Source organism: Acidiphilium sp. JA12-A1, assembly GCF_000724705.2.
GTDB classification, from domain to species: domain Bacteria; phylum Pseudomonadota; class Alphaproteobacteria; order Acetobacterales; family Acetobacteraceae; genus Acidiphilium; species Acidiphilium multivorum.
In genome coordinates, this window is the sequence record NZ_JFHO01000016.1 from 1 (window position 1) to 82,621 (window position 82,621).

Below are 82,621 nucleotides of genomic sequence, written 5' to 3' on the forward strand. Positions count from 1 at the left end.
GCGCCCGCCTCCGGGCTCGACGAAGACCGGCTTGTCGCGATGATGGGCGAGGKGCGCGCTCCCGCCGGGCGCGACGCCGGCGGCGCGCGCAGCGCCGGCGTGCCGCGCGTCGAGGCCGCGGCGCAGGACGGCGAGTCGCTGCCGCTGCGCGTTCATGCCGGCGAAATCGTCGGTCTTGCCGGCCTCGCCGGTCATGGCCAGCGGGCGTTCCTGCACCGGGTCTTCGCCGCCGCCCGCCACCGCGAGCGCGGCCTCGCCGTCAATGGCAGCATCGCCCATGTCAGCGGCGACCGCGCCAGCGAGGGAATCTTTCCGCTCTGGTCGGTGATGCGCAACATCTCCGCCGGCGCGCTCGGCCGGCTCTCCCGCTTCGGCCTGATCGATCCCGCCGCCGAACGCGCCCTTGCCGAGGCGTGGGCGCGGAGCCTGGCGATCCGCACGCCCTCCGTCTCCCATCTCGCGACCCGCCTGTCCGGCGGCAACCAGCAGAAGGTGCTGGTTGCCCGCGCGCTGGCCTCCGGGGCCGATATCCTCCTGCTCGACGATCCGACGCGCGGTGTCGATGTCGGCACCAAGCGCGAGCTTTACGCGCGGATGCGCGCGCACGCCGCCGGCGGCCATGCCATCCTCTGGTACACCACCGAGAACGCCGAGCTCGCCGAGTGTGACCGGGTCTATGTCTTCAGCCGCGGCCGGATCACCGATGCGATCGACCGCGACGCCTATTCGGAAGACCGGGTGATCCGTGCCTCCTTTGCCTCGGCGCCGCCCGGGGGCGGCTTCGCCCGTGCCGGCTGACCCGTCCGCGATGCCCGCCGGCCAACCCGCCCTCGCAGCCGCCCTGCCACGCTTCAAGATCGCCCTGCCCGTCGCCGCCCTGGCCGCGATGTTCGGCATCATCTTCTGGATACGGCCGGCGATCCTCAGCTATTTCGGCATCGGCCTGCTGCTCGATCTCGCGATGCCGGCGGTCTTCGCCAGCATGGCGCAGATGTGCGTCATCGCCATCAATGACATCGATCTCGGCATCGGCCCGTTCATCTCGCTCACATCCTGTATCGCGGCGACGCTGCTGGTCCGCGCCCCCGCCGCCGGCCTCCTCGCCCTCGCCGCGGCGATCGGCGCCTACGCGCTAATGGGCGGGCTGATCCATGTTCGCCGGCTGCCCTCGATCGTGGTGACGCTGGGCGCCTCGTTCATCTGGCTCGGCTGCGCCCTGCTGCTGCTGCCCTCGCCCGGCGGCGGCGCGCCGTCCCTCATCGCCGGCTTCGTCAACCTCTCGCCGCCGCTGGTGCCGCTGCCGATCCTCGTGCTCGCCGGCGCCGCGCTCCTCGGCCATTTGCTGCTGATGCGCACCGCGCGCGGCGCCGTCCTGCGCGGCATCGGCGGCAATGCGAAGGCGGTCGAGCAGGCCGGCTGGTCGCTCGCCCGCGGGCGGATGCTGCTCTACGGCATCGCCGGGGCCTGCGGCGTGATCGCCGGCCTGCTGCTGGATGGCATCAACACCTCCGGCGACGCGACGGTGGGCGCGCAATACACGCTGACCTCGATCGCGGCGGTGATCGTCGGCGGCGGCGAGTTCGTGGGCGGCGACGTCTCGCCGGTCGGCACCGTCACCGGCACGCTGATCATGCTGCTCACAGGCTCGGTGCTGTCCTTCGTGAACATCTCGACGAGCTGGCAGCTCAGCGTGGAGGGGGGCATCCTGATCGTGGTGCTCGGCCTGCGCGCCGTGGCGCGGTCGGCATAGGAGCGGCGGATGGGACAACGCTTCGCGAACGCCCCGCGCTGGATCTGGTCCTATCTCGCGGCGGCGGTCGTCTACCTCGCGATCGTGGTCATCGCCGCCGGCGCCGGCAGTTTCCAGACCTTCTCGATCGCGCTGCAATTCGCCACATTCTTTGTCATCGCCGGGCTCGGGCAGATGCTGGTGATCACCGCCGGCCCGGGCAATATCGACCTGTCGATCCCCGGCGTGATGACGCTCGCCGGCTATCTAGCGACCGGCGCGATGCACGGCAGCAATGCCGGGCTGCTTTCCGGCCTCGCCCTCGGCCTGCTCATCGGCCTCGGTGCCGGGCTTTTCAATCTGGCGCTGATCCGCCTGCTGCGCATCCCGCCGATGGTCGGCACGCTCGCCTCCGGCTTCATCTACCAGTCTGCCGCCATCGCCTATTCCAGCCACGCGGTGACGCAGCCCTCGCCGCTGCTCGCGGCGTTCACGTCTGGCCGCGTGCTGGGCGTCTCCGCGATGACGGTGCTGTTCATCCTGCTCACCGCCGCCTGCGCGGTCGGGCTCCAGCGCACGCGGGCGGGTCGGGCGGTGCTCGCTCTCGGGCAGAACCGCCGGGCGGCCTCGCTCGCCGGCTTTCGGGTTGGAGGTGCGCTCTCGCTGGTCTATCTCGCCTCCGGCCTGCTCGCCGCCATCGCCGGCATCCTGCTCGCCGCCTATTCCGGCGGCGCCTCGCTCGACATGGCGCGCGAATATCTCCTGATGTCGATCGCCGTGGTGGTGATCGGCGGCACCTCGATCGCCGGCGGCGACCCCGCCCCGCCCGGCCTCTGGGGCTCGGCCATGCTGCTCGGGCTGCTCGTTACGATGCTCAACCTGCTGCACATGCCTGAGGGTGTCCGCCTGATCGCGACGGGCGGCGTCATCATCGGTGTCCTCGCCGTCGCGACGCCACAGGGACCATGACCTGCCGTTCCGGCGCGGCGGAGCTGGAAGGCCTCAGTCGGCGAAGGGGTCCTGCATCAGGATGGTGTCGTCCCGCTCGGGGCTGGTGGAGAGCAGGGTGACCGGGCATTCGACCAGTTCCTCGATGCGGCGGACATACTTGATCGCCTGCGCCGGCAGGTCGGCATAGGAGCGGGCGCCGCGGGTCGAGCCGGACCAGCCCTCGATGGTTTCATAGACCGGTTCGGCCTTGGCCTGCGCCGCGGCGCCGGGCGGCAGATGGGGCAGGGTTTCGCCGCCGATGCGGTAGCCGACGCCGATTTGCAGCGTCGTCATGCCGTCGAGCACGTCGAGCTTGGTCAGCGCGAGGCCCTGGATGCCACCGACCTTGACCGCCTGGCGGACCAGGGCGGCGTCGAACCAGCCGCAGCGGCGGGCGCGGCCGGTGACGGTGCCGAATTCATGCCCGCGCTCGCCGAGCAGGCGGCCGGTCTCGTTGTCCTGCTCGGTCGGGAAGGGGCCGGAGCCGACGCGGGTGGAATAGGCCTTGGCGATGCCGAGGACGCGGCCCGCCGCATCCGGCCCGACGCCGGCGCCGGCGGCGATCTGGCCGGAGACGGTGTTGGACGAGGTGACGAACGGGTAGGTGCCGTGATCGACATCGAGCATCACCGCCTGCGCGCCCTCGAACAGGATGCGGGCGCCGGATTTCTTCGCCTCGGCCAGGCGTTCCCAGACCGGTTCGGCGAAGGGCAGGATCTGCGGCGCGAGGGCGAGGAGCTGGTCCATCAGCTCGGCCTTGCCGAACGTGGGTGCGCCGAGGCCGGCGAGCAGCGTGTTGTGGTGCAGCAGCAGCTCGTCGAGCCGCCAGTCGAGCGTTGCGGGTTCGGCGAGGTCGCAGATGCGGATGGCGCGGCGGGCGACCTTGTCCTCATAGGCGGGGCCGATGCCGCGGCCGGTGGTGCCGATGCGGCGCGCGCCGCGGGCGGCCTCGCGCGCGGCATCGAGGGCGGCGTGCAGCGGCAGGATCAGCGGCGCGTTGTCGGCGATGCGCAGCGTTTCGGGGGTGACGTTCAGCCCCTGCTCGCGCACCCGGCCGATTTCGGCGAGCAGGGCCACCGGGTCGACCACCACGCCGTTGCCGATCACGCCGAGCTTGCCGCGCACGAGGCCGGAGGGGAGCAGCGAGAGCTTGTAGGTCTGGTTGCCGACCACGAGCGTGTGCCCGGCATTGTGCCCGCCCTGGAAGCGGACCACGACATCGGCGCGGGAGGCCAGCCAGTCGACCACCTTTCCCTTGCCCTCGTCGCCCCATTGCGCGCCGATGATGGTGACATTTGCCATGGCGTTATCCTTCGAGCGGAACGGCGCGTCCCTCGCGCCAGAGATGGGAGCAGGACAGGCGGCGCGCCTCGTCGGCGTCATCCGCCGCGGCGGCGAGGCCGCGAATGGTGGCGAAGCCCTCGGCGCGGGCGCGGGCACCGGCCTCGGCCGGCGTGCCGGCGGGCAGGAACAGGCGCGGGCGCGAGGCCGGGCGCGGGGCGACGGCGAGGATCGTGTCGGGGTAGAGGGTGATGCCGGTCGCCGATTCGCCATTGTCGCAGAGATAGCGCCCGCCGCGACCGAACTCGGCCTGGCGGCCGGGCGCGAAGATCGTGAGCGCGACGCCGGTATGGTAGCGATAGCCGCGGAACTCGACCGGGTCGATGGTCAGCCGCAGGGCGGGCATCAGGGCGCGGATGGCGGCGACGGTCGCGCTCAGCCGGTCCGCCAGGGCGCGGACCGGGGCGGGCAGGTCGATCGCGGCGAGGCGGACGATCGCGGTCTCGGCGGTGCCGGCGGCCTCCAGCAGGGCGAGCAGGGTGGGGGCCAGCGCGCCGCCATGGGCGGCGATCTCGGCGGCGTCCTTGCGGTCGAGCGCGCGGACGAGGGCGGCATGGGCCGAAGTGTCGCCCAGCAGGGCGGGGATCAGCGGCGGCATGGTCAGATCGACGCTGACCTCGCCGATGCCGGTGGCGGCGAGGGCGGCGACGGCGGTGACGATGATCTCGGCGTCGGCCTCCGGCACGTCCGGCCCGATCAGCTCGATGCCGGCCTGTGCGACCTGGCGCTCGGGGGCGAGCTGCGAGCCGCGCACCAGCAGGCATTGCCCGGCATAGGCCAGGCGCAGCGGCCTGGCGGCGGCGGCGAGCCTTGTCGTGGCGATGCGGGCGATCTGCGGCGTGGTGTCGGCGCGCACGCCCATCATGCGCTGCGATTCGGGGTCCATCAGCCGGAAGGTCTGCTCGGCCACGGCGGCGCCGCTGCCGGCGAGCAGCGTGGTCTCGAACTCGACCAGCGGCGGCTTGACCCGCTGATAGCCATGCGCGCCGAAGCTCGCCGTCAGCGTTTCGGTCAGCCTTGCCTCGGCCTCGGCGTCCGGCGGCAGCAGGTCGGTGAAGCCCGCGGGCAGCAAAGCGGGGTGGGGCGGCAGGTCGTCGGTCATGTCGATGCGGGTTCCGGCGCGGCGTGGGGACGGCCCGAAGGGGCCGGTCTCGCGCGGCCTATAGCATCCGGTGCCGCCGGGGCCAATTCGGGGTGGAAATCGCCCGCGCCGCGTGGCAAGGTGATTTCAACCTAAGCGGGTATTTGATCGTGCTTTTCAACTCGGCTCTTTTCGTCTTCGGGTTTCTGCCGGTCTTTCTCGCCGGCTTCGCCCTGGCCGGGCGGATTGCCGGGGCGCGGGCGGCGCTCGGCGTGCTGCTGCTGGCGAGCCTCGTGTTCTATGGGTGGTGGAAGCCGGTGCTGCTGCCGCTGCTGGCCGGATCGATCCTCGGCAATTATCTGCTGGCGGGTGCGATGCGGCGCTCGCGCCGGAAGCGAGGCTGGCTCGTCGGCGGGTTGGCGGCGAACCTGCTGCTGCTGGGCTGGTTCAAGTATGCAGGGCTGCTGGCGGCGAGCGGGGCGGCGCTGCTCGGCCTGCCCGCGCCGGCGCTTTGCATCCTGCTGCCGCTCGGCATCAGCTTCTTCACCTTCCAGCAGGTGATGTATCTGGTCGATACCGCGCGCGGCGAGGTGCCGGAGTGCGGCTTTCTCGACTATGCCTGTTTCGTCGCCTTCTTCGCGCATCTGATCGCCGGGCCGATCGTCCGGCCAGGGGAGATCATCCCGCAATTCGCCCGCCATCGCGGCAGGGTGCGGCAGGAGGATCTCGCTTGCGGCATCGAGATCTTTCTCCTCGGCCTCGGCAAGAAGCTGGTGCTGGCGGACAGTCTCGCCCGTTTCGCCGATCCGGGTTTCGCCGCCGCCGCCGCAGGGCATTCGCTGTCGCTGATCGAGGCGTGGGTGGCGCTGCTCGCCTATGGCGCGCAGATCTATTTCGACTTCTCGGGCTATTCGGACATGGCGATCGGGCTGGCGCGGATGATCGGCATCGGCTTTCCGCTGAATTTCCGCAGCCCCTATCAGGCAGGCGACATCTCGGACTTCTGGCGGCGGTGGAACATCACGCTCTCGTTCTTCCTGCGCGACTATCTCTACATTCCGCTCGGCGGCAACCGGCGCGGCGAGGCGCGCCGCAATCTCAACCTGATGATCACCATGCTGCTCGGCGGGCTGTGGCATGGCGCGGCGTGGTCGTTCATGCTGTGGGGCGGGCTGCACGGGCTGTATCTCGTGATCCATCACCAGTGGCGGCGGTTTGGAACGCGCCTGCCGCGGTTGGTGGCGCAGGGGCTGACGCTGCTTGCCGTGCTGCTGGCCTGGGTGCCGTTCCGCGCCGAAAGCCTCTCCGCCTGCCGGATCGTGCTGCGCGGGCTTGTCGGCGCTGGCGGCGTGCTGCTGCCGCGCCAGATCATCGCCGCGATCCCCGCGCTCGGCGCGATTGCCAAGCCGGTCGCGGTGCTGCCCTGGCTCGGCGCGGCGCGGACGATGAGCGTGGTGCAGGGGAGCGCGCTGATCGCGCTGGCTTGGGGGATCATGCTGGGGGCGCGCGACATCCACACGCTCGGGGGGCGCGGGCGCGGCCTTGCGCTGATCGCCGGGTTCGCCTTCACCGCGCAGGCGCTGATCTTTGCGCCCTATGCGCGGCCTTTCATCTATTTCCAGTTCTGATGCGCCGGCTTGTTCTCTGCGCCATCGCCTCGCTCGCGCTCTATCTTGCCGCCTTTGCCTTCGTGCTCGACCGCCCGCTCTCGCTCGGCCTGCTGCGGCTGGAGATGCGCGAGAAGCTCGCCCGCGGCGCGGCGCTGCCTTCGCCGAAGCTGGTGATCCTCGCCGGGTCGAACGGGCCCTATTCGCATTCCTGCCGGGTGATCGGCGCGATGCTGGCGCTGCCTTGCGAGAGTGGCGGCATCGCCGTCGGCATCGGGCTCGATGATCTGTTCCTCCGCTGGCTGAAGCTGCTGCATCGCGGCGACATCGTCTATCTGCCGATGGAGGTGCAGCAATACGACATCAGCCGCGCGGCGAACCGGATGGATGTCGATGGCGCCATGCTCTTCCGCCACGACCGGGCGCTGCTGTGGCAAATGCCGCCGGGGCGGATACTTGGCGCCGCCTTCGACAACACCATGCCGGACGGGCTGGAGGCGCTGGCGGAGATGGCGGCGCGGGCGGCGGGGCTCGGCCATCTGCGCGCCCGCCTCGCCCGCGAGGAGGATGCGGAGGGCGACGAGATCGGCACCAGCCTTGCGACCGCCGACCGCGCCTTCCTCGCCGGGCTGCATCGGGTCGAGCCGTCGGCGCGGGCGATCCGGGACGGGTATGGCACGGTGCTGATCGGCCGGTTCGTCGCCGCCGCGGCGGCGCGGGGGGTGATCGTGATCGGCGGGCTGCCGACCGATTTCCGCGATGTCAGGCTGCCGCAGGCGGATATAAGCGCGATCGGCGGGGTCTATCGGCAGCATGGCGGGCGGTTTCTCGAACTCGCCAATCACAGCCGGTATCCGCGCACCGATTTCTACAACAGCGAGGACCACCTCGCACAGCCCTGCCAGTATTTTCACAGCATGCTGGTGGCGCGCGGCCTTGCCCGGCTGCTGCATCGCCGGCTGGTCGCGCCGGCGCCGGCGATGCTCAGCCTGGCGGCGACCTGCCCGCAAGAAACGCTGCCGCCCGCGCAACACAGCGTTCGAACATCGCGAGCGAGTCGAAGGGCAGGTCCTGGCCCTCCGGCGGGGTGACGAGCCCGCCCTCCAGCGCGCCGACTACCATCAGGTTGTCGCCCAGGCCGAAATCCTCGACCGCAATATCGCTAACGGGATCGGGCAGCGCGGCGATTTGGCGGCGGCTGCGCGCGGCGAAGGGCGTGGACGCGTTCGAGTAGCCGAAACAGGGCCGGCGGCGGCCGAGGAACCAGCCCAGCTCGACCAGCGTCCCGGCATCGGCGGAGGCGCCACGGAAGGGGGTGAGATGGGCGATGATGATGTCGCTGGCCTCCATCATCCCGACATCCTGCCGGAAGATCGCCCGCCACAGCGCCTCGCCCGGCTGGCGTTCGGGTGCCGGCGCATCCAGCGGGACGAGCGCATCGATGCCGTGGCCGGCGGCGATCGCGACCTTTCGCGCGGCATGGGCGTGCGCGTCGGGCAGGAACAGGTCCGGCCCGGCGAGATAGGCGACGGGCCGGCGAGTCAATGCGGTTCGTTCATCAGGCCGTAGCGGTGCAGCTTCCGGTAGAGCGTGTTGCGGCTGATGCCGAGGCTGGATGCCGTGGCGGCGATACGCCAGTGATGCCGTTCGAGTGCCGCGACGATCCGTTCGCGCTCGGGATCTTCCTCTGCCAGGGGCTGCGGCGGGACTGGGCCGTGCGCGGGCATGGTGCGGACGATCATGTGCGGGAGGTGATGCACCTCGATGCGCCCGGCTTCGGCGAAAGCCAGGGCGGTACGCAGCGTGTTGCGCAGTTCGCGGATATTGCCGGGCCAGTCGTGCTCGATCAGCGCCTGCATCGCGGCGGGGGTAATGGAGATCGATGCGCCCTCGCTTTCCTCGGCGCAGAGTGTCTCGATCAGGTCCTGCCGGTCAGAGCGTTGCCGCAAGGCGGGCATCGTCAGCGACAGGCCGTTGAGCCGGTAATAGAGGTCCATGCGGAACTCGCCGCGCGCCACCATCGCTTCAAGGTCGCGATGGGTGGCGCTGATGACCTTGATGTCCACCGGAGTCGGCGTGGAACTGCCGAGCGGCACGATCTCCTTTTCTTCCAGCAGCCGCAGCAGGCGGGCCTGAATGGAGAGCGGCATGTCGCCGATTTCGTCGAGGAACAGCGTGCCGCCATGCGCGGCCACCGCCTTGCCGCGCATGCCGCCCGGCCGCGCGCCGGTGAAAGCGCCGGTTTCGTAGCCGAACAGTTCGCTTTCGATGAGCTGCTCGGGAATTGCCGCGCAACTCATTGCGACGAACGGCGCGGCATGGCGATTGCTCGCGCGGTGAATCGCGCGGGCGAAGGTATCCTTCCCGGTGCCGGTCTCGCCGAGGAGCAGGATGTTGATGTCCCGGTTCATGACGCGCTCGGCGCGCCACACGTTGTGCGCCATGGCCCGGTCGGCGCCGGCCAGCGCCACGAGTTCCCGCGGCTCAGGCTTGCGTTGCCGCATCTCGGCCGGCGGCCGCAGCGGTGCGCGCTCCACCAGCGCATTGCGCGCGCTGACGACGGCGCGGGCGCGGGCGCGGGTCTGTTTCGCCGGCCAGACGCTGGCATAGCCGTGCCTGTCGTTTCCGTGCGCGATCGGCCAGATGGCGAAGGGCTGGGTTTCGGCATGCTCCAGCAGACGGTCCAGCGAAATGTCGAAGACTTCGGCCACGCTGCGACCGACCAGCGTATTGTATCCGGCGGCGCCCAGCATCGAGGGCACGGAATTGTCAACCGCGCGGATCAGTCCGTCCGAATCAACCGCCAGGAGGGAATCATACGGCAGGCCGACGAGTTCGGGGCGCTCATGGAAGCGCATGATCATGCAGTCACGGAAACTGTTGGTGAAATGCAGTTGCTCGATGATGCGCGCCGACATGCTGACGAGTGCGATCGTCGGCACCTGGGCGGCGCGGCTGTCATCACAATCAAGGCATGTCGCGTCGATCGCGCCCAGCAGCCTGCCGTTCGCGCCCCAGATCGGCGCTGCCGAACAGGTCATCCGGCTGTTGCGGGTGAAGTAATGTTCCTCGCGATGCACAACGCGTGAACGCCGGTCGTGCAGCGACGTCCCCGGACCGTTCACGCCGGCGTGCTGCTCGTCCCACATGTAGCCAGGCATCATGTTTGCGGCACGCGCCCGCTCGGCATTCGCGGCATCGGTGAACACGTCGAGCACGGTGCCGTCGGCATCGGTCAGCATCAGAACGTAGCGCGATGCCGTGGCGGACTGGGCGACCTGCTGGCTGATCTGGCCAAGCAGCCTGTGCATCTCGACCCGGCCGAGGCGCTCGAACAACGCATGTTCCTCGCGGATCTGCCGCAGCGCCGCGCCGCCCACATGAACGGCTGCCGGCGGGGCTTCGGGATTCAGCCTGTAATCGTCTCGGCATCGCCGCCAGGCGGCTTCGATGTAGTCCTCGCGTCCGGCGGAACCGCTTGCCGCACGGCTTGATTTTGCGGCGGACGTCGCCGCCGCGTACATCATGTCATGACTTGCGTCGGTCATCTTGCGGCCACTCCCCTGACCGAATTTTACGGCCTGTGCCATTGCCGGTCTGAACGCCGGATTGAATTGCAACAGTCTGGCGGGGCAGAGTGTTCCACACAAATTACAGATTGTCACCCCGATTTGCTTGTGTCGTGACAAGTCTGTTCCGCGACTCAAGGATAATCGCTGGCTTTGGCTCCTAGCTTGGGCTGGCACGGGAATTGCTGGTGATGGTCCCAGCCGGGCAATCCGGTACGCGTCAAACGTCCGTCGCCGATGCCCGCGGGGCCCCGGCGCGCATTTGGAGGGAGCGTAATGACAAGACTTGGGACAAAATCGCTGAAGCGGTCGCTGCTGGCGGCCAGTTTCGGCATTCTCGGGGCAGGGGCGCTTGTGCTGTCCGCGCAGGCGGCCACGTCGGGTAGCGCCAACGAGTCGCTGCTGCAGATGCAGAAGAACCCCAATGACTGGGTGATGCCGACCGGCACCTACAACAACTGGCGCTACAGCACGCTTGACCAGATCAACTCGAAGAACGTCAAAAACCTGCAGGTCGCCTGGACGATGTCGACCGGCACGGATCGCGGTCTCGAGGGCCAGCCGATCGTCATCGGCGACATGATGTATTACGAGACGTCGTATCCGAACTACGTATATGCAGTGAACCTGAACCATCCGGACCAGATCGCGTGGAAATATACGCCGCCACGTGATTCCAACGCGCCGCCGGTTGCCTGCTGCGACGTCGTGAATCGCGGCCCGGCCTATGGCGATGGCATGATCTTCGTCGATGCGCTGGACGCCCGGCTCTATGCGCTCAACGCGAAGACCGGCAAGGTCGTCTGGTCTGCCGACAATGGCCATCCGAAGGACGGCCAGACCATGACCGGCGCGCCGATGGTTGTCGGCAACAACGTGATCGTCGGTATCGCCGGCGGTGAATACGGTGTCCGCGGCTACATCACCGCCTACAACATCCACACCGGCAAGATGGTCTGGCGCGGCTACAGCGAGGGACCTTCCAAGGACACGCTGATCGATCCGGCGACGACGATCAACGGCGCGACCGGCAAGCCCGTCGGCCCGCATTCGAGCATCAAGACCTGGAAGGGTGACGAGTGGAAGGTCGGCGGCGGCACGACCTGGGGCTGGTATTCCTACGATCCGAAGCTCAACCTGATCTATTACGGGTCGGGCAACCCCGGCACCTGGAACCCGAGCCAGCGCCCGGGCAAGAACCGCTGGTCGATGACCATCTGGGCCCGCAACCCCGAGACCGGCAAGGTCAAGTGGGTCTACCAGATGACCCCGCATGACGGCTGGGACTATGACGGCGTGAACGAGATGGTTCTCGTCAACGTCAAGTATCACGGCAAGGAAGTCCCGGCGCTGGTGCATTTCGACCGCAACGGCTTCAGCTATGTCATGAACCGTGAGAACGGCAGCCCGATCGCGATCCACAAATACGATCCGTCGGTGAACTGGGCGACCGGCATCAACCCGAAGACCAACGAGCCGATCGTCGACCCGGCGAAGATGACCGAAGCGGGCAAGGACGTGAAGGACATCTGCCCGTCGTCGCAGGGTGACAAGGACGAACAGCCCGTCTCCTACGATCCGAAGACGGGCCTGTTCTACGCTCCGCTGAACCACCTGTGCATGAGCTACCAGGCGTTCAACGTGAAGTACAAGGCGGGCTTCCCGTTCGTCGGCGCCATCGTGAACATGATCCCGGGACCGGGTGGCTATCGCGGCCGGTTCATTGCCTACAACCCGATGACCGGCAAGACCGAGTGGCAGATTCACGACATGTTCCAGGATTGGGGCGGTGCGCTGACCACGGCGGGCAATGTCGCGTTCTACGGCACGTTGAAGGGGATGTTCCGCGCGGTCGACATCAAGACCGGCAAGATCCTCTACCAGTTCAAGACGCCGTCCGGCATCATCGGCAACCCGATCACCTACATGCATGACGGCAAGCAGTATGTCGCGGTGCTGAGCGGTGTGGGTGGCTGGGCCGCGATCGGCATGGCGGACAACCTGCACAAATCGTCGGCCGGCCTTGGTGCCGTGGGTCTGAACGCGACCCTGACCGACTATACGAACCTTGGCGGCACGCTGATGGTGTTCTCGCTGCCCTCGAAAGTGGCCAGCGCGAACTGAGTCGCGTCGTGACCATCCAGCCCGGGTTGCTCCCCTGCCCGGGCTGGAGCTTTTTTCTTCCAGTCCGCCTCCGGTGGACGCCCGGCGACTACAGGTACCGGCCTCCGCGGTCGGTCATGCTGACGGAGTGAAACCCATGAAATCGTCAATGACCCGCTGGATCATGTTCGCGGGCTGTGCCGCCTTCTTCGCCGCCGCGCCAAATGGCGTCGCAGCGGCCAGCACAACCGCTCAGCCCTCCAACAACAGCCACGTGCTGCGCGTGTGCGCCGATCCCAACTACCTGCCCTACTCGAACCGGGCGGGGCAGGGATTCGAGAACAAGATCGCCGAACTCGTCGCCAAGGCGATGGGCCGGAAGCTCGAATACACCTGGGCCAGTTACCGGATGCATGGCGGCTTCTCGAACTTCCTCGCTCTCAATCTCGATGCGCACAAATGCGATGTCGTCATGAACCTGCCGACGGGCGACAACGAGGAAATGGCGACCAAGCCGTATTATCGCTCTTCGTATGTGTTCGTGACCCGCAAGGGCAAGCATTTGCATATCCGCTCGATGCGATCGGTTTCGATGCACGCGATCAAGATCGGCTTCGAGGCCGGCACGACGCCCGAGACGGCGATCAAGATGCTTGGGCTGATGGAGAATGCCGTCGCCTTCCATGTCGCGAGCAATCCGAACGCCTCGCCGCGGCAGCTTCTGCAGGCGGTTCAGGATGGCAAGGTCGGTGTCATGGTGACCTGGGAACCGGCGATCGGCGCCTTCATGAAGGATTTCCCCGGCCTGCAGATGCGCCGGGTGCCTTCGGAGGAATATGCGCCCGGTCTGCCGCAGGTGAATTACACGTATTCGATGTCAATGGGCGTGCGGAAAGGTGACAAGGCACTGCGTGCCGCGCTCGACAAGGTGATCGCGACCCACAAGAGCGAGATCGGCGCGACCCTTGCCAAGTTCAATGTGCGCCTGCTGCCCAACCCCAGGCACTTCAACTACTCGAACAACTAACAGTCCCAGTGACGAACCGTAGCACGAGAAAGAGTGAGGCATGACCAAGAGTTCGATTACTACCTTCATTGGCGCCACTGCGACCGGCGTTCTCGCGGCCGGGCTGCTCGGCGCCGTGGCTCTCGCCGCCAGCGGTTCCGGCTCGATGCCCAAGGGCGAGCAGATTGCCAAAGGCAGCGACTGCTTCTCCTGTCACGCCATAAACCAGAAGGTCGTCGGTCCGGCCTTCGATGCCGTTGCCAAGAAGTTCGCCGGCCAGTCCGGCGCTGAAGACACGCTGGTAAACGCGATCCGCAAGGGGCATGTCGGCACCTGGGGCAAGATCCCGATGCCGCCGCATCCGAAACTTTCGGATGCGCAGACCAAGGAAATCGTCTCCTGGATCCTGAGCCTCAAGAGCGCCAAGGCCGCCAGCGCACCGGCATCGAGCGGGAAGACCTACACCTATACGGTGAAGGGCAAGAAGGTGAAGGTCGATTTCCCGATCTTTCAGCCCGGCACCGACAAGGTCACCAAGGACGTCTTCCGCGGCTACGAGCTGTTCAATTCCTACTGCTTCCGCTGCCATGGCGAGGATGCCGTGGGCGGTTCCTACGCGCCCAACCTGCGCGCCTCGCTCAACAACGGCATGACCGAGGCCGGCTTCACCAATGTCGCGATGACGGGGCGCAAGGCGAAGGGCATGCCGAGCTGGGCCGGCTTCTTCACCCCGCACCAGATCCACGTGATCTACCAATACGTCAAGGCCCGCGCTGTCGGCGCCGTCGGCACCGGCACGCCGAAACAATGACGGGGCAGGGCGTCGCGCTGTTCCGCCACCAGACATAGTCACAAGGGAGTTCGAAACATGGCCATTGCACTGCACCCTTCCATCGACCACGGCGTCAAGCCGGGCTCGTCAACCTTCGCCGGCGGCACGCTGCGCTGCCACTGCCCGAGCCATCAGGTGGTGGTGCGCGTCGACTCGCAGACCGCCCATAACCACGCCTGCGGCTGCTCCAAATGCTGGAAGCCGGCGGGTGCGAAGTTCTCGATCGTCGCGGTGGTGCCGCGGGACAAGGTTCGCGTCGTCGAGAATGGCAACAAGCTGCACATCGTCGATCACAACGCGGTCATCCAGCGCCATGCCTGCCGCGAATGCGGCGTGCACATGTTCGGCCGCATCGAGAACAAGGACCATCCTTTCTACGGGCTCGACTTCGTGCATACCGAGCTGTCGTCGGATCAGGGCTGGTCGGCGCCCGAATTCGCCGCCTTCGTCTCCTCGGTGATCGAGCAGGGCACGCCGCCCTCCGAGATGGGCGCCATCCGCGCCCGCTTGAAAGAACTCGGCCTTGAGCCGTATGACTGCCTTTCGCCGCCGCTGATGGATGCCATCGCGACCCATGTCGCGAAAGCCAACGGCAAGCTCGCGGCCTGACGCGTCAAGGAGGATAACAACGATGGATGTTCGCGCCGCGATTGCGTGGAAGGCCGGCGAAAAACTGGAGCTCGGCACGGTCAGGCTGGATGGGCCGAAGGCGGGCGAGGTGCTGGTGGAAGTCAAGGCCACCGGCATCTGCCACACGGATGAATACACGCTGTCGGGCGCGGACCCCGAAGGCCTCTTTCCGGCCATCCTCGGGCACGAGGGTGCTGGTATCGTGGTCGATGTCGGTCCCGGCGTGACCAGCGTGAAGAAGGGCGATCACGTGATTCCGCTCTACACGCCGGAATGCCGGCAGTGCAAATCCTGCCTCTCGCGCAAGACCAATCTCTGCACCGCGATCCGTGCGACCCAGGGCAAGGGCGTGATGCCGGACGGCACCTCGCGCTTCTCCTGCGACGGCGAGCCGGTGATGCACTACATGGGCTGCTCGACCTTCGCCAACTACACCGTGCTGCCGGAAATCGCGGTGGCGAAGGTGCGCGAGGACGCGCCCTTCGACAAGATCTGCTATATCGGCTGCGGGGTGACCACCGGCATCGGCGCGGTGATCAACACCGCCAAGGTGCAGCCGGGCGATAACGTGGTCGTCTTCGGTCTCGGCGGGATCGGCCTGAACGTGATCCAGGGGGCGCGCCTCGCCGGTGCGAACATGATCGTCGGCGTCGATCTCAACAACGGCCGCAAGCCGATGGCCGAGAAATTCGGCATGACGCATTTCGTCAACCCGGCCGAGATCGGCGAGGATCTCGTGCCCTATCTCGTCAACCTGACCGATGGCGGCGCCGATTACTCCTTCGAGTGCATCGGCAATGTGAAGGTGATGCGCCAGGCGCTGGAATGCTGCCATCGCGGGTGGGGCACCTCGATCATCATCGGGGTGGCCGGCGCGGGGCAGGAGATCTCGACCCGGCCGTTCCAGCTGGTGACCGGTCGCAACTGGCGCGGCACCGCCTTCGGCGGCGCGCGCGGCCGCACCGACGTGCCGAAGATCGTCGACTGGTACATGAACGGCAAGATCAACATCGACGACCTGATCACCCATGTGCTGCCCTTCGAGCAGATCAACGAAGGCTTCGAACTGATGCGCAAGGGCGAGAGTATCCGCAGCGTCGTCGTCTACTGATGTCGAGACGGCTCAGCCTGCTCGCCGTGTCCCTTCTCGGGGGCACGGCGTTCGCCACTCCGGCGTTCGGACAGAACGCGAAACCCCTGATCGTTCCCTCGCCGGGCGAGATCGCGATCCACAAGATCGTGGTCAGCGCGACCCGTACCCGGGAGGCGAGTTTCAACGTTCCGGTTTCGATATACAGTATCTCCGGTAGGCAGGTCAGTTTCGCCAACGCGGAAGAGAATCTCAGCGAGACGCTGAATCGCGTGCCCGGCATCGACGTGCAGAACCGGCAGGACTATGCGCAGGGATTGCGCATCACCTCGCGCGGCTTCGGCGCGCAGACACCGTTTGGCGTGCGGAATATCCGCATCCTCGTCGATGGAATGCCACTGACCGGTCCGGACGGAACGACCGACTCCGAGGTGATCGACCTTGGCGACATCAGCCGGATCGAGGTTCTGACCGGCCCGTTCTCCGTCCTGTACGGCAATGCCTCGGGTGGAGTGATCCAGGTCTTCAGCAAGAACGGCCCGACCCGCCCCACGGTCGGTGGCAGCGTGATTGCGACGTCCTATGGCGGATGGCGCGTCGGCGCGACCTATGGCGGCACCGCACGCTGGGGATCTGACGGTTCGTTCAACTACATGATGAACGCGTCGGATTTCTATACTGGCGGATACCGCCAGCATAGTGCCGCGCGGCGCCAGCAGTTTTATGGCAAATTCCGTGTGCAGGTCAGCCCGAATACCAGCTACACGCTGCTGATCGACGGCCTGAACGAACCGTATTCGGAAGACCCGGGCGGCCTGACTGCTGCGCAGTATCATGCCAATCCGCGCCAGGCCGGCACCGGTGCCGATGCGTTCGGGACCCGCAAGGTGCTGCGCCACCTGCAGTTCGGCCTCGTCTTCAAACACCGCTTCAACGCACAGAACAGCGTCCGCGTGGTGGTTTACGAGGCGACCCACTCAGTGCTGCAATTCCTGCCCTTTACCGGCAGCTACGCGGCTTCCGGCGGCGGCGTGGTGGATCTTGCCCGAAAATCCGGTGGCATCGACGCGTCCTGGACCCACAGGGACGAGGTTGCCGGCGTTCCGGTCACACTCATCACCGGTGTGGATTTCGGCTACGAACAGCAGCACCGCAAGGGCTATGTCAACGAGTTCGGCTCAATCGGCGCATTGCGTCGCAACGAGCAGGATGTCGCCCGCAATGTCGCCGAATACGCGCAGGTGAACGCCCACGTTGCCAAGCGCACGACTTTGGTCGTCGGTCTTCGGCACAGCAACGATTATTACAGCGTGACCGACAATTACGTGACCAGCACGCTGACCAACGACTCGGGATCGGTCAGCTATGGAAACACGAGCTTCGTTGCCGGCGCCACCTATCACCTGACGCCGACCACCAATCTCTACGCCGACTATGGCGAGGGTTTCGAAACGCCGACGCTCGACCAGCTCGCTTACCTGCCCAACGGTCTCGCGGGGTTCAATTCCGCCCTGCGCCCCACGACCAGCCAGAACTTCGAGGCGGGGATCAAGAGCCTGATCGGTGCGGATACCTATCTCCAGCTCGCGGTGTTCCACATTCACACCAACAACGAGATCGAGGTGTCTTCCTCGAAGGACGGACGTACCGCTTATTCGAACCAGGGGCAGACGGCGCGCAACGGCGTCGACGTCAGCCTCGATACGTATCTGCCTCACCATGTCGAGCTCTACGGCTCCTATTCGCTGCTGAAGGCGCACTTCCTTGCCAACCAGTTCGCCGGCAGGTCATTGCCCGGCGTGCCGGACCAGCGGATCTACGGCGAACTGGACTGGCATGATCCGTCGACCGGATTCTATGCCCAGGCGAATGGTCAGTGGCAGAGCCGGATGTATGTCGACTCGCAGAACTCGGCCTACGCGGCGGGCTACTTCACCGCTGGCATCGCCGGGGGTTTCCGGCAGAACCTTGGGCCGATCCGGTTCAATGAATTCGCTCGCATCAACAATCTCTTCAACCGCACCTATGTGGGTGCGGTCGTGATCGCCGCGAGCAATGCCGCCTATTACGAGCCGGCGCAAGGGCGCAACTTCGTGATCGGGATGCGGGCACGTTACCGGTTCTGACCGCTCTCGCGGTCAGAACAGTTTCCCGGGGTTGAGCATCGCGGCCGGATCGAGCGCCGCACGGATCCTGCGCATGATCTCCCGCTCGGCCGCTGACCGCAGTTGCCCGAAGGCGTGGGTCTTGATTTGTCCGATGCCATGCTCGGCGGAAAAGCTGCCGCCGAGTTCCATGACGATGGCGTTCACATCCTCCATCAGGTCCTCGCCGCGCGCGGCGAAGGCTGCAGCGTCGCCATCCTCGGGCTGCAGGGCGTTCAGGTGGATGTTGCCATCGCCGATATGTCCGAATGCAACCATGCGGGCGCCGGGATGGCGGGCGCCGAGCATCGCTGCGGCGCGTGCAAGCAGGCTCGGTACTGCCGCGACCGGGACTGAAACATCGTTCTTCACCGAGGCGCCGGCCCGACGCTGCGACTCCGAAAGATGCTCGCGGATAGCCCAGAACGCCGCCCGCTGTGCCTCGGATTCGGCGATCGCTGCATCGGTGATCACACCGGCTTCAAGCGCGTCTGCCAGCACGGCTTCCATCGTCTCCCGCAGCGGATCGCGTCTGCGGGTCGTCGCCAGTTCGAGCAGCACATAGTGCGGTGAAGCCGTTTCGAGCGGGAGCCGGAAGTCCGGCATGTATGACTGGTTCACGGCCATGGCGGCGCCGGAGATGTATTCGAATGCGTAGAGCGCGGCTTCGTCTTCGTCGCGGAACCGGGCAAACAGGTCGAGCGCAGCCTCGACGCTGGGGATCGCGCAGAAACAGGTCTGCCGTTGGCGCGGTGCCCGCGCGAGGCGCAGCACGGCGGCGGTGACGATGCCGAGCGTTCCTTCGGCGCCGGCGAAAAGCTGGCGCAGCGCATAGCCGGTATTGTCCTTCCGCAGCCGGCGCAGTCCGTTCCAGATCGTGCCGTCGGCCAGTACCACCTCCAGCCCCAATACGAGATCGCGGGCGTTGCCGAAACGCAGGGTGTTGTTGCCGCCGGCGTTGGTCGAGATGACACCGCCGATCTGCGCGGACCCTTCCGAGCCGATCGAAAGCGGCAGCAGGGCACCTGCGTCGCGCGCCGCGTCCTGGGCCGCACGGAGCGTGACCCCGGCCTCCACTTCCATGGTGAGCCCCGCGGCATCGATGGCGCGCACGGCATTCATCCGCGAGAGCGAAAGCACGAGTTCCGCCCCGTCCCGCGACGGCACGGCGCCTGCGACCATCGACGTGTTGCCGCCCTGGGGCACGACAGGAACGCCGGCCGCCGCGCAAAGTCGCAGCGCGGCCGCAACACCCGCCGTGTCGCGCGGCCGCAGAACCGCGCGGGGCATGTTGCTGACGAGGCCGCGCCAGTCCGTGCCGAAGGGGGCGATGTCTTCAGGGGCGATGATGACCCCTCCGGGGCCAAGCGCGGCGGCGAGGTGGTCGAGCAGATTGATCATGAGCCGACTATATCGCCTGTGCCAGCCGAGCCAAGGCAGTCCATGCTGGTCATGTTGCTCCGTTTGGGAACATCGCGCCTGGGGCCATACACGAAAGCTTGATCCTTCTGGCGACTATGATAGCGTTATCAGGCAGCCACGGGCGTGCGATGGTGTCCTCGTACCCTTGAGGCAGCTTCACTTCGAACTGGGGAGACGTTCATGAGAACCGACCAAATGAAGTCACGCTCTGGCCTTGCCCGCCTCGCCGGCGGCGTTGCGGCCGCGGCCATGGCCGTTGGCATCGCGGGAATCGCCCATGCCGGTGCCGTCTCGAACACGACGCCGACGCCGAAGGATTACACCAGCACGGCGAGCAGCAACTCGACCTGGATTCTCGGTGCCAAGAATTACGACAACAACCGTTATGTCGATATCGGCCAGATCACGCCGGCCAACGTTGCGCAGCTGAAGCCGGTCTGGACGTTCCATATCTCGGACAATGGGCCGATCGAGGCCGCGCCGGTGGTCTGGGACGGCACCGCCTATATCACCTCCGCCCACGACCATGTTTACGCGATCGATGTGAAGACCGGAAAGCTGAAATGGCAGTTCTCCGACAATCCCCACGTCATTTCCTTCGCTGCCAATCGTGGTGTCACGCTGCTTGATGGCAAGGTTTATCTTGCGACGCTCGACGGCCACCTGATCGCGCTGAACGCGACCACCGGCAAGAAGGTGTTCGACAAGGTGGAAGTGTCCGACACCGCGAACTCGTTCTACACGATGCAGCCGCTGCCCTACACCAACCCGAAGACCGGCAAGACGGTGCTGCTGCTCGGCATCTCGAACGGCGACTGGGGTGGAATCGGCACGATCCAGGCGATAAACCCTGCCAATGGCGCGGTCGAATGGAAGTATGAAACCATTCCGGGCCCGGGCCAGAAGGGTAACAAGACCTGGAGCGGCGACTCCTGGAAGCGCGGCGGCGGCGCCGTGTGGACGATGATGGCGCTCGACCCGAAGACCGGCATCCTCTATGCCAATGCCGGCAACCCGCAGCCGGACTTCAACGGCCCGGCGCGCAAGGGTTCCAACCTCTATTCCGACAGCCTGCTCGCCATCAACATCTCCGGCGCGAAGCCGAAGATGGTCTGGGCCCACCAGTTCATCCCGCATGACACGCATGACTGGGATCCGGTGATGCCGCCGATCCTGTTCACCGGGAAGGTGGACGGCAAGGAGATGCCGCTCGTGGCCGACGGCGACAAGGCCGGCAATTTCTGGCTGCTGAACTCGCAGACCGGCAAGCTGGTGAACCACCTCGCCGTCAGCATGCAGTACAACCAGAACACGGAGCCAAGCCTGAAGGGCAACGTGGCCTGCCCGAACACCAATGGCGGCGTCGAATACAACGGCGGCAGCTACGACCCGAAGACCAACATGATCTACCTGCCAAGCTCGAACGAGTGCGGCTTCTGGCGGGCGACGAAGAACGTGGTCTACATCGCCGGGCAGTTCTATCTCGGTGGCGCGTTCCCGAAATTCGTCGGGCCGAACACCGGGCAGTTCAACGCGATCGACGTGAATACCGGCGTCTTCGCGTGGCGTAACCCCTCGAAACTGCCGATGGCGGGCGGCGCTCTCTCGACCTCGACCGGCCTCGTCTTCACCGGCCTCGAGAACGGTGATTTCGATGCCTATGACGCGACGTCCGGCAAGAAGCTGTGGAGCTACGATACCGGCTCCCCGATCATCGCGCCGCCGGTCGCCTTCACCCAGGGCAAGACCGAATACGTCGCGGTTGCATCCGGTCAGGCGGGCAACCAGGAACTGCCCAACATGCCGAAGACCAACAAGGGAACCATGCTGACCATGTTCGCGCTGTCGAAGTGATGGCGAAAGGCGGTCTTCTGCGTTTTCTGGCTGCGGGGGCGGTTCTTGCCGCCCTCGCGGTGCCTTCCGGCCTCGCTGCGACACCCGCCTCGGACCATGCACGGGCCGAGGCGGCGCTGTCGAATATCCGAGCCGCGGTCGCGGCAATCATGGATGCCGAGAACGACGCCACCAACGGTCCCGCCCGCTATGTCCAGGCGGCGCACCGGGCGATCAATCTTCTGGTCGGCCGCGGGGATAGCGCCTTCGATCCCGCCGCCGGCGATCACGGCGATCCCGTCGGGGCGATCGGCGAGGTCAATCACCTGCTCGATCGTCGGGCGACGCCGCCGTTCGTGCCCGCGCTACACGGGGTTCTTGTGAACCTCCAGTCTGCGGTGGCGAATCTCGGCGACGCGGCCAAGGCGCATGGCCTTGGCGCGTATCAGAACGATGTCTCTCAGGCGCTCCAGACCATGGAAATCGCCGAGGGGCGTTCTGGAACGTTCGACGTGTTCGGCGGCATGCGCGGGGCCATCGCCAATACCGAACTCGGTGTGCCGGCTGGTGCGCCGACAGAGAATGGCTGTGCCGCTCCGCATGTGGCAGGCTACGGGCTGTGGCATGGCTGGCTGGTATGGCATGCCGTCAAGCTCGACGGTGGCCCGATCGCCACCGCCGGCAGTTCGATCGTGAAGAAGGAAGGTTCGATGCTCGTGCTATACACTCCGGCCGCCGCGATGGTGCATCATCTCTGTGCCGCCGATGTGAAACATCATGCCGCTACCCATGCGTCGGTGCAGCATGCCTCGGTCCAGGTGACCAAAGCGCCGGCGGCCCGGCTCATCAGGGTTGCGGACACGGGCGGCGACGGCGCCGTCTCGTACACGATGGCGCAAGCTACGGCAGGCAAGACGGTGTATTCGACGCATTGCGCGAGCTGCCACGGCGCCAATCTGCAGGGCGTTGCCGCACCGGCCATCGCCGGCAAGGAATTCCTCACGACGGCGCACACTAACGGCTACTCGGTCTCGATCCTCAATACGATCGTGACCCAGAACATGCCGTTCAACGATCCGGGCTCACTCAAACCCAGCGAATATGCCGACGTGATGGCCTATCTGTTGGCATCAAACTGCTTCCCGGCTGGAAAGACGGCTTTCCCAACCAATCCGGGCAGCCATTTCGGGACAGTGAAGCTTTCTATTCCGGCGCATCCGGCCGGCACGCCCGACAAGAATGGCGTTTGTCCGGTAAAATAATCGCGACACAGTTCGTGCCGCTCTCGGGTCGGCCCGGCCGGACACCACTATCCGGCCGGGCCTTCTTTATCGTGCGGCGCTGTCAGACGATGCCGGCGCGCCGCGTGTAGTCGCCGAACCCTTCGCCCGGCTGGCGGTCCTTCGCATAGGCGGCAATGACCGGCGCGAGGGAGGCGAGGATTTCCGCCTCGCCGACATTCTCGCGGTAGACCGTGTTGAGCCGCGAGCCGTCGGCAGCGCCGCCGAGCATCAGGTTGTATTTGCCGGGGTTGCGGCCGACCAGGCCAATCTCCGCGATGTAGGGCCGGGCGCAGCCATTGGGGCAGCCGGTCATGCGGATGGTGATCTTTTGCTCCGCAAGGCCGTGATCCGCGAGAATCCCGTCGATCTTCGCGACCAGCGTCGGCAGGTAGCGCTCGCTCTCGGCCAGAGCGAGGCCGCAGGTGGGCAGGGCGACGCAGGCCATCGCCCCTTCGGCGAGGCGCGACACGTCCTGACCGACCGCATGTTCCGCCAGGATCGCGTCGATCGCGGCGCGCTCGGCATCGTTCGCGCGAGCGATGATGATGTTCTGGTTGGTGGTCATCACGATCGCGCCGGTATCGATGAAGCCGGGCAGGGCGGCGATGGCGGCGAGGGCGGATTTCAGCCGCGCATCGTCGCGGTCGGCGATGCGGCCGTTGACGATGTGCAGGGTGAGGTGGTGGTGGCCCTCGGCGTCGGTGGTCCAGCCGAGCTGGTCGTGATTGCCGGCGAAGGCGAAGGGGCGGGCGGGTTCCAGCGGGGCGCTCATCCGGCGGTTGACCTCGGCGCGGAACCAGTCGAGCCCGCGCGTGTCGATCGTGTATTTCAGCCGGGCGTGCTTGCGGTTGGCGCGGTCGCCGAAATCGCGCTGGGTGGTCAGCACCGCCTCGGCGGACTCGACCAGCAGATGCGCTGGGCAATAGCCGATCACGTCGCCCACCCGCGGATAGGTCTCCGGCTCGCCATGCGTCGCCCCCATGCCGCCGCCGACCACGACGTTATACCCGGCGATCACCCCGTTCTCGACGATGGCGATGTAGGAGAGATCGTGGGCGAAGACGTCGACATCGTTCGAGGGTGGCACGGCGATGGCGATCTTGAACTTGCGCGGCAGGTAGGTCGCGCCGTAGATCGGCTCGGCCTCGGGCTCGCCGCCGAGCACCCGCTCGTCGCCGATGAACACCTCGCGCCAGGCGCCGGTGCGCGGCAGGAAATGCGCCGAGAGCACCCGCGCCGCTTCCGCCGCCTCGGCATGGGCGCGGGAGAGATAGGGGTTGGCGGTGGAGATCACGTTGCGGTTCACATCGCCGCAGGCCGCGATCGTGTCGAGCAGGGCGGCGTCGATCGCCCGCAGCGCGGCGCGCACGTTCGACTTGATGATGCCGTGGAACTGCACCGTCTGCCGCGTGGTCACGCGGATGGTGCCGTTGGCCCGCTCGTCGGCGATGCGGTCGAGTGCGAGATACTGGCGCGGCGTCAGCACGCCGGCGGGAATCCGCAGCCGGGCCATGAACATGTAGGCGCGGTCGAGCTTGCGCTTCGCCCGCTCGGGGCGCAGGTCGCGGTCGTCCTGGACATACATGCCGTGGAACTTGACGAGCTGGCCGCCATCCTCGGTGAGACCGCCGAGCGCCTGCTGGCCGAATTCCTCGATCAGCGTGCCGCGGAGAAAGTCGCTCCGCGCCTTGATGTCCTCGTTGCGGGAGAGTTGAATGACGTCACGATCCGCCATGGTGGAATCTTTCGGTTAGCGTTGTCGGGTCAGGCGGCCTGGCCGGCGCGGTCGAGGAAGATGCCGCATTCGGTCTTGCTGGTGCCGCTCCAGCGGCCGGCGCGCGGCGGCTCGCCGGGGCGCACGCGGCGGGTGCAGGTGGCACAGCCGATCGAGGGGAAGCCCTCCGCCTCCAGCGGGTGGCGCGGCAGGCGCCGGGCGGCGAAATAGGCGTCGATATCGGCGCGCTCCCAGTCATGCAGCGGGTTGACGATGGTCCGCCCGTCCGGCCCGGTCTCGATCGGCAGGATGCGCGCCCGCTGGTCGGACTGGGTGCGCTTGCGGCCGGAAATCCACGCCTCGAACCCGTCGAGGGCGGCATCCAGCGGCGTGGTCTTGCGGATGGTGCAGCAGAGATCGGGGTCGCGCCCGAACAGCGCGCCATCCGGATCGAGCGCGGCGAGATGCGCGGGGTCCGGCCGGATGGTGCGGACATCGTGCAGCCGCAGCCGGGCGATCAGCGCGTTGCGATAGGCGATCGTGTCGGGAAACAGCTTGCCGGTTTCAAGGAAGATCACCGGCAGGGCGCGGTCGATCCTTGCCGCCATGTCGAGCAGCACGGCCGATTCGGTGCCGAAGGAGGAGACCAGCGCGATCCTGCCGTGATGGGCGTGCAGTGCGGCGCGCAGCATGTCCAGCGTCGCACGCGCGCGGTCGGAGACGGGTTCGCTCATCAGTAGACGTCCTTCTTGTAGCGGCCGGCGGCGATCAGCGCATCGAGTGCTGCCTGGCCCTTCGCGGCGTCATCGCCGCCGAGGATGCGCGCGAGTGTGGCGTCGACATCGCGGGCCATCGCCTTGGCGTCGCCGCAGAGATAGAGCGTCGCGCCCTCGGCGAGCTGGGCTTGCAGCGCCGCGCGCCGCTCCCACAGCACGTGCTGCACGTAGCGCTTCTCGGGCTGGTCGCGCGAGAAGGCGAGGTCGATCTCGTTCAGCACGCCGCTCTTCAGCCAGTCCTGGATTTCGAGCTGGTAGAGGAAGTCGTGGGTGAAGCGGCGATGGCCGAAGATCAGCCAGGTCCGGCCGGACGCGCCGGTCGCCTCGCGCTCCTGCAGGAAGGCGCGGTAGGGGGCGATGCCGGTGCCGGCGCCGATCATCACGATCGGCGCGGAAGAATCTTCGGGCAGGTGGAAATGCGGGTTCGCCTTGATGTGGATGGGCAGCGTGTCGCCCTCGCGCAGCCGCTCGGCGACCATGCCGGAGGCGACGCCGAGCCGCGTCCGGCCGGCACTTTCATAGGCGACCTTGGCGATGGCGAGATGCGCCGCATCGCCCACGAGCTTCTGCGAGGAGGCGATGGAGTAGTAGCGCGGCGGCAGCTTGCGCAGCAGGCCGGCGAGCTGGCCGGCATCGAGACGGTGCGGAAACGCCTCGAACAGGTCGAGCGGCTGGCGCCCGGCGATGAAGGCGGTGCGCGCCGCCTCGTCGGCGGCGAGGGCGGCGAGCTTCGCCTCGCCGGTCAGCGCGGCATAATCGGCAATCAGCTTCGGGGTCAGGGTGGTGATGTCGCGCTCGCGGATCAGCGCCTCGCGCGCCGCGGCGTCGCCGGCAAGGCCGGTCGCGCCGAGGATCGCATCGGCGAGCGAAGGCGCGTTGGTCGGCGCGATGCCCAGCGTGTCGCCCGGCTCGTAGCTCAGGCCGGAGCCGGTGAGGTCGAGTTCGAGATGCAGCGTCTCGCTCTCCGAGCGCGACGAGGTGATCGGGTGCAGCGCCGCAACCTCCGCCTCGAACGGGTTGGCCTTGCTGATCTCCACCCCTTCGGCGCGGTGGAAATCGACATGGATGACCGAGCCGGCATCGGCCTGCGGGGCGAGCGCGGTGAACAGGCTGTCGATGAACGTCGCGGCCGGGGCCTCGTAGTCGAGATCGCAATCGAGCCGGGGGGCGATGCGGCGGGCGCCGAGCGCCTCAAGCCGTGCGTCGATCTGCCGGCCGGTCTCGCAGAACTGCGCGTAGGAGGAATCGCCGAGGGCGAGCACGGCGAAGGTGACGCCCTTCAGCGCCGGCGCGTCCTCGGCCAGCAGGGCGCGCATGAACGGGGCGGCGCGCTGCGGCGCCTCGCCCTCGCCCCAGGTCGAGGCGATGACCAGCAGGTTCTCGGCCTCGGCCAGCGCGGCGGGGGCGATGTCCGCCATGTCCAGCACCCGGGGGGCGAAGCCGCGCTTCTGCGCGTCCTTCTTCGCGGCATTGGCCAGCGCCTCGGCATTGCCGGATTCGGTGGCGAACAGGATGGTGAGTTTGGTCTTCGCCGCCGGCGGTGCGGCGGGGGCGGCGGCGTCGCCCTTCGCGGCGTCGATCCCGGCGAGGAAGCCGGCGAGCCAGGCGCGCTGCGTGCTGGAGGCGCGGCCGATCACCTTGTCGAGAACGGCGATGTCCTCGGGGGCGAAAGGGGCGGAACGGGGCAGGGCGGCGATGCGGGTCATGATGTCAACCTTGTGCGGAGCGGATCGAGGGTTCGGCTTCCGGGCGGTGCGGCGCGAGCATCGCGCCGATTCCGGCGACGGGACCGACGATCACCAGTGTGGCGGCCGGCGGCAGGGTGGCGGCGATGGCGGCGGCGGCGCCGATCGTGGTGTGGACGACGCGCTCGCGCGGCGTCGTCGCGTCGAGCAGGAAGGCGAGCGGGTCGGTCGGGCTGCGGCCGCCGGCGATCAGGGCGGCGGCGATCCGGCCGATATTCTGCCGCGCCATGTAGAGCACCAGCGTATCGGCGGCGCGGCCGAGTGCCGCGAAATCCACCTCGCCGCCGGCCGGCCCCGCCTCGCCGGTGGCGAAGACCACGCTGCGGGCGACACCGCGATGGGTGATCGGCATATGCGCCGCACTCGCGGCGCCGATGCCGGCGGAAATGCCGGGGATGACGCGGAAGGGGATGCTCGCCGCGGCGAGGGCGAGGCACTCCTCGCCGCCGCGGCCGAACACGAACGGATCGCCCCCCTTCAGGCGCAGCACCCGCAGGTCCTGCCGGGCGAGGGCGATCAGGTCCTCGTTGATCGAGAGCTGCGGCGTGTGGATGCCGCCGGCCCGCTTGCCCGCCGGCACTAGCCGCGTCGCCGCCGGGGCGAGGGCGAGGATTTCCGCCGGCACCAGCGCGTCGTGCAGGATCACGTCGGCGGTCTCGATCGCGTGCAGCGCCGCCAGCGTCAGCAGCGCGGGGTCGCCGGGGCCGGCGCCGGCCAGCCAGACGCTGCCGGGGGCGAATGCGGGATGTCGGATCATGCGAGCCAACCTTCTTCCTCGACGAGAGTGGCGATCCGCCGTGCGGCCTCGGGCATTTTCACGCCCTCCTGCTGCCAGGCGCGGCGCAGCGCGCGGACATGTGCGACGCGGTCGGCCCATTCCGGGCCGAACCGGGTTTCGAGATCGCGCCGCAGCACGCCGGCAAGCCCGGGGGCGGCGCCGGCGGTGGAAATCGTGAGCAGCAGGTCGCCGCGGCGGATTTCGGCGACCGAGTGGAAATCGCAGAAGGGCGGCACGTCCTCGACATTGACGAGCACGCGCGCCGCCCGCGCCCGCGTCGCCAGCGCTTCTGCCGCCTCGGCCGGGAGATCGACGATCCAGAGCACGTGCAGCGCCGCCAGCGCCGCCTCGTCCGGCAGGGCGCGGCGCAGGTTCGCACCCGCCGCCTCGACAGCCTCGGCGCTGGGATCGTCGGAGAACAGCAGCGCGCCCTCGGCCCCGGCCGCCCGCAGCGCGCGATAGCGGCGCAGCGCCAGCGTGCCGTTGCCGGCGACGGCGAGCGAGGTCAGACGAGGTTCGAGCGCGATCGGGATCATGGTGTCTCCTGCACGCCCGGAGTATAGGAACGCGGCCGGGGCAGGAAAACAGATTTCTCCTAAAACAGCGTTTTCGGCCTAAAATAAGTTTGATTTTCTGAATTATTCGGTTCATATGAAAAACGAGTCTAAATTTGAAGGATAATTTGGAATGGCTGACAAAGCCCGGACCAGCCAGGCGGCCGCTGCCGCCGCGCCGGCCGCCGCCATCACGCTCGACAATATCGACCGCGCGATCCTCCGCCTGCTCGCGCGCGACGCCACCGTGCCGCTCGCCATCATGGCGAAGGAGGTCGGGCTTTCGGCCACGCCCTGCTGGAAGCGGATCAAGCGGATGGAGGAGGCGGGCGTGATTCAGGGGCGGGTGGTCGCACTCTCGCCCGAGCGGCTGGGCTATCCGGTTTCGGTCTTCGTCTCGATCGAGACGGCGGATCACTCGGATGGCTGGATCGCCCGCTTCGCCGAGGTCGTCGCGACCATGCCCGAGATCGTCGGCGCCTGGCGGATGAGCGGGGATGTCGACTACCTGCTGCACGTCATGGCGCCGGACATCCCGTCCTACGACGCGTTCTACCGCCGGCTGATCGCCGCCGTGCCGCTGCGCAATGTCAGCTCGCGCTTCGCGATGGAGCGGATGAAATCCGGCCCGCCGCCGATCTGACCGGCGGGCGCGGGGCAGGCGTTCAGGCGGTCAGGTGTTCCTGCAACCGCGGCATCAGCTCGACGAGGTTGCACGGGCGGTGGCGGGAATCGAGCTGGAAGACGAGAATGTCGTCCCAGCCATCCTTCACCGCGCCGGTCGAGCCGGGCAGGGCGAAGAGATAGGTGCCGCCCGCCACCCCGCCGATCGCGCGGGACTGGATCGTCGAGGTGCCGATCTTCTGGTAGCTCAGCATGCGGAACAGCTCGCCGAAGCCTTCGATTTCCTTCTCCAGCACGCGGGAGAAGGCCTCCGGTGTCACATCCCGCCCGGTGATGCCGGTGCCGCCCGAGGTGATCACCACGTCGATCGCCGGATCGGCGATCCAGGCGCGCAGCTGGGCGGCAATGAGGTCGGCGTCGTCGCGCAGGATGGTGCGCGCGGCGAGGCTGTGGCCGGCGGCGACCACGCGCGCGGCCAGCGCGTCGCCCGACGTGTCGGTCTCCGCCGTCCGCGTGTCCGAGATGGTCATCACCGCGATGGCGACGGGAACGAATGGACGGGTTTCGTCGATGCGCGACATGGCGTGGCTCCTTCTGTCTGTCGCGTCATATAGCGATTCGGCGCCGGCCGCGCAGCCCGGCCCTTGACGAAGTGCGGGGCGGATGAATGTCTTGCTCATGGCATATCCAGCACTCGCGCTGACGCTTCTCCTCTTTCTCATGCTGGTGATGGCGGGCGCCTGGGCGGCGCAGCGCGCGACCCGCAATTCCGGCTGGGTCGACGTGTTCTGGACCTTCGGCACCGGCATTGCCGGGGCGGTCGGCGCTATGGTCCCGCTCGGCACGGCGGCTCCGGCGCGGCGGCTGCTGGTGGCGGCGCTGGTGCTGGTCTGGGCCGGGCGGCTCGGCGGCTACATCCTGCGCCGCACCGCCGCCATCCGCCACGAGGATGCGCGCTATGCCCGGTTCCGCGCCGAATGGGGCGCGCGGTTCGAGCGGCGGATGTTCGGCTTGCTGATGATCCAGGCCGCGGTCGCCTGGCTGCTGGCGCTGGCGGTGACACTCGCGGCGAGCAACCCTTACCCGCTCGCCCCCGGCCTGACGCTGGCCGGGCTTGCCGTGTTTGCCGGATCGGTCGCCGGCGAAGGGCTGGCGGATAGGCAGATGCACGCCTTCCGCGCCGATCCCGCCAATCGCGGCAAGGTCTGCGCCCGCGGCCTGTGGGCGTGGTCGCGCCATCCGAACTATTTCTTCGAGATCATGGTCTGGCTCGCCTATCCGCTGATTGGGCTCGCCGGGCCGTGGTGGCCGGGCCTTGCCGGCCTCGCCGCGCCGCTGTTCATGTATTGGCTGCTGGCGAAGGTTTCGGGCGTGCCGCCGCTCGAACGCGAGATGCTGGCCTCGCGCGGCGACGCCTATCGCGATTACCAGGCCCGGGTCAGCCCGATCGTGCCGTGGCCGCCGCGGCGGCGCGGCTGAGTGCCGTGCATCCGCATGCCGCCCGGCGCCGTATCAACAACGGCCTGAACCCAGCTTCGGAGTGAACGCATGAACCTTGCCGCCACCATGGCCGGAATGGCCGAGCGCCTGCCGATCCCCGACGCGCTGACCCGCCGCGGCATCGCCGGGCTGGTCGGCCGGACCGACCGCAAGCTCGCGGTGCTGACGGCGGATGCCGAGCGCGCCTTCGCGCGCGAGATGGCCCGCCTGCCGATCGCCCTGCACACCGATGCGGCAAATGCACAGCACTACGAGGTGCCGGCGGCGTTCTTCGGCCATGTGCTGGGAGAGCGGCGTAAATATTCCTGCTGCTTCTTCGCTTCTCCCACGGTGTCGCTCGGGCAGGCCGAAATCGACGCGCTGGAACGCACCTGTGACCACGCCGCGCTTGCCGATGGCCAGTCCATTCTCGAGCTTGGCTGCGGCTGGGGCTCGCTCAGCCTGTTCATGGCGGAGCGCTACCCTGCGGCGTCCATCACCGCTGTGTCGAACTCCGCCTCGCAGCGCGCGCATATCGAGGCCGAGGCCGCCCGCCTTGGCCTTGCCAATCTGCGCGTCATCACCGCGGACATGAACGAATTCACCCCGGAGCGGAGATTCGACCGCGTCGTTTCGGTCGAGATGTTCGAGCACATGTCCAACTGGCAGGGCCTGCTCGGGCGCATCCGTCACTGGCTTGCTCCGGGCGGGGCGCTGTTCCTGCATGTCTTCTCGCATCGCTCCGGCGCCTACCGCTTCGATCATGACGATCCGGCGGACTGGATCGCGCAGCATTTCTTCACCGGCGGCATCATGCCGAGCCACGGGCTGATCGGCCAGTTTTCCGACCTGTTCGCGGTCGAGGCCGACTGGCGCTGGAACGGCACGCACTATGCCCGCACCGCGCGGTGCTGGCTTGAGAATTACGACCGCAATGCCGGGCCGATCGGCGCGATCCTGCGCAGCGTCTATGGCACGGAGGCGGGTGTGTGGAAGCGGCGCTGGCGGCTGTTCTTCCTCGCCACCGAAGGGCTGTTCGGGCACGCTGGTGGCGAGTCCTGGGGGGTCAGCCATTACCGGCTGCGCCCGGTCTGATGCGTGCCGCCGCCCGCGCCCTTGCCGGCTTCGTCGCGCATGAGGACGGGCTGACCGCGACCTGCAATACCATCGCCCTCGTGCTGGCGAGCAACACGCCGTTCTATCCGCTCTATCTATGGGCCGTGCTCGGGCGGAATACTGGCCCCTTTGTCCTGCTGACCCTAGCCTCGCTGCCCTTCTGGCTCGCGGTGCCGCTGCTCGCCCGGCGCAGCGGCTATGCCGCGCGGGCTTTGCTCTGCACGGTGGGAACACTGAACACCGCATGGTGCACTCATGTGCTCGGCTTCTCCTCCGGGGTGGCGCTGTTCCTCATTCCGTGCGTGATGCTGGCGACTCTCGGCTTTCACCAGGCCGAACGGCGGACGATGTTCGCCCTCGCCGCGCTGCCCTTCCTTGCCTATGCCGCGCTGCGCCTCGCACCGATGCCGCCGATCGCGACCTACCCGGCGTCCGTTGCCGCCTCGCTCGCGACGCTGAATGGCTTCAGCGTTGCCTGCCTGACATTTTTCCTCGGAATCGCCTTCGCAGCCGTCCGCCCCTCGGCGCCGGCGGCGCGGGGCTGAGCCGGGCCGACCGCCTGGCCTCTTGCCTTCGCCGCGCCGCGCCGCTAGAGACATGCCGACCGGGTGCGTAGCTCAGCGGGAGAGCATCGCCTTCACACGGCGGGGGTCACAGGTTCAATCCCTGTCGCACCCACCAGATTTTCCAAACAAATCTATGATTTAGAGGATGGTCTGGCCCGGTCCAATCAATTTTCCTGATTTTGCGCCCCGATTTTTCCTGCTTAATCGCGGCTACAAGCTGCTATGGCGGCGAGACGGCTCTGATGTCTCAGTGATTTGAACGCGAGGGCAACCCGATCGGCTTGCATGGCAGGGTTGGACATTCCGGATGAGCCGGGAAGCCGCAGCATGAGCGCGGAGTGTTGAGGCAGAGATTGGGAAAAGCTCTTTGTTGATCAGCGGCAGGCTAGCAGACCACATTCGGCGTGTTTCTCGTCCGAGATCAGCGGGACCTCTCAACAGAATTCAACAGAGCTTAGCGCCAGTCGGGCGATAAGCCCCGAAGGCGGCGGTCAACGGTGGCCGGTCGCTCGTCTTGCCACTCTCGACCTAACGGGCTGCTGCAAGAGGTCTGTGAGAGGAACGCCGTCCTAGGTGGGTTCGGCCTGGTGAGGCATTTTCCACTCGGGTGCGGTTCGAGTGCTTTCTTCCGGCTCAGGTACCGAGCGGTTTCGGCAGCCTTGGCAGATTGCAGGCCACCATCGCCAAAGTGAAGCGGGCCCGCACGTGCTTGATGCCGCATACATGGTCTGCGCCATGCCGCCGACTGTCTTGGTCCAGCCGAAGGGGGCCTCGATCTTCGTCCGGCGTCACTGCGATTTCGCTAGCCCGGGTGCCGGGTGGTTCTGCCATCGATGGCGGAGCGCCGAGACTTCCGGGCGGCATGCGGCGTGACCACCATCTGGCGCAGATCAGCGGTGAAGTCGGCGCTGTCGTAGCCGCTGTCAGCCGGCCGCGTCAGGCGCCGGGTCGATCCGGACGAATGCCTGTGAAGCATCTGCTGTGCGGCCCGACATGCGGCGTGGCCACCGCCCTGCGTCAGGTCGGCCTGCACGATCAGGCTGGAGCGGTTCTCCATCAGGCTATGCCCCAATGAAGCACAGCATGGCCCCTGCGCCGGGTGACGTCTTGAACAGGCGGGCGTCGGGATCGATCGTCGAAGCACGGGTCGCGCTGGAGTGTCGTTCGCCGCGGAAATCGGCTTCGGCATTGCGGTTGCGGCGTGGGGCGGGTCATCGGTCGCAGCGGATGCCGCGCCGGGATGCGCTCCTCAAGATCGACGTAGATCAACAGCGATCACGTCACCTCGTCCGATCGGCGCATTGCCACCTCCGTCCTCGCAGTGGCGTTGGTGCATCATGTTCTGCAGCCGGCCTCGAGGCGGGGACTCTTCAGCGCCTTGTCAAGGGGAACGGCTGAACTTGTATGGGCGCAGTAGGGGTCATTGTATGGGAATTGTGGAACTGAATCAGTATAAACTGATCGATTTCAGTGATTTGGTCGAACCGTTTAGATGCGGATGAAATATGCGATAAATCTGGGTACTGGGCGTTATTGTTGTGATTGCATTCGAAAATCTCGGATTTTGATGCATTACTTCATGACAGGTCAGCAAAAAATCCCACCTTGGCATGATTGCTGAAAAATCCAACAATGAGATGGGTGATCGCTGCGATCAGTTCGCCCACGTAGGTGTTGGCAAGCTGCGAAAGCCTGGCTTCGCGAAAAGATAGCCTTGCATGAGCGTAATCCCGAGATCGTTCAACGCCGAGCATTCGCCAAGCGTTTCGATGCCTTCGGCAACGACGGTGATCCCCATTTCCCGGCACATCGCAGCGCAATGGCTGACGATGCTCCTGCGCCTCTTGTCTGACTCGATGCCGCGGATCAGTTCCATATCGAGCTTCACCAGATCCGGGCGGAATTTGGCGAGTAGATTGAGATTGGAATATCCCGACCCAAAATCATCAATCGCCGTGCGGAAGCCCATAGCTGCGTATTCCGCCACGATATCGGCCAAATGATCGGGCGCGCTCAACAATTCTCCCTCGTTAATCTCGAAGATAAGCTTTCTGGTTGGAAATCTGGTCCGGGCGGCAGCTTGCAGAGTCGTGCGAATGCACGCTCGGGGCTCATAGACTGCATTGGGCAGAAAATTGATCGAGAGATCGCAAGAACTATCGCCGAGCCCAAGAGCGGCGGCGGTTTCAATCGCCGTCACTCGACATGCTTGGTCAAAAGCATAGAGTTCCGACTGGCCGATGGTTTCCAATATACTCCCAGCCGACTCTCCGGCGGGGCCGCGCACCAAAGCCTCATAGGCGAACACTGATCGTGCCGCGACATCGATGATTGGCTGAAATGCCATGGCGAGCGGCCTGTCGAATTGCCCCTGTCGACAGCCTGCACATGAGCTTGTGTCTCTGAGGCGCGCTTTTATCAGCCCCATTATCGCGTCGCCATTATTGATACATCCTCAAGTAGATGCTTTCGCGAGATACAAATTAAGCATCCAAAAGAATGCAACCAATTATTTAACGATCGCCTAAAATATATATCACCGTTTCTCGACGTCGCTGATGGTTCAGTCAATCGTGCGGGCAAGGCATGCGTCGCATCGTCAATGAGCAGTCTCGGGCCAGCGTTTCGCCGTCCCTTGACGCCGACGGCGCCATCACCTTATCAATATGATAATTCGACAATTCCGGAAATGACGATGAACGGACCGCCGGCAATCGACGCATCCTGGACCGTCGCGGCGCTTGCCGCTCTGGCGCACGAGCACCGTCTCGCCGCCTATCGCTTCCTGGTCGAGGCAGGACCGGCTGGCCTGCCGGCGGGCGAGATCGCCGAGCGGCTCGGCCTCGCGGCGTCATCCCTCACATTCCATATCCAGGCCCTGACCCGCGCCGGGCTGATCACCCAGCGGCGCGCCAGCCGCCATGTGATATACGCTGCCGATTTCACCGCCATGAACGGCCTGGTCGCCTATCTCGTGCGCAATTGCTGCGGCCACGCGGCCGCCCCCGCGCCGGCCTGTGAACTGGGGCGGTCCGCAACAAAACAAGGATCAGACACATGACCGTCACGATCTACCACAACCCTGCCTGCGGCACGTCGCGCAACGTCCTCGGCCTGATCCGCAATGCGGGGCTCGAGCCGGTGGTGATCGAATATCTGAAAACCCCGCCCTCGCGCGAGGAGTTGCGCGGCCTGATCGCGCGGATGGGCGTGCCCGTTCGCGCCGTGCTACGCGAGAAGGGCACGCCCTATGCCGAGCTCGGTCTCGATGATGAAACGCTGACCGACAATGCACTGCTCGACGCGATGATGGCCCACCCGATCCTCATCAACCGGCCGATCGTCGTCACCGAGCGCGCCGTCCGCCTCTGCCGCCCCTCCGAAACCGTGCTCGACATCCTGCCCACTCCCCAGCAGGGCGCCTTCACCAAGGAAGACGGGCAGCAGGTGGTCGACGACGCCGGCCGCCGCCTGCCCTGACCCACCCGCCCGTCACCCGGAAGACCCTCCATGCTCGCCTTCGCGATCTTCATCGCCACACTCGCGCTCGTCATCTGGCAGCCTCGCGGCCTCGGCATTGGCTGGAGCGCGATGGCCGGGGCGGCGGTCGATCTCGCCCTCGGCATCGTCCACTGGCGGAATATCCCCACCGTCTGGCACATCGTCTGGAACGCGACCTTCACCTTCGTCGCGCTGATCGTCGTTTCGCTGCTGCTGGACGAGGCCGGTTTCTTCCGTTGGGCGGCGCTGCATGTCGCGCGCTGGGGCCGTGGGCGCGGACGCCTGCTGCTGCCGCTGGTTGTGCTGTTCGGCTTCGCGATCGCCGCGGTCTTCGCCAATGACGGCGCCGCACTGCTGCTGACGCCGATCGTCATGGCCATTCTCGCCAGCCTCGAATTTCCCCCCGCCGCGGCGCTCGCCTTCATCATCGCGACAGGCTTCGTCGCCGACACGACGAGCCTGCCGCTGGTCATCTCCAACCTCGTCAACATCGTCAGCGCCAATTTCTTCGGCATCGGCTTCACTCGCTACGCCCTGGTGATGGTACCGGTCGATCTCGTCGCCCTCGCGGCGACCCTCGGCGTGCTGATGCTGCGCTACGGCACCGTCGCCAGCCGGCATTATGATGTGGACGACCTCGAAGCCCCAGCGCACGCAATCCGCGACCATGTCGTCTTCCGCGCTGCCTGGCCGGTGCTCGCCCTCCTGTTCGTGGCCTATTTCGTCACCGCGCCGCTCGGCGTACCGGTTTCCTATGTGACAATCGCCGGCGCGATCGCGATGCTGGCCCTCGCCGCGCGCTGGCCTGGCGGCGGCGGCGGCGTGATCGATATCGGGCGCGTGCTGCGCGGCGCGCCGTGGCAAGTGGTGATCTTCAGCCTCGGCATGTATCTGGTCGTCTACGGGCTGCGCAACGCCGGGCTGACTGACCAGCTCGCCTCACTGCTGCGGATCTTTGCCGCGCACGGCATCTGGGTTGCGTCGCTCGGCACCGGCATTCTCGCCGCCCTACTTTCCTCGGTCATGAACAACATGCCGAGCGTGCTGGTCGGCGCGCTGGCGATCTCCCATGTCCATCCCCCCACCGCCATCCGCGATGCGATGGTCTATGCAAATGTCATCGGCTGCGATCTCGGCCCCAAGCTCACCCCGATCGGCAGCCTGGCGACGCTGCTCTGGCTGCACGTACTCGCCGGCAAGGGCGTGCGGATCGGCTGGGGGCAATACATGCGTGTCGGCCTGCTGATTACCCCGCCGGTACTGCTGGTCACGCTCGCCGCGCTTGCGCTCTGGCTTCCCATGCTAGGATCCTCCGGCCACGGATGAGGACGCCCCTTCCCCTTCGATTACCGCGCGCCTGCCGGCAGCCAGGCGAACCTCGATATGACTCGCGCAGATCACCGATTCCGACCAGCAAACGCAGCCGAAATAATAGGTCAGACGTCGTTTCTCGATGTAGGAACACAACGCCATGATGGCTTTCCACAGGTGGCACAAACGTGTGTCACATGTGTGGGGCGATATTAAGTAACATCAGCACATTCAATGAGTTGTGAAGCGTGGCGTCCCCGGCGGGATTCGAACCCACGGCCCCAGGATTAGGAATCCTGTGCTCTATCCGGCTGAGCTACGGAGACAACCTGTTCTTATATAGTTCAAACCGGCTACAACGTCACGCCGCGTCGCTCACCGGTTGGTTGAGGCGGTATCCACCGCCCTCGGTGATCAGCAGTCGGGCATGGGCTGGCTCGGGCTCGATCTTCTGGCGCAGCCGGTAGACATGCGTCTCCAGGGTATGAGTGGTGACAGCGGCGTTGTAGCCCCACACCTCGTTCAGCAGGACCTGTCTGCCAACCGATTTCCCGCCCGCGCGGTAGAGGAATTTCAGGATTGCAGCCTCCTTGTCGGTCAGGCGAATCCGTCTGTTCTGTGAGGGTTCGTGCAGCAACTTCATCGCGGGGCGGAATGTGTACGGCCCGATCTGGAGGACTGCGTCCTCGCTGCTTTCAAAGTTGCGGAGATGAGCGCGCAGCCGGGCCATCAGCTCAGCGAGGCGGAAAGGCTTGGCGACATAGTCGTTCGCCCCTGAATCGAGCCCTCGCACCACATCCTGCTCAGCTGCGGACCCGGTCAGCATGATGATCGGAACCTTGATTCCCTCCTCACGCAACCGTGCGCAGAAGCTGCGCCCGTCGCCGTCGGGCAGGCTTACGTCAAGGATGATGGCATCAAACCGTTGCTCGGCCGAAGCAATCATTCGTTCGGCTTCAACAATCGAGCCGGCCTCGCTCGGCGCGAACTCGTCTTCAGCCCGCAATTGCTCGCAGAGCGTCGAACGCAATGCCAGATCATCATCGACGACCAGGATCGGGTGAACGTTCGCCATGTATCCCATTTCCTCGAATTCTCCGTTCCAAGCCCGGCACTGCTGCCGCACCAGGGAGTTTGCCGCTCTTTCCTATAGTTCAAAAGGTCCGATTCGCAGACCTTTCATTATAAATCTTCCATGATCTCGCTCACATGCGCGTGAAAACGCCGCAATCTTCGTGCAATGTCGGAAAATGGCCGGCGATATGGCGCAACAGACGGGTTCCATCTTATATCTGCACGACCATGAACTCATTGCCAGTCCAGGGTCAGAAGAGCACGAACGCCGACGCGTCCGGAACCTTGCCACCGCTTGATCCGGTGCGCACCCGCGCGGTGCATAGGGCCGTCGGCGACGCGCGGCGGGGCGTGCCGGTCGTGCTGGCCGGGCAGCATCCGCTGATCGTCGTCCCGGCCGAGACAGTGGGTGCCGAAGGGCTCCACCTCATCGACCGCCTGGGAAGTTCCGGCGCCATGCTGTTGCTGGCCCCGTCGCGGGCGGCCGCCGTGTTGCAGGAACCGCTTGATGAGACTCTCCCGGCGATTGCGCTCGGCCTGACCCGCCCGCTGATCGATGTCGCCACACTCCGCCGCCTTGCGGATCCAACCCTTGAGCAGATCATGCCAGGCTTCCGCCGTGTTGCGCCGCCACCGCTGGCCGAGGCGGCGCTGGCGCTGGGCAAGCAGGCGCGGCTGTTGCCGGCGATGATCACGGCGCCGGTCCGTCCGGGCTGGGCGTCGCTGCCTCTTGGTGGCGGCCTGCTGGCGGTGCCTGCCGCCGACCTGCTGGCTTACAATCGGAATGTCGCGGCAACCCTTCACCGCGTGGCGGAAGTCGCGGTGCCGCTGGACGACGCGCCGGACGCCCGACTCGTGGCGTTTCGCGCACTCGATCAGGGTATCGAGCACATGGCGATCCTGGTCGGCGACCCGTCGGCGCAGGCCGCGCCGCTGGTGAGGATCCATTCCGAATGTTTCACCGGCGATCTGCTGGGCTCGCTGCGCTGCGACTGCGGCCCCCAGCTCAAGGGGGCCATTCGTCGCATGGCGCAGGAAGGCGGCGGTGTCGTCCTCTATCTCGCGCAAGAGGGGCGCGGAATCGGGCTGATCAACAAGTTGCGCGCTTACACGTTGCAGGATCGCGGTCTCGATACCGTCGATGCCAACCGGGCGCTTGGCTGGGGGGCGGACGAACGCAACTTCCACATCGCTGCCGCGATGCTGGCGGCATTGGGGCTCGACCACATCCGCCTGCTGACGAACAATCCCGAAAAGACGGCCGGCCTCGCCGCGTGTGGCGTGGATGTCGTCGAGCGGGTGCCGCATGTGATCGCGCCGAACGGCGTCAACGACCTGTATCTTGCGACCAAGGCCCGCCGGTTCGGCCACCTGCTGGACTAGATGCGCCAGTGACGTCGACAGGCAACGCGCGGACGGCGCAATTACGCGAGGGGGGGCCGATTACGCTGGCGGCCGCCGGGCTGACATTCCGTGTCGCCATCGGCAAAGGGGGCGTCTCTGACAGGAAGCGCGAAGGAGACGGCACGACGCCAGCCGGCCTCCTCGTGCTGCGGCGCGTGCTGTACCGCGCCGATCGGATCTCACCGCCGGCGTGCGCGGTGCCGCGCGAGCCCCTGTCTCCCGACGATGGCTGGTGCGACGACCCCCAGCATCCTGACTACAACCGGATGGTCCGCCTGCCGCATGAGGGCCGGCAAGAACGTCTCTGGCGCGCCGACGCCGTCTACGATCTGGTCGGCGTGCTCGGCTGGAACGACAACCCGGTGGTCCGCGGTTCTGGGTCGGCGATCTTCCTGCATGTGGCGCGCCCGGATTATGCGCCGACCGATGGTTGCATCGCTCTCGCCCTGCCCGACCTTCTGGCGTTGCTGAAGGCCGGGCTTGAGGCGATCATGGTTCAGTGACCGAGAGGGATGTTTACCCCGAAGGAGACGCTGGGCGGGCCGACGTAGACCGGCGGCGGCGGGGCATAGTAGACGGGCGGCGGCGGATAATACGCCGGCGGAGGCGCATAGCCGTAGACATAGCCGCGGTGCCAGCCTCCATCGTCATCGTCATGGCGCCATCCGTGATGCCAGCCATGGTGCTCCCAGTGATCGTGTCCCCAGGGTGGGTCGGCGAAGGCGGTTGCCCCCGTTGCCACTAGGCCAATTCCGGCGGCGAGCAGGACCGAGACAACCCGGCCGATTCGGCCTGTCGCTTTTCTGCTGCGTTCCGACATCTTCAAATCTCCTGCATTCGTCGTTGGTCCGTTACAGACGACCCCATGATGGCATCGAAAGGGCGGCTTTCGGTGCGAATTGTGGCTTACAAAAGTTTCACCCGGCGTCCGCATGCCAAAAGCACTTGCGAAACCCCCCATGGGCCGGGCATGCAGGGGCGTGACACATCCGAAGACGTTTTCCGAAGCATGGAGCCAGCCGTGAAACGGCGCTTGAGAGCGTTGGTGCTGCCCGTTCTCTTCCTCGTGGTGACGGCGTATTTCGTTTTCAATGCCATCAATGGTTCGCGCGGGATCATCGCCCAGCGCCACGACCAAGCCGTTCTTGTGAAGGACCGGCAGTCATTGACCGATGTGACGGCCCGGCGCGACCGCTGGCAGGCCCGGGTCGATGCCCTGCATCATCACGCTATCGCGCCGGACATGCTCAACGAACAGGCGCGAGCCGTGCTCAATCTTGCTGATCCCGACGATCTCGCCGTGCCGCTCCATCCGGCCCCGGCCCCGGCGTCGTCCGCGCCTACGGCACCAACGCCTGCGGCGCCGGGCCGTCCCCACTCCTGAAGCCGCGTCTGGAGCAAGGCGGGTTTCCCGAGATTCCGGCGAATCCTGGCACGAAATAGGGCTTTCGTCGTGCTGATCAGGGCCTTAACCAATTTTTGGTTAACATGAATATTGCATTGCACCATCATTGTTTTTTTGTTTTCCCGCTTGCGTCGTGCCCCCGTTCCGACGCATTGGAAAGAGATCAACCGACGGAGGGGGATCATCGTGGCCAGCCGTACAAGATCGACGGGCGGGAAAGCCCAGCCAGCCTCACGCAAGCGCAGCAGCCAGAAACAGCAATCCATGGACAGGGACGAGCTTCTGGCCGCCTACGAAAAGATGCTGCTGATCCGCCGTTTCGAGGAAAAGGCCGGCCAGCTCTACGGCATGGGGCTGATCGGCGGGTTCTGCCATCTCTATATCGGGCAGGAAGCGGTGGTGACCGGCATGCAGCTGGCGATCGAGCCGGGCGACCAGGTCATCACCTCCTATCGCGATCACGGCCACATGATCGCCTGCGACATGGACCCGAAAGGCGTCATGGCCGAGCTGACCGGCCGGGCCGGCGGCTATTCCAAGGGCAAGGGCGGCTCGATGCACATGTTCTCGAAGGAGAAGGGCTTCTTCGGCGGGCACGGCATCGTCGGCGCGCAGGTCTCGCTCGGCACCGGCCTTGCGTTCGCCAATCACTATCGCGGCAATGACCGCGTCTGCCTGACTTATTTCGGCGAGGGCGCCTCGAACCAGGGCCAGGTGTTCGAGAGCTTCAACCTCGCGGCGCTGATGAAGCTGCCGGTGATCTTCATCATCGAGAACAACCGCTATGGCATGGGCACCAGCGTCGAGCGCGCGTCGGCCTCGCGCGATCTCAGCCTGAACGGCGCGCCCTGGAGCATTCCGGGCCTGCAGGTGGACGGGATGGACGTTCAGGCCGTCAAGGAAGCGGGCGAGCAGGCGGTCGCGCATTGCCGGGCGGGGAACGGGCCGTTCCTGCTGGAGATGAAGACCTATCGCTATCGCGGCCACTCGATGTCCGACCCCGCGAAATACCGCACCCGCGAGGAGGTGCAGAAGATGCGGACCGAGCACGATTGCATCGATCTCGCCCGCAAGGCGCTGGAGGCGATGGGGGTGAGCGACGAGATGTTCAAGGCGATCGACGACGACATCAAGAAGCGGGTGCAGGACGCGGCCGATTTCGCGCAGCAGAGCCCCGAACCCGATGAATCCGAACTCTGGACCGATGTGCTGGTGGAGGGCTGAGCATGACCACGGACGTTCTGATGCCCGCGCTCTCGCCGACGATGACCGAGGGCAAGCTGGCCAAATGGCTCAAGAAGGTCGGCGACCGGGTCAAGGCCGGCGATGTTCTCGCCGAGATCGAGACCGACAAGGCGACGATGGAGGTCGAGGCGGTCGACGAGGGCGAGCTGCTGCGAATCCTGGTCGATGAGGGGACTGAAAACGTCGCGGTGAACACGCCGATCGCGGTGCTCGGCGCGCATGGCGAAAAGGCGGAGTCCCCTTCCGCCGCCGCGCCGGCGCCGCAGGCTGCGCCCGCGCCCGCGCACCAGCCCGCTGCCGCGCCGAAGGCGCCGCCTGCCGAGGTGGCGCCGGCCGCCGAGAAGGATTGGGGCCCGACGCAGGAAATCACCGTCCGCGAGGCGCTGCGCGATGCGATGGCCGCCGAGATGCGGCGCGATGCCGACGTGTTCCTGATGGGCGAGGAGGTTGCCCAGTATCAGGGCGCGTACAAGATCAGCCAGGGCCTGCTCGACGAGTTCGGCGCGAAGCGGGTGATCGACACGCCGATCACCGAGCACGGTTTCACCGGCATGGCGGTGGGGGCGGCGATGTCCGGCCTCAAGCCGATCGTCGAGTTCATGACGTTCAACTTCGCCATGCAGGCGATCGACCAGATCATCAATTCGGCGGCGAAGACGCTCTACATGTCCGGCGGGCAGATGGGCTGCCCCATCGTCTTCCGCGGGCCGAACGGCGCTGCCGCCCGCGTCGCGGCCCAGCACAGCCAGTGCTACGCCTCGTGGTATGCGCATTGCCCGGGCCTCAAGGTGGTCGCCCCGTGGTCGGCGGCGGATGCGAAGGGCTTGCTGCGCGCGGCGATCCGCGATCCGAACCCGGTCATCTTCCTCGAGAACGAGATTCTCTACGGCCACAAGCACCAATGCCCGACCGACGATGACTTCATCCTGCCGATCGGCAAGGCCAAGGTCGAGCGCGCGGGCGAGGATGTCACCATCGTTGCTTTCTCGCTGATGGTCGATGTCGCGCTGAAGGCCGCCGAGGCGCTGGACCAGCAGGGGATTTCGGCGGAGGTGATCAACCTGCGCACAATCCGCCCGCTCGACATCGAGACCATCGTGAATTCGGTGAAGAAGACCAACCGCGTCGTCTCGGTCGAGGAGGGCTGGCCCTTTGCCGGCATCGGTGCCGAGATCGCGATGCAGATCACCGAACATGCGTTCGACTGGCTGGACGCGCCGCCGACCCGCGTCGCCGGGCTCGACGTGCCGATGCCCTATGCCGCCAATCTGGAAAAGCTCGCGCTGCCCCAGCCGGACTGGGTCGTCGGCGCCGTCAAGAAACTGTTCTGAGGGAGGCGCGAACATGGCCACGAACATCCTGATGCCGGCACTCTCGCCCACCATGACGGAAGGCACGCTGGCGCGCTGGCTCAAGAAGGAAGGCGAGACGATCAAGGCCGGCGACGTCATCGCCGAGATCGAGACCGACAAGGCGACGATGGAGGTCGAGGCGGTCGACGAGGGCGTTCTCGGCAAGATCCTGGTCGCTGCCGGATCGGAGAATGTCGCGGTGAACGCGCCGATCGCCATTCTCGTCGAGCCCGGCGAAGCCGTGCCGGACAGCGCGCCCGCCACCCCGGTGGCGAAGGCAGCCAACGCCCCGGCGCCAAAGGCAGCCGCCGCGCCGGAACCGGTGGCGGCACCTGCCCCGGCTGCGGCAGCTCCGGCCGCGCCGGCGGCGGAGACGACCGGGCATGGCCCGCGGCGCGTCTTCGCTTCGCCGCTCGCCCGCCGCATGGCGCAGCAGGCGGGGATCGACCTCGCCACGCTCAAGGGCTCCGGCCCGAACGGGCGGATCGTCAAGGCGGATATCGACGCCGCCCGCGGCAGTGCCCCGGAAGCCGCGGCACCGGCGCCGAAAGCGCCAGCTGCCGCCCCGCCGGCACAAGCCGCCGCAGCGCCGGCCGCGCCGATCACCGCGCCGCACGACGCGATCCCGCATTCCTCGATGCGCAAGGTGATCGCGAAGCGCTTGCAGGCCGCGAAGCAGACCATTCCGCATTTCTATCTGTCGATGGATGTCGAGCTCGACGCCCTGCTCAAGCTGCGCGCCGAGCTGAACGCGCAATCCCCCAAGGAGGGGCCGGGCGCGTTCAAGCTCTCGGTCAACGACCTGATCATCAAGGCGGTCGCCGTCGCCCTGCGCCGCGTTCCGGCGGCCAACGCCTCGTTCACCGAGGAGGCGATGATCCGTTATCACGACGTGGACATCTCGGTGGCCGTCGCGATTCCGGACGGGCTGATCACGCCGATCATCCGCAAGGCGGACCAGAAAGGCCTGGCCGCGATCAGCAACGAGATGAAGGATCTCGCCGCGCGGGCAAAGGCCGGCAAGCTGAAGCCGGACGAATTCCAGGGCGGATCGTTCTCGATCTCCAATCTTGGCATGTATGGCATCAGCTCGTTCTCGGCGATCATCAACCCGCCGCAGGGCGGCATTCTCGCCATCGGCGCCGGCGAGAAGCGGCCGGTGGTGAAGGGTGAGCAGATCGCCATCGCCACGGTGATGACCGTCACCCTGTCCTGCGACCATCGCGTGGTGGATGGCGCGGTCGGCGCCGAATTCCTCGCGGCGTTCAAGTCCATCGTCGAACAGCCGCTGGGGCTGATGCTTTGAGCGACCATTCGGCCGGTGTCGCTTCAGGGGCGGCGGCAACGCTTCGCCCTGCGGCACCGGCCGACATCGCCGCGCTGCTCGATCTCGTTCACGCGCTCGCCCTTTATGAAAAGGCGCCCCACGAGGTGGAGATGACCGCGCCGATGCTGCACGAGGCGCTGTTCGGCCCGCAGCCTCTCGCCCGCGCCGTGCTGGCCGAGGCCGATGGTGCGGTCGCCGGTTTCGCCCTGTTCTTCACCAGCTTCTCGACCTGGACCGGCCGGGCCGGGCTCTATCTCGAAGACCTGTTCGTCCTGCCCGCGGCGCGGGGCCGGGGCATCGGCCGCGCCCTGCTGCGCCATCTCGCGCGCGAGGCGGTCCGGCTCGGCTGCGCCCGGCTCGAATGGTCGGTGCTGGACTGGAACCGCCCCGCCATCGATTTCTATCAATCCCTCGGCGCCGTCCCGCTCGATGAATGGACGCGCTACCGTCTGAAGGGCGAGGCCCTCGCCGCCCTTGCCGCATAGGAGCAGAACAATGACCGATCAGAGTTTCGACGTGGTGGTGGTGGGCGGCGGCCCCGGCGGCTACGTGACCGCGATCCGCGGCGCGCAGCTCAAGCTGAAGGTCGCCCTGGTCGAGCGCGAAAATCTCGGCGGCATCTGCCTCAACTGGGGCTGCATTCCGACCAAGGCGCTGCTTCGTTCCTCCGAGATCAACCATCTGCTCCACACCTTGCCCGAATACGGTTTCTCCGCCGAGAACGTGAAGTTCGATCTCGACAAGGTGGTGAAGCGCTCGCGCGGCGTGGCAAAGCAGCTTTCCTCGGGCGTCGCCCATCTTCTGAAGAAGAACAAGGTGACGGTGTTCGACGGCACCGGCCGGCTCGCCGGCAAGGGCACGCTCGCGGTCGAGAAGGACGGCAAGCCGGTCGCCACGCTGAAGGCGAAGCACATCATCCTCGCGACCGGCGCGCGCGCCCGCGTCCTGCCCGGCATTGAGCCGGATGGCCGGTTCATATGGTCGTATCGCGAGGCGATGGTGCCGGACATCATGCCGAAATCCCTCGTGGTGATCGGCTCCGGCGCGATCGGCATCGAGTTCGCGAGCTTCTACCGCAACATGGGCGCCGAGGTGACGGTGGTCGAGGCGCTGCCGCGCATCCTGCCGGTGGAGGACGAGGAAATCTCCGCCTTCATGCACAAGCAGTTCGAGAAGCAGGGCATGAAGCTGCTCGTCGGGGCGAGCGTGAAGGGCGTCGAGAAGGGCAGGGACAGCGTGACCGTCACGATCGAGGCCGGCGGAAAGGCGCAGAAGATCACCGCCGAGCGGGTGATCTCCGCGGTCGGCATCGTCGGCAATGTCGAAAATCTCGGCCTTGAGCAGGCCGGCGTGAAGGTCGAGCGCACGCATGTGGTGGTCGATGGTTTCGGGCGCACCGGCGTCGAGGGCGTCTACGCGATCGGCGATCTGACCGGCCCGCCCTGGCTCGCCCACAAGGCCAGCCACGAGGGCGTGGTCTGCATCGAGCATATCGCGGGGCTGAAGCCGCATCCGTTCGAGACCTGGAACATCCCCGGCTGCACCTATTGCCGCCCGCAGGTCGCCTCGGTCGGCATGACCGAAGCAAAGGCGAAGGAAGCCGGCCGCAAGGTGAAAATCGGCCGCTTCCCCTTCATTGGCAACGGCAAGGCGATCGCCATGGGCGAACCCGAAGGCATGATCAAGACCGTCTTCGACGTCGAGACCGGCGAGCTCCTCGGCGCGCACATGGCTGGCGCCGAGGTGACCGAGATGATCCAGGGCTACGTGGTCGCCCGGCAGCTCGAAACCACCGAGGCCGAACTGATGCACACCGTCTTCCCCCACCCCACGATCAGTGAAGCGATGCACGAATCGGTGCTTGACGCGTATGGACAGGTCATCCACTTCTGATCCGTCATGCGCGTCGAGATCGATCACCGGAATTCGGGGGGCGGCAAGCTCCGCCATCCGGAAAAGCAGCACAGGCCGGATAACCCGATCCAGCGGAAACCCGCCTGGATCCGGGTGAAGGCGCCGAACCATCCCGTCTATCACGAAACCCGCGCGCTGATGCGCGAGGCCAAGCTGGTGACGGTCTGCGAGGAGGCGGCCTGCCCGAATATCGGCGAGTGCTGGTCGCAGCGCCACGCGACCATGATGATCATGGGTGAAATCTGCACCCGCGCCTGCGCCTTCTGCAACGTCACCACCGGCCAGCCGGCGCCGCTCGCCGCCGACGAACCGGCCCGCGTGGCCGAAGCCGTGGCCCGGCTCGGCTTGCAGCATGTGGTGATCACCTCGGTCGACCGCGACGATCTCGATGATGGCGGGGCGGCGCATTTCGCGGCGGTGATCGGCGCGATCCGCGCCGCCGCACCCTCCACCACGATCGAGATCCTCACCCCGGACTTCCTGCGCAAGCCCGGTGCGCTGGAGGTGGTCGTCGCTGCCAGGCCGGACGTGTTCAACCACAATCTCGAAACCGTGCCGCGGCTCTACCCCTCGATCCGCCCCGGCGCACGCTATTACCAGTCGCTCCGCCTGCTCGACCGGGTGAAGCAGCTCGACCCAAGCATCTTCACCAAATCCGGCCTGATGGCCGGGCTCGGCGAGGACCGCGGCGAGGTCGGCCAGGTGATGGACGACCTGCGCATCGCCGATGTCGATTTCCTCACCATCGGCCAGTATCTCCAGCCGACCGTGAAACACGCCGCGGTCGACCGGTTCGTCACCCCCGACGAGTTCGCCGATCTTGCCGCCATGGCCCGCGCCAAGGGGTTCCTGATGGTGTCGGCGACGCCGCTGACCCGCTCCTCCTATCACGCGGATGCCGATTTCGCCGCCCTGCGCGAAGCCCGGGCCGCCCGGCACGCGGCCTGACATGCCGCGCTACACCGAGCGGAAACTGGTCCTCTACCAGCCCGGCCAGATGTTCGATCTCGTGGCCGATGTGGGGAAATATCCGCAATTCCTGCCCTGGTGCATCGGCGCGCGCGTCCGCTCGCAGCGCGGCGATGAAATGCTGGCGGACCTGACCATCGGGTTCGGTCCGTTCCGCGAGAGTTTCACCTCCCGCGTGATGCTGAACGCGCCCGAGCATATCCATGTCCGCTACGAGAACGGCCCCTTCCGCTACCTGCGCAACGAGTGGCGGTTCCTGCCGGACGAACGCGGCACCATGATCGATTTCTATGTCGATTTCGAATTTCGCAGCCTGATCCTGCAGAAGGCCATCGGTGCGGTGTTCGCCGAGGCGGTGCGCCGGATGGTCGCGGCATTTCTGAAGCGCGCGCGCGATGTTTACGGCACGCCGCAGTCCGGCGCCGATCTCGCGGCACCCGCCGAGGGCTAGGATGTACGCCCCGCTCCGGCCCGATCCTTCGTTGCCGCCGGTGCGCATCAATCTCTATTCTGATACCCAGACCAGACCGTCGCCGGCGATGCGCGAGGCGATGCTCGGCGCCGAAGTGGGCGATGAGCAACTCGGTCTTGATCCGTCCGTGAATGCGCTCTGCGAGCGTGTGGCCGCCATGCTGGGGAAGGAGGCGGCAATGTTCCTGCCCTCCGGGGCGATGTGCAATTCGGTGGCCATCCTTACCCATTGCCGTCCCGGCGACGAGATCATCGCGCACGAGACCGCGCATATCATCGAGGCTGAGGGCGGAGCCCCCTGGGCGCTGGCGGGGGCGCGCGTACTCGGCCTGCGGGGCGCACGGGGCATGTTCTCGGCCGACGATCTTCGCGCCGCGCTGACGATGCCTTCCCGCTATGCCGCGCCGCAGGCGCTGCTGGAAATCGAGCAGACGGCCAATCTCGGCGGCGGCACGATCTGGCCCTTGGCTACTCTTCGTGATCTCGTCGGCATTGCCCGCGCGGCCGGAATGGCAACGCACATGGATGGCGCGCGCCTGATGAACGCCGTGGTCGCGAGCGGAATCTCCGCCGCCGCCTACGCGGCGCCGTTCGACACCGTGTGGATCGACTTCACAAAAGGGCTTGGCGCCCCCCTCGGTGCCGTTCTGGCCGGTTCAGCCGACCTGATCGATCGCGCCTGGCGGTGGAAGCAGCGCCTGGGCGGTGCGCTCCGGCAGGCCGGAATCTGCGCTGCGGCCTGCCTGTATGCGCTCGATCATAACGTGGACCGGCTGGCCGAGGACCACGCGAATGCCCGCGACCTTGCAGCAGGGCTCGCGGCGATCGGCGGTCTCAACGTCGAACCGCCGGAGACGAATCTGGTCTATGTGGATGTCGCGGCTTCAGGCCGCACTCCCGGGGACTGGGCGGCGGCGCTTCGCGCGCAAGGGATCATGGTTTCGGTGATGGGGGCGACCAGGCTACGGCTATGCACCCATCTCGACGTGACCGGCACCGATATCATCGAGACGATTGCCGCCTTCCACAACCTTGCCTGAGACGGGCGACTTCTTCCGCATCGCGTGATCACGGTGCGACCGGCGCGATACACCTCCGACCACCGCTGTGCAGGCCACCACGAAATATTCGCAGAAAGGGAGCCTCCTGGAAGAAGCTCCCTTGTCCGTTTACGGGTCAACTTCAGTTGAGCTGGCGCCGATTTTGCTGGAGCTTGGCAGCCTGCATCATTGATGTGCTGTCGGGTGTTTCCGGCAGGCGTGGCATGGTCTCGACCGGAAACTTTCCGGTCAGGCTGTTTAGGAACGCGACGATGTTCGTCGTCTGCAGCCCGGTCAGCGTCTTGCCCAACTGACATGCGGCCATCACCCGAACGGCGGTTCGCAGCGACCCCACGGACCCGTTCTGGAAATATGGCGCAAGGACGGCGACGTTGCGCAGGCTCGGAACCTTGAAGACGTGCTCGTCGCTTTGCTTGTGCGTGACGTCAAACCGTCCGGGATCGTCGGCGAGATGGTACTCCCGCACATAGGTGGCGCAGGTCGGGTTTGTCGGGATCATGGGGAATTTCCTGAACCAACCGGTTCCCATGGGCAGGCCCGGATTATCGAACATCGCGCCGGCGTGGCAGCTCGCACAGCCGAGATCGGAGACCTCGTGCATTCCCTGCTTCGCCGACTTGTCGAGCGCGTTCTTGTCGCCCTTCAGATACCGATCGTATGGGCTGTCGGGCGTCACCAGGGTCCGTTCGTATGTGGCGATCGCCTGAACGACGTGTTCGAAGGTGATCGGCGTCTTGCCGCCGAAAACACGGGCAAATTCCCGCCTGTAACCGGGAATCCCAGCCAGGCGCTTCACGATGGCTCCGGAACTCGGCATGCCCATCTCGATCGGATTGAGCAATGGCCCCTTCGCCTGATCTTCAAGGCTCTTTGCGCGTCCGTCCCAGAACTGGACCGTATTGAACGCGGAATTGAACACGGTCGGCGCGTGTCTTGGCCGGTCGACGCGGCCCAGAACACCGAAGGAGAGCGGCAGTCCATCGCTGCCATTTCCCGCGACGTTGTGGCAGGTGTCGCAGGACACGTCGCCCGACAATGACAGCCGCGGATCGAAATACAACTGCTTGCCAAGATGGATCTTCCGGGGGGTCATCGGGTTGTCGGCGGGAACCGGCACCTTCGATGGAAACTCGCCGCCGGGGGGAGCGGCCGAGGCCGCTTGCAGTCCCGCCATAATCGCGCCGGTGATCAGAGCGGTGTAAAGCGCGATCATTTTGCGCCTGATCGGCGCATGGACAAGATATTGTCGTCTCATCGGAGTCTCTTTTGCTTGTTCAGGGGATGTTTTTGTTCATATCGTCCTCAAATATTTTATAAATCATGAATGTATATTGTCGATTTTGTCGCTTTTTGTGAGGTTGGATTGGTCGTTCTTCGTTGATATTGATGAGTGCAGGCTGGATCTGATAGCGGCTTAGTCACGCAAGTGAAACCATGTTCTCGGCCAGGTTATCTGTCGCGCGTGGTGCTAGGAGGTTTTCGATTGCGGCGGTGATGAAGCCGAGGCTGGTGCCGTCGACCAGGAGGCCATTGGATACTTTACCGTCGACCGCACCGATGACGATCTGCGGTCCCGGAATCGGCAGGGCCTGCATCGCAAGCATCGTTTCGTTCACCTGGGCCTGTGCCCTGACCCCGCCCGTAAATGCAGGGGATGATGACACCACAATAAAGGGCTTGCCCTTCAGCACAGAATTGCCATGCGGTCGTGATGCCCAGTCAAGGGCGTTTTTCAATGCGCCCGGCATGCCGTGATTGTACTCCGGGGTCGAAACGACAAGAGCGTCGCTCTCCGCGATTTGCTTCCGGAAGTCATGAACGGCGCGGGGCGGTTTGTCGTCGTCCAGGTCCTGGTTGTAGAGCGGGAGGTCGACCCCGACGAGCGACAGGCTGACACGAGCGTCAAGGACACTCCTCACTCCAAGGAGGACGGCGCGCGAATGGGCGTTGTGCCGCAGGCTGCCGACAATGCCGAGCAGCCGCAGCGGTGGATGCAAGGCCATCTCCACCTCACGCTCCCGCCGGCCGGGCGGGCCCGGTTCCCGCGCCGCTCGTCTCTATCGCGGTCGCGATGGCCGCCATGTCATCGTTGTCGAGCCGCAGGCTGGCGGCGGCAATCCAGCCGTCTACCTGCGACGCATTGCGCGCGCCGACAATGGCGCCGGATACGCCCGGCCAGGCGAGCGTCCACGCAACGGCGGCGGCCGGGACCGAGACACCGTGCCGTTCTGCAACAGGACGCAGCGCGTCGACGAGACGGAGGTTGCGGGCCAGCTTGTCGCCAATGAATTCGTCATTGCGCGAGCGCCAGTCATCCGCCGGAAGCGATTTTGCGCGTTCGACCGAGAACCGCCCGGTCAGCAGCCCCGCCTGCATCGGGCTATAGACGATGACGCCGGTGCCGTGCGCGTGACACCAGGGCAACTCGCGCTCCGCGGCATCGCGCCGGATTGCCGAGAAGGGGGGCTGCAACGTGTCGACATGGCCAAGCCGCTCAGCCACCGCAAGTTGCTCGGCACTGTGATTTGACAGGCCAACGGCCCTGACTTTCCCTTCAGCCTTGAGGTCCAGCATCGTCTGCCAGTAATCTGCCAGCCGTGTGCCGTCTTTCGCTGGCCAGTGCACCTGATAAAGGTCAATTCGTTCGATGCCGAGGCGCCGCAGCGATGCATCGACTTCGCGCCGGATGCTTTGCGGCGAGCCGACCTGCCGCGGCATGGCGTGGCGATCGGTCTCGTCCCATACCAGGCCGCATTTGGTGAACACATAGGGGCGTTCGGCTTGTGGCATCTCCGCCAGCGCACGCGAGACGACCTCTTCGGAATGGCCGAGCCCGTAGATTGCTGCGGTATCGATCCAGTTCACGCCTCGCGAAACGGCATGCCGGATTGCCGCGATCGAATCGCGGTCATCCTGAGCTCCCCATCCTACGGCCCAGTCAGCCCCGCCGATGGCCCATGCGCCGAAGCCGACGCGGGTAATCTCCATATCGGTCAGGCCGAGCCTGATCCTTGGCAGCGTCGTATATGCATCCATCTCCAAATCTCCATCCTGGCGCCCGGGAGATGGAGAGCGTTGAATATCGTTCAAATAAAACTTATTGATCCGAATCTTCTCTCGGATAGATGGAGAGATGGCGCATGGAGCTCAGACAGCTGCATCATTTTGTCGCGCTAGCCGAGGAGCGGCAGTTCACGCGCGCCGCACGTCGCGTGAACATCGTGCAATCGGCGCTCTCGACGTCGATCCGGGCACTCGAGAGGGAACTCGATGCACCCCTTTTCGTGCGCAGCACCCGGGACGTGCGGCTGACCGGTGCGGGCGAGATCTTCCTTGAAAAAGCGCGATTGGCGATCGAGGCGGTGCGGGATGCGCGTAGCGCCGTTGCCGAAGTGCAGGGCCTGAAGCGGGGAACGCTGAAAATCGGCACAGTGCAGAGCCTGCCCGCATTTCTCGACCTGCCATTGCTTCTGGCGCGGTTTCACCAGCGGCATCCCGGCATCGAAATCCGGCTCATTCAGGGCAGTTCGTCAGCCCTTGCGGACCGGACACGGGCCGGCGGCATCGATGCCGCGTTCTTCCCGGTGGGTACGCATTTGTCCGATCTCGTCACAACGATGATCGCGTGTGACGAGGTTGTGCTCGCCTGTCCCCGCGGTCATCCGCTGGAGGGATTGACCGGCGTCGCCCTCGAGGCGATAAAGGATTTTCCGTTTGTCGACTTCGAAACGGGCTGGGGTACCCGCAGGCTGGTCGACGGCCGCTTTGGTGACGCCGGCATCGGCCGCCATACCGCGTTCGAAGTCAGCGATCTCGACACGATGCTGAAACTGGTCAGTCTCGGCCTAGGCATTGCCCTCCTGCCGGAGACGGTCGTTGTGGCGCGTGATCCGGACATCGGGATGGCGCGTCTCTCATCACCCGAACTCTGCTGGGAACTGGTCGTCGCCCACCTGCCCGTCGCCGGCCCGGGAACCCCGGTGGCCGCATTTCTTTCCCTGCTTCACGAAAGCCTTGTCATCACCGACACGGCGCAGTTGCCCGAAGCCTGATGAAAGATGGACCTCCGGTTCGGTCAGGCGATGTCGCCCGCCGGAAACGCGGCACCACGCCCGCCATCCGCCACGAATTGCGCAGGCACGCTGCCATCGAGCCGGTCATCGGCCACATGAAGACCGATGGCCATCTCGGACGGAATTTCCTGCTCGGCGTCACGGGGATGCCATCAACGCCATCCTCTCAGGCGTCGGCCACAACCTCTGTCGCCTCCATAGAAAGTCGTTCACCAGGCCGCCGCCTCGGCCGGCCAAATATCGCATAGTTCACAGCCAACAATCCTGCGCCGGATCCCGCGCCATGAAGTCCGGCGCGGAGGCAGGATGCCGTCAGATCGTACGGGTGCCGCGGGCGATGGCGGCGACGCCGGTGCGCGACACCTCGGCGAGGCCGAGCGGGCGCATCAGCTCGAGAAACGCATCGAGCTTGTCGGTGGCGCCGGTGAGTTCGAAGATGAAGCTTTCGGTTGTCGCATCGATCACCCTTGCGCGGAATGCATCGGCAAGACGCAGCGCTTCGAGCCGCTTCTCGCCAGTGCCGATCACCTTGATGAGTGCGAGTTCGCGGGCGATGTGCGGCCCTTCGGCGGACAAGTCGGATACGCGGTAGACAGGCACCAGCCGGTCGAGTTGCGCCTTGATCTGCTGGATCACCAGTTCGGTGCCGGAGGTGACGATGGTGATGCGGCTCTTGCGCCGGTCGTCCTCGACGGGGGCGACCGTGAGACTGTCGATATTGTAGCCGCGGCCGGAAAACAGGCCGATGACGCGCGCGAGAACGCCTGATTCGTTTTCCACCAGCACGGAAATCGTGGCGGCGCGCATGGTTTCCTGGACGATGGCGTTCATGTCGGCTCTTTCAGGTTCGGGATCTCGGGTCTCGGCGATGATGGCGGGGCTCAGACGAGCACGAGCCCCTCATCGGTGATGCCGGCGGCGCTGGACTCGTGTTCCGGCCCGAGCAGCATCTCGTTGTGCGCAGCGCCCGAAGGAATCATCGGGAAGCAGTTCTCCGCACGGTCGACATGGATGTCCGCGATCACCGGCCGGTCGGTCGCCAGCATCTCGTCGATCACCCGGTCCAGATCGTCGATGCTCTCGGCGCGCAGGCCTACGGCGTGAAAGCTCTCGGCGAGGCGCACGAAATCGGGCAGGGCCGCCGAATAACTCTCGGAATAGCGGCCACCATGCAGCAGCTCCTGCCACTGGCGCACCATGCCCATGTATTCGTTGTTGAGGATGAACACCTTCACCGGCAGGCGGTATTGCGCGAGCGTGCCCATCTCCTGGATGTTCATCAGGATGCTGGCTTCGCCGGCGATGTCGATCACCAGCGCGTCGGGATGGGCGATCTGCACGCCCATCGCCGCCGGCAGGCCGTAGCCCATCGTGCCGAGGCCGCCCGAGGTCATCCAGCGGTTCGGCTTGTCGAAGCGGAAATGCTGGGCCGCCCACATCTGGTGCTGGCCCACCTCGGTCGTGACATAGGTTTCGCGGCCCTGGGTCTTTTCCCACAGCCGGCGGATGGCATGCTGCGGCTTGATGATCGCGCCTTTCTCGAAGCTCTGGGTGAAGCGCAGCGAGTCCTTCTCGCGCCACGTTTCGATCATGCGCCACCATTCGGCCAGCGCTGCCGTGTCCTGCCGGGAATTGTCCTGCTTCCAGGCGGCGATGAGGGCGCGCAGCGCCTCGGTCGCGTCGGCGGCGATGGCGATGTCGACGACCACGTTCTTGTTGATGTTCGACGGATCGATATCGATATGGATTTTCTTCGAGTGCGGCGCGAAGGCGTTGAGCCGCCCGGTCACGCGGTCGTCGAACCGGGCGCCGATGTTCAGCATCACGTCGCAGCCATGCATGGCGAGGTTGGCTTCGTAGGTGCCATGCATGCCGAGCATGCCGAGAAAGGCCGGGTTCGAGGCCGGGAAGGCGCCGAGCCCCATCAGCGTCGAGGTAACCGGCGCGCCGGTGAGCTTCGCGAGGTGAACGATCAGTTCGGCCGATTCCGGACCGGAATTGATCAGCCCGCCGCCGGTATAGATGATCGGCCGCTTTGCCCCCTTGAGCGCGCTCACCGCTTCGGCGATCCGGGTGAGATCGGGGGCGGTGCGCGGGCGATAGGAGCGGTGCGGGCCTTCCGGCGCCTCGGTATATGGCGCTGGGTTGATCAGGATGTCTTTCGGCAGGTCGATCAGCACGGGGCCTGGCCGCCCCGTCCGCGCAACGTGGAATGCCTCATGCACGATGCGGGCGAGATCGTCCGAGCGCTTGACGAGATAGTTGTGTTTGGTGGCCTGCCTGGTGATACCCGTCGTGTCGGCTTCCTGGAACGCGTCGTTACCGATCAGATGGGTCGGCACCTGGCCGGTCAGGCAGACAACGGGAATGCTGTCCATCAGTGCGTCCACCAGCCCGGTGACGGCGTTGGTCGCCCCCGGCCCGGAGGTGACGAGCACCACACCGACCTTGCCGGTCGAGCGGGCATAGCCTTCCGCTGCGTGAACCGCCGCCTGTTCATGGCGGACAAGGATGTGGCGGATCGCGTTCTGCTGGAAGATCGCATCATAGATCGGCAGCACGGCGCCGCCCGGATAGCCGAAAATGACCTCGACCCCCTGCGCCTTCAGTGCGCGGAGAAGGGTTTCGGCCCCGGAAGCGACTGTGGTGTTCACGGCGTTCATATCCCCATCCTGTCAGATCGCGACGCAGGCCTACCCCGGTCTGCTGCGGTGCGTCAACTCGATAAATTAATAAATGAAATGATCGAACGGACTGTGCTTTCGGAAAATTGCGCAGAATCAGTGAATCTTGATCTGATCGTATGCGTGTTGCGCTGATCTGCCAGTTTCTGATGGCGGAACCAGGTCGCTTGGCGTTTCGTATAGGCTGCGGTGGCGGCGATGGCGCGGGACGTCGCCTCGTCGAGGCTGATCGCGCCGGCGAGATGCGCCAGCAATTCCGGCACACCGTGGGCGCGCAGGCCGGGCAGCGCGGGATCGGGGGCGCGGGCGGCGACGGCGGCCACTTCCGCCAGCGCGCCGGCGGCGAGCATCGCTTCGAAGCGCGCCGCGATCGCCTCGCGCAGCGCGGGGCGCGGCGGGTCGAGCAGCAGCAGCATGACGCGATATCCGGCGAGCCCGGCGCGCGGCGCGGCGTGCCAGGCGGCGAGGCCGCGCCCGGTGCCGAGCAGCACCTCGGCGGCGCGGGCGAGGCGCTGGGGATCGCTCGGCCGCAGCTTCGTTGCGGTTGCCGGGTCGCGCGCCGCAAGCCAGGCGTGCAGCGCGGCCGGTCCATCCGCCGCGAGCATCCGCCGCGCTTCCGCCCGTGCGTCCGGCCCCGGATCGGGGATCGGCGCGATGCCGTTGACCAGCGACGAGAGATACAGGCCAGTGCCGCCGCACAGGATCGGCAGCTCGGCCGCTGCCAGCTCGGCCAGCGCTCGGCCGCGCCACCAGGCGGCATCGACCGCCTCTTCCAGCCGGCGCACGCCGTAGAGGCGGTGCGGCGCCGCCGCCTCGTCCGCGGGCGTGGGGCGGGCTGTGATGATCCGCCAGTCGGCATAGCATTGCATCGCGTCGGCATTGATGATCGTGCCGCCGAAGCGTTGCGCGGCGGCGAGGGCGAGGGCCGACTTGCCGGAGGCGGTGGGCCCGGCGACGATCAGCAGCGGCCTTGCCGGGGGGGCGGAACATGCTCTAGGCGACTGGGTCATGAAATTCGTTCTGGTGCTGGTCGCGGCGCGCGACAAGGTGACGTTGACCGACACGATGGTGGCCCGCGTGCGCGAGCTGGCCGCCGGCGGCCCGCCAGTGTGGCTTTCGCCAGGCGAGGCCGCCGAAATTCCCTGCATGAATCCGCCAGACTTCGCCCTGGTGCGCGCGGCGATCGACAATGCGCCGGTGGACGTGATGTGCGTCAGGGATCGTGGGCGGCGCAAGGCCGTGCTGGTCGCGGACATGGACAGCACGATCGTGACCTCGGAAACGCTCGACGAGCTGGCCGCCGAGGCGGGGGTGGGCGAGCGCGTCGCCGCGATCACCGCGCGCTCGATGGCAGGGGAGCTGGATTTCGCCGATGCGCTGCGCGAGCGCGTCGCCCTGCTGGAGGGGCTCGATGTCGCGGCGCTCGAGCGCACCTGGCGGCGCACCGCGATCATGCCGGGGGCGCGAGAGCTGGTGGCCACCATGCGCGCGCATGGCGCGGTGACGGCGCTGGTCTCGGGCGGGTTCACCTGGTTTACCAGCCGGGTGGCGGCGGAGGTCGGGTTCGACACGCATCGCGCCAACGAGTTGCTCGATGACGGAACCCGGCTGATCGGCCGCGTCGCCGAGCCGGTGCTGGACCGCGACGCCAAGCGCACGGCGCTGCACGAGCTGGCGGCGACGCGCGGGGTGAAGCTGTCGGCGACGCTGGCGGTGGGCGACGGGGCGAACGATCTCGCGATGATCGCCGATGCCGGGCTGGGAGTGGCGTATCACGCGAAGCCGATCCTCGCCGAGGCGGCGCCGGTGCGCATCGAGCATGGCGACCTGCGCGCGCTGCTCTTCGCCCAGGGCTATCCGGCCGCGTCGTTCAGGGAGTGAGGCCGAGACGCGGGCGCTCGATCAGCGGGCAGCGGTTCATGACCACGACGAGCCCGGCGGCGCGGGCGAGGGCGGCGGCGCCCTCGTTCACCACGCCGAGTTGCATCCAGATCGTCTTCGCCCCCAGCCGGATCGCGTCGCGCACCGCCGGCAGCACCCGTTCTGAGGCGCGGAACAGCTCGACCATGTCGAGCGGCGTCGCATCGTCGAGCGAGGCGGCGACCTCTCGCCCGTGCAGCCTGGTGCCGGCAAGGCCGGGATTGACCGGGGTGACGTCGTAGCCGAGGCGGAGCAGCGCGCCGAGCACCTCGTTCGAGGGGCGGGCCGGGTTGGCCGAGGCGCCGACCAGCGCGATCCGCCGCGTGGTGGTCAGTATGCGCGCGATCGTCTTGTCGTCGAGCCCGTCGATGCTCATGAGCCGCCTCTGGCCTGCCGGTGGAGCCTCCTGTAAGCGCATGGGCCATGCGCACCGCAAGACCCTATCTGATCTTTCTGCTCGGCCTGCTGAGCGTTGCCGCATGGTATCTGCCGAACCGGCCGCGTGCCGGTGGCGTCGTCATGCCGGATGCGCGGTTCAACTCGGTGTCCTACGCGCCGTTCCGCAACGGCCAGTCGCCGCTGACGAAAACCTTCTCCTCGGCCGCCGAGGTGGAGCAGGACCTGCGCCTGATCGCGCGGCACGCGCGCGGCATCCGCACCTATTCCTCGATCGAGGGCGATTTCGACATCGGCGCGCTGGCGAAGCGGGCGGGGCTGAAGGTCTGGGCCGGGATCTGGCTCGGGCCGAACCCGAAGGACAATGCGCGGGAGATGGCGGCCGGGATCGCCGCGGCGAACGCGCATCCGCACACGATCACCCGCGTCGTCGTCGGCAACGAGGTGCTGCTCAGGCGCGACCTTTCGGTGGGCGAACTGATCCGTGACATCGATCATGTGCGCGCCCGGGTGAAGCAGCCGGTCGCCTATGCCGATGTCGCGAGCTTCTGGTTCGAATTCCCGCAGGTGGCGAAGCATGTCGACGTCGTGATGATCCATCTGCTGCCCTACTGGCAGAACCACCCGGTGGGGGTGAACGCCGCGATCGCGCGGATTGGCCGGACCATCCGCAAGGCCGAGCGCGTCTTTCCGGGCAAGACGATCTCGGTGGGGGAGACCGGCTGGCCGAGCCGGGGGCGCTGGCGGGCGGATGCCGCGCCCTCGCGGGTCAACGAGGCGATCTTTCTGCGCCGCTTCGTCAGCCTCGCCGATCGCGAGCATGTCGACTACAACCTGATCGAGGCGTTCGACCAGCACTGGAAATACCACGACGAGGGGATCGCCGGCGCCAACTGGGGCATCTGGTCCGCAGGACGCCGGCCGAAATTCCCCCTTGAAGGTCCGGTGGTGGAGATGCCGCATTGGCCGCTTTATGCCGGTGCCGCGATCGCGCTGTCGGTGATCCTCGCGCTTATCGGCGGGATGGCGGGTGTCTCCGGCGTGGCGCTCGCTTTCGGCCTTGGCAATGCGCTCGTCTACGCCTGGGCGATCACCCATCACGTGCTGTACGACAAGTCCCTGATGATCTGCGCCGCGATCAATCTGCCGGCACAGGGTCTGCTCGCCCTTGCCGCTCTGCGCGTTGCCTCACGCGGCAAGGGGCGGCGGCCGCTGGATGGAGCAGCAACGGTGTTGCTCCTGCGCGCGAGCCTGTTCGGCAAGGCTAGCCCCCGCGACTGGGGCAAAGGCCTCTTCGACCATCTCTGGTTCCTGTTCGTGGTGACCGCGGTCATCGTCCAGGCGGGGCTCGTGTTCGATCCGCGTTATCGTGACGCGCCGTTCCCTGTCTTTGCCGTGCCGATCGCAATCGCCGTCTGGCGACTGGCGGTGGCCGACCGGCCGGCCATGCGCAGTTGGCGCGACTGGCTGCCCAGCGTCCTGCTGGTCGCCGGCGCCGTGGCAAGCGCCGTGATTTCCGGCCCGCTCAACCTCGAATTCATGCTGTGGAATGCGCTGGTGCTGGTGCTGGCGGCGCCTGCCGTTCTGGCGCTTGTCAAAAGGCAACGGGCCGGCTGATCAGGCCCGTTCCGTCAGCGCATCGCCAGGCTTTCGTTGCTCGGTGGAATGATGAAGCAGGACTGATGAGCGCGTCTCATCGCACTGCAGACCAGATTCGCATCGTTATGGTCGAGGCCGGCAATCTGAGCGCGCCAGATCCGGTGCCGGTGCACCACGGCGCTGCCAACCCTAGCGATGCCGACCTTGCGCTCGCCGCGTATGGTCAGGGCCTGCCTCTTGGCGAGGATGTAGCTGTCATAGGCGCCAACCTGGGCGGTCCACCCCGGGATCATGTCGCGCGTGACATGGCCGACCGAACGCGCAACGATCATGTGAACAGGAGCGGTTCTGCTTCGGCTCGCCACGAGCACGGGCGCCGCGGCCGGCTGGCGCACCGGGGGCGGAGGCATTGCGGCGCGAGGCTGTGGTGACGTGGCAGTTGCGATGACGGTCGTCGGCGCACCGCTTTCGGCTGCGAAGCCGGCATCAAGCAGCTGGGTCATGCGATTGTAAGCAACGATCCAGGACGGGGCGTGCATCTCCACGCCGATCAGCATGTGACCGTTGCGCACCGCGGCGGTGACGAGGTTGAACCGCGCGAGGTCCGTATAGCCCGTCTTCATGCCGATGGCGCCGTTGTAGCGCTTGAGCATGCCATCGATATTGGGGATCGTGCGGCCTTCGAAGCGGAAGCTCGGCACGGAGAAAAGATAGCGATATTGCGGATAGTCCAGCAGCAGGTGACGGGCGAGAATCGCCATGTCGTAGGCGTCGGTCACCTGGTTCGGATTGGGTAGGCCGGATGGGTTGCGGAACTCGCTCCGCTCCATGCCGAGAGCGTGGGCGCGCGCTGTCATTTCGGCGGCAACGCGCCGGATGCTGCCGCCGCCGAGGTACTGTCCGAGCGCCGTTGCCGCGTCATTGGCGGAGAGGGTCGTCATGCCCAGCATTGCCTGCATGACCGTTACGGTCTGCCCCGCCACAAGATTGAGCTTCACAGGCTGCACTGACGCTGCCGCTTGACTCACCGGAAGCGGGGTATTGGCGTTCAGGCGGCCGTGGCTGAGTGCGTGGAAAGCGAGATCCAGCGTCATCAACTTGGTCAGGCTGGCCGGGAAGCGCTCGTTATATGCGTTGTGCTCGGAGAGGATGCGGCCGGTTGCCGCGTCCATCACGATCCAGTCAATCCCGGGCGCAAGCGGCCCCGAGGCGGCCGGAGAGGCAATGCCCCCAAGGCGTTCATGTATGCGCACGACATGTCGATACCGTTGATGCAGATTAGCCTGCGCAGCCTGAGGTGCGGCCAGCGCCGCGCCCATCAAGCCGCCTGCCGCGAGTACCGAGCCGCGCCGCAGGATGTTCACAATCCAGCCTTGCAATTCGGCCAAACGCATACGGTCCCCCAAACATGAACGAAGCCTCATAAGACGGATAGGATGAAATGTCGGCGCTGTCCAGTTCAAAAATAGAAATTAACAAAAAAGCCAAAGGGTTAATGGGATATCCTCCTGCGCTCCGTGTTTGTGGGAGCGGTCGGCGCCGTGAGGCTTAACCGCAGTGTCATTGTGCGTTGCACAAAAAGCATTGACTTACCCTCGCGGCAGGCTTAAATCGGCCATGTTGCACTGCACTATAAAACGTGAGTGCAAGGAATTTGGCGGTCGTTTTTCTCCCTTGCGACGAAAGCAACGACGGCCAAGGCTGGTGCGCGGGCGCATCGGCATCGTTGCAACGGACACACGAGGAGTAACTAGGATGAGCACAAAGATCAAAGCGACCGAGACGGTGCAGCAGGCGGCCGAAGCCACTGTTGAGGCCACCAAGGCCCAGGTTGCCGCCGGGTTCGAAAAGACCCTGACGTCGATGAAGGAAGGCATGGAAAACGCCGCGAAGGGTTTCGAGGCCCAGCAGGCGAAGGTCAAGGAGCAGATGGCGAAGGCGATGAAGACCACAGAAGAGATGATGGCGTTCAGCCAGGGCAATTTCGAGGCGATGGTAAAGGCCGGCCAGATCTTCACTGCGGGTCTGCAGGGCATTTCAAAGCAGATTGCCAGCACCACCCAGGCCTCTGTCGAGGAGACCGTGGCAATGACGAAGGCGCTCGGCGGCGTGAAGTCGGTGAAGGAAGCCGTCGATCTCCAGACCGGTTATGCCCGTGCGATGATGGAAAAGGCGGTCGCCGAGACCGGCCGGATCACCGATGCGTCGCTCAAGCTCACCGAGCAGACCATCGCGCCGCTCACTGCGCGTGTCACTCTCGCCGTCGAGAAGTTCGGCGCGGCGCTCTGAAGCGGAAGGGCGGTTTCACCGCCTGACGGATGAATGATAAGCGGACGGGCCGGATTCCGGTCCGTCCGTCGCCATTTGCAGATTTGCACGCGGGTCGGGTGCAAGTCGACGGTTCTGCATGACAGCGACCGCAATCGCATTTATGGGGCCATCGGCATGGACGATTTTGACGACCAGGACGGCATGGATCCGGTTTTCGCCACGCATGCGCGCGCTCGTGCGAAGAGACCGCCGCTTTACCGCGTGATGATGTTCAACGATGACTACACGCCGATGGAATTCGTGGTCGCAACGCTGGTCGGGCTGTTTGGCAAGACGACCGATGAGGCGGGACGGATCGCGTTGCGGATCCATCGCCGCGGTGTCGGCGTTTGCGGCATTTTCACCTACGAGATCGCGGAAACCAAGATGATCCAGGTTCTGGAACTCGCCCGCGAGAACCAACACCCGCTGCAATGCATGATCGAGCCGGCCTGACAGGGACGCCGCCTGTCGCTGTACGATTGGTGACCGCGCGGCTTCGTCTCGCGCCGCTCGCCATCGCCGATGCTGCGGAACTCGCGGCCGTTACCGACCATCCGATCATTACCGGACGCATCGATTTTCTCTCCTCGCGCTTCGGCCCCGCGCAAGCGCGGGCGTTGATCGAATCCGACCCGGGATTTCATGGCATCCGCCTTGCCGCCGACGGGCAGCTGATCGGCCTGCTCGGCGCGCACCGCGGGCCGACGGGTGGCGGCGGTTCCGCGATCGAGGTCGGCTACTGGATTGGTCCTGCGTTCCAGCGCTGTGGCTATGCGCGCGAGGCTTTGACGGCGATGCTGCGGGCATTGCACGGAGAGATCGTCTTCGCCGAATGCCATCCGGCCAACATCCCGTCCTGGTCGTTGTTGCGTGCAGTGGGCTTCGAGCCCACCGGCCGCGCCGGAAAGCGCGAGGGCAGGGAGAGACTCTCCTACGTGCCGCCGGCATGAATACATGCTGGCCCTCGGCCGCAAAAGCCGGTATAAGAGAATCACGGCGCTTTTCGGTTCTGGTTGCTGCGTGCGTTACGGCGTTACCGCCTTCGACACCTCCCCAAGTTGAAGAGTTTGCTGGCCCTCATTTCGTGGGCTGCCGTTTGTTTGGAGAGTCGCGATGTCGACAGGTACTGTTAAGTGGTTCAACGCAACCAAGGGCTATGGCTTCATCCAGCCGGATGACGGGTCGAAGGACGTGTTCGTGCATATTTCTGCCGTCGAGCGTGCCGGCCTGGGCCGCATCGACGAGGGCCAGCGCCTTGAATTCGAGGTCCGCAAGGGCCGCGAGGGCAAGATGTCCGCCGAGAACCTGAAGGCGGCTTGAACCCAGCCTGTCTCGGAAAAGGCGCCGTGAAAGCGGCGCCTTTTTTCATGTCTGCTGCTCAGCGCAGCGTCACGGTTCCGTAAGCCAGCGTCTTGAACGTATGGTCTTTCGGGTGACCGAGAACCTCGATCTTCCCCTCGCCGTACAGCGTGATGTTGGCGCTTTCGCGCGCGAACACCCTCATGTTGCCCTGCCCCCGCACCAAGACCGTCACGTTGGCCGCCCGCAGCTGGCTGGCATCGATCGACGCGACTCCGCGTGAAATCATCCGGAATTTGCCCACTTCGCCCGAGAGGGTGGCCGCAGTGGCGCCGTCATTGATGAAGTCGAACGTTTGGCCGGACAGGTTCCGCACGTCCGCCCGCACGAGTCCTTTCGTCGTAAGCGCGGCGAGCGAGGGGGCGGTGATGATGACATCCACGGTCTCGTTCTGCGGCAAGTCGAGCGCGCTGGGGCGATCGATGTCCAGCACGCCCCGTTTCACAGACACGCTCAGATTTTCCACGAGATAGGGATCGCCGCTGAGCTTCACAGAGCGTGTTTCGCCTCGGGTGAAGTTGAGACGAAAACGGCCGTGCAGGACGATCGCATCGAACCGGCCGACATGCTCGCTCACCGTCCGCGTCGGCATGGCAGCGTTCCCGCTCGCCGCAATCAGCGGCGCTGCCACGATAACGCCAGTCAGGAATCCGCGCAGCTTCATCCGCCGATCCTCCCGGAGCAAGCCTATCGGCTTTTCGCGCCGTCGGGCAAGCATGGCGTGGGCGCCCGGCGGATCATCCGCCCCGGCGGATGATCCCGGTGCCGAATTTCGCGCGCAACCGCTCGACGGCATCCTCGCGGGCGGCGCGGCGCGGCGTTTCCTGATCGACCAGATCTCCGCGGTCGGCCTCGGCGGCATCGGTGAGCCGTGCGGCGCCGATCCCGATCAGCCGGTAGCGCGGGCCGGCGGCGCGCATCAGGACCGGTTTCGCCGCCTCGAAGATCGTTTCGGCCAGCTGTGTGGGAGCGGTCAGCCGCACCGCATGGGTATGCGTCTCGAAACGGGCGGTCTTGAGCTTGAGCACGAGCCCGGCGGCGGCGAAGCCCTCGGCGCGCAGCCGCCGGGCGAGTTTCTCGCAGAGCGGAAACAGGACGCGGGCGAGGGATGCCGCATCGTCGATATCCTCGGCGAAGGTCGTCTCTGCACTGATCGACTTCGTCGCCCGCGCGGGGTCGATCGGGCGGGGATCGATGCCGCGGGCGCGCGCGGCCAGCATCGGCCCGTCCTCCCCGAGCCGGGCGCGGGCGGCGCGATCGTTGAGGGCGGCGAGCTGGCCGACCCGCGTGATCCCCATGCCGGCGAGTTTGCGCGCCAGTGCCGGGCCGACGCCGGGGAGAATGCCGACCGGCTCCGGCGCCAGCACCGCCGCTGCCTCCGCTCCCAGCACGGCGAAGCCGCGCGGCTTGTCCCGCTCGGCGGCGAGTTTCGCCAGCAGCCGGTTGGCGGCAAGGCCGATCGACACCGTCACCCCCACCTCCGCCTCGACCTGCCGGGCGAAGCGGCTCAGCACGACCGCGGGCGGCGCCCTGTGCAGCGCCGCGGTGCCGGAGAGGTCGAGCGCCGCCTCGTCGATCGAGAGCGGCTGCACCAGCGGCGTCAGCGTCGCCATCAGGGCGCGGATCTCGGCCGCCGCCGCCGCGTATTTCCGCATCTCCGGAGCGATCACCACCGCGTCCGGGCAGAGTTTTCTGGCCTTGAACATCGGCATCGCCGAGCGCACGCCCGAGAGGCGGGCGATGTAGCAGCAGGCCGCCACCACGCCGCGCGTCCCGCCGCCGACGATGACCGGCTTGTCGGTCAGCTCCGGCCGGTCGCGCTTCTCCACGCTCGCATAGAAGGCGTCGCAGTCGACATGGGCGATGGCGAGGGTCGCGATCTCGTCATGCGCGACGAGGCGCCGCCCCTCGCATTGCGGGCAGGCGCCGGCGGCCTCGAAGATGGCATCGCAGTCGCGGCACAGGGTCGGCATGGCGAGCGCAGGAAACGCCTTATCGGCGCCGGGCGGAAGCGAAAAATCGCGTCAGATCGAGCGGACCAGATGCACCAGCCCCGACCATTGCTGGGCAACCCATCCGCCGCTCGCCATCGCCTCGGGTGCTTCGGGGTCGCCGGTCGGTGCGAAATCCTTCGAGAAATCGGCGGTGCCGAACAGCATGTCCCAGAACGGAAACACCGCCCCGTAATTGATCGAGCGTTCGCCGGCGGCGAGAATGCCGTGATGCGCGCGGTGAAACCGCGGCGAGACCAGCAGCCGCTCGCCGATCCGGCCGAAGGAGAGGCGGATATTGGCGTGGCTGAAGCTCTCGACAAAGCGCAGGATCAGCACCAGCAGCGGGAATTGCAGCGGCGGAATCCCGATCAGCAGCCCGACCGCCATGAACCAGAGAAAGCCGATCATCTCGTCGAGCACATGGTTGCGGTCGTCGGACCAGAAGGTCATCTGCCGCTGTGCGTGATGCACCGCATGCAGCGCATACCAGACACGGAAACGGTGCGAGAGCCGGTGCCGCCAGTAATCGGCGAAGTCGAGGATCAGCGCGTAGAGCGCGAAGGTGATCACCGGATGGCCGAACAGCGGCGGGAAGATCGTCTCCAGCATCGGCGGCACATAGCCATGATCGGCGAGAAACCCGTCGAGCCGCACCTGTGCCGCGTAGAACAGCACGAAGGTCATCACCGGCAGCACGCCGACGCGGGCGAGAAAGGTGTAGAACACATCGACCAGCACCACCCGCCGGCTGTCCCACCGCTCGATCGGCATCGCCCGCTCCAGCGGCACGCAGACCGCATAGGCCAGCAGCATCTGCGTCACGCCATAGATCGCGACCAGCGTCCAGCCGAAGGAGAGTTCGCTCCACTGCATCAGCCCGAACCGGTAGAGCAGCGGCAGCACCGCCACCTGCTCCACCCAGCCGGCCAGATCGTTGAACGGATGGGCCGGCAGCATGCTCAGGCCAGGCGCATCGCCGTGCGGGCGGCGGTGTCGGTCAGCAGGGTCGAGAGATAGATCCCGTGCGGCGAGCGGCCGACCGTGATGTGGTCCACAGCACCGCTCGCCGGGTCGAGCACGGCGACGCGGGAGGCGAAGCGCAGCGCGATCCACAGCCGTCCGTCCGGTGAGAAGCATAGATCGTCCGGCCCGCCCGGCATCGGAATCCGCCGCTTGAAGCCGAGGCTCTTCGCGTCCAGCACGGTGAGCGAGCCGGCGACGCGGTTGGTGACGTAGAGTTCGCTGCGGTCCGGCGTGAGGAAGATGTTGTGCGCGCCCTTGTCGGTCAGCACGGTGCGCAGCAGCTTGCCGTTCGCCGGATCGACCACGGCGAGATGATCGCTCCCCATGATCGCGACCAGCACGACGCCGTCATGCCACATCACCCCGGCCGGCGTCTTGCCGACCGGCGCCGTCCAGCGGACGCGCATGGTGACGAGATCGATCGCGACCAGCGTGCCGGAATCCTGCATCGAGACGAAGACGGTGCGCGAATCCGGCGTGTAGCTCAGATGGCTCGGCATCGATCCGGCGCGGAAGCGGTGGGCGAGGGTCAGCGCGTCGGCATGATAGATGTCGACATGGTTGAGCCGCAGGCAGTTCACGGTAAGGAATTTGCCGTCCGGGCTGAACCAGAGCTGGTAGGGATCGGGGATCAGCTTGTGGCCGCGTTCGCGCCCGGTTACGGGGTCGAAGAAGAACAGCGCATTGCCCGAAGCATCGGCGATCAGCAGCGTCTTGCGGTCCGGCGTCAGCGCCCAGTGGCCGGGTTCGCGCAGCGTCGGCTCGGTGTGGATCACCTTGCGCGTCGTCATGTCGATGACCGAGACGCGCGAGCCGCCCGAATCGAGCACGATGCAGATCGGCGGCGTCGGGCCGGCGGCGCGGGCGAGGGAAGGCGCCAGGCCGAGAAACGCCGGCGCGGCCAGCAGCGCGCGGCGGGAAAGCGGAAGCATGGTCATGCCGGGGCCGATCCTTCGTCGGGATTGATGAACACCGCCCGCGCCCATGTGAAGAACGTCAGGCTGGTCGTTGCGATCAAAGTATTATCTGTCAGAGATTGCACTGCGAAGGCGAGAAACACAAGGCGGATCAGCCGTCGCTGCCCCACCGGCAGCGCAGCGCTGCCCCGAAACAGCCACAGGCCGAGCAGGCCGAACAGCAGCAGCGCACCGGGCACGCCGCCTTCGCAGGCGATGCGCAGATATTCGTCATGCGCCGCGTTGGTGCCGAGGAAGCGGCCGATCGGCGAATGCAACGGCACGATCACCTTGCCCGCGCCCACCCCCCAGCCGAGCCAGGGCGAGCGCGCCAGCGCCGCCTCGAAATAGGGCCAGATCAGGTTGCGGTTGGACAGGCTGGCGGCATCGCCCAGATGGATGAGGTCGATCACGCGGACGAAATGCAGCGCCGGCCCGGCGAGAAGCACGGCGCCGAACGCCGCGCCGCCCGTCGTCAGCAGGCCCAGCCGCGCTCGCATGCCGAAATCCGGCGCCTTGACCGAAAGCAGGGTGGCGAGCGTGGCGAAGGTGGCGAGCGCCAGCGGCGCGCGCGCGCCGCTGGCCAGCAGGATCAGGAAATTCGCGCCAATCCACGCCCATTCCCGCCGTCGGCCGCTGCCGGCGAAGGCGACCAGCCCGGCATAGATGGCGATCATCGCGAACCCGCCGAGAAAGGCGGGCGAACTCGAGGCCTGCAGTCGGATCGCGCCGAGCTGAACGCCATAGAGCGCCCGCAGGCCGGCCGCGTGCAGCAGCAGGCCGAAGGCCACGGTCACCGCCGGGCCGATGATGGTGCAGCGGATGATCGCCGCGCGCATCCGCGCCTCCGCCCGCATGAAGCCGGCGGCGAACGGCGCCGCAGAGCCGACCAGCGAGCGCAGCGAGGCGAGCGGCGTCAGCCCCGGCCAAAGGCCGTGCACGAAGCCGCCGACAAACATGACGAGGAAGGCGAAGCTGGGATTGTAGCGGTCGAACCGGCTCCCGCGGCGCAGCGCGGCCAGCCCGATGATCGCCAGCCCCGTAACCTTGAGCAGGGCGATGATCGTCTCGTGATGGCCGATCATGTCCGATAGCCACATCTCGGGCGTGGTCGCGACCAGGATCAGCCAGGCGGCCATCGCCCCTTCCGGCCAGGCGAGCGCCGCGGCCCCGGCAAGGCCGAGCGCCAGAAAGCCCTGCAAGGGGCCGATTGCCTGCGGCACGAGGAGCAAAAGCGCCGATCCCGCCACAAGGGCGGCGGCCACGGCGAGCACCGCTCCTCCGCGCGCGATGCCGCCGGTCACGGCACGGCGATGATCGTGTAGTGCTCGTCCGGCCCGGCCTCGGCGGCAGAGGCGGCAAACCCGGCGGCGGCGAGGAGAGTCAGCGCCTCCGCCGCTGCCATCCGCCGCGCCATCGGCGCGCCGACCGCCCCGGGCCCCGCCGGGTCGTATTCGGCGATGAACAGCGCGCCGCCGGGCTTCATCGCGGCGCGGATCGCGCGCAACGCCGCATCCTTCTCCTGCATATGATGCAGCGCATCGGTCAGCATCACCCGGTCCGGCGCCGCGGGCAGCGCTGCCAGCGCCTCGGCCCGCCCCACGATCGTCTCCAGGGCAAGGCCGCGCCGCGCCGCCTCGGCGGCGGCATAGGCAAGGGATGCGGAATCCGGGTCCATCGCCAGCACGCGCGCGCCGAGAGCCGCGTATTCGAGGGCGAGCGCACCGGTGCCCGCGCCGATATCGAGCACGGTCATGCCGGCGGCAAGGCCAACCCGCGCCGCCCAGATTGCGGCGAGATGCCGCTTCTCCGCCTGCCGCGCGACGAGCCGTTCGAGCCGTGCCGCATCCGCCCCGGGTTGATTTTCCGCCTGCATCGGCCAACCCTAGCCCAAGCCAAGGGATCGACAAACCGAAATGATTCTCCACGCCTCAACGACCGGCACAGGCCCGGATGTCATTCTGCTGCACGGGCTGTTCGGCGCCGGGCGCAATCTCGGCGTCATCGCCCGTGGGCTCGCGGCGCAGTTCCGCGTCACCACGCTCGATGCCCGCAACCATGGCGACAGCCCGCACGATGCGGACATGCGCTACCGGGTCATGGCGGAGGATGTCGCCGAGACGATGGAGTCGCTCGGCATCGCCTCGGCCGGCGTGGTCGGGCACTCGATGGGCGGCAAGACGGCGATGACGCTGGCGCTCACCCATCCCGGCCGCATTACCCGCCTCGCCGTGCTCGATATCGCGCCGATCGCCTATGGTCACGAGCATCTGGGCTATGTCCGGGCGATGCGCGGCCTCGCGCTGCATCCGGGGCTGACGCGGCAGGAGGCGGACGCTGCCCTCGCCGCCAGCGTGCCGGAGCCGGCCTTGCGCGGATTCCTGCTGCACAATCTCGTGCTCGGCGCGGCGCCGCGCTGGCGCCTCGGCCTTGAGGAAATCGCCGGCGCGATGACCGATCTGGTCGGCTGGGCGGATCCGGCGCCCGGTGCGCGCTACGATGGCCCGGCGCTGTTCGTCGCGGGGGCGACATCGTCCTACGTGCCGCTGGAAGCGCATGGGGCGATCCGCGCCCGCTTCCCGCAGGCCCGCATCGAGACGATCGCCGATGCCGGCCACTGGCTCCACGCCGAGAAGCCGCGCGAGGTGCTTGCGGCGATCGAGCCCTTCCTGCGCGGCTAGGGGGGCGCTGCGCTAGAGCCGCAACCCGCCCATGGCGCAGAGATGCGCCCAGTGCTCCGGGCTGACCGGGCCGACCGACAGGCGCGACAGGCGCACCAGTGCGAGGTCCGCCAGCGCCGGATCGGCCTTGATCGCGGCAAGGCCGACCGGATGCGGCATCGGCGCGATGGCCTTCATATCCACGGCCACCCAGTCGCCCGACTCGGCGGTCGGGTCCGGATAGGCCTCCCGCACCACCTCGACCACGCCGACGATCTCGCGACCGATATTGGAGTGGTAGAAGAAGGCGCGGTCGCCCACGCGCATCGCCTTCAGGTTGTTCCTGGCGGCGTGGTTGCGCACGCCGGTCCAGGGTTCGACGCCGTTGGCCACCTGCTGGTCCCAGGAGAACGCGTCCGGCTCGGACTTGACCAGCCAGTAGTTCACGGCGTCAGCGTGCCGTCGCGCACCACCGTGCGGAAGCCCTGGATCTCGACCGCGCCGAACAGCCCGGCCTTGCTATAGGGGTCGTTCGCGACCAGCGCCTCGGCCGCCGCGCGGTCCGCCGCCTCGTAGACGATCATCGAGCCGCAAGGATTGCCGTCCGCCCCCAGCATCGGGCCGCCGAAGACGATGCTCGACTTTATGCTTTCGAGGTAGGCAAGATGCTCCGGGCGCACCTGCTTGCGCAGGGCAAGACCGTCTTCCCGGTCATGGGCGATCAGGAGGAACTGCATGGGATGGCTCCATTCTGGCGTTTTCTCTGCCTCCCAGCATAGCGGCGGATCGCTCTGCGCCAAGATGTGATCGCGGGAACCGGGTGCGTGCGAGGGCGGGGGGTGTCAAAAATTCAAATTCGTATTAGACAATCTATCAATGGACCGTTCAGCAATTACGGAATACGCGGGAGACGTGCCAGGCGGCGCGATCGCCGTTCCGACGTCGAAAACCGGGGCCTGGCTGCATCGTTTCGCCAATCCCGGCCGCTTCCAGCGCTTGGTGCAGCCCATCATCCCCTGGATCGGCTGGACGGCGCTGCTGACCTGCACGGTCGGACTCGTCTGGGGCTTCTTCTTCGCCCCGGCCGACTGGCAGCAGGGTATTGCCTCGCGCATCATGTATGTGCATGTGCCGGCGGCTTGGGTGGCGATGAACGGCTACGCCGCGCTGGCGATCTGCTCACTGCTCTCGATTGTGTGGCGGCACCCGCTCGCCGATATCGCGGCGAAGGAGATGGGCCCGGTCGGCGCCGGCTTCACCGCGCTCTGCCTGATCAGCGGGTCGCTCTGGGGCGAGCCTGAATGGGGCACCTACTGGGTGTGGGATGCACGTCTGACCTCGGTGCTGATCCTGTTTTTCCTCTATCTCGGCCACATGGCGCTGATCCGCGCCTTCGACAACCCGCAGCACGGCTATCGTGCGGCCGCGATCCTCGGCCTGGTCGGCGCAATCAACCTGCCGATCATCGTGTTCAGCGTCTATTGGTGGAATTCGCTCCACCAGGGCAACTCGATCACCCTGACCGGCCCCTCCAAGATCTACATCACCATGCTCTATCCGCTGCTGATCTGCACGGTCGGCTTCTATCTGGCCTTCATCGCGATGTCGCTCGCGCGGATTTCGAGCGGAATCATGGAGAACCGCACGCGGGCCCTGCTGCTCGCACGCGCGGAGCGCTCCGGGAACTGAAGACATGGTCAAGCATACGATGCCCTACGTGGTCGGCAGCTACGGCGTCGCCCTCCTCATCATCGGGTTTCTCTCGATCTCCTCGTTCTTCCGCTATCGCTCGGCGCGGCGCAGGCTCGCCGCGGTCGAGCCGCGTCGGCACGAGAAATCCGGGAGTGCCGTGTGATGATGAGCCGCAAGAAGCGCCGCCTCTGGATCGTGATCGCCTGCGGCATCGGCCTGTCCACCGCGGTGGCGCTGATGCTGTTCGCTTTCCGCTCCAGCCTGTCCTTCTTCATGTCGCCCGAGCAGGTCGCCGCCCGCCATCCGCCTCCGGGCCGTGTCTTCCGCCTTGGCGGTATCGTGCAGGCGAATACCGTGGTGATGGGCACGCGCAACGGCGCGCCCTACACCACATTCCGCATCACCGATGGCCGCGCTTCGATCCCTGTGGTCTATACCGGCGTATTGCCGGGCCTGTTCCGTCAGGGGCAGGGCGTGGTCACGATTGGCGCGATGGCCAAGGGTGACAGCGAGTTCATGGCCTCTACCGTGCTGGCCAAACATGGCGCCGATTACATGCCGCGCGATGTCGAGATGGCGCTGCGCAAGGCCGGCAAGTGGAATCCGAAATTCGGGCCGCCGCCCAATGCCGGCGCCTGGGATGACAAGTCGCCGGCGCAGATCGAGGCATCCAACAATGGCTGAGCGGACGGGAGAGACCGGAGAATGATTCCCACCCTGGGCAATTTCGCGCTCGCGCTGGCACTGGCCATTGCCGTCGCACAATCGGTCATCGGTATCGCCGGTCCAATGCTGCGCGACCGATTGATCCTCCGCACCGCGCCCGCACTGGCGATCAGCCAGTTCGTGATGCTCGGCCTCTCCTTCCTTGCCCTGGTGTGGGCCGGGGTCGTGTCGGATTTCACGGTTCGCAACGTTGCCGAATACTCGTCGTCGACAACGCCGCTCCTTTACCGGATCACCGGCACCTGGGGGAACCATGACGGGTCGATCCTGCTCTGGTGCCTGATCCTGTCGCTCTGCGGCGCGACCGTCGGCGCGTTCGGCAACAGCATCCCGACCAGCCTGCGCTCGCGCGTGCTCGGCGTGCTCGGCCTGATCTCGGCAGGCTTCATGGCGTTCGTCATCGCCGTCTCCAACCCGTTCGCGCGGATCTGGCCGCCGCCGCTGCATGGCGCGGGCGTCAACCCGATCCTGCAGGATCCTGGCCTCGCCGTTCATCCGCCGATTCTCTACACCGGCTATGTCGGCTTCTCGATCGCCTTCGCCTTCGCCGTCGCCGCCCTCATCGAGGGGCGGGTGGACGCCGCCTGGGGGCGCTGGGTGCGGCCCTGGGCGCTGGTTTCCTGGCTGTTCCTCACCTGCGGCATCTGTTTCGGCTCGCTGTGGTCCTATTACACGCTGGGCTGGGGCGGGTACTGGTTCTGGGACCCGGTCGAGAACGTCGCGCTGCTGCCCTGGCTTACCGGCACGGCGCTGATCCACTCGGCCATCGTGGTCGAGAAGCGCGAAGCGCTGAAGACATGGTCGGTCCTGCTTGCGATCGCGACCTTCTCGCTCAGCCTCTGCGGCACCTTCCTCGTCCGCTCCGGCCTGCTGAACTCGGTGCATGCCTTCTCGGCCTCGCCGGCTCAGGGCCTGTTCATCCTCGTACTGCTGGCACTGACCATCGGCGGCTCGCTGCTGCTCTTCGCCTTCCGCGCTCCTGCGCTTGCGGCGAGCGGGGTTTTTGCGCCGGTCTCGCGTGAGGGCGCGCTGATCCTCAACAACATCTTCCTCTGCATCATCGCCGCGGTGGTGTTCACCGGAACGATGTATCCTCCGTTCCTCGACCTGCTCTTCAACCGGCAGATCTCGGTCGGCGCGCCGTTCTATGATCAGACGGTTCTGCCGCTCACCGCACCGCTGATCCTCGCGATGGCGGTAGGGCCGATGATGTCCTGGAAGCGCGCAGTCCTTCTGCCGGCTCTGACCAAGCTGTGGTTCGGCGCTGTGGTCGCGCTGATCGTTTTCGGCGCGTTCATCCTTCGAGGCCATTTCGTGGCGGCTCTCGGCCTTGCCGGCGCGGTCTGGGTGATGATCGGCGCGCTGATCGATCTCGCCGAGCGGGTCAGGCTGTTCCGCGTGCCGCTCCGCCAGTCCTTCGCGCGGCTGTTCACCATTCCCCGTGCCGCGATCGGCGCCTCGCTCGGGCATCTAGGCTTCGGCATCGCGGTGCTTGGCATCGCTGGCATGTCGCTGCAGGTGCATACGATCCGGGTACTCAACCCCGGCCAGTCGATCGATCTCGGCGGCTACAACTGGAAGCTGATTTCGATCGCGCCGGCCAAGGGGGCGAACTACGCGGCGCGGGAAGCCACCATCGAGGTGACGCGGAACGGCCATTTCGTCGAGATGATGCATCCCGAAACCCGCTTTTTCACGAACCAGAAGGTGAAAACGGTGGCCGCAGCGATCAGCACCAACGGTGTGCGCAACCTCTTTGCCACCTTCGCCGGTGACAACGACAGCGGTGGTGGCGAGTTCCGGTTCAACATCCATCCGCTGGCGCCGGAGATCTGGCTCGGAGGCCTCATCATGGCGCTTGGCGGCGCGATCTCCCTGACCGACCGTCGTTTCCGCGTCGGCGCCCCGGTGCGCAACAGGCTGCGCCGGCCGTCCGGCTCGGCCACGGTGTGATCCTGCCCGATGAGCGTCTCGCGCCGCATGCTGTTCGGTCTGCCGCTGCTCGTCGTGGGTGCAGGCGGCGTCGGCTTCTATGAACTGCTCCGCCGGATGAGGACCGGCAGTTACAATCCGCAAGCCTTCGACAATCCTCTGGTTGGCCATGATGTGCCGGATTTCACCCTGCCGGGCGTGAACGGCCGGAAGGGCTTCGACAAGCCGGTGCTCGCCGCCCAGAAGCGGCCGGTTCTGGTGAATTTCTTCGCTTCCTGGTGCGTGCCCTGCGCGGGTGAGGCGCCCTATCTCGACCGGCTGGCGAAGGCCGGCGTCGATATCTGGGGGATCGCCTATCAGGACAAGCCGGAGGCGATCGCCCTCTACCTCGCAAAATACGGCAATCCCTATGCGCGTCTCGCCACCGATCCCTCGGGGCGGACTGCCATCAACTGGGGCGTCTACGGTGTGCCGGAGAGTTTCCTGATCGCGCCGGGCGGCAAGGTGGTGTGGCATATCGCGGCGCCTCTGGTGCCTGAGATCATCGATGACCAGCTCCGGCCCGCCATGCAGAGGCTCACATGAGGCGTTGGCTCGTTCTGCTGTTCGCGGGACTCGTGCTCGCCTGTGGCACGGCGCTGGCTGCGCCGGCTTCGTCCTCGTCGGCGAGCGCCCATCCAACCAGCATCACGCGCGATGGCGTGAAGCTCACCTTCGCCCAGGAAGCCCGCGCGGAGGCAATCGGCAACAAGCTGCGCTGCCTGGTTTGCCAGAACGAGACGGTCGAGAATTCGCAGGCCGGGCTGGCCAAACAGTTCCGCACCATTATCCGCCGCCGCGTCGTCGCCGGAGACAGCAACCGCCAGATCATCGATTTCATGGTCAAGCGCTATGGAATCTACGTTCTGCTCAAGCCGCCCTTCCGGCCGGAGACCTGGCTGCTCTGGCTCTCGCCGGCCCTGGCCGCCCTGATCGGGCTGGCCGTTCTGCTCTTCGCGCGCCGCCGCCGGCGGGCAGCTCCCCCTCCATTGTCGCCGGAAGAGACCGACCGGCTGAAGGAACTCCTGTCTTGATCTGGCTCTGGATGGCGGTGCTGGCCGCCGTTGCGCTCGCGCCTGTCGTGCTGGTCTGGTTGCGCCGCGGCACAATCCGCTACCGGCGGGAGACTGCCATGGCGCTGCACCGTGCGCAGCTTGAGGAAATCGAACGGGACCGCGAGGAAGGCCGGCTGCCAGAAGAGGAATACCAGGCCGCAAGGCTGGAGGTGCAGCGGCGGCTGCTCGCCGCCGACCAGATCCCCGAACCGGAGGCAAACCGCGCCGCGCGCGGTCTGATGATTGCCACTCTTGCCGCCATTCCTGTGGCCGCCGTGGTCGTGTTCGTTCCATCCGGCCTGCCGCTGGTGCCATCCGAGCCGCATGCAAGCGTGATGCGCCAGCGCGCGGCGGCAGAGCGGCAGGACAACGCGCTGATCGACAGGCTTAAGCAGAAGCTGGCGGAACTGCCGCCGGGTAGCCCGGACGCTCGGCAGGGCTATCTGCTGCTCGGTCAGGCGCTGGTCAGCCAGAACAAGCTCCACCAGGCCGCGCGTGCCTGGCACGTGGCATTGACAATCAAATTCGATCCGACACTTGCCGCTGAAACGGCAGAGGCCGAAAGCGAAGCCGCCGGCCATGTGACACCGGATGCGGCCGCGCTGTTCCGGAAGGCGCTAGCCGAGGCGCCGGCGCAAGCGCCCTGGCGTTCCCTGGCCGAGCAAAGGTTGCGCGAAGCTGCGGTGCTGCAGTCCAGCAATGGCAGCCCCCCCTTGTCGGGCAAGGCGACCGGGGCCACGTCCACGCCATGAGCAAGTCGGTCGAACCAGGCAGTCTCCCCAAGGAGGGCGGTGACGGGAAGCCGTCCGTCACCACGGATGCTGGGGCGTCAAAGCCCTGGCCCAAGGAGATCGGCGGCCCCAAAGGTCCTGAACCTACGCGCTACGGCGACTGGGAACGCAACGGTCGTTGCACCGACTTCTGATGGTCTTGCGGATGCTCGGTTCCTGAGTCCCGGGTTTATTCGCCGGACAGTTCCCGCCGCCGCTGGTCCAGTTCTTCACTGTAGCGCCGCAGGGCGTATTGCTCGGTGAGAACACCCAGGACCTGGCGTGTTTCCTCGCCGTCGATGACGGCCAGGACATCGCATTCCGCCTTCTCGAACGCCCGGATCGCCTCCTTCACCGTTGCCTGCGGCACCAGGAAATCGTCGCGATGGCGCACCAGATGCTGGATCGAGTCCTCGGCTGCTGCGTCCGGCGCATGAACTTCGGACGGGTAGGCGAGGCCGGCATAATGCTGGTTTTCGTCGAGCACGACCACGTACTGGGTTCGACCGAGGGGGAATTCGGTCTTGAAATCCGCGATCGCGGTTGTCTCCTGGGTGATGTACTGGTTGCGGCGCATCATCCGCCCGACGGTGAGATTATGGATCCAGCCGATGTCGACCGCGCTGCGGATTGTCTCGCCGCGCAAATGGAAGCGCCATGTGGTGAACGAGTAGCCGAAGAACCGGCGAACGGTAAGGGATGCGGCGATTGCCGCCATCAGCACCGCAATGGTGATGCTGAAATTGTTCGTACTCTCGAGCGTCAGGAAGGTCATGGTCATCGTGCCGCTGACGATCGATGTGGCGAGCGCAGCCATGCCGACAACGGCATAGAAGCCGATCGGCACGCCATGCGCGAAGGGGAGCATGACCGCGACGTCGCCATAGGCGCGGCCGAGCAGCGACCCCATGAACAGCGCGGCGAAGAACAGGCCGCCGCGAAAGCCGGTGGCAATGGAGAAGGCCGAGGCCGTCGATTTCATCACGAGCAGGGCCACCGCCAGCATGAACGGGTAGACCACGGCGAGCTGGGTATGCAGGGAGGAATTGCCCGAGGCCATCACCTTCGGCGTGATGCTGCCGAGCAGTCCGACCACGACACCGCCAATGATCGGTCGCAGCCAGATCGGAACGCCGGTGCGCCGGAACACCGCCTCCAGCGAGGTGACCGCCCGCATGATTGCGATACCGACAAAGCCGGCGATGATGCCGAGCAACACCGCCAGCGGATAGGCGTAGCCCGGCGTATGGGTGGGCAATACGACGTTCAGCGGCCGTACGCCGCCATTCATCAGCAATTCGACTGCGAGCGTGCCGCTCAGCGAGGAGATCACCACCATCGTCAGCGTTGGCAGCGAATAGGTGCCGATGACGAGCTCGATGCCATAGAAGGCACCGCAGAGAGGAGCGTTGAACGCGCCGCCGATTGCAGCCCCCGCCCCGCAACCGACCAGCACCCGCAGGTCGTTCCGCCTTAGCCGAAGATGCTGGCCTACCCAGGAAGCCAGGCCGCCACCGAACTGCGCGTAACCGGCCTCCTGCCCCACCGAGCCGCCGACGCCGTTGGAAAACGAGGTCTGCATCGCCACGATGATCGAGTCCCTGAGCGACATCTTGCCGCCATAGAGCGCGTTGGCCTCGACCGGGTCGACGAAATTGGTCATCCGGTACCTGCCGAGAAGCCACGCGACCGACCCAAGCACGGCGCCGCCGAGGATCGGCACGAAGATGGCGCGCAGCGGGTCGATATGTGTCTGCTGAGACAGTCCCTCGTCGAGATTCGGCAGCGCGAAGAACCAGAAATGAAAATGATGGCTGAGAAAATCCATCAGATAGACGCAAAACCCCGACAGCACGCCGACCACGGCCGCGAGCATCGCGAGCCAGATCTCGTCGGTGCGCACCAGAGCGCGCACATGCATCGGCGCATCCACCGTGATTGCCGCGATCCGTCGTCGCAGCGCCGACCACCAGCGGGAATTGGACCGATGCTGAACAGTGGAACTCGCCATGCTGCGCCCTGTGAAGTCTTCTTGTGTCAGGACGGACCGCCCGCCCGGCGGTCAGATGCCGCAAATTTCCGGCAGCATCATGGCCGCAGCCACAGTTACAACAGGAAAGTTAACGGTCAACCTCCGATTCGATGGAAAAGGCCGATGATTCCGATCCGTTTCGCCGATCAACGGATCAGGTCAGGAGTTCGATCAGGAACGGCCCCTTGCGCTCGAAACTCGCCGCCATCAGTTCGTTGAGCTTCTCCATGCTGCCGGCTTGCGCGGCGGCGACGCCCATCCCCTCGGCAAGGCGCACGAAATCGATGTCCGGATGGCCGAGATCGAGCATGTCCATCGCCGTCCGTCCCGGATTGGCGCCGACATTGGCGTATTCATGCAGCAGGATCGCGTATTTCCGGTTGGCGAGGATCACCACCGTCACGTCGAGATTGCAGCGCGCCATCGTCCAGAGCGCGGTGATGCTGTACATCGCCGAGCCGTCGGCCTGGATCGCGAGCACCCGCCGCCCGGAGCCGATCGCAGCACCCACGGCGCCCGGCAGGCCGCCGCCGATCGCCCCGCCCGGCACCTGCAGCCACAGATGCGGCGCCGCCCCATGGGTGAAGCGCGAGAAGCCGCGGCCGAAGGAAATCCCCTCGTCGATCACGACACTGTCATCCGGCAGCAGGGCGGCGATCGAGGTGGCCACCGTCTCCGGCGCGATCGCCTCCTTCGCCGGCGCAGGGCGCGGCGTCACCGCGATCTCCGGCGTGCCGGCGCCGACGCGTTCGGCCAGCGCCTGCAAGGCGGCCACGCCGTCCTGGCCGATATCCGCCAGCGTGTGCACCGTGCAGTCATCCGGCCAGAGCCGGCCCTTCTTGCCCGGATAGGCGAAGAACCCGACCGGCGGCTTGGCCTCGACCAGGATCAGGTGGCGGATTCCCTCCAGCGAGTGCACCGCGGCGTCGATCTGGTACGGGATGCGCTCGATCGGCGGCCGCCCCTGTCCGCGTTCCATCCGCGCGTTGAACATCTCGGCCAGCATTTTGGCACCGGTCGTCTGCACGATGGCGGTGGCGATCCGCAGCGTCGCGTCGGTCAGCGTCCGTCCGCCGAGCAGCAACAGGGCAGGTTCGCCCGAGCGCAGCACCTCGGCGGCCGCGTCGATGGCGGAGGCGTCTGCCGTGGGGCGCGGCGGCACCGGTTGCGGCGTGCCAACCACCCCGCCCTCGGTCCAGGCCGTGTCCGCCGGCAGGATCAGCGTGGCGATCGTGCCGGTCCGGGCAGCGGCCACCGCCTCGGCGGCATCGTGTCCGACCGCGTCGGCGGTCATTGCGGTCCGGACCCACCCGGAAACCGGCCGTGCCCAGCCTTCAGTGTCGGCGGTCAGCGGCGCGTCCAGCGGGCGGTGATAGGTCGCCTGATCGCCAACGATATTGACGATGCCCGACCGGCCGCGCCGCGCGTTGTGCAGGTTGGCGAGCGCGTTGGCGAGCCCGGGGCCGCAATGCAGCAGCGTCGCCGCCGGGCGCCCCTTGGTCCGCCAGTACATGTCGGCGGCACCCGAGGCCACCGTCTCGTCGAGGCAGAGAACGCAGTTGATCCCGGGAATCCGGTCGAGCGCCGCAACGAAATGCATCTCGCTGGTGCCGGGATTGGCAAAAACCGTATCGATGCCGCACGCGATCAGCGTATGCACCAGACTTTCAGCGCCGTTCATGGACCCGTCTTTCCTTCCCCGTTGGCCGGTCGATTTTCGGACACGGAAACTGCCCGTTCCGGACGGGTCGGGCAAGGGGGGTCAGCGATGCGCGGGTAGCGGCGCGTCCGCCATCGGGCGCAGCCAGAAATGAGGCATCTGCGCCACGAATCGCTGCCGCAGCGAGGCCAGTTGCGCATCGGTGAGCCCGACCGCCTGAGCGTTGAAATAGTCAGGGTCGCGGGTGAATACCATGTAGGCGATCGTCTCGTTCACGATGAGGTCGCGATCGTGCGGATCGTAGCCATCGCGGATCAGGAAGCTGCGAAAGGCGGCCTGTTCCGACGGCGTCATCTGCGTGTCGTAGAACCGGTGCACGAAGCGACGGTATGAGGGAATGGTGAAATAGGCGCCGTGTGAAAGCTCGTGGCGCAGGATGACCGCCCGCGATACCCAGCTGATGCGCCGGCTGCCCTGGGCCTGTGGAATCGAGATGACCGCGCCGTTCGCGCCGGGGCGCAGAAACCCTTCCCGCCGCGCGATCTCCCGCAGCCGGCGCTCATCCGCGGTGAGCCGGATGCCCTCGGCATGGGCGAGGCGGAAGAATTTCCGCAGGGCCCAGGCCGGATAGTCATTGCCGTAATAATAGGTCGCCTCGGTCGCGTTCGCCTTCGCGAGAACTTTCCTGAAGGCGGCCTCGCCCAGCACGCGGTTCCGCGGCGTCGAGGCCTTCTCGATCAGCGCCGCGATCCGGTCGAACATCATGCCCTGGGCCCGCAGGTCCGGGCAGTCGATCACGAGGATCAGCGGATCGTCACGGAAGCGGAAAATCGTGAAATGCCGGCCGACATGATTGAAAATCCCGGTCTCGCCCGCCTTCGGATAATCCGGACGGCGCAGCGCCATCCATCCACCGATCCCGACACCCGTTACGGCGGCGATTGCGACGATCAGCGCAACGGCCAGGCGCGTCGCCGGCGGGCGGGTCCGAGCGCCGGCGGCGCGTGAGGGAATCTGTCCCATCGGCACGGTGTCGTCCGGATCGCCGGACGCCGCCGCGCGCACATCCCACCCCCGCCGCGCCATCAGACGCCGCCGGCCATGCAGGAGGGGCCTACTTGCCGGTGTTGATGATCTGAACCCGGCGGTTCGCCCGGTTCGCCACGTTCGGTCCGGTCGGCACCAACAGGTCCGCCTCGCCGACGCCGGTCGCCTGCAGGCGGGTGGCCGGGATGTCGAATTTCGACATCAGATAGGTCTTCACAGCGGCCGCCCGTGCCTGGGAGAGGGCGAGGTTGGTCGATGCCGCGCCGGTCGTGTCGGTATGGCCGACGACCCTGAAATGATAGGCGGCGAGCGTCTTGTCGGTCAGCGCCCGGCCGAGCCGGTCGAGTTCGGTGACGGCTTGCGGTGTCAGCTTGGCCGAGCCCGTCGCGAAATCGATGTTCAGGTTGATCGACGGGGTCTGTGCCGCGGCATGGGAAACCGCCGCCGGCGCGGTGGTCTTCATCCGCATCGCCGCCGGCTTCGCCACCGACGGCGCGGGTGCTGCCTGCGCCGCCCCCTGCGCGAGCGGGACGATGCCGCGCGTGGTGCTCGACACATTGCCCGTCGGCTTCAGAGCCTGGATGATCTGCTGAGCCGACGGGCCGCTGGACTGCGCATGGGCGGCACCCATGCCAAGCAGTGCAACGACGGCGGCGGCGGAGACGCCCGTGAAACGCATGATCAACTCCCTCGATCTTGGCGACATTCTATCCGGTTGACGGTCGGAATGCCAGTTCGCATCCGTTATGGCATGCTGTTCCACTCACGGCTGCGACGCGGGTCACACCGGCCGATCAGCGCCGTCCGCGCGGCCGGGCCGGCGCGCGCCACGGCTCTTCCGGCCACTCGTGCTTGGGGTAGCGGCCGCGCATGTCCTTGCGCGCGTCGGCCCAGCCCCGCCGCCAGAAATCGGCGAGATCCCCGGTCACCGCGATCGGCCGCCCGGCCGGCGAGAGCAGCGCGATCTGCAACCTCACCGCCCCGCCGGCGAGGCGTGGTGTCGCGTCGCTGCCATAGAAGGCCTGCGCCCGCGCTGCCGCCACCGGCACCGGTCCGGTATAGTCGATCGGCACGGCACCGCCCGGCGCCTCGATCCGCGCGGGCAGCGCCGCGTCGAGCGCGCGGACGCGCTCATGGCCGAGATGGTCGCGCAGGATGGCGAGCAGGTCGAGCGCCGCCGCCTCCTTCAACCGGCTCATCCCGGCGAGATAGGGAAACAGCCAGGTCTCGAAATCCGCCCGTAACGCCTCGTCGGACAGGTCGGGCCATCCCTCCGGCTCGATCTCCCGCATCAGCGCCACGCGGGCCTGCAACTGCCGCACCTCGTCGCTCCAGCCGAGCAGGCCCGGCTTCTCGCGAATCGCCTCGCGCAGCGCCGCCTCGATCTCCGGGGGCGATGCCGGCGTGCTGCGTTCGGCGAGCACCAGCGCGCCGAAGCGCCGCCGCTCCCGCGCCATCACCGTGCCGCCGGTGCCATCGAGCCCGATCTCCCGCGTGGTGACGATGCGGGCGGCGAGGCGCTCCTCGATCGTCGCGGCGCTGATCGGTGCCGCGAGCCCGATCTTCGGCGCGCCCCGGCCGCCCAGCGCGGCGACGGCGAGCATCGGCGCGCGCGCCAGCGGATCGGCCGGGTCGAGTTTCGCGC

At 66.5% G+C, this 82,621-nt stretch carries 82 protein-coding genes, 2 tRNA genes and 2 pseudogenes; 49 read left to right on the top strand and 37 right to left on the bottom strand.

Going from position 1 to position 82,621, the window contains the following annotated elements:
- The 3 genes from RT91_RS03430 to RT91_RS03440 form a co-directional block, all read left to right on the top strand.
- A partial coding sequence (locus RT91_RS03430; RefSeq protein ID WP_035185742.1) for an ATP-binding cassette domain-containing protein occupies window positions 1-798 on the top strand: 798 nt, incomplete at its 5' end.
- 10 nt (window positions 799-808) lie between these two features.
- Window positions 809-1,750, top strand: a complete 942-nt coding sequence (locus RT91_RS03435) for an ABC transporter permease (protein ID WP_007422061.1) — start codon at window positions 809-811, stop codon at window positions 1,748-1,750.
- 9 nt (window positions 1,751-1,759) lie between these two features.
- Window positions 1,760-2,698 carry an ABC transporter permease gene (locus RT91_RS03440; RefSeq protein ID WP_007422062.1) on the top strand — a complete coding sequence of 313 codons (939 nt, stop codon included), beginning with the start codon at window positions 1,760-1,762 and terminating at the stop codon, window positions 2,696-2,698.
- Window positions 2,699-2,731: 33 nt separating this feature from the next.
- Here RT91_RS03440 and RT91_RS03445 read toward each other — a convergent pair whose 3' ends face one another.
- Window positions 2,732-4,021: an adenylosuccinate synthase gene (locus RT91_RS03445; RefSeq protein WP_035185743.1), complete on the bottom strand. Its 1,290-nt coding sequence runs from the start codon at window positions 4,019-4,021 to the stop codon at window positions 2,732-2,734.
- A gap of 4 nt (window positions 4,022-4,025) precedes the next feature.
- Entirely contained in the window at window positions 4,026-5,162 is a 1,137-nt protein-coding gene (locus RT91_RS03450; protein ID WP_035185744.1) for an ATP phosphoribosyltransferase regulatory subunit, read from the bottom strand.
- A 149-nt stretch (window positions 5,163-5,311) separates the two neighbouring features.
- On the opposite strand from RT91_RS03450, the gene RT91_RS03455 reads away from it, so the two are divergent.
- On the top strand, window positions 5,312-6,769 hold the full coding sequence (locus tag RT91_RS03455) for an MBOAT family protein (RefSeq protein WP_035185759.1): 1,458 nt from the start codon (window positions 5,312-5,314) through the stop codon (window positions 6,767-6,769).
- Window positions 6,769-7,839: a hypothetical protein gene (locus tag RT91_RS03460; RefSeq protein WP_007424018.1), complete on the top strand. Its 1,071-nt coding sequence runs from the start codon at window positions 6,769-6,771 to the stop codon at window positions 7,837-7,839. Before RT91_RS03455 ends, RT91_RS03460 begins: the two co-directional genes overlap by 1 nt.
- Here RT91_RS03460 and RT91_RS03465 read toward each other — a convergent pair.
- Window positions 7,733-8,293, bottom strand: coding sequence for a nucleoside 2-deoxyribosyltransferase (locus tag RT91_RS03465; RefSeq protein ID WP_012040314.1), 561 nt, complete (start codon window positions 8,291-8,293; stop codon window positions 7,733-7,735). The genes RT91_RS03460 and RT91_RS03465 overlap by 107 nt on opposite strands.
- Window positions 8,290-10,296 (bottom strand): sigma-54-dependent Fis family transcriptional regulator, encoded by a 2,007-nt coding sequence (locus RT91_RS03470; RefSeq protein WP_007424020.1) that lies wholly within the window; start codon window positions 10,294-10,296, stop codon window positions 8,290-8,292. The genes RT91_RS03465 and RT91_RS03470 overlap by 4 nt, the downstream gene beginning before the upstream one ends.
- Before the next feature lie 297 nt (window positions 10,297-10,593).
- On the opposite strand from RT91_RS03470, the gene RT91_RS03475 reads away from it, so the two are divergent.
- The 6 genes from RT91_RS03475 to RT91_RS03500 all read left to right on the top strand — a co-directional run bounded on the left by RT91_RS03475 (window position 10,594) and on the right by RT91_RS03500 (window position 18,104).
- On the top strand, window positions 10,594-12,441 hold the full coding sequence (locus tag RT91_RS03475; RefSeq protein WP_007424019.1) for a methanol/ethanol family PQQ-dependent dehydrogenase: 1,848 nt from the start codon (window positions 10,594-10,596) through the stop codon (window positions 12,439-12,441).
- A 148-nt stretch (window positions 12,442-12,589) separates the two neighbouring features.
- Window positions 12,590-13,447 (top strand): quinoprotein dehydrogenase-associated putative ABC transporter substrate-binding protein, encoded by an 858-nt coding sequence (locus tag RT91_RS03480; protein ID WP_013641027.1) that lies wholly within the window; start codon window positions 12,590-12,592, stop codon window positions 13,445-13,447.
- Window positions 13,448-13,487: 40 nt separating this feature from the next.
- Window positions 13,488-14,237 carry a c-type cytochrome gene (locus RT91_RS03485; protein ID WP_007424022.1) on the top strand — a complete coding sequence of 250 codons (750 nt, stop codon included), beginning with the start codon at window positions 13,488-13,490 and terminating at the stop codon, window positions 14,235-14,237.
- 57 nt (window positions 14,238-14,294) lie between these two features.
- Window positions 14,295-14,867, top strand: a complete 573-nt coding sequence (gfa, locus tag RT91_RS03490) for an S-(hydroxymethyl)glutathione synthase (RefSeq protein WP_007424023.1) — start codon at window positions 14,295-14,297, stop codon at window positions 14,865-14,867.
- A gap of 22 nt (window positions 14,868-14,889) precedes the next feature.
- Window positions 14,890-15,999 (top strand): S-(hydroxymethyl)glutathione dehydrogenase/class III alcohol dehydrogenase, encoded by a 1,110-nt coding sequence (locus RT91_RS03495; RefSeq protein ID WP_007424024.1) that lies wholly within the window; start codon window positions 14,890-14,892, stop codon window positions 15,997-15,999.
- Entirely contained in the window at window positions 15,999-18,104 is a 2,106-nt protein-coding gene (locus RT91_RS03500) for a TonB-dependent receptor (RefSeq protein WP_035185745.1), read from the top strand. The genes RT91_RS03495 and RT91_RS03500 overlap by 1 nt, the downstream gene beginning before the upstream one ends.
- A gap of 12 nt (window positions 18,105-18,116) precedes the next feature.
- Here RT91_RS03500 and RT91_RS03505 read toward each other — a convergent pair whose 3' ends face one another.
- Window positions 18,117-19,523 (bottom strand): FAD-binding oxidoreductase, encoded by a 1,407-nt coding sequence (locus tag RT91_RS03505; protein ID WP_007424026.1) that lies wholly within the window; start codon window positions 19,521-19,523, stop codon window positions 18,117-18,119.
- Between the two features lie 201 nt (window positions 19,524-19,724).
- Between RT91_RS03505 and RT91_RS03510 the strand changes: the two genes are divergently transcribed.
- On the top strand, window positions 19,725-21,398 hold the full coding sequence (locus tag RT91_RS03510) for a PQQ-binding-like beta-propeller repeat protein (RefSeq protein ID WP_231844435.1): 1,674 nt from the start codon (window positions 19,725-19,727) through the stop codon (window positions 21,396-21,398).
- Complete coding sequence (locus RT91_RS03515) at window positions 21,398-22,639, top strand: cytochrome c (protein ID WP_007424028.1); 1,242 nt, start codon at window positions 21,398-21,400, stop codon at window positions 22,637-22,639. The genes RT91_RS03510 and RT91_RS03515 overlap by 1 nt, the downstream gene beginning before the upstream one ends.
- An 82-nt stretch (window positions 22,640-22,721) precedes the next feature.
- On the opposite strand, the gene RT91_RS03520 is transcribed toward RT91_RS03515, so the two are convergent.
- The 5 genes from RT91_RS03520 to RT91_RS03540 are packed head-to-tail and all read right to left on the bottom strand — an operon-like array spanning window position 22,722 to window position 28,209.
- Complete coding sequence (locus tag RT91_RS03520; protein ID WP_007424029.1) at window positions 22,722-24,395, bottom strand: NADPH-dependent assimilatory sulfite reductase hemoprotein subunit; 1,674 nt, start codon at window positions 24,393-24,395, stop codon at window positions 22,722-22,724.
- A 29-nt stretch (window positions 24,396-24,424) separates the two neighbouring features.
- Entirely contained in the window at window positions 24,425-25,108 is a 684-nt protein-coding gene (locus RT91_RS03525) for a phosphoadenylyl-sulfate reductase (RefSeq protein WP_035185746.1), read from the bottom strand.
- Window positions 25,108-26,856: a sulfite reductase flavoprotein subunit alpha gene (locus RT91_RS03530; protein ID WP_035185747.1), complete on the bottom strand. Its 1,749-nt coding sequence runs from the start codon at window positions 26,854-26,856 to the stop codon at window positions 25,108-25,110. The genes RT91_RS03525 and RT91_RS03530 overlap by 1 nt, the downstream gene beginning before the upstream one ends.
- A 4-nt stretch (window positions 26,857-26,860) precedes the next feature.
- Window positions 26,861-27,652, bottom strand: coding sequence for a uroporphyrinogen-III C-methyltransferase (gene cobA, locus RT91_RS03535; RefSeq protein WP_007424032.1), 792 nt, complete (start codon window positions 27,650-27,652; stop codon window positions 26,861-26,863).
- The gene (locus tag RT91_RS03540; RefSeq protein ID WP_035185748.1) at window positions 27,649-28,209 is read right to left on the bottom strand and encodes a bifunctional precorrin-2 dehydrogenase/sirohydrochlorin ferrochelatase; all 561 of its coding nucleotides are present in this window, start codon (window positions 28,207-28,209) and stop codon (window positions 27,649-27,651) included. Before RT91_RS03540 ends, cobA begins: the two co-directional genes overlap by 4 nt.
- Before the next feature lie 151 nt (window positions 28,210-28,360).
- Here RT91_RS03540 and RT91_RS03545 point away from each other — a divergent pair, with 151 nt between their 5' ends.
- Window positions 28,361-28,870: an Lrp/AsnC family transcriptional regulator gene (locus RT91_RS03545; protein WP_013641036.1), complete on the top strand. Its 510-nt coding sequence runs from the start codon at window positions 28,361-28,363 to the stop codon at window positions 28,868-28,870.
- 22 nt (window positions 28,871-28,892) lie between these two features.
- On the opposite strand, the gene moaB is transcribed toward RT91_RS03545, so the two are convergent.
- Window positions 28,893-29,432: a molybdenum cofactor biosynthesis protein B gene (moaB, locus tag RT91_RS03550; RefSeq protein ID WP_035185749.1), complete on the bottom strand. Its 540-nt coding sequence runs from the start codon at window positions 29,430-29,432 to the stop codon at window positions 28,893-28,895.
- A gap of 97 nt (window positions 29,433-29,529) precedes the next feature.
- On the opposite strand from moaB, the gene RT91_RS03555 reads away from it, so the two are divergent.
- The 4 genes from RT91_RS03555 to RT91_RS03570 all read left to right on the top strand — a co-directional run bounded on the left by RT91_RS03555 (window position 29,530) and on the right by RT91_RS03570 (window position 32,127).
- The gene (locus RT91_RS03555) at window positions 29,530-30,330 is read left to right on the top strand and encodes a DUF1295 domain-containing protein (protein ID WP_035185761.1); all 801 of its coding nucleotides are present in this window, start codon (window positions 29,530-29,532) and stop codon (window positions 30,328-30,330) included.
- A gap of 69 nt (window positions 30,331-30,399) precedes the next feature.
- Complete coding sequence (locus RT91_RS03560; protein ID WP_007422043.1) at window positions 30,400-31,425, top strand: cyclopropane-fatty-acyl-phospholipid synthase family protein; 1,026 nt, start codon at window positions 30,400-30,402, stop codon at window positions 31,423-31,425.
- Entirely contained in the window at window positions 31,425-31,991 is a 567-nt protein-coding gene (locus RT91_RS03565) for a hypothetical protein (RefSeq protein WP_007422044.1), read from the top strand. Before RT91_RS03560 ends, RT91_RS03565 begins: the two co-directional genes overlap by 1 nt.
- A 61-nt stretch (window positions 31,992-32,052) precedes the next feature.
- A tRNA-Val gene (locus tag RT91_RS03570) sits at window positions 32,053-32,127 on the top strand.
- Between the two features lie 518 nt (window positions 32,128-32,645).
- Here RT91_RS03570 and RT91_RS20200 read toward each other — a convergent pair.
- Together RT91_RS20200 and RT91_RS03580 are read right to left on the bottom strand one after the other, a co-directional pair.
- Window positions 32,646-33,217, bottom strand: a pseudogene (locus RT91_RS20200) (transposase); the annotation flags it as partial.
- Window positions 33,218-33,666: 449 nt separating this feature from the next.
- A complete protein-coding gene (locus RT91_RS03580) occupies window positions 33,667-34,359 on the bottom strand; it encodes an EAL domain-containing protein (RefSeq protein ID WP_007422046.1) in 693 nt (230 codons plus the stop codon).
- 342 nt (window positions 34,360-34,701) lie between these two features.
- Between RT91_RS03580 and RT91_RS03585 the strand changes: the two genes are divergently transcribed.
- Genes RT91_RS03585 through RT91_RS03595 form a run of 3 tightly spaced genes read left to right on the top strand, consistent with a single transcriptional unit; the run spans window position 34,702 to window position 36,839 of the window.
- The gene (locus tag RT91_RS03585) at window positions 34,702-35,073 is read left to right on the top strand and encodes a helix-turn-helix transcriptional regulator (RefSeq protein ID WP_035185750.1); all 372 of its coding nucleotides are present in this window, start codon (window positions 34,702-34,704) and stop codon (window positions 35,071-35,073) included.
- Window positions 35,070-35,492: an arsenate reductase (glutaredoxin) gene (arsC, locus tag RT91_RS03590; protein WP_007422048.1), complete on the top strand. Its 423-nt coding sequence runs from the start codon at window positions 35,070-35,072 to the stop codon at window positions 35,490-35,492. Before RT91_RS03585 ends, arsC begins: the two co-directional genes overlap by 4 nt.
- Before the next feature lie 30 nt (window positions 35,493-35,522).
- Window positions 35,523-36,839: an arsenic transporter gene (locus RT91_RS03595; RefSeq protein ID WP_007422049.1), complete on the top strand. Its 1,317-nt coding sequence runs from the start codon at window positions 35,523-35,525 to the stop codon at window positions 36,837-36,839.
- Window positions 36,840-37,073: 234 nt separating this feature from the next.
- Here the strand turns inward: RT91_RS03595 and RT91_RS03600 are convergent.
- A tRNA-Arg gene (locus RT91_RS03600) sits at window positions 37,074-37,150 on the bottom strand.
- 35 nt (window positions 37,151-37,185) lie between these two features.
- The gene (locus RT91_RS03605; protein ID WP_012040332.1) at window positions 37,186-37,908 is read right to left on the bottom strand and encodes a response regulator transcription factor; all 723 of its coding nucleotides are present in this window, start codon (window positions 37,906-37,908) and stop codon (window positions 37,186-37,188) included.
- Window positions 37,909-38,126: 218 nt separating this feature from the next.
- On the opposite strand from RT91_RS03605, the gene ribA reads away from it, so the two are divergent.
- Window positions 38,127-39,281 (top strand): GTP cyclohydrolase II, encoded by a 1,155-nt coding sequence (gene ribA / locus RT91_RS03610; RefSeq protein ID WP_012040333.1) that lies wholly within the window; start codon window positions 38,127-38,129, stop codon window positions 39,279-39,281.
- An 8-nt stretch (window positions 39,282-39,289) separates the two neighbouring features.
- A complete protein-coding gene (locus RT91_RS03615; RefSeq protein WP_035185751.1) occupies window positions 39,290-39,805 on the top strand; it encodes a L,D-transpeptidase in 516 nt (171 codons plus the stop codon).
- Here the strand turns inward: RT91_RS03615 and RT91_RS03620 are convergent.
- Window positions 39,799-40,122, bottom strand: coding sequence for a hypothetical protein (locus RT91_RS03620; RefSeq protein ID WP_240314173.1), 324 nt, complete (start codon window positions 40,120-40,122; stop codon window positions 39,799-39,801). The two genes, RT91_RS03615 and RT91_RS03620, sit on opposite strands and share 7 nt — an antisense overlap.
- Window positions 40,123-40,347: 225 nt before the next feature.
- On the opposite strand from RT91_RS03620, the gene RT91_RS03625 reads away from it, so the two are divergent.
- From RT91_RS03625 to RT91_RS03665, 9 genes are all read left to right on the top strand, one after another.
- Window positions 40,348-40,686, top strand: a complete 339-nt coding sequence (locus RT91_RS03625; protein WP_240314174.1) for a septum formation initiator family protein — start codon at window positions 40,348-40,350, stop codon at window positions 40,684-40,686.
- Between the two features lie 285 nt (window positions 40,687-40,971).
- Window positions 40,972-41,931: a pyruvate dehydrogenase (acetyl-transferring) E1 component subunit alpha gene (gene pdhA, locus RT91_RS03630; protein WP_007422058.1), complete on the top strand. Its 960-nt coding sequence runs from the start codon at window positions 40,972-40,974 to the stop codon at window positions 41,929-41,931.
- A gap of 2 nt (window positions 41,932-41,933) precedes the next feature.
- Window positions 41,934-43,283 (top strand): pyruvate dehydrogenase complex E1 component subunit beta, encoded by a 1,350-nt coding sequence (locus RT91_RS03635; RefSeq protein ID WP_012040338.1) that lies wholly within the window; start codon window positions 41,934-41,936, stop codon window positions 43,281-43,283.
- A gap of 13 nt (window positions 43,284-43,296) precedes the next feature.
- A complete protein-coding gene (locus RT91_RS03640) occupies window positions 43,297-44,610 on the top strand; it encodes a pyruvate dehydrogenase complex dihydrolipoamide acetyltransferase (RefSeq protein ID WP_035185753.1) in 1,314 nt (437 codons plus the stop codon).
- Entirely contained in the window at window positions 44,607-45,116 is a 510-nt protein-coding gene (locus tag RT91_RS03645) for a GNAT family N-acetyltransferase (protein ID WP_007421401.1), read from the top strand. The genes RT91_RS03640 and RT91_RS03645 overlap by 4 nt, the downstream gene beginning before the upstream one ends.
- Window positions 45,117-45,126: 10 nt before the next feature.
- Window positions 45,127-46,524: a dihydrolipoyl dehydrogenase gene (lpdA, locus tag RT91_RS03650; RefSeq protein ID WP_007421400.1), complete on the top strand. Its 1,398-nt coding sequence runs from the start codon at window positions 45,127-45,129 to the stop codon at window positions 46,522-46,524.
- 6 nt (window positions 46,525-46,530) lie between these two features.
- On the top strand, window positions 46,531-47,493 hold the full coding sequence (lipA, locus tag RT91_RS03655) for a lipoyl synthase (RefSeq protein WP_007421399.1): 963 nt from the start codon (window positions 46,531-46,533) through the stop codon (window positions 47,491-47,493).
- Between the two features lies 1 nt (window position 47,494).
- Window positions 47,495-47,965 carry a type II toxin-antitoxin system RatA family toxin gene (locus RT91_RS03660; protein WP_007421398.1) on the top strand — a complete coding sequence of 157 codons (471 nt, stop codon included), beginning with the start codon at window positions 47,495-47,497 and terminating at the stop codon, window positions 47,963-47,965.
- A gap of 1 nt (window position 47,966) precedes the next feature.
- Window positions 47,967-49,025, top strand: a complete 1,059-nt coding sequence (locus RT91_RS03665; RefSeq protein ID WP_007421397.1) for a low specificity L-threonine aldolase — start codon at window positions 47,967-47,969, stop codon at window positions 49,023-49,025.
- Window positions 49,026-49,167: 142 nt separating this feature from the next.
- On the opposite strand, the gene RT91_RS03670 is transcribed toward RT91_RS03665, so the two are convergent.
- The 3 genes from RT91_RS03670 to RT91_RS03680 all read right to left on the bottom strand — a co-directional run bounded on the left by RT91_RS03670 (window position 49,168) and on the right by RT91_RS03680 (window position 52,082).
- Complete coding sequence (locus tag RT91_RS03670; protein ID WP_035185754.1) at window positions 49,168-50,259, bottom strand: cytochrome-c peroxidase; 1,092 nt, start codon at window positions 50,257-50,259, stop codon at window positions 49,168-49,170.
- Between the two features lie 205 nt (window positions 50,260-50,464).
- Window positions 50,465-51,049, bottom strand: coding sequence for an NADPH-dependent FMN reductase (locus tag RT91_RS03675; RefSeq protein WP_035185762.1), 585 nt, complete (start codon window positions 51,047-51,049; stop codon window positions 50,465-50,467).
- A 7-nt stretch (window positions 51,050-51,056) separates the two neighbouring features.
- Window positions 51,057-52,082 carry an aldo/keto reductase gene (locus tag RT91_RS03680; protein ID WP_035185755.1) on the bottom strand — a complete coding sequence of 342 codons (1,026 nt, stop codon included), beginning with the start codon at window positions 52,080-52,082 and terminating at the stop codon, window positions 51,057-51,059.
- Window positions 52,083-52,186: 104 nt separating this feature from the next.
- Here RT91_RS03680 and RT91_RS03685 point away from each other — a divergent pair, with 104 nt between their 5' ends.
- Window positions 52,187-53,098 carry a LysR substrate-binding domain-containing protein gene (locus RT91_RS03685; RefSeq protein ID WP_035185756.1) on the top strand — a complete coding sequence of 304 codons (912 nt, stop codon included), beginning with the start codon at window positions 52,187-52,189 and terminating at the stop codon, window positions 53,096-53,098.
- A gap of 35 nt (window positions 53,099-53,133) precedes the next feature.
- A pseudogene (locus RT91_RS22460) lies at window positions 53,134-53,306 on the top strand (IS5/IS1182 family transposase); the annotation flags it as partial.
- Between the two features lie 125 nt (window positions 53,307-53,431).
- Here the strand turns inward: RT91_RS22460 and ilvN are convergent.
- Genes ilvN through miaA form a run of 3 tightly spaced genes read right to left on the bottom strand, consistent with a single transcriptional unit; the run spans window position 53,432 to window position 56,813 of the window.
- Window positions 53,432-53,950, bottom strand: a complete 519-nt coding sequence (gene ilvN / locus RT91_RS03690; RefSeq protein WP_007423953.1) for an acetolactate synthase small subunit — start codon at window positions 53,948-53,950, stop codon at window positions 53,432-53,434.
- A 50-nt stretch (window positions 53,951-54,000) separates the two neighbouring features.
- The gene (locus RT91_RS03695; RefSeq protein WP_007423954.1) at window positions 54,001-55,782 is read right to left on the bottom strand and encodes an acetolactate synthase 3 large subunit; all 1,782 of its coding nucleotides are present in this window, start codon (window positions 55,780-55,782) and stop codon (window positions 54,001-54,003) included.
- Window positions 55,783-55,835: 53 nt separating this feature from the next.
- Complete coding sequence (miaA, locus tag RT91_RS03700) at window positions 55,836-56,813, bottom strand: tRNA (adenosine(37)-N6)-dimethylallyltransferase MiaA (protein WP_035185757.1); 978 nt, start codon at window positions 56,811-56,813, stop codon at window positions 55,836-55,838.
- Here miaA and serB point away from each other — a divergent pair.
- A complete protein-coding gene (gene serB / locus RT91_RS03705) occupies window positions 56,812-57,684 on the top strand; it encodes a phosphoserine phosphatase SerB (protein WP_007422067.1) in 873 nt (290 codons plus the stop codon). The two genes, miaA and serB, sit on opposite strands and share 2 nt — an antisense overlap.
- Here serB and RT91_RS03710 read toward each other — a convergent pair.
- A complete protein-coding gene (locus RT91_RS03710; protein WP_007422068.1) occupies window positions 57,674-58,099 on the bottom strand; it encodes a CoA-binding protein in 426 nt (141 codons plus the stop codon). The genes serB and RT91_RS03710 overlap by 11 nt on opposite strands.
- A 47-nt stretch (window positions 58,100-58,146) precedes the next feature.
- Between RT91_RS03710 and RT91_RS03715 the strand changes: the two genes are divergently transcribed.
- Window positions 58,147-59,736: a hypothetical protein gene (locus RT91_RS03715; protein WP_007422069.1), complete on the top strand. Its 1,590-nt coding sequence runs from the start codon at window positions 58,147-58,149 to the stop codon at window positions 59,734-59,736.
- Between the two features lie 14 nt (window positions 59,737-59,750).
- Here RT91_RS03715 and RT91_RS03720 read toward each other — a convergent pair whose 3' ends face one another.
- The gene (locus RT91_RS03720) at window positions 59,751-61,112 is read right to left on the bottom strand and encodes a D-alanyl-D-alanine carboxypeptidase family protein (RefSeq protein WP_007422070.1); all 1,362 of its coding nucleotides are present in this window, start codon (window positions 61,110-61,112) and stop codon (window positions 59,751-59,753) included.
- 361 nt (window positions 61,113-61,473) lie between these two features.
- Between RT91_RS03720 and RT91_RS03725 the strand changes: the two genes are divergently transcribed.
- The 4 genes from RT91_RS03725 to RT91_RS03740 all read left to right on the top strand — a co-directional run bounded on the left by RT91_RS03725 (window position 61,474) and on the right by RT91_RS03740 (window position 63,351).
- Complete coding sequence (locus RT91_RS03725; protein WP_007422071.1) at window positions 61,474-62,007, top strand: phasin family protein; 534 nt, start codon at window positions 61,474-61,476, stop codon at window positions 62,005-62,007.
- Window positions 62,008-62,163: 156 nt separating this feature from the next.
- A complete protein-coding gene (gene clpS, locus RT91_RS03730) occupies window positions 62,164-62,484 on the top strand; it encodes an ATP-dependent Clp protease adapter ClpS (RefSeq protein WP_007422072.1) in 321 nt (106 codons plus the stop codon).
- Between the two features lie 29 nt (window positions 62,485-62,513).
- Entirely contained in the window at window positions 62,514-62,981 is a 468-nt protein-coding gene (locus RT91_RS03735; protein ID WP_007422073.1) for a GNAT family N-acetyltransferase, read from the top strand.
- Window positions 62,982-63,144: 163 nt separating this feature from the next.
- Window positions 63,145-63,351, top strand: a complete 207-nt coding sequence (locus RT91_RS03740; RefSeq protein ID WP_007422074.1) for a cold-shock protein — start codon at window positions 63,145-63,147, stop codon at window positions 63,349-63,351.
- Window positions 63,352-63,409: 58 nt separating this feature from the next.
- Here RT91_RS03740 and RT91_RS03745 read toward each other — a convergent pair whose 3' ends face one another.
- The 6 genes from RT91_RS03745 to RT91_RS03770 all read right to left on the bottom strand — a co-directional run bounded on the left by RT91_RS03745 (window position 63,410) and on the right by RT91_RS03770 (window position 69,239).
- Complete coding sequence (locus RT91_RS03745; protein WP_007422075.1) at window positions 63,410-64,054, bottom strand: head GIN domain-containing protein; 645 nt, start codon at window positions 64,052-64,054, stop codon at window positions 63,410-63,412.
- 73 nt (window positions 64,055-64,127) lie between these two features.
- Window positions 64,128-65,363, bottom strand: coding sequence for a DNA polymerase IV (locus RT91_RS03750; protein WP_007422076.1), 1,236 nt, complete (start codon window positions 65,361-65,363; stop codon window positions 64,128-64,130).
- A gap of 51 nt (window positions 65,364-65,414) precedes the next feature.
- Entirely contained in the window at window positions 65,415-66,341 is a 927-nt protein-coding gene (locus RT91_RS03755; RefSeq protein WP_007422077.1) for a sterol desaturase family protein, read from the bottom strand.
- A gap of 2 nt (window positions 66,342-66,343) precedes the next feature.
- Window positions 66,344-67,345 (bottom strand): beta-propeller fold lactonase family protein, encoded by a 1,002-nt coding sequence (locus tag RT91_RS03760; RefSeq protein ID WP_007422078.1) that lies wholly within the window; start codon window positions 67,343-67,345, stop codon window positions 66,344-66,346.
- Window positions 67,342-68,667, bottom strand: coding sequence for an O-antigen ligase (locus RT91_RS03765; protein ID WP_007422080.1), 1,326 nt, complete (start codon window positions 68,665-68,667; stop codon window positions 67,342-67,344). The genes RT91_RS03760 and RT91_RS03765 overlap by 4 nt, the downstream gene beginning before the upstream one ends.
- Window positions 68,664-69,239 (bottom strand): class I SAM-dependent methyltransferase, encoded by a 576-nt coding sequence (locus RT91_RS03770; RefSeq protein WP_007422079.1) that lies wholly within the window; start codon window positions 69,237-69,239, stop codon window positions 68,664-68,666. The genes RT91_RS03765 and RT91_RS03770 overlap by 4 nt, the downstream gene beginning before the upstream one ends.
- A gap of 40 nt (window positions 69,240-69,279) precedes the next feature.
- Between RT91_RS03770 and RT91_RS03775 the strand changes: the two genes are divergently transcribed.
- A complete protein-coding gene (locus RT91_RS03775; protein ID WP_007422081.1) occupies window positions 69,280-70,044 on the top strand; it encodes an alpha/beta fold hydrolase in 765 nt (254 codons plus the stop codon).
- A 12-nt stretch (window positions 70,045-70,056) separates the two neighbouring features.
- Here the strand turns inward: RT91_RS03775 and RT91_RS03780 are convergent, their stop codons facing one another.
- Entirely contained in the window at window positions 70,057-70,470 is a 414-nt protein-coding gene (locus RT91_RS03780; protein ID WP_013641074.1) for an EVE domain-containing protein, read from the bottom strand.
- Window positions 70,467-70,760, bottom strand: a complete 294-nt coding sequence (locus tag RT91_RS03785) for a YciI family protein (RefSeq protein ID WP_012040364.1) — start codon at window positions 70,758-70,760, stop codon at window positions 70,467-70,469. Before RT91_RS03785 ends, RT91_RS03780 begins: the two co-directional genes overlap by 4 nt.
- A gap of 139 nt (window positions 70,761-70,899) precedes the next feature.
- On the opposite strand from RT91_RS03785, the gene RT91_RS03790 reads away from it, so the two are divergent.
- From RT91_RS03790 to RT91_RS20215, 8 genes are read left to right on the top strand one after another with little or no spacing between them, the layout of a single operon-like run.
- Window positions 70,900-71,712 carry a heme ABC transporter permease gene (locus tag RT91_RS03790; RefSeq protein ID WP_007422084.1) on the top strand — a complete coding sequence of 271 codons (813 nt, stop codon included), beginning with the start codon at window positions 70,900-70,902 and terminating at the stop codon, window positions 71,710-71,712.
- 4 nt (window positions 71,713-71,716) lie between these two features.
- Window positions 71,717-71,878: a heme exporter protein CcmD gene (gene ccmD, locus RT91_RS20210; RefSeq protein ID WP_013641075.1), complete on the top strand. Its 162-nt coding sequence runs from the start codon at window positions 71,717-71,719 to the stop codon at window positions 71,876-71,878.
- Window positions 71,878-72,399, top strand: coding sequence for a cytochrome c maturation protein CcmE (gene ccmE, locus RT91_RS03795; protein ID WP_007422085.1), 522 nt, complete (start codon window positions 71,878-71,880; stop codon window positions 72,397-72,399). The genes ccmD and ccmE overlap by 1 nt, the downstream gene beginning before the upstream one ends.
- Before the next feature lie 21 nt (window positions 72,400-72,420).
- A complete protein-coding gene (locus tag RT91_RS03800) occupies window positions 72,421-74,394 on the top strand; it encodes a heme lyase CcmF/NrfE family subunit (protein ID WP_007422086.1) in 1,974 nt (657 codons plus the stop codon).
- A gap of 9 nt (window positions 74,395-74,403) precedes the next feature.
- Window positions 74,404-74,958, top strand: coding sequence for a DsbE family thiol:disulfide interchange protein (locus RT91_RS03805; protein ID WP_007422087.1), 555 nt, complete (start codon window positions 74,404-74,406; stop codon window positions 74,956-74,958).
- Window positions 74,955-75,446 carry a cytochrome c-type biogenesis protein gene (locus RT91_RS03810; RefSeq protein ID WP_007422088.1) on the top strand — a complete coding sequence of 164 codons (492 nt, stop codon included), beginning with the start codon at window positions 74,955-74,957 and terminating at the stop codon, window positions 75,444-75,446. The genes RT91_RS03805 and RT91_RS03810 overlap by 4 nt, the downstream gene beginning before the upstream one ends.
- A complete protein-coding gene (gene ccmI / locus RT91_RS03815; RefSeq protein WP_007422089.1) occupies window positions 75,443-76,219 on the top strand; it encodes a c-type cytochrome biogenesis protein CcmI in 777 nt (258 codons plus the stop codon). The genes RT91_RS03810 and ccmI overlap by 4 nt, the downstream gene beginning before the upstream one ends.
- On the top strand, window positions 76,216-76,392 hold the full coding sequence (locus tag RT91_RS20215; protein ID WP_012040367.1) for a DUF1674 domain-containing protein: 177 nt from the start codon (window positions 76,216-76,218) through the stop codon (window positions 76,390-76,392). The genes ccmI and RT91_RS20215 overlap by 4 nt, the downstream gene beginning before the upstream one ends.
- A 35-nt stretch (window positions 76,393-76,427) precedes the next feature.
- Here the strand turns inward: RT91_RS20215 and RT91_RS03820 are convergent, their stop codons facing one another.
- The 5 genes from RT91_RS03820 to RT91_RS03840 all read right to left on the bottom strand — a co-directional run.
- Complete coding sequence (locus RT91_RS03820; protein ID WP_231295299.1) at window positions 76,428-78,158, bottom strand: chloride channel protein; 1,731 nt, start codon at window positions 78,156-78,158, stop codon at window positions 76,428-76,430.
- 265 nt (window positions 78,159-78,423) lie between these two features.
- Window positions 78,424-79,950 carry an acetolactate synthase large subunit gene (locus RT91_RS03825; RefSeq protein WP_007422091.1) on the bottom strand — a complete coding sequence of 509 codons (1,527 nt, stop codon included), beginning with the start codon at window positions 79,948-79,950 and terminating at the stop codon, window positions 78,424-78,426.
- 81 nt (window positions 79,951-80,031) lie between these two features.
- Window positions 80,032-81,015 carry a hypothetical protein gene (locus RT91_RS03830; RefSeq protein ID WP_007422092.1) on the bottom strand — a complete coding sequence of 328 codons (984 nt, stop codon included), beginning with the start codon at window positions 81,013-81,015 and terminating at the stop codon, window positions 80,032-80,034.
- A 28-nt stretch (window positions 81,016-81,043) separates the two neighbouring features.
- Entirely contained in the window at window positions 81,044-81,655 is a 612-nt protein-coding gene (locus RT91_RS03835; protein ID WP_007422093.1) for an OmpA family protein, read from the bottom strand.
- A 115-nt stretch (window positions 81,656-81,770) separates the two neighbouring features.
- Window positions 81,771-82,621 (bottom strand): ATP-dependent helicase C-terminal domain-containing protein (locus RT91_RS03840; protein WP_035185758.1); only part of this gene is annotated, 851 nt, incomplete at its 5' end.

Coding starts and splice junctions, on each gene's coding strand:
- RT91_RS03435 (WP_007422061.1), top strand. CDS start 809: ATGCCCGCCGGCCAACCCGCCCTCGCAGCCGCCCTGCCACGCTTCAAG.
- RT91_RS03440 (WP_007422062.1), top strand. CDS start 1,760: ATGGGACAACGCTTCGCGAACGCCCCGCGCTGGATCTGGTCCTATCTC.
- RT91_RS03445 (WP_035185743.1), bottom strand. CDS start 4,021: ATGGCAAATGTCACCATCATCGGCGCGCAATGGGGCGACGAGGGCAAG.
- RT91_RS03450 (WP_035185744.1), bottom strand. CDS start 5,162: ATGACCGACGACCTGCCGCCCCACCCCGCTTTGCTGCCCGCGGGCTTC.
- RT91_RS03460 (WP_007424018.1), top strand. CDS start 6,769: ATGCGCCGGCTTGTTCTCTGCGCCATCGCCTCGCTCGCGCTCTATCTT.
- RT91_RS03470 (WP_007424020.1), bottom strand. CDS start 10,296: ATGACCGACGCAAGTCATGACATGATGTACGCGGCGGCGACGTCCGCC.
- RT91_RS03475 (WP_007424019.1), top strand. CDS start 10,594: ATGACAAGACTTGGGACAAAATCGCTGAAGCGGTCGCTGCTGGCGGCC.
- RT91_RS03480 (WP_013641027.1), top strand. CDS start 12,590: ATGACCCGCTGGATCATGTTCGCGGGCTGTGCCGCCTTCTTCGCCGCC.
- RT91_RS03485 (WP_007424022.1), top strand. CDS start 13,488: ATGACCAAGAGTTCGATTACTACCTTCATTGGCGCCACTGCGACCGGC.
- gfa (WP_007424023.1), top strand. CDS start 14,295: ATGGCCATTGCACTGCACCCTTCCATCGACCACGGCGTCAAGCCGGGC.
- RT91_RS03495 (WP_007424024.1), top strand. CDS start 14,890: ATGGATGTTCGCGCCGCGATTGCGTGGAAGGCCGGCGAAAAACTGGAG.
- RT91_RS03500 (WP_035185745.1), top strand. CDS start 15,999: ATGTCGAGACGGCTCAGCCTGCTCGCCGTGTCCCTTCTCGGGGGCACG.
- RT91_RS03505 (WP_007424026.1), bottom strand. CDS start 19,523: ATGATCAATCTGCTCGACCACCTCGCCGCCGCGCTTGGCCCCGGAGGG.
- RT91_RS03510 (WP_231844435.1), top strand. CDS start 19,725: ATGAGAACCGACCAAATGAAGTCACGCTCTGGCCTTGCCCGCCTCGCC.
- RT91_RS03515 (WP_007424028.1), top strand. CDS start 21,398: ATGGCGAAAGGCGGTCTTCTGCGTTTTCTGGCTGCGGGGGCGGTTCTT.
- RT91_RS03520 (WP_007424029.1), bottom strand. CDS start 24,395: ATGGCGGATCGTGACGTCATTCAACTCTCCCGCAACGAGGACATCAAG.
- RT91_RS03525 (WP_035185746.1), bottom strand. CDS start 25,108: ATGAGCGAACCCGTCTCCGACCGCGCGCGTGCGACGCTGGACATGCTG.
- RT91_RS03530 (WP_035185747.1), bottom strand. CDS start 26,856: ATGACCCGCATCGCCGCCCTGCCCCGTTCCGCCCCTTTCGCCCCCGAG.
- cobA (WP_007424032.1), bottom strand. CDS start 27,652: ATGATCCGACATCCCGCATTCGCCCCCGGCAGCGTCTGGCTGGCCGGC.
- RT91_RS03540 (WP_035185748.1), bottom strand. CDS start 28,209: ATGATCCCGATCGCGCTCGAACCTCGTCTGACCTCGCTCGCCGTCGCC.
- RT91_RS03545 (WP_013641036.1), top strand. CDS start 28,361: ATGGCTGACAAAGCCCGGACCAGCCAGGCGGCCGCTGCCGCCGCGCCG.
- moaB (WP_035185749.1), bottom strand. CDS start 29,432: ATGTCGCGCATCGACGAAACCCGTCCATTCGTTCCCGTCGCCATCGCG.
- RT91_RS03555 (WP_035185761.1), top strand. CDS start 29,530: ATGGCATATCCAGCACTCGCGCTGACGCTTCTCCTCTTTCTCATGCTG.
- RT91_RS03560 (WP_007422043.1), top strand. CDS start 30,400: ATGAACCTTGCCGCCACCATGGCCGGAATGGCCGAGCGCCTGCCGATC.
- RT91_RS03565 (WP_007422044.1), top strand. CDS start 31,425: ATGCGTGCCGCCGCCCGCGCCCTTGCCGGCTTCGTCGCGCATGAGGAC.
- RT91_RS03580 (WP_007422046.1), bottom strand. CDS start 34,359: ATGGCATTTCAGCCAATCATCGATGTCGCGGCACGATCAGTGTTCGCC.
- RT91_RS03585 (WP_035185750.1), top strand. CDS start 34,702: ATGACGATGAACGGACCGCCGGCAATCGACGCATCCTGGACCGTCGCG.
- arsC (WP_007422048.1), top strand. CDS start 35,070: ATGACCGTCACGATCTACCACAACCCTGCCTGCGGCACGTCGCGCAAC.
- RT91_RS03595 (WP_007422049.1), top strand. CDS start 35,523: ATGCTCGCCTTCGCGATCTTCATCGCCACACTCGCGCTCGTCATCTGG.
- RT91_RS03605 (WP_012040332.1), bottom strand. CDS start 37,908: ATGGGATACATGGCGAACGTTCACCCGATCCTGGTCGTCGATGATGAT.
- ribA (WP_012040333.1), top strand. CDS start 38,127: ATGAACTCATTGCCAGTCCAGGGTCAGAAGAGCACGAACGCCGACGCG.
- RT91_RS03620 (WP_240314173.1), bottom strand. CDS start 40,122: ATGTCGGAACGCAGCAGAAAAGCGACAGGCCGAATCGGCCGGGTTGTC.
- pdhA (WP_007422058.1), top strand. CDS start 40,972: ATGGACAGGGACGAGCTTCTGGCCGCCTACGAAAAGATGCTGCTGATC.
- RT91_RS03635 (WP_012040338.1), top strand. CDS start 41,934: ATGACCACGGACGTTCTGATGCCCGCGCTCTCGCCGACGATGACCGAG.
- RT91_RS03640 (WP_035185753.1), top strand. CDS start 43,297: ATGGCCACGAACATCCTGATGCCGGCACTCTCGCCCACCATGACGGAA.
- lpdA (WP_007421400.1), top strand. CDS start 45,127: ATGACCGATCAGAGTTTCGACGTGGTGGTGGTGGGCGGCGGCCCCGGC.
- lipA (WP_007421399.1), top strand. CDS start 46,531: ATGCGCGTCGAGATCGATCACCGGAATTCGGGGGGCGGCAAGCTCCGC.
- RT91_RS03660 (WP_007421398.1), top strand. CDS start 47,495: ATGCCGCGCTACACCGAGCGGAAACTGGTCCTCTACCAGCCCGGCCAG.
- RT91_RS03665 (WP_007421397.1), top strand. CDS start 47,967: ATGTACGCCCCGCTCCGGCCCGATCCTTCGTTGCCGCCGGTGCGCATC.
- RT91_RS03670 (WP_035185754.1), bottom strand. CDS start 50,259: ATGATCGCGCTTTACACCGCTCTGATCACCGGCGCGATTATGGCGGGA.
- RT91_RS03675 (WP_035185762.1), bottom strand. CDS start 51,049: ATGGCCTTGCATCCACCGCTGCGGCTGCTCGGCATTGTCGGCAGCCTG.
- RT91_RS03680 (WP_035185755.1), bottom strand. CDS start 52,082: ATGGATGCATATACGACGCTGCCAAGGATCAGGCTCGGCCTGACCGAT.
- RT91_RS03685 (WP_035185756.1), top strand. CDS start 52,187: ATGGAGCTCAGACAGCTGCATCATTTTGTCGCGCTAGCCGAGGAGCGG.
- ilvN (WP_007423953.1), bottom strand. CDS start 53,950: ATGAACGCCATCGTCCAGGAAACCATGCGCGCCGCCACGATTTCCGTG.
- RT91_RS03695 (WP_007423954.1), bottom strand. CDS start 55,782: ATGAACGCCGTGAACACCACAGTCGCTTCCGGGGCCGAAACCCTTCTC.
- serB (WP_007422067.1), top strand. CDS start 56,812: ATGAAATTCGTTCTGGTGCTGGTCGCGGCGCGCGACAAGGTGACGTTG.
- miaA (WP_035185757.1), bottom strand. CDS start 56,813: ATGACCCAGTCGCCTAGAGCATGTTCCGCCCCCCCGGCAAGGCCGCTG.
- RT91_RS03710 (WP_007422068.1), bottom strand. CDS start 58,099: ATGAGCATCGACGGGCTCGACGACAAGACGATCGCGCGCATACTGACC.
- RT91_RS03715 (WP_007422069.1), top strand. CDS start 58,147: ATGCGCACCGCAAGACCCTATCTGATCTTTCTGCTCGGCCTGCTGAGC.
- RT91_RS03720 (WP_007422070.1), bottom strand. CDS start 61,112: ATGCGTTTGGCCGAATTGCAAGGCTGGATTGTGAACATCCTGCGGCGC.
- RT91_RS03725 (WP_007422071.1), top strand. CDS start 61,474: ATGAGCACAAAGATCAAAGCGACCGAGACGGTGCAGCAGGCGGCCGAA.
- clpS (WP_007422072.1), top strand. CDS start 62,164: ATGGACGATTTTGACGACCAGGACGGCATGGATCCGGTTTTCGCCACG.
- RT91_RS03740 (WP_007422074.1), top strand. CDS start 63,145: ATGTCGACAGGTACTGTTAAGTGGTTCAACGCAACCAAGGGCTATGGC.
- RT91_RS03745 (WP_007422075.1), bottom strand. CDS start 64,054: ATGAAGCTGCGCGGATTCCTGACTGGCGTTATCGTGGCAGCGCCGCTG.
- RT91_RS03750 (WP_007422076.1), bottom strand. CDS start 65,363: ATGCCGACCCTGTGCCGCGACTGCGATGCCATCTTCGAGGCCGCCGGC.
- RT91_RS03755 (WP_007422077.1), bottom strand. CDS start 66,341: ATGCTGCCGGCCCATCCGTTCAACGATCTGGCCGGCTGGGTGGAGCAG.
- RT91_RS03760 (WP_007422078.1), bottom strand. CDS start 67,345: ATGACCATGCTTCCGCTTTCCCGCCGCGCGCTGCTGGCCGCGCCGGCG.
- RT91_RS03770 (WP_007422079.1), bottom strand. CDS start 69,239: ATGCAGGCGGAAAATCAACCCGGGGCGGATGCGGCACGGCTCGAACGG.
- RT91_RS03775 (WP_007422081.1), top strand. CDS start 69,280: ATGATTCTCCACGCCTCAACGACCGGCACAGGCCCGGATGTCATTCTG.
- RT91_RS03785 (WP_012040364.1), bottom strand. CDS start 70,760: ATGCAGTTCCTCCTGATCGCCCATGACCGGGAAGACGGTCTTGCCCTG.
- RT91_RS03790 (WP_007422084.1), top strand. CDS start 70,900: ATGGACCGTTCAGCAATTACGGAATACGCGGGAGACGTGCCAGGCGGC.
- ccmD (WP_013641075.1), top strand. CDS start 71,717: ATGGTCAAGCATACGATGCCCTACGTGGTCGGCAGCTACGGCGTCGCC.
- ccmE (WP_007422085.1), top strand. CDS start 71,878: ATGATGAGCCGCAAGAAGCGCCGCCTCTGGATCGTGATCGCCTGCGGC.
- RT91_RS03800 (WP_007422086.1), top strand. CDS start 72,421: ATGATTCCCACCCTGGGCAATTTCGCGCTCGCGCTGGCACTGGCCATT.
- RT91_RS03805 (WP_007422087.1), top strand. CDS start 74,404: ATGAGCGTCTCGCGCCGCATGCTGTTCGGTCTGCCGCTGCTCGTCGTG.
- RT91_RS03810 (WP_007422088.1), top strand. CDS start 74,955: ATGAGGCGTTGGCTCGTTCTGCTGTTCGCGGGACTCGTGCTCGCCTGT.
- RT91_RS20215 (WP_012040367.1), top strand. CDS start 76,216: ATGAGCAAGTCGGTCGAACCAGGCAGTCTCCCCAAGGAGGGCGGTGAC.
- RT91_RS03820 (WP_231295299.1), bottom strand. CDS start 78,158: ATGCATGTGCGCGCTCTGGTGCGCACCGACGAGATCTGGCTCGCGATG.
- RT91_RS03825 (WP_007422091.1), bottom strand. CDS start 79,950: ATGAACGGCGCTGAAAGTCTGGTGCATACGCTGATCGCGTGCGGCATC.
- RT91_RS03830 (WP_007422092.1), bottom strand. CDS start 81,015: ATGGCGCGGCGGGGGTGGGATGTGCGCGCGGCGGCGTCCGGCGATCCG.
- RT91_RS03835 (WP_007422093.1), bottom strand. CDS start 81,655: ATGCGTTTCACGGGCGTCTCCGCCGCCGCCGTCGTTGCACTGCTTGGC.